This window comes from Sinorhizobium mexicanum, assembly GCF_013488225.1.
In the GTDB taxonomy this organism is placed as follows: domain Bacteria; phylum Pseudomonadota; class Alphaproteobacteria; order Rhizobiales; family Rhizobiaceae; genus Sinorhizobium; species Sinorhizobium mexicanum.
Genome location: NZ_CP041240.1, coordinates 343,345 through 455,676, shown reverse-complemented (window position 1 = coordinate 455,676; position 112,332 = coordinate 343,345). Strand labels below are relative to the sequence as shown.

Sequence of the window (112,332 nt, the reverse complement as noted above, 5' to 3'; positions counted from 1 at the left end):
TCACCCGTCCTCCCTCAAACTTTGCCCGTGAGCTCTCAGAAGCGCCATCAAAACAGGCCCAACAGAAAACTCGCCGCGCCTTGTCTTTGAAGTCAGATCTCGCAGATATCCGCCAGCCGAGTTGATATGCTCTGCCCGTTCAAGAATGCAGGCAATCGTGACGGCGGCATTCTCCGCACCCATCACATCGCAGGCATCCTCGTAAGCCGAGGGGCTAACTCTGAGCATGGAACGGACCACCACAGCCGCTGACATTAGGTCTCGCCAGCCCGCGATGGTGCCCCCTGGAGCATAATCGGCAATTTGAGGGCAGGCCTTTAGCACCATTCCCAAAGGAAATCTCTTTATCGGCTCGCTCGTAACTTGGCTGACTTGGCTCGGCATCGCGTCCTGCTCATTTCGAGAGCTAGGTTCAAGTTCATGTATGGATTCGGTATGTGAATTCTGTATGTGACGCTCATTGTGAGCATCATTGGTGCTATCAATCTCTGCTTTTCGCTGCAAATCCAACGTGTTGAGAATTTCCTCCTGCAATACGTTCAGTTCATCAATCAGGCCGACGAGATCAGACAGACTTGGGCTGCGTGGTATACGGTGGATTAGCTGGACGTACATGGATTCAATTTTGTTCCAATCGCCGTCGGCGCCTTCTTCAACTGCCGCGGAGAGCAGCTTCCGGATGTCTCGACGGCATATCGTAAGGGTTTCCTTCGCCCTCCGGAGCGCTGCTCGGTCCGCAGCGACCTGCTGAGCCATCTGGGCTAGCTCCTCGGCGCGGTTGAGCAGTGGTGAGAGATCGAAGCCGAAGGCACGTTCGATCTCGCCCGACCTGTCCCTTCGAGCGTATCGCTTACCATTGGCGCTGTCCTTGCGAACAACGAGACCCGCCTCAACCAGAAGCGCTAGATGTCTGCGAAGCGTGGCGCCAGCAATGCCATGGGCGCGGAGTGTCAGCTGCGCATTGGACGGGAAGACTATGAGCTGCCCGTCGTGGCGAAGTTCATTGTCAGGATAAAAGGTCAACAAGGCGTCAAGTACCGCGAGGCTGCGGTCATGCAGTCCAAGCTCTTTCCGCGCTTCAGAAGCGTGCCGAAAGACCTTCCATTTGTCAGCCGATTTGCCGGGCTTGATCTCCGTTGCGGCAATTTGTTGCCGAACCAAGGCAAGCGTAATCGGCCGCCGCCCAAAGGGCGTCGTCACATTTCCACTTTGCATTTTCCTTCACCTTCGAAAGGCAAAAGAATTCCGACCGCCGAAAACGACGCCATACACTCTTGACTAGGATTCGTGGAAATGCGATTCTCGAGGTGCTAAATCAGAGAGAGGCTTCCACGACGGCAACGTTTGGGGGGCCTTTTTCTTTTGCTGCGTTTCCTTTCCTCAATAGGCTTTAAGATCCTGACAGCTGTCAGGGTTATTCGTGTTCTCGCTGACGGGCGAAGCGCTCAGCAAGTCCTGGTAGCTCCGCCTCAACGAATTTCAAAAACTCGATCCCAAGCGATCCGTCGGCCGAAATTCGAACCTCTTTCGGGAACATCACCAACGCGCCAAGCCTCGTACCATTTCCGTCCGAGATCGGAGTTGCTTCAACGGCCTTGTTGGCGGCTGGCTTGATGGCGTTCAGGACGCGCTGAAACCTCTGGTCGGAAGTTTCGGGAGCACTGCCCTTGCTGTCCAGCTCAGCCCGAATGGAATCGAGGGTACGCGGGTCGCCGGCAATTACCTTGGCAAAATCGAGCCAGCGAGGCCGGCCGATCTTTGGCGCCCGCCCGATCGCTTCGATGATATCCGCCGGAACGATGCGGTAGACGTTCCGCATACGCGCCAGTTCAGCGTCCTCAATAGAAAGCGCCGCGTAGATATGGCGGGGCTTAATCCCCGCATCATCCATCCGAGACGCGAACAGCGCGCGCTCGATCCAGGTTAGATCTTGACGGCTTGCATTCTCGATGCCTTGCGCGAGGACAAGATCGATGTCGGAAATCTCAACCTCAATGGCCCGAACGGGTCTGCCGAGTTGCTTGGCAGCAAGCCAGCGCCGGTGACCGTAGACGATCTGATGGCGACCAGGCGACGTGGGGTGTCTCCGGACCTGGACAGGGACCTTTTGCCCGTCGATCTCAATTGAACGCTTGAACGCCTCGAAGCTTGTCTCGTCATCGTCCGGCAGTCGGTCCGGGTAAGGGGAGGGGTCGATGAGAGAAGGATCCAGCTCGCGAACCGCACCTCCGCCAGACTCGACGAGAGCCTTCAACCGGTCCCGCTCTGACCGGATGTCGTCGATCGCGCGGTGCGCCGCGCCGATGACCCCAGCTCCGACGCGTTTGCCCGAGGGCGGAGCCGGGGGCGCAGGCTGCTGATCACTTGCTAGTTTGTTCTCCAGTTCTGCGGAAAGCAGTCCGAAGCTAGCGACAATTGACTTACGAGAGGATTTGCTCATGTCCGCCCCCAACTGTCGTTGATAAGGCGAGCGATCGCCTCGTTAACGGCGTCTACCGACTCGCGGGCACGCTTATGGGTATCGCGTCCGATCTGCCCCATCTCGAGCTCGTATATCGAACGTTTCCCAAGGCCAGCAGCCTCGACCGCAGTGCTCTCGATGGCAGTTGGCAATAAGACGTCGGTACCAAACAAGTGTCGAAGCATCGCGACGACTTGCGACTGCGGCGCGTCATTGGGGTCGTGCCGTGTGATCAAATACCGGATGAAGTCCTGGTCCAGCTGAGCGCCGCTCTCGTTCAGAACGCTAATCAGATCGCCCATCATCAGGAGGAACTGGCTCATCGACGCGACGTCAAGCATGGCTGGATGCACCGTTATGATCATGCTGGTCGCGGCATAAATTGCGCTCAAAGTCAGAAAGCCAAGCGACGGCGGAGTGTCCAGGATCACGACGTCATAGTCCGCCTCAACTTCGGAAAGGGCGAGCTTCAGTCGCTCGAAGAAGATTGCGCCGGAGCTCGACTTGTTAGCCAAAACGCGGGGAGTTTCGTGCTCATACTCCATCACCTCCAAGTTGCCCGGGATTAGGTCGACCCCTTCGAAATATGTCTTGCGGATGATATCCCGGATTGGACGACGTTCGGCTTCGTCATAGCGCAGTGCGGCATAAATCGTTTCATTCGACCCAACGTCGAGTTCTGGCTGCGCACCAAACATGGCGGACAAGGATGCTTGAGGATCCAAGTCCAGTGCAAGGACGCGATAGCCCTGAAGAGCCAGGTAGTGGGAAAGATGAATGCAGGTCGTCGTCTTCGCGCTGCCGCCCTTAAAGTTGGCTATCGCAAGGACCTGAAGATGCTCGCCGGCGCGACGGCGAGGGAGGAACCGCAAGGCGTCTGCAGGTTTTTGCTTCGCGAACAATTCACGCAATTCATTGATCTGGGCCAGAGTGTAGAGGCGATGGTTATTCTCCAACCGACTAGGGACCGGTCCGCGTCCTTCGGTGGACATGAGCTTCAGGGTGGAATCGGGTATCGAGGTCAGCTTCGACACTTCGTTGGTCGAAAATGAACGAAGCGTCTTTTCGGATCTTGGCGGATACATGCGAGTTCTGAGCTGCTGCAACTGCCCAGACAGAATCCCGGCATGGCGCATGATCTTGCTGCCAGCATCTTCCTGCGAGCCAGCAGCTGATTCCACTCGGTTTGCTATCGCCATTTTTCCCTCTTGGCGGCTCTCCGCCGGTTTTCCCGCGTTTGCCCGCCAAAGGTAGAGCACGATTCTCCCGAACCCGTCCAGAAGTTTAGGGTTATCAAAAGGTTAACGGCGCCGAAGATTTCTAGCGAACCAGCAAGCGGTTTTACGGCTTTTTGTCTTCCCGCTCTGAGGGTTAGCTCAACACTGCGAACTTCCTGATCTCGGATTGTTCTCCTGTGAATCCTACAATCGAACCTAGCACTGGGCACCGCACCAAAAGGTTCTTCGCGCAAGTTCGTGCCGACTCACCTCACGCAAAACTTGTCGAATTCTACAACTGCCCAGCGATTCTGATCCGTGCTCAACTCCGCGAAGAATTTCAACGATGGAGAAAAGCATGCAGGTGATCGCGATTTCTGCACGCCCGGATTTTCGGGAGAAGCAACTGCTCGCACAGCATCACAGGCTCCGAGCGCGAGTCTTTTCTGATCGGCTAGGCTGGGATGTCAGCGTTCGCGACGGCCAGGAATATGACGCCTTTGATGGCCTTCAGCCGACCTACATCCTCGCCGTTTCGGAGAGCGGCCAATTGGCAGGATGCGCCAGGCTTCTGCCAGCCCTGGGGCCGACCATGGTGACGGATGTTTTTCCCTCGCTTCTCCCGGGCGACGGGCTCAACGCTCATCCTTTCATGATCGAGAGCTCCCGCTTTTGCGTCGACACGACCCTCGCGGAGGGAAGGGGAGCCGGCTCGGTCCATGAAGCAACCCTGACCATGTTCGCGGGCATCACCGAATGGTGCATGGCGAATGGCTACACCGAGATTGTCACGGTAACCGATCTACGATTCGAGCGGATCCTTGCGCGCGTTGGATGGTCGCTGCAGCGTTTGGAAGAACCTAGAAAGATAGGCGTGACGATGGCTGTAGCGGGCATATTGCGCGCCGATGCGAGCATATTTCAGAAGCTGCGTCCTTCCAATTACCGTTCTGAACTCACCCCTCTCGGCCAGGCAGCGTAGGGAGAAATCCGTGAGCCAGCTCCTCTCTCACCCCAGACTTGTTCGCAAACTTCAGGAGGCGCTCGGCGATCAGCTCTGTGTGGCACTGGATGACGCGAATGTCATCGAGATCATGCTCAATCCGGACGGGAAACTGTTCATTGAACGGCTCGGTCATGGCGTTGCGCCGGCCGGCGAAATGTCTTGCGCGGCCGCAGAAATGGTGATCGGAACGGTTGCCCATGCGTTGCAGTCCGAGGTCGACACAGAACGGCCGATCATTTCCGGCGAGCTGCCGATCGGCGGCCACCGGTTTGAAGGTCTCTTGCCTCCTGTCGTTGGCAAACCGGCATTCACCATTCGCCGCCGTGCATCGCGGTTGATACCGCTCGGCGAGTATGTGCACTGCGGAGTTATGACGGAGTATCAGGCGTCGACGATCCGCAGCGCAATCTCATCGCGCCTGAACATTATAATTTCCGGCGGGACTGGTTCGGGCAAAACGACGCTTGCGAACGCACTGATCGGCGAGATCGTCAGGTCCGCGCCCGAAGACCGTCTCGTCATCCTCGAAGATACGGCGGAAATCCAATGCGCGGCCGACAACGCTGTCGTTCTGCGCACTAGCGATACTGTAGACATGGCGCGGCTCTTGAAGAGCACGATGCGGCTTCGTCCCGACAGGATCGTCGTCGGCGAGGTTCGTGACGGCGCTGCGCTGACATTGCTCAAGGCGTGGAATACCGGCCATCCTGGAGGCGTGGCGACCATTCACTCGAACACCGCCATGTCGGCGCTTCGACGCCTCGAGCAACTAACTGCAGAGGCAAGCCAGCAGCCGATGCAAGAGGTCATCGGCGAAGCGGTCGACCTAATCGTATCCATCGAACGAACGCCGCGCGGACGATGCGTTCGCGACGTCATCCAGGTCGAGCGATTCGCGGGCGGCCAATACGACATTGAGTCCGACCAACTAACCGAGGAGCAGGAGGCACGTCGTGTCGCGTAAAGCCACAGTCACAGTTGTCGCACTCCTTGCCGCCCCCATCGTGCTCGCGTCGTTTGCTCCCGCACTCGCCAGCTCAGGAGGCGGAGGTCTGCCCTGGGAAGGGCCGCTGCAACAAATTCAAGAATCGATCACCGGTCCCGTGGCGGGCGCCATTGCGCTTGCGGCGATGGCGATTGCCGGGGGCATGCTTATCTTCGGCGGAGAGCTCAACGATTTTGCGCGACGGCTCGTCTATGTCGTCCTCGTCACCGGCATCCTGCTCGGTGCGACCCAAATCGTCGCCCTCTTCGGGGCGACCGGCGCGTCGATCGGCCTAAGGGACGAGCAGACACACTCAATCGTGTCCAACGGAGAAGGGGAGGGGGCTTATGTCTGAGTCCTTGTCCGGCCTGGAGCGACATCGCATTCATCGCGCTTTGTCCCGCCCAAACCTTCTGATGGGTGCGGATCGGGAGCTGGTGCTGCTCACCGGGCTTGCCGCCGTCATCCTGATCTTCGTCGTCCTGATGATCTATTCGGCGCTCTTCGGTATCGCCGTCTGGATTATCATCATAGGGTTGCTTCGGATGATGGCGAAGTCCGACCCGCTGATGCGGCAGGTCTATATCAGGCACATTTCCTATAAGCCGTACTACAAGGCGACCAGTTCGCCTTGGCGGCGGTATTGAGGAGGCGGTCGTGGTAGCTTTGCGACGCTTTCGAGCCACAGGCGCGTCCTTCGCCGATCTCGTCCCTTACGCCGGTCTTGTCGGCAATGGGTTACTGCTCTTGAAGGACGGAAGCCTCATGGCAGGCTGGTACTTCGCCGGCCCGGACTCCGAAAGTGCGACCGCCCTCGAACGCAACGAGCTGTCGCGGCAGATCAATGCGATCCTGTCGCGGCTTGGGAGCGGCTGGATGATCCAGGTCGAGGCCATCCGTATTCCGACAATCGATTATCCCTCCGAGGATCGATGCCATTTCCCCGATCCAGTCACACGTGCGATCGACGCCGAGCGGCGCGCGCATTTTGAACGCGAGCAGGGGCATTTCGAGAGCAAGCACGCGCTGATTCTCACCTACCGGCCGCTCGAGTCCAAGAGGACAGCGCTCAGCAAGTACATCTATTCGGACGAGGAAAGCCGGAAGAAATCCTATGCCGACACTGTCCTGTTCATGTTCAAAAACGCTGTCCGTGAGATCGAGCAGTATTTGGCGAACTCGCTCTCGATCCGTCGCATGGAAACGCACGAGGTCAGCGAAAGGGAAGGGACACGAGTTGCCAGGTACGACGAGCTGCTGCAGTTCGTTCGCTTCTGCATCACCGGGCACAGCCATCCGATCCGGCTTCCGGATGTCCCCATGTATCTCGACTGGATCGCGACCGCCGAGTTCGAACATGGCCTGACGCCGAAAATCGAGAACCGCTTTCTCGGCGTCGTCGCCATCGACGGTCTGCCAGCCGAAAGCTGGCCTGGGATCCTCAACAGCCTCGACCTGATGCCGCTCACCTATCGGTGGTCTTCGAGATTCATATTTCTCGATGCCGAAGAGGCGCGCCATAAGCTCGAACGCACGCGCAAGAAGTGGCTACAGAAGGTCCGGCCGTTCTTCGACCAGCTGTTTCAGACGCAAAGCCGGTCGATCGATCAGGACGCCATGACCATGGTGACTGAGACCGAGGACGCAATTGCACAGGCCTCGTCGCAATTGGTCGCCTACGGCTACTATACTCCGGTCATTGTCCTCTTCGATAACGATCGCGAGGCGCTCCAGGAAAAGGCGGAGGCAATCCGCCGGCTGATCCAGGCGGAAGGCTTTGGCGCTCGGATCGAAACGCTCAACGCCACCGACGCTTTTCTTGGCAGCCTGCCCGGCAATTGGTATTCCAATATCCGCGAGCCGCTGATCAACACAAGCAATCTTGCAGACCTTATTCCTCTCAATGCCGTCTGGTCGGGAAGACCGGCCGCGCCGTGCCCGTTCTATCCGCCGAATTCGCCGCCGCTCATGCAGGTGGCGAGCGGCTCGACGCCTTATCGTCTCAACCTGCATGTCGACGACGTCGGACATACCCTCGTTTTCGGTCCGACGGGCTCTGGCAAGTCGACTCTTTTGGCGTTGATCGCCGCGCAGTTTCGGCGCTACGAAAACGCCCAGATCTTCGCCTTCGACAAAGGCAACTCGCTGCTCCCGTTGACGCTGGCTGGCGGCGGCGACCACTACGAGATTGGCGGAGACAATGAAGGGGAGGGGAGGGCGCTTGCTTTCTGCCCGCTCTCCGCACTCGGAAATGACGCTGACCGGGCCTGGGCGACGGAATGGATCGAGATGCTGGTCGCGCTGCAAGGTGTTATCATCACGCCCGATCATCGCAACGCCATTTCCCGACAGGTCGGGCTGATGGCAAACGCTCCAGGCCGATCGCTCTCGGACTTCGTGTCTGGTGTCCAGATGCGCGAGATCAAGGACGCGCTGCACCATTACACAGTCGACGGACCGATGGGCCAGTTGCTCGATGCAGAGCAGGATGGCCTTTCGCTCGGAGCCTTGCAAACCTTCGAGATCGAGCATCTCATGAACATGGGTGAGCGCAATCTCGTGCCTGTGCTGGCCTATCTGTTCCGCCGCATCGAAAGGCGCCTCGACGGGTCGCCAAGCCTGATTGTGCTGGATGAAGCCTGGCTGATGCTGGGTCACCCCGTTTTTCGGGCCAAGATCCGCGAATGGCTGAAAGTGCTGCGCAAGGCGAACTGCGCTCTCGTTCTGGCAACACAATCGATCTCGGACGCGGAGCGCTCCGGGATCATCGACGTGCTGAAGGAATCCTGCCCAACGAAAATCTGCCTTCCAAACGGCGCTGCGCGAGAGCCGGGAACGCGGGAATTCTATGAGCGCATCGGCCTCAACGAGCGCCAGATCGACCTTGTCGCGCGCGCGACCCCCAAACGCGAATATTACGCCGCAACACCGGAGGGCCGGCGCCTGTTCGACATGGCGCTGGGCCCCGTCGCGCTGAGCTTTGTCGGGGCCTCCGGCAAGGACGACCTGAAGCGCATTCGGGCGCTCAAATCCGAACATGGCTGCGACTGGCCGATCCACTGGCTGAACACGAGAGGAGTTCATGATGCCGCATCGCTGCTCAATTTCGAATAGATGGCTCACCGGCCTGACGGTCGTCGCCATTGGGATCGCTACAGTAGCGCCGGCGAAGGCTGGCACCGCCACCGGCGCGGCAACTGAATGGACGCAGGTTCTCAATAACGGCGAACTGGTGTCGCTCGTCGGTAAATCCGGCGAGCAAATCCAAAACCAGTTGACGCAGATCAGCCAGCTTACGCAGCAGATCGAAACGCAGCTGAACATCTACGAAAACCTGCTGCAGAACACGGCCACACTGCCGACCCACATGTGGGGGCAGATCGAGAGTGATCTCAACCAACTCCGCGACATCGTAGACCAGGGTCGGAGCATCTCGTTTTCGATGGCCAATGCCGACGACGTGCTTCAACAGCGGTTTCAGAGCTATGCCGACCTCAAGACCGATCTGCCGAATGCAGCGAGCTTCTCGTCCGCGTATCAAACCTGGTCGGACACTAACCGCGACACGATCGCCGGCACGCTGAAGACGGCAAGCCTCACGGCCGATCAGTTCGACAGCGAGGAAAACACGATGTGGTCGCTGCGATCGATGTCCGAGACAGCGGACGGCCAGATGAAGGCCTTGCAGGTCGGACATCAGATTGCCGCCCAGCAAGTCGCGCAGATGCAGAAATTGCGCGGCCTCGTTTCACAGCAGATGACCATGATGGGGACCTGGCTTCAGACCGAGCAGACAGACAAGGACCTCGCGCAGGCGCGCCGGGAAAAGTTCTTCGGCGCGACGGCTCCTTCCACGTCCGGTGGCGAAAGGATGAAAGTCGAGTGGTGAACCCTATGAGGCCAAACGAACTTCCTCCGCTCCGAATGGCACTGATTGTTACTGCTTTCGCGGCATTCGCGGCGCAGCCCGCACTTGCCCAAGAGGGCTCCGTGCTGACCTCGCTTCAGAACCAGATCACGACCGCTGCCAAAGGATGGGAAGCCACCGTCATGGATGCAGCGAAATCGTTGTTCTGGGTTCTTGCTACAATCGAGATCGGCATCGCCGGCGTCTGGCTTGCCGTCCAGGCAGCTTCTCTCGACAGCTGGTTTGCAGAATTGGTCAGGCGGATCATGTTCGTTGGCTTCTTTGCCTTCGTACTGACCCAAGGCCCGACCTTTGCCAAGGCAGTCGTCGACAGCCTCTTCCAGATTGGCGCCGGAGGTGGGGCAGCGTCGCCTGGCGATGTCTTCAACGCGGGCCTCGCTGTGGCAACCAAAATGTCGGAAAAGATCCAGTTTGGCCTCTTCGAGGACAACGCGCTCGCGATCTCGGCCGCGTTCGCAATGGTGGTCGTGGTCATCTCCTTCTCACTCGTCGCAGCGATTTTCGTGAGCGTGATGGTCGAGATGTATATCGGTCTGCTTGCTGGGATGATCATGCTCGGGCTTGGCGGTTCGTCCTACACCAAGGACTTCGCCATCCGCTATCTAGTCTACGCGTTCTCGGTCGGAATGAAACTCATGGCGCTTGTCATGATCTCGCGGATCGGATCGGAGGTCCTGATCGGACTCGCGAACCAACCTGACATCGGCGACCAGTTTCAGACCGCCCTTGCGATCGCTGGCATTGCCGTCGTCGTATTCATCATCGCGGTCTACGTGCCGAACATAATGCAGGGTGTGGTGCAAGGCGCGTCGGTCTCCGGAGGAGTGGAAGCAATCCGCCATGGTGGTCAAGCAGCATCCTTTGCCGCTGGCGCCGGGTTCCTCGCAGCGACTGCCGCTGGGGTGGGGTTCGCGGCGGTTCAAGCCTCCCGGGCCGCCGGTGCCTCGGTCATCGGATCCGTATTCAGCGGCTTCGGCGCCGGCCTCGGCTCAGCCGGCAAGGCTGCCGGATCTGCGGCGAAGGAGAAGGCCATCGGCTCACCCGGCGCCTATGCCGGCTCGCTCCTCGGGCTCGCGAACGCCAAGCTTGAGGAGAGCCGCAGCGGGCACAGCGCTCCAAAGCGACCTCCCGAACGCAACGACTAACACCATAGGGAAAGGCATGGACCGATGGCAGCGAACAGCGCTCCCGAGAATCCGTATCTAGCCGCCCGCCAGGAATGGTCGGAGCGATACGGCTCCTACGTCAAAGCCGCGGCAGCCTGGCGTCTTGTCGGGGTGCTCAGCCTGTTCATGGCCGTAATTGGCTTCAGTTACGCGATGTATCTCAGCACGCAGGTCAAGCTCGTACCCTACATCATCGAGGTCGACAAACTCGGAACGTCGGTGACAGCCGGATTCCCGGAACAGATCGAGTATGCCGACGCCCGCGTCGTGCGCTCCACACTCGGAAACTTCGTAAGTAGCTTCCGCTCGATCACGCCGGACGCCGTGGTGCAAAAGCAGTACATCGACCGGACCTACGCGCTGCTACGCGCGTCTGACCCGTCCACTGAGAAGATCAACGCCTGGTTCCGCGGCAACTCGCCGTTCGAGAAGGCGAAAACCTCGACGGTCGCCACAGAGGTCAACAATATCGTGGCGCTCTCCAACCAGACCTATCAGATCGACTGGACCGAATACGAGCGCGACCGCAAGGGCAAGGAAACCGGCACGCGCCGATTTCGGGGCATCGCGACGGTCACGCTGACGGCGCCGCAGGACGAGGCGACGATCCGCCTCAATCCGATAGGTCTTTATGTCCGAGATTTCGACTGGACGGCACAGCTTTAAGAGCAAGGGTTTTTCATGCACAGAACAGGATTGATCGCGGCCGCTGCCTGCATGGCCGGACTCGCCTTTGTGAGCATCGCTCACGCGCAAAGCATGACGACGAATGAGGTGAGGGGAACGAACATTTCCCGCAAATGGCGGGGCACGTCGGGCGTCGTCACCACCGGCCCTGATGGAAAGATCATATTCCTCTTCGGGGAAACCCAGCCCTCCGTCGTCTGCTCACCGCTGCAGGTCTGCGATATCGAATTGCAAGGCGGCGAGATCGTTCGCGACGTCCTCGTGGGCGATACGGTTCGCTGGAAGGTGGAGCCTGCGACCTCGGGCGCCACCGGCGGACAGGCAATCCACCTGATCGTGAAACCCTCCGAATCCGGTCTTGTCACCTCGATGGTCGTCACGACCTCACGGCGAACCTACCACATCCAGCTCAAGTCTCATCCGAGCCAGTACATGGCCCGCATCGGTTTCGAATATCCCGAGGATGCCTCGACCAAGCTCGCTGACATCAACGCCCGTCTGGACATCGGCGGTATTCCCGGCACAACGCCCGACAAGCTGAACTTCTCTTATTCGGTGAGCGGCAGTGCGCCATGGCGGCCGAAACGAGTCTATTCGGATGGCGTCAAGACCTACATCCAGTTCCCGAAGTCGCTTTCCGGCCAGGATGCGCCGGTCCTTTTTGTCGTCTCCGGCGGGCAGAACCGCATCGTCAACTATCGGATGAAGAACGACATGATGATCGTCGACTATGCGGTCGACAAGGCGATCCTCGTTTCCGGCGTCGGCTGGCGCCAGCAAAAAGTGACCATTCGGCGAGGAGGATGACCATGCGCACGCTGCTAATGGCCTTCATCGGTGCCACGCTTCTTTCCGGCTGCCAGACGGCCAGTGACGCACTGACGACCGACACCACGCCGCCCGTTGTTTCTGGACCAGCCGCGAGCGCCATCGCCGCGGACATGGCGAGCCGGCTTGCCGAACAAATCGGCCCTGCCGGAACGACAACGATCAAGATGGAGAACGACAATTCAGAGTTTGCGACCGCGCTCGAGGCTGCCCTGAAGGGTTGGGGCTACACGGTCATTACGGGCGGAAAGGCCAGAAAGGACAGCAAGCCGGTGGAGCTTGCCTACGCGATGGACGGCATCGACGGGCAGGTTCTCGCTCGCCTGACAACTCCTTCCATCGCAATCGGCCGCGCGTATACGCTGACTGGGTCCGGTGCCACACCGGCAAGCCCGCTTTCGATCATGCAGCGCGATTAGGAAGAGGGACCATGGTGCAATCGCTCCAGCTCGGCGCGTCGCGCCCAGCCGACGATCAGAACGGCATGCGCCGCCTCAATCGCCTGCCGATCATGCTCGCGATCGTCCTCATCGTACTGGTCTGCGGGATCGTCGTGATCGGCCTGTCATGGCGAGGGCTTTCATTCGACCGTGGCAACGATATCGACAGCGCTTCGAGCACGCCGGCGACGAACTTCGGCGACCAGCTCAAACGCGGCGTGACCGACGGCATCATCGGCGAGCCGGTTGATCGCGAGGCGTTTCAGCCGACGCCTGTCATCGAGCAGAAGGTCGAGAAGGAAGACCTCGTCGTCGAGCGCCGGGCAGTCGAGCGCCAAGACCGTCGGCCGCGTGTGGAGTCCGAGGAGGAATGGAGGGCACGTCTGAAACGAGAGGAGGATGAGCAATATATCCGTGAAGGGCAGCGACAGCGAATGGCTCGCCTCCAGGCGCGCGCAACCGCGCTCGACTCGCCGCTGAAGGTGGATATCTCCGATGCTGAGAAGGTTCCAGCAAACACCAACGGCTCCACCCGCCGGAACACAGGCATGGCCTCGAACAGTGCATCCGATCTTTACGCCGCTGCCATGAATTCAGGGTTGATGGGACAGAATGTCGATCCAAACGCCCAGACCGCGAAGGAGGGCTTCTTCAACCAGGATATCGAGGACCTCGGCTATCTGCCGAACCAGGTCGTACCGCAAATGTCACCCTATGAGCTGAAGCGAGGCTCAGTCATTCCGGCAACCCTCACCACCGGCCTCAATTCCGACCTACCGGGGCGCATTAGCGCACAGGTCAGCCAAAACGTCTATGACAGCGCCACGGGGCATCGCCTGCTCATCCCGCAGGGTGCCAAGCTCTTCGGCCGCTACGATTCGAAGATCTCATTCGGCCAAGAGCGGGTTCTCGTCATCTGGACCGATCTCATCTTTCCGAACGGATCGACACTGCAGATCGGCGGCATGGCTGGCATCGACGCTGAAGGCTACGGCGGGCTCAAGGACAAGGTGGATCGCCACCTCTGGCGGACATTCGGTTCGGCCGCATTGATCGCGCTTATCGGGACCGGAATCGATGTGTCCATGCCGGAAAGCTCGACGCTTGCGACGCAGGATACGGCGTCGGACGCGGCAAGGCGGAGTTTCGCGGAGAGTTTCGGCCGTGTGGCAGAAGAGACTATCTCGAAAAACGTGAACGTCCAGCCGACGATCCGCATCCGGCCAGGCTACAAATTCAACGTTCTCGTCGATCAAGATATCATTTTTCCCGCATCGTTTCCGTCGCGCTAAGCAGTTCCTGCGCCTGCTCCCCCCGGGACGGCGTGTTGATTCAATCTGTAAGCCAACGACTCAGTCATGCCTTGGTATATTCTTTCATTGAAGAGTCTCCTTTTAGAACGAGGCGGCTTGAGTGCCCGTTAAACGAGAGAGTAAACCGTGCAACGGCCGTGGCCATGCTTCATGAAGCATGGCCACGGCCGTTCACTTGCCAAAGGATGGGTGCGGTGTTTCGCAGTCATGAGCCGACAAGCGGCCACTGGCTGGCCGACCAAACCATGGGATGAGCATCAAGTTGCGAGAGCTGGAGGCTCGCAGCTGCCCAAGAATACAGGAGAAAAGTCAGTGAACGGAGATCTTGGCTCTATCATCGACATGGCAGAAGCCGCGCACGATGAACGTATTATCAAAAGCGGTCTGAAAAGATTCGCGACCTCTTTTGGTTTTGAGCGTTTCGCTTATCTGCAAACAGAAGGCGCTAAACTCCGCACATTCAACTCCTACCCCGAGAAATGGCAGGATATTTACCTCGGGAGCCAATATTTCCGCATTGACCCAGCCGTCACGGAGGCCAAGCGTCGCATGGAAACGATTTCCTGGACAGCCTGTGACTGGCCAGCGCGTGGAACCTCCGAGCTCAAGCGCTTTCGAGAGCAAGCGATCGAACACGGCATTCGCAGTGGTGTGACGATTCCCGTCAATGGGAGCTACGGTTCCGCGGTGATGCTGACGTTTGCATCCTCGGAGAAGCAGGCTGACATCTCAAGGTTTCAGGACCGGCAAAAAGCAATAGAGGCCGTCATGGCGATCCACTACCGCCTGAAGATCATAGCCGCAGCGACGATTGTGGCACCGAAACGCCTCCTCTCGCCAAGAGAGGCGATGTGCCTCATGTGGGCGGCAAAGGGCAAAAATGTTCCTGAAACCGCAGATGTGACAGGAATCAATCCAAGAACGGTGCAGCACTACCTGGACAACGCGCGCCGAAAGCTTGATGCAGCAACCGTTCCGCAACTTGTCGCGATCGCTAAAGATCACGGTTTGGTTTGATCGTCACTCATCGCACAAAGGGACATCAGGGATATAGCCAAGCGCGTCGATGATTTCCGAAAGCTCTTCCTGCTGAGCTTCGGATTTCTTCTGACGCTCCAAGTACTGGTCTTGCAGGCTCTTGAGTACGGCAGTAGAGACTGACCCGTCGTCAGTCGCGCGCGTCCACTCCTCATAGACAACTTCGTCGGCGGCGAGAAGCCGGCGGTGTTCGAGGATCGCAGAGACCGCCAACGCCTCCAGTTCTGACGTTTGCATCGAACTGTAGAGGGTTCCTTTCTCCTTTCTCTCGTCGTTCGCCTCGGATGGGACAATATCGTTCATCCGCTTCTCCTCTCGCCGGTGAACCCGGCTTCGCGCAATATATTGGCTCATTTCGCTGCGCTGCCGTCCAGACCACGAAGAAAAGCTCGAACCCAAACGGAACTGCCTTGCTCGGTCACCCACAGGTACTCTGTTACCACAACGTTTGTAGAAGATACTCCGTGGTCGAATACTCATCAAGTCGCTGTTCTCTCGAACATGGAGATTCGAGAGGAGAGGTGTTTGCGCGAAACCTGCGAGCAGCCCGGCAGGCCAACGGCCTGTCACAGGAAGAGCTTGCCCATCGCGCGGCTGTCGATCGCACATACATCAGCTCACTTGAGCGCAGCGTTTACAATCCCAGCATCGAAGTCGTGGACCGGTTGGCGACAGTCTTGGGCATGGAAGCGTCAGAATTGCTGAAGCGGTGACCGGACGAACATGTCAAGTCGACCATCGAGCTTGACAGATAGAGTAGCGAACAGGCTTAAAAACCGCGATCTTCCGCACATGAATATACGCAAACCCGTGGGGAGAAATTTCGCTCGTTTCGTCGCAGCAGAGACTTACTTAGAAGGACGTAGAAGCCCGTTCGGGGTTTTAGCCGACAGTATAGCACTGGCCTGGAGCGTCGGCGGCGTAAACCGACAATCCTTACCCTATGAGCTGGCGCAAGCTCTCGGCGTGAACCTCACCGAACTTACATTTGATCCGTGCTCACCGGTTTGGAAAATCCTCGATGCCCTTTGCAATTACATAGTCCACAGAATGGACAGCGGTGCTGCATGTAATTTCTCTCCGAAAGGCGTTACACGGTCATGATCGTGCAAGACCAGTCCTCTGACAAAACGATCGCCAACGGCTTCTTGCAACTGTCGCAATCCCCTAAAATCGTCAGCCTTCACCGTCGCTGATGCCTTGACCTCTATGCCGACGATGCGACCGCGCCGGTCCTCGATTACGACATCGACCTCATCCTTATCCTTCGTCCTATAGTGCGAGAATGACAGACGACGCTCCGACCACGACGCCAATTTCAAAAGCTCGGAAACGACGAAGCTCTCGAGCAATGCTCCAAACCGGGTTCTGTTTTCGCGCAAGACATCGGCTTCTTCCTCCCGCAGGCTCGCCAGCAGTCCTGTATCGAGAAAGTGCAATTTGGGTGTCTTTATCAACCGGCTCAAGCGATTGTTCGACCACGGCGTCAGCGTCCTGACCAGAAAAAGCCGCTCGAGTATGGCGACATATTTCTGAGCGGTCACACTGGACAGCCCCAATGCGGCACCGAAACTGCTGTGGTTCACCAGTTGGCCGGCATGTTCCGCAAGTACATCCAACAATCGCGGAAGCCGATCGAGCTGGTCGATGTTGGCGATGTCTCGAACGTCCCGATCGAGAATCAGCGCGACATAGTCCTCCAACCAGGCAACGCGGCGGGCAGGAGTCGCTCTGCGCAAGACTTCCGGATAGCCACCGCGCAGTACGGTCTCCAGGAGGTCGTCACCAAATACAGTCCCATCACCGGTCTCAGGTTCCTCGCCAGCGAATAGCCGATCCAGCAATCGACCTGGAGTGGAACGGAGTTCGGACTGGGCGAAGGGCAGGAGGGGAACCACGGCCATGCGTCCTGCAAGCGAATCGGCAATCGCAGGGACAGTCGCCAGATTGGCAGAACCCGTGAGCAGAAATCTGCCGGGAGCGTCCTCACGGTCTACGCTTTCCTTGATGGCCAATATCAGTTCGGGAGCGCGCTGAACCTCATCGATTACGGCTCTATTAAGACCCCGGATAAATCCGACCGGATCCGTTTTGGCGGCATTCAGGGCGCCGGCGTCGTCAAGGGTGACATAAGCGCGATCAGAGCCTGAGAACTGGCGGGCGAGAGTGGTCTTTCCAGCTTGCCGCGGGCCCGCTATCAGGACAACACGAGTATCGGCAAGCGCCGTCTCGATTACCGGACGAGCTTTACGACCGATCAGCGGTTTACGAAGCACGGTGTCTACCATGCGTCTATCTTTAGCTGAATCTCCGTCCGTTTTAAAGCAGTCGACCGACCAATTTTAACTGAGAGGCCGTCGGAATTTGTCTTTTCGAAAGAGGATCGGCCGGCGCGGTTGCTCCATATCGTCATTTCAGGCAGCTCTTTACGAAGCCGGCGCCGGTAGAACGTTACATTTTCGAGTCGTGTTTTAGATCGACACTGGCTTGAATGCGCGTAGAACGTGTTAGACCTCGGTTCGCGACGGCAGCATGAGTGTACGGTCGCGATCCGACGATTGATGCAGATTCGGCCACCCGCATGGTTGCGTCTAGTGTGAACGCCGTGACAATCGCGGCGAAATTGAAGGCCCTCTTGGCTCAACAGGAAGGAGAAAAGTCAGTGGACGAAGACTTTCGCTCTCTCATCGACATGGCGGAAGCCGCGCACGATGAACGTATGATCAAGTGCGCAGTCAAGAGCTTCGCGCAGGCATGCGGATTCGAGCGTTTTGCCTATCTGGAAACCGAAGGCGCCGAGGTCCGGACCTTCAATTCCTACCCGAAGGCATGGCAGGGCGTTTATCTCACCAGTCACTACGCTCGCCTCGACCCGGTTGTTACGGAGGCCAAGCGTCGCATGGACATGTTTGCCTGGACGGCCGACGACTGGCCGGATTGCGGATCTTCCGACCTCAGGCGATTTCGCGACCAGGCGGTCGAACACGGCATTTATAGCGGCGTAACGATTCCGGTCGAAGGAAGTTATGGCTCGACGATGATGCTGACCTTGGCGTCATCGGAGCGGAAGGCGGATATTTCGAAACTGCAGGGCGGCCGAAAGGCAATGCAGGCGGTCATGGCCATCCATTACCGCTTGAAGATCATAGGCGCTACGACGCTCGTCGCGCCGAGGCGGATGCTTTCACCAAGGGAGGCCATGTGCCTCATGTGGGCGATAAAGGGAAGGAGCGCGCCGGATACCGCGATGCTAACGGGCATCAATGCCAGGACGGTGCAGCACTATCTGGACAGCGCGCGTCGAAAGTTCGACGCCAAGACTGTTCCCCAGCTTGTCGCGATTGCCAAGGACCGCGGACTGATCTGAGCATCAGTCTTCATCCTCCGGGGCAACATCAGGGACATACCCCAGCGCCTCGACGATTCCAGCGAGCTCTTCCTGCTGGGATTGCCACTTTTTCTGCCGGGCGAAATGTTCGTCCCGCCGGCTTTGAAGAACTGGCTCAAGACGGAGGGATCGAGCGCTGGCGCGAAGTCATTCTTCATCGGCAAGACGCCAATGTCCGAGGATTGCGGAAACGTTATGGATCTCAAGGAGGTCATGGCGATCAACCTCACGCAGGAAGAATTGGCAGACCTATCGGGTTGAGCGTGCGCTATCGGAGCGATTGAGGCCAGCCGCGCTCGTGACAACACCCGGCTGACTTGCGCGCGAGCCAAGCAGATCTCATTTCCAATCGGGGGACATTCCCGGCTGTAGCGCGGGCATCGTCATTTGCCTCCGATCCTCGACAGGTCGATCCGAATCTCGGCCGAACCAAACTTGCTGGCGTCGGGCGTTTCGGCGGTGGCATCTCCTGGGTGGCTGTCGCTGCCGTCGCCCGAAGGCGACACATTTCGCGTCCCGGTGTTCCCACCCGGATCAGGAGCCTGAAACACCCCCACACCCTCGAACTCGCCGGTTTTCCATGCGTAGACAGCATCCTCGAAGATCTGCGGGAAGACGTCGTCGTTCGTCGGATTGCCATACCACTTGCCAACGATCCTGAGGATCTTGGCGAACATCGCCGTGCCCTTGCGCAGGTTCTCGCAAGGCTCGACCAGATCCGGCTTCAGGTCGGCCGGATCCTTGACGCCCACACCAGCCGGAAACTGCGTCAGACCGACGCGGACGACAGCCTTTCCGGCATATTGCCGCACGATAGCGATCGCTTCATCGGCCGACTTGGCCCCCGGCACAAGGATCAGCAGACCGCCCGATCGGACGGTCACGGCAAGTGGGTCGGCCGAGCCCCCCGCCGTGACGAACTGCTCTACGATCGCCGGCTTGAGAGAGGGGTCGGCACAATCTTTGATCAGGGTAGCGTCGAGCATGGGGTCTCCTCGGTATCAGCTGTTGAAAGAAAAAACGAGCGGCTTGCCGAACAGCTTCGCCCACGCCGCGGTGCTGGCGCGCTGGATGGCGACGATGGATGTTCCTCTGGTCCACCAGCCGTTGCCGATCGCAACGATCAAGTCGGGATCGCCGAGCATCGATTGCAGTATCGGCCAGATAATCAGTTGTTCGTAGCAGATCAGCAGCGCGGCGCGGCCGGGGTCGAGAGCCACGACCGGATTTGCAAAGAAATGCGCGTTTGCACCGGCGCTGCCGCCGAAGAGCCGCCTCCAGGGCTGCCACATAGAGCCTGGAACCGGCATCCGTTCCCGGTAGAGAATCTGACTGCCCTCAAAGGAAATCGCAACGATGACATTGTCGTATCCGTCCGCGTCGACGATTGCGGCACCCGCGAGAACCGTCGCATCTTGTCCTGCCAGCGAACGGGTCCAGAGGCGCTCAATTGTCGGCGTCCAAAAGCCCAAAGCGCTCTCGGGAAGGACAATGTATCGAGCACCGTCCGAGGCTCGTTCGGTCACCGTTGCAATCAGATCACGGTGGCGCAGCATGCTGGTGTTCCGTCCGAGCGAAGCACCTAGTTCGAGATCGACGCCCCGCCATGCTTCCGGTAGCTTCGGCTCGGTCCAGAATGCGGCGGACCAGAGCCAAAAGCCTGTGAGGGCAATGGCGACAGCCGGCCATAGGCGGGAAACGAGGCCCGCGAGGCCGGCTGTCGTGACAGCCAGTCCCCAGCATCCCCATGCCGGAAACAGCACGCCGGCGGCCGTGACGGGATGCCCCCAGCCGGTAATGCCGAAAGGGGGAATTGCCATCAGGGCGGCCGCCAGAACATAGCGAGCCGGGCGACGGCCGGTATCCTTCGTCCACAACAGCGCATGCACCGCAACAAAGCTTGCGGAGGCGGCCAACCACAGCAGCAGACCGGGCCAGAGATCGGACGCATAGAAGGCTGCCACGCCTTGCGGCAGGCCGCGTGACGCTGACAGGAAGTATGCGGCAGACACGAGCGTTGCCGTGTGCCTCGTTCGCGCCAGCGACCAGAGGACGGGAAACCCGAGTGCCGCCGGCAGCAGCAGTATGTGGCCGCTCCATGCCACCGTGCCGGCGATGACCGATGCGATTATGAGCAAAGTCGGTCCGAGGCAATCACGGTGCATAGGTCAGCACCTCCTGCGCCAGGCCGAGAATGCTGGAAGTCGGCACTGGCCCGAAGTAGCGGGAGTCGAACGAGCCGGCGAAAGCCGAATGCAGGAAGACCTGTCCGCGCGGCACGACACCGCTTGCGAAGGGCGTCAGCGGTCGACCCTTGCCGTCTTTCTCCGCCAAAGTGGACGTAGGAAGCATGCGCCCGTCGATCGTCACCTCGGCCGCAATTTCGACGCGCTGGCCGCCAACCGCGACGACCGTCTTGATGAGCGGTGCGACACCGCCCGGGCAAAGACCGGAGCGGAGATAGCCCCGCGCTCTCGCCTCCCGGATGCTGGCTGTGTCCGGCGGGCAGATGAACACCAGGTCGCCGACGTCAGCCGGACCGTCGAGCGGAACAATGCGCCAGAGACCGAGCGGCTCGCTCGGCGTCAGATTGATCCGATAGCCGCCCGGGAAGCCCGTCAGTGCGACCAGTGCGATGGCAGCGGCAGAAATCGATAGGGTGATGGCGGATTGCCTTCGCCGCGCGAACGCCCGCGGTCCTGTTCGAGTTGCAGCCGTCATTTGAGCGAGAGCCCCTGGCTCTTCGTTTGCCGCAGTGTTTCCGCCTGCTTCAATGCTTCGGTTGTGCGCTCATGTGCGGAAAGTTGCTGGACCGTCCGCATCGAGTTCCAGGCAGATTGTACTTCCGCCTTCTGCCCCGCCGACATGCCTGATGTCACGGACTGGAACGGCTGACCGTTCGTGTCCTTGGCGGCGAGTGACAGGAAGGTGCGTTCGCCGAAACGTTCCGATACGGCTCTCGCAAATCCTTCGAGTTCCGCTTTCACCATCTTGTCCGAGAGCGCGTATTCGAGGCCTGCCGGAAGATCGTTCCGGTCGATGGCGTCTCGGACGCGCTCGAGCGTCTGCTTTGCCGCCGACGACAGCGCCGGGATGTCGAGGGAGACCTTCAGACGGACGGTGCGCTCCTCAGCTTCATATTTGCGTTCGGCCTCCGTCCGCTGACGCAGATAGCGCTCCAGGTTTCGGGAGAGCGCAGGCGCACTGGTGACGGCCGTTTCTCGGCTCTGCTTGTCGGTGCGGCTGGCAAGGATCCCGGTCCTGCCTTTCAGCGCGCCAAAGCTTTCCGGCTCGGAGCCGATCCTGGCGATGGTGGATATCGCCGCGGCTTCGTCCTTCAGTATCGCATCGACATTGACTGCCTTGAACGCCGCTTGCGGCTCAGCATAAACGAGATGGAAGCGCGACGAGACCTCCTCCCATTGCTTCTTCAAGCCGGGGTCGGCGGCAAGCCGGTCTTCGACACTCTGCTCCAGAGAATTTGGGAACGTGGTAATGCCTGGTACCATCGGTTTCGACTCCTTAATGGTGTGCGATTGAGAGGTCCTGACCGCGGGGGCAGACAGACCAAGCTTGCCGGCGATCGTCGCCAGACGTGCGCCGAGTTCGATGAGCTTCGATTTCTGCCGGATGGTCCAGTCGAGCCGGTCGCGTACGACCGTGCGCGCGACGTTGACGAGGTGAAGGCCACGGGCCTCGGCGAAGCGAAGCGCCTGCCAGTAAAAGCTGCCGTGCACATAATCGAGCGTCGTTTCCTTGGCATTCTTCCGCGACAGGATCGGAATAAGGCCGCCTGCCTTGGCGAAGGATCGACGGCCGTAATAGAGACCAAAGTCGTCGCGGTGACGGGTCATGACGACGTAGCTGAGATGGCGATCGAGCGACAAGGACGCCAGCACCTTCACCCGGTCGACGGTGGCACCCTGGCTTTTGTGGATCGTGGTGGCATAGCCGTGATCGACATGACTGTAGAACCGTTGTTCGACCGTGACCTGGCGGCGGTGTTCGCCTTCTCCGACTTCTGCAACGATACGCCCGGGCGCTGCGTTCACGACCTTCGCCAACATGCCGTTCTTGACACCGAGCGAACCCTCATTCTTCAGGAATACGATTTGGTCTCCAGCGGCGAATTTCCGGTTACCGTCTTCGGTCCGGAAGACAAAACCATCGGCGACGATGCCGCGTTCGACGAGCTTTGCGCGCGCCATTTCGTTGAGGATCCGCACGTCGCGACGCAGATGGGCGAGGATCAGCGAAGATTTGGCTGGATCGTAGTCGCGGTTCCAATCGGCGATCAGCGCCCGCACCGCATCGGCCTTCAGCTCCGATCCGTTGACGTGGCCCTGCGCACGATAGGCCTCGACCGCATTGCGGACATTCCCGCGTGCAAGATCAACGGAAGCGTCGCGCATCCACTGCTGGCGTTGGCGATAGATGGTTTCGAGCTCGGCATAACCGACGCGATCGGCAATGCCGCGGAAGGCCGCACCCGCTTCGATCGGCTGCAACTGTTCCGGATCGCCGATCAGCACGAGTTTGGCGCCGGCGTTGACCGCCGCTTCGACGAATAGCGCCATCTGCCTTGACGAGACCATGCCGGCTTCATCGAGTACGAAGACGGTCCTGTCGTCGAGCTGGTTCCGGCCCTCCTTCCAGCGAAGCTCCCAGGACGACAGCGTGCGGGACAGGATGCCGGCTTCCTTCTCCAGACCCTCAGCGGCTTTGCCGGCAAGGGCGCCACCCACGACGCGGTATCCGGCGGCCTCCCAGGCTTCGCGAGCCGCCTTCATCATCGTCGTCTTGCCGGCACCGGCACGGCCAATCACTGCGGCAATGCGCTCGCCGCCGGCAACGTGCGCGATTGCACTCGTCTGCTCCTCCGAGAGGCGGAAATGGCGCGCGAACGTCGCATCCAACACCGCGTCCCGAACATCGTGGGACGATCGTTGAGACAGCCATAACGCCCGATTAGCTATCTGCGCTTCGAGCCGGATAAGCTCCCGCGTCGTGTACTTGGCCGGCGCTCGGGTTCCGCTCGAAAATTCGATCCGCTCGCGCTCGAGACGGAGCGTTTCTGGGCTCTGCAGGATCCTTGCCATCAGGATCTGGAACAGGCGGGCATCGCCGATATAGCGGTGCAGGACCTTGGCGACGTCGCGTTCGTCGAAGACGCTCTTCTCGCGGGTGATCAGGTCGAGCACGATCTCCGGACGGCGCTGGATGCGGCGGGCGTTTTCGGCTCGACGCTCCTCCTGCAGCTCCAGCCGTTCCAGCGAAATGTCCCGGTCCGCTTCCGCTGACTTCCGTTCGATCGCCTTGGCGCCGACGCCGAGATGAATGGTCGGCGTGAGCTCGATACCCTGCTTTTCGAAGGAACGGCCGTCGACGCTGATGTCGAGACCGGCGAGCGCGAGATGCTTGTTCTGGCAGGCGAACCAGCCGTCGCGAAAGGCGTTGAAGTCGTCGGCGCTGCCGGCCCAAAGCTCGTAGACAATCTTGCCGGCGTCGTTGCGGATCGGATTGCCGTCCGGCCCGACTACGGGCAGCTTCTTGGCGCCGAATCCATTTTCGGTCAGTGGCCTGAGCGTCGTCATCAGATGCACATGTGGATTGTCGGGCGCGTCGTGGTAGACCCAGTCGGCAACCATGCCGTTCGAGGTGATGTGCCGCTCGACGAAATCCCGCATCAGCGCGATGCTCTGCTCGGTCGAAAGTTCAACCGGCAGGGCGATGGTGATGTCCTTGGCAAGCTGCGCGTCGGAGCGTTTCTCGAAAACCTCGACCTTGTTCCAGAACGCTTCGGAAGCGCCAGAGACCGAGTGATCGGCAATCATCGCCCCGAGCCATTGCGGCGCATCGCCCGGGATGACGAACTCCTCGTGCAGCAAGCCCCGCTTGGCGCGATAGTCGATGGTCCGCGCCTCCCGCTCGTACTCCATCTTCGCGCAATGCCGGTACGCCGCCGACAGGACGGCGCTGCGGCCGGAGCCGCGGGCTACGATGCTGACGGAGAAATGAGGGACGGCCACGGCGGAATTCTTTCCCGGTTGTGAGCGAAATCGGCTCGACCGCGAGATCGGCCCCGCCAGGCGCTCTCAAGAAGAACGTCGCGCCAGCGACGTATAATTGCGCCCTTGGATGCCGCTCTCATCGAGCGGCCGGGATCATTCACCAAAGCATCGCCCTTGGCGATTGTAGGATTCACAGTAGTGCGTTCCGCACTTACCTCCGCAAGATTGGGTCCGAAAGACAAACTTTCGCACCCAAAGGAGACGGTCGGAATGAAGAAACCCTCCTCGAAGATCCGCAACGAAATCGCCAGGCTCCAGGAGCAGCTCAAGCTGGCCGAGACCCGCGAGGCCGAGCGCATCGGCCGGATCGCACTGAAGGCCGGGCTTGGCGAGATCGAAGTCGAGGAGGCGGAGCTCCAGGCGGCGTTCGAGGATCTGGCGAAGCAGTTTCGCGGAGGCGAGGCCCCATCGACCGGAGGGAAAAGGGGAGGCGGCGACGGCGAGAGCGCCCCGCCCGCCACGCAGGACGCGTCTGGCGCGACTCCGGGCCGGACTGGTGAGGCTTGACCGGATGCGAAGAACCACGACATCCGGCGCCCGCAAGAAGGACACGCGGGAGAAGATCGAGCTCGGCGGCCTGATCGTCAAGGCGGGGATGCGCTATGAGAAGCGGGCGCTGCTACTCGGGCTCCTCATCGATGCAAGCCGGCGGCTGAAGGGAGACGAGCACGAGCGCTCGCGGCTCAGCGCGATCGGTGCAGAGGCTTTTGGTGAGACCGATGACTAGGGTCATGCTGTTCCTCGCGCCCTGCGCTCTGATGCTTCTTGTCATCATCGGTATGGCGGGGACCGAAAACTGGCTGCCCGCTTTCGGAAAATCGGAGGCCGCGCAGCAGACACTCGGCCGCGCCGGCATCGCTCTGCCCTATCTCGTCGCGGCACTACTCGGCATCGTCTTCCTGTTCGCCAGCGCCGGCTCGGCGAGGATCAGAACGGCAGGATGGGGCGTCCTCGCCGGAGCGACAGCGACGATCCTGATCGCTGCAATGCGCGAATTCGTCAGGTTGTCTGCATTCGCTGCACAAGTTCCGCGGGGAAAGTCCATCTTCTCCTATGTCGATCCGGCGACGACGATCGGGGCCGGTGCCGCGCTGATGTCGGCGCTCTTCGGCTTGCGGGTGGTGATCGCCGGCAACGCGGCCTTCGCCAAAGCCGAACCGAAGCGTATCTATGGAAAGCGGGCACTGTACGGCGAGGCTGAGTGGATGAAACTACCGGAAGCGGAAAAGGTGTTTCCGGAGAGTGGCGGCATCGTGATCGGCGAGCGTTACTGCGTCGACAAGGATAGCGTGGCGGCACAGTCGTTTCGCGCCGACAGCGCCGAGACGTGGGGCGCCGGCGGCAAGGCGCCGCTTCTATGTTTCGACGGCTCGTTCGGCCCGTCGCACGGCATCGTCTTCGCAGGCTCCGGCGGCTTCAAGACGACGTCTGTCACGATCCCGACCGCGCTCAAATGGGGCGGCGCCCTTGTCCTTCTCGATCCTTCGAACGAGGTCGCGCCTATGGTCTCAAAACACAGAGGCGGTGCCAACCGCGACGTCTTCGTCCTCGACCCGAAGAACTCGGAAATCGGCTTCAACGCGATCGACTGGATCGGGCGTTTCGGCGGAACCAAGGAGGAGGATATTGCTTCCGTTGCCTCGTGGATCATGAGCGACAGCGGCGGCGCGCGTGGCGTGCGCGACGACTTCTTCCGCGCCTCGGCTCTGCAGTTGCTGACAGCACTCATCGCCGACGTTTGCCTCTCCGGTCACACCAGGGAGCCGGAGCAGACGCTGCGCCAGGTGCGCAAGAATCTCTCCGAGCCGGAACCCAAGCTGCGCGAACGCCTCCAGTCGATCTACCACAATTCGAACTCGGACTTCGTGAAGGAAAACGTTGCGGCCTTCGTGAACATGACCCCCGAAACCTTCTCGGGCGTCTACGCCAATGCGGTGAAGGAAACGCACTGGCTTTCCTACCCGAACTACGCCGCACTGGTTTCTGGAACGACGTTCACGACAAGCGATATTGCTGAAGGAAACACAGACGTCTTCATCAACGTCGATCTGAAGACGTTGGAAACACATGCCGGCCTGGCACGCGTCATCATCGGCTCGTTCCTGAACGCAATCTACAACCGCAATGGCGAGATGGAGGGCAGGGCGCTCTTCCTCCTCGACGAGGTGGCGCGCCTCGGTTACATGCGGATCCTCGAGACAGCCCGAGATGCCGGTCGCAAATACGGGATCATGCTCACCATGATCTACCAGTCGATCGGACAGATGCGCGAGACCTATGGAGGGCGGGACGCCGCCAGCAAGTGGTTCGAGAGCGCGAGCTGGATTTCCTTCGCCGCGATCAACGATCCGGAAACGGCCGATTATATTTCCCGACGCTGCGGCATGACCACGGTCGAGATCGATCAGGTCAGCCGCAGTTTCCAGTCCAAGGGTTCTTCCCGCACACGCTCGAAGCAGTTGGCCGCGCGACCATTGATCCAGCCACATGAAGTTCTTCGTATGCGGGCTGACGAGCAGATCGTGTTCACGGCCGGAAATGCACCGCTCAGATGCGGGCGCGCGATCTGGTTTCGGCGTGAGGACATGAAGGCGTGCGTAAAGCCAAATGTGTTCTTCCGGGCCAGCGCTGAGAAGCGGTGAAGTCTTACGTCGCGTCCGCGGGAGCTTCCTGCAGCAGCCCGTCATAGACTTCGAGCAGCGCATTTGTGATCGCCTGGCCCAAAGCGTTGCCGGCAGCGCGGACATCATCCTCCGTGCCGTCACGTGCCGCCTTCGCAAGGTCGAAGCCTTGCTCGCCGACAATTTGCTTGGCAACTTCAATCGCCCAGAGCCCAAAGTCGCCACGGTTTCCGATTTGGACCGTCTCTTCCATCATGACCTTCGAATGTCTTTCATGCGCCATTACATCCTTGCGGGGATAAATGCCAGTGCATAAGCCTTGCCGCAGGGCTGAATACAGCCTCGTGCCGCTGTTTCAAGGAGTCCCGGAACGCGTGTGGGGTGGCGCCAGCTGCCGGAAAGATCCGTTGCCGGTCAGCAAGCTGTGGAAAATGAATATGATTGTCTGGATCGCACACCCGCCGAGCCGTGACAATGGATGGATCCGGTGGAAATGTTTCCGCGGACATAATGAGGGCTCAATCATGACCACCACCACTGAAATCGCCGACAAGATCGCCACCGACTACGGTCTGACGAAGGCGCAGAGCAAGACCATAGTCGAGGCTGTTTTCGCGGCTGTTGCTGCTGCAGCAACGTCGGGCGCCGAGACTTCAATTCCCCAGTTTGGGAAGTTCAAGGTCAAGGAAACGCCGGAGCGCGATGCGCGTAATCCCGCAACCGGCGCGACGATCAAGGTGGCTGCCGCCAAGAAGTTGACCTTTCAGCCGGCAAAGGCGCTCAAGGACGCGATGAACAAGTAATCCGCGCCTGTGAGGGTAACGGCACGGCTCTATAAAAAACCGGGTCGTCTCCGGAGCGCGAGGAGGCGGCCGACATCGGTCGGGAATCGTTACCAACCAGAGTATTTGGTAAGGGTCTCACCTCAGGCCTGGCGAACGTCTTTAAGGCCGCCGAGGAAGCTTGTGAGCGACCTGGGGTCAGTTGTTGTGATCACTGATCCGACCGCCGCGATCGAAAGAGCATACAATGGCTTTGACATTTGCAGGCGTTGTTCTCGACCTGGACGGGCTGCTTTTGGACACCGAGCGCCTGCAGGCGCAAACAGGTCCCGAGGTCCTGCGCGAATTCGGCTACGCTGTTGAGCAGGGTTTCTTTCATCGGCTTGTCGGGCTTGACCATGATGAAGCCACCCGCCTTATCAATCATGAGCTCGGTGCGAATCTCGACAGCGTTGCGTTGGAGGAGGCGTGGAACGGGATCATCGATCGCCACATGCAGGACGAGATGCCGCTTCGACCAGGCGTTCACAGATTCTTCGATGCCCTCGACGCCCATGGCCTTCCTCGCTCGATTGCGACGAACAGTGTGACGGCGAAAGCGGAGTGGAAGCTCAGGCGAGCGGGCCTCTTCGATCGGGTCAATGCGGTGGTTGGGGTCGATCAGGTCAGCCGAGGAAAGCCGGCGCCCCATGTATATATCGAGGGCGCCCGCCGGCTGGGCCTTTCCCCCGAGCATTGTGTCGCGCTTGATGACAGTGATCTTGGCGTACGCTCAGCAATCGCCGCGGGAATATCGACGGTCATCCAGGTGCCTGACATGACGCCGAGCCGGGAACGGCTCGCTCACCATCAGGTCGAGTCTCTTGATGATGCGCTGTGTCTCCTGGGACTCGGCGATAAACCAGGCGATTCTGCAACGGGACGTCATGGGAAGTGACTTCACGACCGGCCAGACGATTCGCATAGATGGCGGCCAGAACTTGATCTAGGCGCCACTGTTCAGGCACCAACACATCACCGTTATGAATCGATCACTGGCGACCGATTCATAAGTGTCGTTGGACGCTGCCGGGAAAATCTCCGATTCTGTCGGTATGATCGCGCAGCCCTATCAGCTCTACGTCGAACGTACGGACACCTCGAAGAACATGGCCCGTTATTATGCCATGTCGATTGAGCCGACTTTGTTCGGCGATGCCTGTTTGACGCGGCGGTGGGGGCGCATCGGTGCCTCGGGTCAGCAAATGATCCATCATTTCGACCGGGAAGAAGATGCGGTGCAGCTGTTTCTCCATCTACTCAGGCAGAAACGAAAGCGCGGTTATCGTCCGCCGACGTTGGTGACCACATGAAAAAGGGCCCGCCGAAGCGGGCTCACGCCTCATCGGCGCCGATTCCGGTCGGTTTCGAATGAAGCCTCGATTTCCACGAAGAATGGGATCTTGATCGCGAGCTTTCCCTTGCTGAAGAAATGACAGAGCACTCGGCTGAGGGCGCGGAGCCCATGCGCGGTTGCGCCGAGGAATTGAGCGAGCTGTCGCATAACGAATCTCCTTTCGAATTGCGGTCATCGCGAGGATAGTTGTCGGACCGGAAAGGAGGGACGCACCTTCGTGGCCGGAACGGGAGTGGAGGACCTGCGGGCGACGGGATTTTGGAGCGAGAGGTGCCGTTCAAACGGCGGGAGAAAATTCAGGCGGCGGCAGGTTGCGTCGTGACGAACAGGCTGCAACGTCCCCGATGCAGATGACGGCCAGTCGAAGGGAGAAAGGCAGCAGTCGCCGTGTCGCCTCTATCGTGCACGCATTTGGCGCCTGTTGGCGGTATGCCGCCTCAGAAAGGCGGCTCAGCCTCGATCCCGCCCGCCTGTTCGGCCAGCGTCACGATCAGTTCGGCCTCGGCGAGTTGGAGCTCGGCCTCGATCTGCCGACGCTCGGTGGGATCGCAAACAGTCTTCAGTTCGCGGCGCAGCTCTTCGATGTGCTGTTCGATCGTCATCATCATCTCCTTGACGTTTGAGAAAGATGGCAACCGACGGCGAGAGGAGATGACGGGATCAGGGAGCGCGCAAGCGACCGCCAGCGGCGGCGAGTGGGGGAGCCGATTTCGTGGGGACGTCGTTCACGGCGTTGGCGCGAAATTGGGGGTACCACGAAGTCCTTGAAGCCGGCATTTCCTCCCGGCACCATCCTCGGATCTGAGCAGACCTCCTGTCCCGTGTGGCACCAGAAAAGCCGGACCGGGCTCGATGCCCCGTCCGGCTTTGTCGACACGGCCGTTGGCCCCGCCTTGCGGCGGGGCCTCGTCCGGATCTCAGTCCCGGTTGGGACGGGACCAGATCAGCTGGTAGCCGTCCTCGCCTTCGACCTCGGCGAGCGTTGCGTATATCGGCGCGGGGAAGCTCGGGTCATCGAGCTTGACCGAGAGGTAGTCGCGGTCGGTCTCAGCCGAGCGTTTTTGCCAGGCCGCGCCCAGCTCCACATTGCCTGCGTAGATGCGGAAGTGCGGGCCCTTGTCGGAGGGGTTTTCGACGCGGGCAATGCGAGCCTTGACGTTGAGGGCGAGCGTGCGGATCGAGCCGCTGAAGCCGGTTTCGGTGGTGGTGAACGTGCCGATGGTTGCCATTGTCATGTTCCTTTCGTTGTATCGGGCCGCGCCCACCGCGGCCTCGATGGCTGTCGCAGGGATCGGGGACGATCGGACCGCACCCGAAGGGCCGAAACAGCGTAAAGGGCGGCCGGGAGAAGCTTTGTTGCTCCGCGAGGAATGAGCGCCTGAGCGCTCAGGGGAAGAAAGTTTTCGACGGCGGTTGCGGGAGGACGATCGAGGCGCAGCCGCTCTCCGATCAGACATGCCTCATCGAGCCCGCGGGGGAGTGGCCTAACGCAGCGGATCGAAGGAACATGGTGATGGCGACCCCGCCGCGTGTCGCCGTGACGGAGCATTTGCAGGGGCAAATCCGTTGCCTGGTCTCCATGTCACGGGGTCGACTTCGCAGGCGACAACCCGTCGCGACCGGCCATTGCCTCCTGGAACCAAGGAGATATCGTCGTGCTCGCGATTGGTCGCCTGGACGATCTATGCGTCAGCAGACAAAGCCGGTTATCGTCGAAATCAAGCCGTCGCGAAAGCGCAAGTCCACCGACCGGAAAACCTCGATCTGGGGAAGGCTGGACCTCACGCCCGAACAGGACATCCTCACCGAAAGAGAGCAGAAAGAGCTGTCGGCCGTTGGCGGCACAACGACCGACCCTGAGCGGTGCTACGCAGCTGCTCTCTCCTCGGCTTGACCGGACTGCAGACTGTGCAAGAAGCTTACCGCACGCTGGGCATGGGCCGCAGCCTGGAAGATCGCCCGCTTATCGTCGGCCAGGACGTTGAGCCAGGAGGCGAGGTAAGACGCATGGTCCGGCCGAGGCTCCAGCTCCGGTGCGATGCCAAGGTCCGCGCACAGGAAACAACTGCCGAGCTCGGCGATCAATTCCTCTCGTGCGCGCTCCGTCTTGTCCTTGGCATAGCGGCTGAGATCACGGCCGACACGATGCGCCGGCGCGGTCCAATGCGTGGCCTCATGGCTAAGCGTCGCATAGTAGCTTGCCGCGTCCCTGAAGCTCTCGAACATCGGCATTTGAATGAGATCGCTGGCAGGCGCAAAGAAAGCCTGGTTTCCGCCATGGCGGATCACGGCGCCGGTGTTGCGGAAGAAGCGATCGGCGGTCTGGATCCGTGCAACAGGATCGCAAACCGGTGTCGGCCGGTGATAATAGTCTTCCGGCAGCCCGTCGATCTGCTCGACATTGAATACGGAGTAGGTCTTCAAGAAGGGGATCTCGCGATCGACCTCACCGCCGTTGCCGTCGCCTTCCGTTTTTGTGAAGCGGCTGGCAAAGACGACCGTGGAGCCGGTTTCGCCCTTGCGGACCGCCGCGCCCAATTCCAACGCCTGCTTGAACGTCATCCACATCGGCGAAGCGAAGCCTCGGGCGATGCCTTCTGACCAAAGCAGCAGAACGTTCATTCCGGAATAGGGTTGTCCGTTGTGCCGAAGCGGGCGTGTGATCCGGCCATGCATGTTGCGGTCATGCCAGGGCTTCATCCATGGTTTCACGCCGCGGGCCAGGTCCTCGATGATCCGATCTGCGATACGGCTATAGATGTCCGCACGCTGCGTTTCATGCTTCCTGCTCATTTTTCCGATACCTCCAATTTCCAAGCCGGGCCGATCGCGACCTGTCACGGCGGTCCAAGGGCCGGGGTAAAGGGGAGGGCGCACGCTGGACAAGCGCCGGAACGCATGTGGAGGAGGGCGAAGCCCTTGCGGCTTAAATCCCGGCCCCGGCAGGACCAGAGCCGGACGGGTAAGCGATGGCGCCCAAGCTGATCGTCTTCCCCCTTTCGCTTTGCCTTCGACATACGAAAAGGCTGGCTCAAAAGGAGCCAGCCGTCGGTCGGCAAGAGAAGAGAAGGCGGGACCGAAGCCCCGCCGGAAGCAGATCAGCCAAGTGCCGCCATCTGCGCTTCGGCCGCCTTGCGGTCGAGTGATGCGCCGGGGTTGTCGACCGGGCGGTCGAACGGCTTCCAGACCTCGCCGACCACCTGTTCGTAAGCGGCGACGGCGCCTTCGGCAGCCATGCGGAGAGAATGGGACTGAACGCCCATGTCGCCGGCAAATTCGCGCTTGCGCTGAGCGGCGCTGTCGTAACCGACGGGACCGTCGAGATCCTCGTCGCGGGCGTCACTGGCCGCTTTCGCCGTGGCGTCACGTGCTTCGGACACGGCACGGCTGTAAAACTGGCCGGCGCCGTGCGCGGATCCGACATAGGCGCCGACGATGCGTTGGAGATGGATCTGCATCGCCCGTTCGCCGAGCCCGTCGGAAAGGCTCTCGGCCGTCTCGATGATTAGGCGCTCGTGCAGGTCTCGGATCCCGTCACCGTCGATCACGGCCGTTCCGAAGCTCTCGGCGATCGCCAGCGCCTGTGCGGCGTCCGGGCAAGTGAGCCTAACCATCTCGATGGTGGCGCCCTTTCGAATTTGCATAACGCGGGCGGACGGGCGGGATTGGGTTGCGGCCTTGGCCATGGGCTGTTCCTTTCACGGTTACCCCGAAGCGGTTCCGGCCCTTGCCGGTCTGCCCTTCGGTGCGGTCGAAAGGAGCCGGCGGGAGACGGGCGTTTCAGGGTCCGGGCCCGCCAGGACGAGCGAAGCCGGGAAGCGCGCAAGCAGGGTAGCCTGCCCTCGCGAAGCGCGCGGACCTGCTTTGCGAGAACGGTGTGGTTCGGCCGCCCCGCGGCGCGGAACGCGGCCTTGAAACGACCGGCCGCCGGTTCAGACCGCAACGAAACCGAAGGGCAAGCCGGCAAGGAGCTGGTTCGACACACACAGAGACCGTTGAATGGAGGGGATCCCGCAGCCGCTGCGATATCCCACTTTCCGCCGATTCTGGCTGCGATTTGATTTCGTGGCACGTCCGGGCTAAAGGCTCACACGGGTTTAGCCGCCGTTGCTGAGAGCACGGCGGATCACAAGTGAATACGGCACGACGGCAGGGCAAACATGAGCGACCAGAACGACGACTACGTCTACGACGAGGTGACCGGCGAATGGCGGCCGGCTTCGGAGATCGCCGCGGAGGCCGCGAAAGCTGCGGAGGTCCATGACGCATCCGGCAATGTTCTTGCCGATGGAGACTCCGTGGTCCTGATCAAGGACCTCAAGGTGAAAGGCGCCGGCCAAACGCTCAAGCAGGGCACGGTCATCCGGTCGATCCGACTCACCGACAACCCCGAAGAGATCGACTGCCGGCACGACACGATTAAGGGACTGGTCCTGCGCACGGAGTTCGTCCGCAAGCGCTGAGCAGCTGCGCCATCGGATTTATGGAAGCGGACATCACGCACCCCTCCCACGCCGACTGGCGAAACTGGAAAGGCCGTCATAGGCGGTATGTCGCGCCTCATCGATGATGAAGCCGAACCGGCCGACCTCATATTCGTCGCTCGGGATGAGGAACCGGCGCTCCTCGGCCAGCTCCTTGCGGCTGCCGCCGATGGTGGCGATCACCTCGGTCATGCCTGGATGATGATCCGAACGCAGCGCGGCGATGACGATCCAATCGCCGGCATGCACCCTCCCGAACGCCTGGCGATCCTTCTCGTGAGACTCGCCTGGCTCGAGAGAGCGGCCGTAGATCGCCTCCCAGGCCTCCGGCCAGTTGTCGCGGACCGTTTTGTCAGCGCCCTTCCGCTCATAGGTCGTGAACACGTCCGGGAACGTCAGCGCGATGATCGCCCATGCGGCGTCCTCTTCGTACCAACCGCCATCCCCCCGCAAGGTCGGATGGACCTTGGCATCGCGCGCGGCGGAAAGCTTGAAGCCGCCATGCCCGGCCGTCGTGTGGGATACGATGCCATCGGCGTAGACGGTGGCGTCCTGCGATGGCCCCCACGGCGTGCTCAAAGTCATCCGGACTGTCTGTCGCGCAAGCAACCGCAGCTCGCGGCTGTGTTCCGCCTGTTCGATCATGCGCGCTTGGAACGCCGCTTCATCCGCGACAGAGCCATGATGCGAGTAGAAATCACCGCGCTTGAGGTCGGCAAGTGGCCGTCTGACACGCCAGGCGCTGGTAAGGAAGTGCCGGCCGTCGCGTCCGGGTACCATCGCGAAGACGAGGTCACCCACACGGGCGACCGGCAAACCGTCGGCACTTCGTTCAAACTCCACCTCCGGTTCCTCGGTGGTGGCGGGTTCTGACCATTGAAGAGCTGGCGTATTCATACTGCCCTCCCTTCGATGTGATCGGCGGCGATTTCGTCGGCCGTCACGGGTTCGAGCACTGCGTTGGGATAGCCGTGCTCGCGCAGCCACGCTTTTGCGCCTTCATGGTTCTCGGCGAGGTGAACCAGCTCCCGCGACGAACCGGCGCGATCGAAAACGCGGACCGACCCGACCGGCGGACGTTGGATGACCTTAAACGCCAAGTCGGAGTCGAGTGCGAAGGTTCGGTGAACGCGCATGACGACGTTCCTGCCGCCGAAGTCCGCCTCATGGAGCGTTAAATAACCCGACGAAGCGTAGTTGCCGAGCTGACGCGGACCTTCCTTGCGGATCAGCCGGCCTCGGCTGTTGCGGATCTGCCAGGCGGCGAGCTTCTTTTTGAAGCGTTCCTGCGGGCGCGGGGTGTCGTCGGACCAGCTGACGATGGAACCGATCGGGGCGAGATCATAGATTAGGGATGCGGACATGCATGCTCTCCGTGATGTTGGCAATTGCTGGAAACCAAAACCGCCGCCGGTGATGGCCGGCGGCAGAGACCGATCGGAGGGAAAAGGGAGGGATGGCTACTCGGCTGCGATCGCGTATGGGGTGTCGAGATCGTCGTTGCACCCATCGGCGTCGGTCTGCAGATCAGGTTCGACCACAGTTTCATCGTCAGCCGGATCTTCCGGCTCATGGCCGCCCACACCCTCAATGCCGTGCACCGGCTCTTCAGCAGGTGCATCGTCGTGCTCGCCGCCATGCTCTATGTTCTCGGCGAGCCATTCGGCCAGCTTCGTATCGTCTGGAGCGAAAAGTGCGGAGGGGTGCACGAAGCGCTCTTCCCTGAAATGCTCGATCAGGGCCGCCCGTGTGTCCTTCACCCGAGGCCGGGGCGGAACATTTGCCGCCGCGCCTGACGCTTCGAGCGACGGCCGTGACAGGCATGACAGGAACTCGTCCGTGCCCATGTTCGGGAGATAGCTGTCGGCGCCGACGGCATCGCCGGCGATGCGAGCGACGATGCCGCTGTCCGTTCGGTTCGTGCGCGCCGAAAGCGCGTCGATCAGGGTCAGCCTCGCGACCGCGCGAAGCGTATCCCTGTCAAACTCGAGCTTGCCGGTTTTGCCGATAAGCCGGACGGCGTGACGCGCGAAGCGCCTGGAGCCGTAGAGATGCTGCGACGTTTCCGAGCCGGCGTCGACTGAGACGTTCTGCCCGGCAAAGGCGAGAACAAGCATCGCCATCAGCGTCTCGTCCTCGATCGGCGCCCGGGCAAGCGCTTCGTGCAGGGCGTCGGTACGGAAGTCGCCGATCATGTCGAAACCTGCGCGCGTGACATCCGCCCGTGTCTTGGGTGCATCGATGACGTCCGCATCGTCCTTGCCCTTGGCGGGCCCGGTCTCGGGCATCCGGTAGTGCGCCGTCTGCACCTTTCCGTCGCGATCGAGGTACATCGCGGTGCAATCGCCTTTGGCCGGCTTGCCGTAGACTTGGCTTGCCCTCTTCGGCAGTTCCGGCTGGCCCCAATTGTTAACTTCGACGATCGCGCCCTTCTTTGGGAGATTGCCGCTCATCCATTCCTGCTGCGCGCCGAGAAAGGCTTCGACATCGGTGGTGTAACGATTGTCCTGGTCGGCCGGGCCGAACAGATCTTCCGCCCACTCGATGCCGTATGCCTGGCGGAGATCGTCGCCAAAACTTGCATCGCGGGCATACATGCGGGTTTTAGAGAGGCCGTTGGCGATCTGCCACCAGGCCGCAGCGTCGCCTTTCTTCGGCTTGTGGGCTTTCCAGACCTCCTTCTGCTCGCCGGGCGAGGCGGCCGCGATCGTCCTCAGTTGCTGTTCGTTCGGCATGTCGCCCTTGACCATCTGGTCGAGCATGGCGGGCAGGACGTTGGCAAGCAAACGAAGCTTGCGGATCTGGCGGATGGGAAGCGCGAGCGCCACGGCAATCGCCTCCTCGGTCCAGCCGAGCGCGACCAGGCGTTCGATGCCACGCCATTGATCGACGGGATTGAGCGGTTCGCGGGCGATGTTCTCGATCATCGAGCGCATCGCGCCGTTGTCGTTGGCCGCCTCGACGACAATCACGTCGATTTCCTCGATGCCGGCGGCGATCGCCATGCGGGTGCGACGGTGACCGGCTTCGATTATGTAACCATTGCCGCCAGCTTCCGGGAAAATGACGGGCGGCTGGATCACGCCGACTGCCTTGATCGTCGCCAGTAGCAGGGCGTCCGCCTGCGGCGTTGACTTCGACTGGCGCGTGTTGTCGGGGTTATCCTTGAGCGCACGCGGATCGAGTTTCATCAGTTGCATGGGATGTTCCTTCTCGGGGATATGGACACGGCCCTCTACCGGTCCTTCTCGCGTCTTCTTTCTTCCCGAAGACACGGCCCGGAGCGCGGAGCGGCCGGCCGGGTGCAACTGCGGCCGAGCATCGCTGCCGCGAGGGACGAGCGGGGCTGACAGCCCTGCGAAGGACGAGTGGCCGGGATGGCGAGCGGCGCGGTTGAGCGCCAGCGGCAGCCGGCGGACCGATCTGCGACGGGTTTCACCTCTCTCAGCCCTTATTCTTTCTTGGATGATTATTCCTGCTTCAAACCCACTTCGAAGTGATCCACTGTCACACGCGCACAACTATTCCTTGCCTATACATGACCCCGTCGACGTAGCTGGCGATCCGGTCAGATCGAACAAGGGGAGGGTTTGATGTCTGAAATCGCGTTGAAGGTGTTTTCGAACGCGGACGATGTTCACCTGGTGTGGTCACATCAGGAAGACATCGCCGGATGCCTGGGCTTCGCAATCCAGTGCAAGCGAGGCGATGCAGAGCCAAAGTTCCTGTCCAATCGCGTCGGGTTCGAGGACGACGTCGAGCTCGATCCGCATGGCGAACGCTACAGGTCAAGCCCGTCCGACATGTGGCCGTTTCAACGCTACGACTGGACCGATCATGCCGCTGATCTCGGGGACGTCATATCCTACCGCGTCATCGCGCGGGTCGTCGGAGTTGATGGAAAATTGACGGATGGGCCGGCGAGCGACTGGTCACCGACACTGCGTCTGACGCCCGATTGCGGCGACGGGGTAAGCGTTCATTTCAACCGAGGCTTTGTCCTGTCCCAGTTCATGGCGCGATACATGAAGGAGAAGGGGATCACCCTTCAGGAGCTCAAGGAAAAAGCCGTCATCATCAGCCAGGAAGTCGACCGCGGCGTTCGCAATTTTCTTGGCGGAACCCTTCGCGAAACCGTCCTCACCATGATGAGCGAAGTGGAGCGCACCCCTCAACTCGAACTTCACGCGGCACTCTACGAACTCAGCGACGACGAGCTGCTCGATGGCCTGGTGGCCATTGGCAAGCGAGCACATATTGTTCTTGCGAACGGGAGCGTCAAGCAGGATGGCGCCGATGAGAACGCCAAGGCTCGCGCCCGGCTGAAAGGTTTCGGCTGCGTCATACACGACAGGTTCCTCGCGCCGGACGGCCTTGCGCATAACAAGTTCGTCGTCATCGGAGAGCGGGAGGGGGATCTGTTTCGTCCCGCAAAAGTCTGGACCGGAAGTTTCAATTGGACGCCGACCGGCCTTTGCACGCAGCTCAACAACGGCATCCTGATCGAAAATGCCGAGCTCGCGGCGCACTTCGAGGCGCAGTTCGAGCTCCTCAAAGGGGCCGGCCACGGGTTCTCGGACGATCTGTTGACCTCGAACAACAAGCCAAAGCGCGACATTGCACTTGGCGGGGCCAAGATCGACAGCTGGTTCTCCAGGGTTAGCCGCGAGATCGATATCAAGGAACTGATCGAGCTCGTGAAGGGCGCGCGCCAAGGCATTTTCTTCGTCATGTTCCAGCCGGGGAATGAACCGGTGCGGACCCTCCTTCGGATGCAGAGCGAGAAGGACCTCTATGTTCGCGGGGTGGCGACGCAATTGACGAGCAACGGGCTCGAAGACTTCAAATTGCTGAAGCAGGTTCCCGAGCGGTTCTTCCTCGATACGGCCCAGGCAACCGGCGTGGATATGTCCGTTGGCCGATGGGCGGTCGAAGGAACCGCGAACGAATTCAGGAACAGCATCGGCCACGCAATCACGCATTCGAAGGTCCTGGTGATCGACCCGTTCAGCGATGACCCCATTGTCGTTACCGGTTCGCACAATTTCTCGAAGGCCGCCAGTCGGGACAACGATGAGAACTTCATCGTAATCCGCGGTCATAGGGAGATCGCCACGCACTACGCCATCAATGCGGTGCAGACCTACAACCACTATCGTTGGCGGGCATATCTTGAAGAAGCTGAGCGGAAAGACAGAGATCCGTTTCAGTATCTGTCGCGCGATCCCAAGTGGCAGCGCCGGCGCACGACCGGTGAAACCAAGCGGATGCTGGCATTCTGGCGCCCCGAAGCCTGAGGCCGCGTGATTTGCAGAAAAAAAATGGGCCAGCGGAAACCGCGGCCCATGAAGTGTGGAGGTCAATTTACCTCCAGAGGGAGCAGCTGATACGGCGGAACTGGGAGGAAAGCCGCCATATGCATCAGCTGTGCCACCAATGATCATTTTTTGATCGGATGGAAAACATTTATTGTGCAATGCAGCTATGCGCATGCTGCGCTGCTGCTTCTAAAACCACGTCGCGAACGCATGTCAGCACTTGGCGGTGCCTTAAGCCGCTTGTGATGCGTCTGCCGTTTCCTCGCGTGCCGCGGCCGCCAATGCCTCATCGACGCCCCGAAGCCGCCTGCGCTTCTCGGCCAGTTCGTCAGCAAAGGCAAAAGCGCCGCCCTGGCGCGAGCGATAGGAGGCAAGGCGCCGCTGCGCTTCCTCCAGGCGGCGTTGATAGTGGTTCTGCTCGTCTTCAAACCCGTCAAGCGCATGCTCAAGGCGGGAGACGGCGCCGAGCGGCGTCACAGTTACCGCCAGATCGATCTCGTAGTCCGCGCCAGTGCGCCGAAGCAGGGTCGTATAGCGATATCCATCGCCCTTACCGAAACGTTCGCCGCAATAGATGAGATCGAAGCCGCCGATTGAGGCGATGGCGACTTCGCCCTCCTGCTGGAGTTGAACGAGAGTCAGGATCTCCTTCATCAGCGCGCGTCCGGCAAGCTTGCGCTCGTCGTAAGCCTTGCCCATGATCGTCGTGACGAACGCATCGCCGGCCGTCGGAATGAGACGCTCGATGTCCCTGCCGATCTCGGCGATGCGCCGGATCGAAATCTCTATGGCGCGTTCGGCATCGCGGATCTGCCGACGCACCGCATACTGGTCGTCGCCATGGGCGGCGCGCAGCCGCTCGAGACGGGCAATGTCGGCCTCGAGCCCCGCCTTCTGCATCAGACGTTCGTCGCCGCTCGCGATGGCCTTGGCCATGGCGAACTGGTTGGCAGCACCCTCGCCAAGATCTTCGAGCCGGCGGATCGACGTGTCACCGGACAAGGCCGCGGCGATGAAGCGGGCCTTACGCTCGTTGTTCTGCCACATGCTGGCGTCGAGCGAACCCTGCGTGGCATAAGCGAAGATGTCGACCTCATCATGCTGGTTGCCCTGCCGCACGATCCGGCCCTCCCGTTGTTCGATCTGCGAAGGCAGCCATGGGACGTCGAGATGATGCAGCGCCTTGAGGCGAAGCTGCGCGTTCACACCGGTCCCCATCGTGTCTGACGAGCCGATCAGGAAGCGAATTTTGCCGGCGCGCACGTCTGCGAACAGGCGTTGCTTCGCCTCGGTTTTCTTGTAGTCCTGCATGAAGGCGATTTCGGATGCCGGAACGCCCATGCGGACGAGCTCGTCGCGGATCCAGCGGTAGGCCGAAAAACCTCTGGTCTTCTCTACATTGATGGTGCCGAGATCGGAAAAGATCATCTGCGCCGCACCGGGCAGATCGAACGGTTTGCCGTCCGGTCGGAGGTAGGTACTTTGCGCGGTCTCCCGCCAGATACGATGTGCGTTCTGGACCAACAGGTTGAGCTTGTTGTCCGGCTCATTGTCATTGGCTGGATCGACCAGGCGCAGGTCGATGGCGGCATGGCGCCCGTCGGTGATGACTGAGAGCAGGATATCGTCGCCGGGATGCGCAGGTCCCTCACGCATCTCGATCGCCTTGATGCGGGCGTCGAGGATCGTCTGGTAGTTCTTGAAGGCTTGCGTCGGCTTGGCGGTCAGGATCTGCCGCCGGCCCGTCGAGATAACAGGTACTTTAACGTATTCTCGGAGATCCCCAGGCATCACCACGTCCGCGAAGCTGCGGAACATGGCGATCAACTCGGGAACATTGACGAAGGAGGCAAAGCGGCTAACCGGCTTGTATTTGCCGGACGGCTGGATCTCCAGCTCGGTCGTGGTGTCGCCGAAGGTTGAAGCCCAGGCGTCGAACTCGTGCAGGCCACGTTCGGCTAGCGACGCGTGGCCGAGCAGGCGCTGGACCGAGAACATTTCGCCGAGCGTGTTGGTGATCGGCGTACCCGAAGCAAGAACCAGGGCACGGCCGGGATTCTTCGTCTCGATGAAGCGGGACTTGACGTAAAGATCCCAGGCGCGGTGCGAGCCATTCGGATCGATGCCTTTCAAGGTCGACATGTTGGTGGCGAAGGAAAGCTTGCGGAATTCCTGCGCCTCATCGACGACGATCTGATCGATGCCGATTTCCGAGATGGTCAGCAGATCGTCCTTGCGAGTCGACAGCGCCTCGAGCCGTTCCCTCAGGCCCTCCTTCAGCCGTTCGAGCCGTTTGCGCGAGACGCGATCCTCGCTGTCGACCTTGGTGAGAAGTTCCTCGTAGAGCTGCAGCTCGTCCTGGATCATCTGTTGTTCAAAGGTCGACGGCACGGCGATGAACCGGAACGCTGAATGGGTGATGATGATCGCATCCCAGCTCGCCGTTGCCGCGCGCGACAGGAACCGGGCCCGCTTGTCTTTGGTGAAGTTGGTCTCGTCGGCGACGAGAATGCGGGCATTCGGATAAAGCGCCAGAAATTCGCGGGCGGCCTGTGCGAGGCAATGGCCGGGCACCACCAGCATCGCCTTGGCGATCAGCCCAAGCCGGCGCTGTTCCATGATGGCTGCCGCCATCGTCATCGTTTTGCCGGCGCCGACGGCGTGCGCCAGATAGGTCGAGCCGGACGAAATGATGCGCCAGATGCCGCGTTTCTGATGCCTATAAAGAACAAAGGCGCCAGAGGCGCCGGGCAGTTTGAGGTGCGAGCCGTCGAAACGCCTGGGCGCGATATTGTTGAAGCGATCGTTATAGACCCGCGCGAGCCGGTCGGTACGATCAGGATCGGTCCAGATCCAGTTCTGGAAGGCCAGCTTGATCTTCTGCAGCCTGTCGCGCGCCGCTTCGGTGTCGACGACGTTCAGGACCCGCCGTTCGCCGTCGGCATCCTTGAACACGTCGAAGATCTGCGCACCCGGCTGTTCAGCGCATCGGCGAGTAACTCGCCGGCGTGCCGGCGATCGGTGCCCCATTCGGATGTGCCGGCAGCCGTCCATCCGAGTTGCCGCGCCGCGACGGTCCATGAGCCGAGTTCCGGCATGTGATGGATCCTGATCTCGGCACCCATCGTTTCGTGCACGAATTGGACGATATCGGTCGGCGGTATCCAGGGCGCGCCAAGCCGTGCGGTGATATCCGATGGGCGTAGATCGGCGGGCTGCACGGCCTGAAGCGCACGGACATTGCGCTCATAAGCAGGATCGAGCCCGGCCGCGGCTTCCGCGACGGCGAGTTTCGTGCGCACGGCGCCGGAGAGATAGGCGTCCGAGGTTTGCCAGGAGCCGTCGGCCGGATCGCGAAAGATTGCATCTTCGAGTTCGTCGAGGACCGCATCGCTGTCGCAATGCAGGAGCTCGGCGATATGCTCAAGATCGACATGGCCGCGATCGTTGAGCACGACGGCCAGCGCATCGGCGGCGTTGCTGATCACAGGCGGGGCAGGGGGTGCAATGACGCGCTCGGAGAAGATCGGGCCTGGCCTGGCCGTATCGGTTTCGATGTCATAGTCCTCGATCGAGGCGACCAGCCAGCAATCCGGATCGTCAAGAAAGGGTGCAAGGTTTGGGCGACGATGAATCTCGCGGATCTCGCCAGTCTCCTCGGTTTCGCTGATCGACACCGTCGTATGATTGATCGCTCCGAAGTCACGCACGAAACTCGACCAGGCGATACGCAACCGCACCTGCAGGTCGCGCCAGGGCCGGTCCATCTCCTGCGCTTTCAGCACCTCGCGCACGGCGTCGCGGATTGGGATCAGTTTCTTGATGATGCGAACATGTTTTTCCGGGATGCCGTCGGTGCCGCGGCCCTTGCGCACCGTGATCGCCACAGGCGCCCCGTCGACGATCTGCATGAGACCGTGCCTGTCGTCGATGAAGAAGCTGCCTTCGCGGACCCGCGTGCTGTCGGGTTTCAGGTCGACGAATTCGGCCAACTCGTCTTCGAGATCGACGTCGATTTCGCCGGGCTCGCCGTCATAGATACCCTCGGGAAGCAATTGAATGGCGGCATTCAAGGCCACCGTGAGGTCCTCGCCGGCGCACGGCAGGCACGTGTAGCCTTCACCGAACTGCCCGGCAGTGAGCGCATGGGTGCCGAGCACGAAATCCGGATGGCGTGCAAACCAGCGGTTCACGCGGATCGGCCCTTCCCCCTCGGTCGTAGCGCGGACTTCCTCCAGATCGAGCCAGGCGAGATCGCGTGTCGGTTCGCCAGCCTTGCGCTTGCGGAAGAACAGGATGTCGACCACAACGTCGGTACCGGCATCTCGCCGGAAACTGCCTTCAGGTAGACGGATGGCGGCGATTAGGTCGGCGGATTTGGCAACATGCTCTCGGCACCTGCTGTCGGCCTTATCCAGTGTACCGGCGCTGGTGACGAAGGCAGCCAATGCGCCAGGTTTCAAGAGATCAATCGACCGCGCGATGAAATAATCGTGCAGCCTGAGACCGAGCGAGCGATAGTGCCGGTCGGAGCGAACCGTCCGATCGGAGAAGGGCGGATTGCCGATGGCCAGATCGTAGATTGGATTGAGGTCGGTGCGCGCGAAGTCCGCGTTGATGATCCGCGCTTTCGGCCGAAGCAGCCGGACGATACGCGCCGTGACCGGATCGAGTTCAATGCCGGTGACGTAGCTCACGTCGCGATAGAGCTTTGGCATCAGCGCCGGAAACAGGCCCGTCCCGATCCCCGGTTCCAGCACGCGGCCGCCGCGCCATCCGAGCCGCTGCAGGCCTGCCCAGATTGCCCGGATTACGAATTCGGGCGTGAAGTGGGCATATTGGGTGCAGCGCGCCAGCGAAGCATAATCCGTCTCGCTGACCGCCGACTCCAGAGTACTACCGAGATCGTCCCAGCCCGCCCGGAAATCCGGTTGACCGGGGCGACGAAACATTCCATTCGCCAGATCCGAGCTGCCGAAACCGGTAAACCGGATCAACCTCGCTTGCTCCTCATGTGTGGCAGACCGATCCTGCTTGTCGATTTCGCTGGCGGTCAGGATGGCGGCGACATTCATTCGCGCGCGTTCCTTCCACGTGGCGGCCAAGCCACGGTCGCCATCATCGAGATAGAAATTGGGGCGATCGGCCTGTTTGTTTGACGCCGGCTGCTTGGCCGCCGGCAGAGGAAGCGCGGGGGAGGGGGAGGGCGGCGTCGGATCGGGATCGTCGTCGTTGGCGGCGAAGCCGCCAAATGCGGTGACGCCGAACCGGAGACCCGACGACAGCGCGCTGCCGGCGAACATATCAAGGGTGAAGGGATCATTGCTCATCGAATAGCTCCTTGGTCAGAGGGCGAGCGTCTTCGTCCTGTCGCAAGGGACAGCGGATCGGACGCGGAGGTGGTGGAAAGGGCAGCCGTCTATGGCTGGCGGTGCGGCTATGGTCGGCAAAGCGCTAGGCGCGCTCGACTACCGAAATCTGCATGGTGTCGGCCAAGAAAACGACGCGAAGATGCGTGGCATTGGGGCTCGCCGCAATCATCGCCTCCAGCCGCTCGGCATCGATAAAGTCGACACCATCGTCGCCGCCGAATGTCCGACGCTTGGCGTCAAGCCAGTCGTCGTTACTGGTCGGATTGCACTCTTCGGCAAAGACGACGAGGGCTTTCGCGCCGTCGGCAAGCTTACCGTTCGACAAAATGTAAACCCCATGATCTCCGACCAGCCAGAGGCCCGGCTGTTCATCCTTGCCGGGCAGGAGTCCGTAATAGGGATTGCGAAAGCCGCCATTGGCTTCGGCATCGGCGCGGCCGCGGGCGATCACCTCGCGCACGGATGCGATCGGGAACGTGAGCATGACAGCACCTCCTCATGCCGCGATCGGCGAGGGGAGATAGCGCAGATGCACCGGCAGCTTGGCGGCGATCTCGTCGTCGGTCAGGTCTTCCAACAGCGTCAGAAAGGTCCCCTCTTTCCCGCCATAGAGCATCACGGTGCGTTTGCCGCGAGAGGCCTCCGCCCAGCGCTCACCGGCATAGCCGCGATAGTCATCCGCCGTGCTGCTCCAGATATGCTCGAGGCGCTCCTTCCGCGTCATGGCGCGCACCGGACGGCTCTCGCGCTCGACAATCGCAACGCGCATCGCCTCAACGAATGCCTTATCTGAAAGGTCGCAATAGCCGTGAAAATATCGGAGCGCCTCGTCGATCCGAAGGGCGAAGAACACGCTCGCCACCGATCCAGTCAGCAGCTCGCACATGGCGAACATCGAGCCGCGGATCCAGAGCGGCGGAAGGACTTCGAACATGTAGTCGTGTTCGGCCTCGGCGATTTCGAACCATTCGCCGGCGTAGAGCGGGGTTGCGTCACCTTCCCAACGGTTGGGTCGCTGCGCGTGGCGATCGAACATGCGGAACATCTGCTGGCGGCTTGCGACGCCCTGAAACACCTTACGGATTGCGGGAGAAGAGGTCATCTGCGGCTCCTTGCGCGTTTACCGAACCGAAGGCGCGGCACAGTCCTCTCGACCTTGCCATCCTCTTCGGTCCTTCATGACCCTTTCGAGCCGCCGACATCGCGACCGGCCGGGTCAAGGGCCGGCTTAAGCCGGGCGAAGCCTTCCTTGACGCGGGCGGCGCGCATGCGGGACGCCTCTTCCTCTTTCCGTCTTTTGTCTATTTCCTTCTGCCTGACTTCAGGGTCTCGTTCCAATCCTCCTCGGGCGGGCGAAGCCGCATCCAATCGCAGCCGGCGTCGTTGGCAAGTGACCGCACTCGCTCGGCAAACATGTCACCTTGTGAATTGGCGTCTGTTGCTGCGACCAGCTGGACGCCAGTCTGGCAGGCCAATTCCCGCAACGCCCCCTTCGCGGTCGGAGACCATCCGCCGCCCGTGCTGAGATAGAGCGTGCCCTCACGCAACCCTTCGATCGCCGCAAGACTCAAAGCGTCGATCGCGGCTTCCGTGACGGCCAGGCGAAATGCGGTTCCAGATCCAAGGCGGAAGAGAACCTTCGTTCCTCCGGAGGCGAAGCCCCGGTATTGCGGACCTCGCGCCTCCCATCCGGTCACAACGCCGGTATGGTTCCTGTGCGCTGCCCACATGCTGCCATAAGGGCCTTCGCGAAGCAGGTCGCATTTTATTGCCACTCGGAGCAAAGCCGCCGGAAGACAGCGCTCGTCTTGGAGGTAACGCCAAGTCGACGAGCCGGGCCACGGGCGGCGGCGCGCATGCCAACGAGCATGAAGGGTGATCTCGTGCCCTCCATTATACGTTGGATCCCGCCACTCTGGCTCAGTGATCTCAAGACCGACGAGATTTGCAACCTTTTCGGCGCCTTCGAGAAAGCCGACATGGTCAAGATGCTCGACAAGCCCGAACACATCGCCTTTCGCGTCGCTGAGCGGATCGAACCATCCGCGTCCTTCATGCGTGACGATGATAATCTCACCGCCGCGGCGAAACTTGACCGCGCGCCGTGTGCTTTCCTTGATATCAATTGCGAAGTTCGCCTGTTCGAGCACGATCGCGCAGCTCACTTGGCTGCGCAACGCCTCTATTTCTCTTCTTTTCATTTTGCTTCCGATCGCGCAGCGATCGCCCTCCATGACACTTCCTTGCCCGTTGTTTGGTGGGCGCCTTTCGGCAGACCGCGAAGAGCAAAGGCCGCAAGAGCGGGGGTGGCAATTGTCGGACTATGCAATGCTGACGTCGGCCGCGGCGGAGCTTCCCTTGCGGCCTGCCGCGCGCAAGCGGCACAAAAAGGCCGAGGCCGGCTCGATGAGCCGGTCAGGGGAAATATTCGCGCACGATCGCGAGATCGTCGGTGTCGATTTCATCGGAAGGGAGAACGCCGTATTTGACCGTCGATCTCGAAGAGGATGACCCGGACCATCAGGTCGCGGGAAAGCTGGAAGGCGCGGGACTGTGCGAGAGAAAGATCGTGCGACCGACATTGAGAGCCCCTTCGGAAGCGGCCGCAGCCTGGCTCAGGGACCCTTTATGGGTTGACGTGCCGCAGGTGCGAGTTTCCGCCCCCGCCCTGCACCCACCTTCCATCTTCCTCAAGAAGTCTGGCACGCTTGATCGCGCTAAAAACACCGGCCACGGTCCTTTAGCCATTTCGGTCCACTCTCCATCTGTGGATGCCCCGTAAGACGCAAGCAGTTTTCTTGGACAGTTGGCACGTTGGCGGATGCTGCCATCTGTCCGGCCTCTTGGTGCAGCGCCTGGGCTGCGGCCCCGTATGGGATCGGACCGGATCCATATCCGCCTGAGCGTTCTCGCTGGCACGATGGAGGGCCTTGGTTCGTCCGATCAAGTTTTGCCGACAGTTGTGCCATAGCCAACTTTGACCGACGAGGCCTGCGACGGCCGCCACCAACATCCGCAGTTTGCGCACCAGCATCTGTTGCAGCAATGGACCCTTCGGTGCGCCGCGCCTTGCCGCCTGTTTATGACTGCCCATGATGAGCAGCCGCCTGCCCGCCGCATCTTTCGCTGCTCGCTCTTTGCGAAGGGCGGCGGCGGTATTGCGCAACGGCGATTTCACGCCAACCTCGTGTGAAAACGACGAGCACTCGTGCCGTTGCCAATCAGTTTGCGACAAAGCCCTTCTCCCTAGCCTGTGATGCGGCTGGAGATAGCCCTGCATGTAGCGTGCCAAAGGAGAAGTCGTTTGAAAATACCGTGCTACATTGATTCCGACGCGATGTTTGTCCGACATTGTCGGGCATACGACAACGTAGGAGCGCGCTTGAACGACGCTCGCATTCCGTTTCCGCGGCGAAGGGTCCGTACCCGGCCGCCGAGCTCGCAATCTTCCCTGGACGAGTTTTCGTAGGACCAAGCGCGCGAAAAAGAGGCACCGCGCCGAGATATCCATCGACAGCGGAAGTTCCTTGCGGCTCTGCAGCGATGTAACTGAGAACTTACGCCAGCCGTTCTATGGTGTAGCGCGCCGCGAGCCCGAAGATCGAACGGGAAAGGTGAAGTTCGCCGGCGACCGCACGCCCAGTCATTGCCCGCAAATACCCGTCTGGCGAAGAGATTTCCTGCCGATCGAGCTTCTGCAGGGTAATGGCGATGGCAACGGCGGCCTGCTGCTCGCCCATGTGATCGACGGCGCGGCGCCGCGCATCGTCCGAAATACCGGCAACTCGGCACATTTGCGGAGCGATTCGGGCCAGATCAGCCCAACTGCGGGGCAGCGCGAAACCGTAAGTGCTTAGTGCTGGTATGGCTCGCAATAGGTCCTGCAGTGCAACCAGTTCCTGCCGCGAATGACGTGCTTGTTTGATTCCGTTCCTGCGTCGCCTCGGGCACGCTTCAGAAGCCCATTCGCTGGCGGAGCCAGCGCCAACTGATGTCAATGGTTCGGCGGTAGCCGAAGGCTGGTCAACATTACACTCTGCATGTGAATTAGGGCTTGTAGTCTGTTTGTGCGTGTCGCTTCCGGCACACCTGCATGCCGAATCCTGTGGGGCGAGCGCAAGTTCAGGCCTTCGTGGGAGCTGCATAGCGCGCTCCACAAACCATTCAAAAAGCGCGGTCGCGCGACGCAAAAGCACGCTCGGTGCCCTCGTCGCAATGCCGACCAAAGCGATGACCTTTTCAACACGCACCTCGAGCCGGGCCCGCGTGCGCTGCGGAATGAGGTTAGCAAACGCGAGCGCACGACGGAGATTACGCAACGCCCCACGATACCGCCGCAGCGCGGCATTTGCGGCGGCCTTTTCGACTCTGGCTTGCCTTACGAGTTCATCAAGCTCGCGGTAACGAGCGATGAGTATTCGCATGTCGATCCCGCAACCGTCTACAACCGTGCCTTCGACGTTTCTGGTGGGATAGCGCTTGTAGTTGCCGCTGTCCTGCATGGTGATCAGACCGACGTCGAAAAGGTTCGACAGCAGCCGGCTGACGCGTCCGGCCGAACGATTGATTTCGAAAGCGAGCTGCTGGTTCGACTTGAAGATGATTGGCCGGCCGCCCTTTTCGAAAGCGTCCGCAGGAGCGGTGTTGATCAGTGTGGTCAATAGGTACGCCTCGGTCGCATTGACCATCCCCGTGCACGGCAGATTTTGCGCAAGCACGGCGAGCTGTCCGCGTGTCACGGTCCCGATCTCAGCCGATAGTGCCAGGCGTCGGAATTCGGCACGTTTGGGCGTCTGTCGACGGCCGATCGACCGCTTTGGGGGCATCGGTTCTCGCACTGTCGTCTCCTGTGTTGGAGACCAGACAAAGCAACCCCGTTCACCGAAACGGTGTTTTTTAAGTTGACAGAGGAAGTGAGGTTTGCTACTCAAATTTTGGCGAAATTGATTATTAGCAAACCGTTTCCGAGATTTGTTTCGGGGGCGGTTTTTCTTTTCTGGTCCGGTCGGTTTTTCTCCGTTGTAAGATTGGAATACATTACTCGGAATCGAAATGACCCCTGCGTAACGTTGCGCGACCATAAACCGAATGATCTTTTTGGCGCAACAATCGTGCAGTGCCGCTAAAAGAGCGACTCTAGGTCGCCGCAACGCCATGTGGGCTGCCGGCCTCGCTATGCGGGGACGCGAGCTGCCACCAATTTGCGTTTGAGCCGCGCAGTCTGTCTGCCGATGCTCTTTGCGTTCAAGCGGTTGCGCCTCTATGGGCTTATGCGACACGCCATGCGATTTGATGAAATATCGTCGTCCCTAAAGGCGCTGCGGCTCCTTGAGTGAATGCACCGTGCGACGATTGGCGTGCGGCTGCGACAAGCGGCCACCTACCTGATGCCGGCTTCCGGCGCAATCATGAGCCATTCAGCGCTGCGGTGAGCGCCCCGGCGACCCTATAGCAAAAGGCGAAAGGAAGCGTTCATGAGACCACGAAGGGTGGCCATCAGCCTGCCGAATCCTTGGCTTCCCGGAGCAGACTGGGCCGACCGTCACGAGCTTCTTTTCTTCGCCGAGCGGGTGACTGCGGCCGAGGCGGCGCGGCGAGCACTTGGGAGCGCATCCGGCTGGGTGCAAAGTCTTGTGACATGGCACAACCGCCTTGCGCCCATAATCGGGCTGAGCGAAACCGCGCACCCGGCGCATTCAGGCCTGATCGGTACCTTTCCGCTCCTGCACAGCGACGATCGCGAAGCCGTCGTCGGTTATGATGCCCGGCACTTGCATTTTCGTATTGTCGTGGATGTTCGTGAAGGCCCTGCTGACGGCCAGGTCATCGGCATGACCACCTTGGTGCGCCGCAGGAATGCGTTCGGGCGGCTTTGTTTTGCCGCCGCCATACCTTTGCACATGGCGATCGTCCCAGCCTTGCTGACGGGAGTTAAGCGACCCGGACATGGTGTTTCGCGGGAACCGTAAAGTACAATCATGATTGAACACAGTTGCCGTTGCGGCGCTATCCCACAGGAAGTCGCTGGCGATGTGATCCCCACCCGAGGGGGATGTAGTGGGCCGGAAGCTGCGGGCATCACGGAAGCGGGCAAGTCCAGGAAGTGCGTTGCGGATGCCGTCCAGCTCTGTCACGGAAACGACCCTGACGGAACGCGATTTTTGGAGGCGATGCTGTTCCCCTGATCCGAACAGGCCTCCTGGATCACCGGCACGAGCCTGTCGCGACGCGCCGGGGGGCCGGGCGCGGGACTTCGCCAAGCTAGAGCCGGGACGTGCTGCGCGACCTTCACACGATCGAAGCCAGCGGGGCGAAGACCGGTACTCTAGAACCGGAAGACGCATGACCTTATCGCGCTAGGCTTTCCGGTGACCACGCGATGCGACGACTGCATTGCCGTTCACGTGAAGAAGGCGGTCGAACTCGATGCACTGCATAACGAGATTGCCGAGGCCCTCCGGGTGCTGATCGCGCTCAATGCGGGCGCGGCGCTTAGCCTATACGGCGTGTACTATCTCGAACGCGCCCGCCATTCGCTGTCGCGTACTGTGACCCCTGCCTTGAGAGCGGGTTGGCAGATATTCTACACAGATTGTCAGTTCATCGAAATACGGCAAATTAGCGATGCGTTATGCTCCGGATCATCGCAGGTTCTGATCCCCCGTGTCATCGGCGGGCATGAGGGCCTGTCAATTGGGTGGCGCCTACGCGGTGGTCCGACTGCTTCTTGCAGAAGCGAGCGATAACTTGGACGCAAGGTCGATACCTCCCACTCCACTGAACAGAAAAATGAGGTTTTTTGCATGCGCGCTGACGTGCGGTGGAAATTGTGCTGGGAAAATGAGTTGCAACTGTCCGACCACGTTGAACTCACAGACTTCTTTCGGAAGACCTATGGACCGACCGGGGCCTTCAATGCAAAGCCGTTCGAAGGCAGTCAAAGCTGGGCCGGAGCAAGACCTGAGCTTCGTGCAATCGCCTACGACTCGAGTGGTGTAGCGGCCCACATGGGCTTACTGCGCCGTTTCATCAAGGTTGACGGAGTCGACCTGCTGGTGGCTGAACTAGGCTTGTATGGGGTGCGTCCGGATCTTGAGGGACTCGGGATCGCCCATTCGATCCATGTCATGCTTCCAACGCTGCAGGAGTTTCAAGTTCCATTCGCTTTCGGTACCGTTCGGCCCGAGATGCGGAAGCACGTTGAGAGGTTCGGCCGACACGGTCTGGTGACTGTGATGTCCGGGATCACCGTACGCTCCACGCTGCCACACGCGCGTACCGACCTGCCGCCCACGCGCGTCGAGGATCCACTTGTCATCGTCCTGCCTGTTGGACGGCCGATCTCCGACTGGCCCGCCGCCAGGCTGATTGACCGGAATGGACCAGAGCTATGAGCTATCTCTATTGCTGGTCCGAAGCGCAGACGCTTATTGGCGATCTTACGCAGCCACGCCCGTTCAACGCCGGCGGTCGGCGGGACCGACAGCGCACCGGTCGGCGAATTCCGGCAGTGAGTTCTGACAAGTATGTTCTTCCAGTGAAGCAGCCGATCGATGGTTCGGCTGGCATACATCCACACGGTGGATAAAGAGACATGCGGTTCAAGGGCCTCGATCTAAATCTCCTGGTTGTGCTCGACGCCCTCATGACCGAGCGTAACCTCACGGCGGCGGCCCGCAGCATCAATCTCAGTCAGCCAGCGATGAGCGCGGCCGTCGCCCGGTTACGCACCTATTTCCGGGATGAGCTGTTTACGATGGCTGGCCGCGAATTTATCCCCACGCCGCGTGCGGAACGGCTCGCGCCGGCGGCACGCGAGGCTCTGCTGCGCATTCAGCTCTCGATCATTTCCTGGGAGCCGTTTAACCCGGCTCAGTCGGATCGGCGTTTCAGGATCATCCTTTCCGATTACGTCACATTCGTGTTTTTCGAAAGGATCGTGGAGCGTGCGGCGCTTGAAGCGCCCGCCGTCAGCTTCGAATTTCTTCCCCCCACCGACGACAACGAGGACCTTCTTCGGCGCGGCGACGTCGATCTACTGATTCTGCCGGAAATCTTCATGTCGAACGCTCGTCCTCGAACGAAATTGTTCGACGATGTACACGTGTGCGTCGGTTGTCGCACGAACGACCAGCTGTCGGAACCACTTGCATTCGAGAAATACATGTCGATGGGGCACGTTGTGGTCAGATTCGGGGATAGCCTGAGGCTAGGCATCGAGGAACGGTATTTGGTCGAGCACGGTCTCAAGAGACGTATCGACGTCGTGGTACAGGGCTACAGCATGATTCCGCCCATGCTGGTGGGGACCGAGCGCATAGGAACCATGCCCTTACGGCTGGCGCAGCATTTTGCAAAAACAATGCCGCTGCGTATCGTCGAGCTCCCGCTGCCACAACACCTTCCGTTCACCGAGGCCGTTCAATGGCCCGCGCTTCACAATAGTGATCCGGCAAGCCTGTGGATGCGCGAGATGTTAGTACAGGAGGCGTCCAGTATGGTTTCGCCGCTTGCCGCGGCCGAGTCCCCCATCGAGCCTGGATCGCCAAGGGATGTTTGTCCGGGTCGCCCCGCGAAGACGAACGCCGCGGCGAGTTCGCGGGCGTGATCCGTCATTGTCTGACAGCATGATCCGCGAGAGCGGTCGCAGATAAAAGGGCGCCGCTCGCGGCGTGCCCATCTCACGCGTGGCAGCTACACTGGCGCTGATGGCGATGCTTGTTGGTGGTGTCGGCTACATTCGGCTTAGGGCCAACGAGCTTGTCTGCGGTGGTGGGACAAGATGCTTACGAAACTGCCGCGCTCGAGCGGCACGGCGGAGGCGATCGTTCAGGCCTTGCTGAGGGAAGTTGTGCGGCCCGGCTTGGCGTTTCAGGGGAACGGTGGTGCACAACGATTGATTGAAATCGCCTCTACTCATTTACTCCATTTCTTGCGTGTCTGCCCTCGGGCGCCTTTTTGTCGCGGTGCATCGGTAATCAGCATCAAAGCCGTGGATGGGTTGATAGATATCCATCAAGTTACATCATGTCTTTGCATCTTTCTCGACGACGATTTATCAGATAGAACCATGACCAAGCGTCCCACAATTGGCGATCTCGCACGCGAATCCAGAGTCAGCGTTGCGACAGTCGATCGGGTTTTGAACGCCCGCCATCCGGTACGGGAAGAGACCGCGCGGCGCGTCTACGAGGCGGCCCGCGCGCTCGGTTATCCTACCGCTCGCCTTATGGAGCCGCCGAGGCCGCGCCATCTGCCTCACTATCGGCTGGGTTTTATTCTTAGGAAGCCCGCACACCCCTTCTTTGCCGCCTTTGCACGCGAAGTCGAGGCGGCAGTGAATGCCGCACCATCTTTTCATGGCATACCGTCCATCGAGTTCGTAACGTCGAATGCACCCGGCGACCAGGTCGTGCTACTCAAAAATTTGGGCGCACGCTGCGATGCGATTGCCATGGTCGCTCCGGACCACCCGACGATCACGGAAGCAGTCGAAGATTTGAAGGTAAAAGGCATCCCGGTCTTCTCTCTGCTTTCCGATTTCGCTGCGGGCGCACGCGCGGGCTATATTGGGCTCAACAACCGGCAGGTTGGGCGGACGGCGGCCTGGATGGTGGCCAAGGCCGCAAAACGGCCGGGCAAAGTGGCGGTCTTCGTTGCGAGTGACCGTTCCCAGGGGCAGGAGCTTCGTGAAATCGGATTTCGTTCGTATTTCCGTGAGAACGCGCGGACCTTCGAGGTGCTCGATACGCTCGTAAGCCCTGAGACACGGCAGCTCACCTATGAGGCCACTCTCGATCTCATTCACCATGAACCCGAGCTCGTCGGATTTTATGTGCCTGGTGGCGCGATGGAGGGAGCCATCGCGGCTCTACGCGAGAGGCGCGAAAGCCGAGATCTTGTCGCGATCGTCAATGAGATTACGCCGGACTCACGGGCGGCGCTCGTAGATGGCGTCATCACGATGGCGATCGCCACGCCGTTAGGGCGGCTTTGCCGCGAGCTGACGACGTTGATGGCGCGGGTAATCGAAACCGGAACTGCAGATCCTTCAGGGCAAATCGACCTGCCGTTCGATATCTACTTGCCAGAGAATATTTCATACCCCGACTGAGATCCGCGAGCGCTGAGAATTCTATCATCATGATAGATTAAAGATAGAATCCTATCATTGTTTCAGAGAATTCGTTGACCATACTCCTTCAGGCTGATCTCGTGAGCGTGCTTCTACGACGCGGCGCTCTGACGGAGAAGATTCGGCCGCGCTTCAGAGAGGAACGCCCAAGTTAGGCGTCACTCCCTCCGCTTAACACTCAACTACCGGCGGTGCTTCGCACGGGTAGACTGAAACGGAGAAATATATGCCTGACGCAAAATTGCAGAGCGTGCTTTCATCTCTTTCGCAGCAGGCGAGTGAGCTAAATGCTCTGCCATCCACTTGGCCGGTGCCTGATGCTCGTTGTGTCAAACTCGACAGGAATGAGAATCCATTTGCGCTGCCGCCACCCGTGATGCAAAGCGCCGTTGCGGCGCTCGAACGCCAGTATCTCTACCCGCAGGATGATAACATCAGCTTGAGGGAAGCAGCCGCCAAAGCTTATGGCCTCTGCAGGGATCAGGTGATTGCCGGCAACGGATCGTCTGAACTGCTAGGGCTCATCTATAAGGCTTTCCTTAGTCCGGGCGACGCCGTGGCGATGGTTTCGCCAGGTTTTTCGTTTAACCGCAAACTCGCCACGTTGCAGGGTGCTCAATTTCTTGAGGTCCCGTTGAGCGAAGCTTATCCGCTGCCGACAAAGCAATTGCTTTTCGGCCCCGCCAAAGATGCGAAGTTCATTCTAGTAGCCAATCCGAACAACCCCACCGGAACGTTTGTTCCGGTGGCCGATATCGAAGGCCTCGTAGCACAATCGAACCGGTTGATCGTCCTGGATGAGGCTTACGTCGACTTTGCACCGGATAATGCGCTACGCCTTGTCGATCGCTATTCGAACCTTCTGGTCTTGAGAACGTTCTCGAAAAGCTATGCCGCCGCCGGCATTCGCGTTGGTTTCGGTTTTGGTCATCCCGAGATTATTGGAAGGCTGCGCAATCTTCAGAACGTCTTCAACATGAACGTGATCGGCCACGCGGTTGGCATCAGCATCCTTTCCCATCGTGTCGCCTATGAAGAAAACCACAGACATATCAAAAGTGAAAGGCAGAGAGTAAGCGTCGCCCTGTCGCAACTTGGTTTCTCTGTAACAACCTCCCACGCCAATTTCTTGCTGGCCCAAGTGCCTTCGGGAAAAGACGGAACTTGGTGGCAAGTATCCCTGAAAAGGCGAAAGATACTCGTTGCCGCCTTCCCTGAAGATGGTCTGGAAAACTGCATCCGCGTGAGCATCGGTACAAGACCCCAAATGGATGCATTTCTCGCAGCCGTCAGCGACATTTCTGACTATGATCTTCAAACTTAGGCAAGCCCACATCCCCGCTTTGTAAAGCTGCGAACGAAGAACGGGCGTCACCTGTCGCTGGAGCCGCTCAGGAAAACTCCCGCCGGTATAAGCGGTACGAGTTGACGGCGACCGCTTCTAGACCGCGCTGCCGCCGGCGCACTTAGAGGGACAATATCTACTTGAGGAACAAGACCATTCTCGAACCAGAACGACATCAATGCCAGTGGTCGCTCGGGGTAGCGGCCGAAACTTCTGCGCCAGAGTTGGAGATAATTGAATGAAAAACGCCTCTTCTTCAAAACTCGCCATCGGCATCTTCGATCACCTGGACGAAAATGGCAGCGATATCGCCCGACAATACGCGGATCGCCTGACGTTAGCTGAGACGTGTGATCGCCTCGGTTTCTATGCGTATCATCTCGCAGAGCACCATTTTACCCCTCATGGGAGAAGCCCGGCGCCAAATCTGTTCCTGTCGAGCGTTGCACAGCGAACGCACAATCTTCGTGTCGGCCCGCTCGTAATGCTGCTTAGTCTTTGCCATCCGCTGCGCGCGTTTGAAGAGATCTGCATGTTGGACCAATTGAGCGGCGGCAGGCTCGAGCTGGGTCTCGGGCGCGGCTCCCTCCCGATCGAATTGGGTTACTTCGGAATTGGTGCCGACGCGGCACCGGAACGCTATGCGGAAGCCAGCAAAATACTTATGAATGCGATGAGAGGCGGAACGCTATCCTATCAAGGTCAGTATTTTGAGCTGAACAGCGTTCCGTTGACGCTCAGGCCTCATCAGCGTCCGCATCCGCCGACATGGATCGCTAGCAATCGACCCGAGTCCGCAAGCTGGGCGGCTGCGAATGGCGCAAATATTGCGTGCGTTGGGCCGTCCTGGACAGTCCGCAAGATAACTGACGCCTACCGAGCCCATCGAGAGCGGAACATCGACGCAGACGATCATGCGCCGTTTCTCGGTTTGCTCCGCATGGTCGTCGTTGGACGCTCTGAGAAAGAAGCGCGTTCGCTCGCGATGCCTGCTTACGAACGATGGCTCAAGAGCTTCAAATTCCTCTACGACCTCAATGAAATCCCGACACCACCAAACCTGCCCTTGACCTTCGATGCAGCGATTGAAAGTGAATTGTGTGTAGCGGGAACGGCGACTTCTGTGCGACAAGCTCTTCTTGGTCAGCTCGAAGCGGCAGGCGCCAACTATCTTCTGTGTCAACTCGCATTTGGAAATTTGCCATTAGAGGCTTCGCTCTACACCGCAACAACCATTCGATCCGAAATGATGGATCCAGTCGGCTAACGACGAAATCCGCCAACTTCCAAGCTCCGACTATTCGAGAATGCCGTATAGCGTCACGCGAACTCATGGGGTAAACCCATACGGGACGCCTCCTGTACTAACAGCTCACGCATCCAAAGGCTTGCCGGATCACTATTGTGAAGGGCAGGCCATTGGACAGCCTCTGTGAACGTGGGAAGTGGCAGCGGGAGCTCGACGATTCGCAGCGGCATTGTTTTTGCGAAATGCTGCGCCAGCCGCAAGGGCATGGTCCCTATACGGTTGGTCCCCACCAGCATGGGCGGAATCATGCTGAAGCCCTGTACGACAACCTCGACACGTCTCTTGAGACCATGCTCGCGCAAATACCACCCTTCGATGGTGGGTTGTCGGGTATTCCCGAACTTGACGGCAACGTGCCCCATCGACATGTATCTCTCGAATGTAAGTGGCTCTGACAGCTGCTCGTTCGAGTGGCAGCCGACACATACGTGTACCTCGTCGAACAGTTTCGCTTGAGGATGAGCGTTTGACATGAACATTTCCGGCAGAATCAGAAGATCGATGTCGCCGCGCCGGAGAAGGTCCGCATAGTCGTCGGCAAGAGGCAGAAATTCGAAACTGACGGCGGGAGCTTCCCGCGCCGCACGCTCCACGATCCTTTCAAAAAAGACGAGTGTGACGTAATCGGAAAGGATGATCCTGAAGCGACGATCCGATTGGGCCGGGTTAAACGGATCCCAGGAAATGATCGAAAGCTGAACGCGCAGCAGGGTCTCGCGCACCGCGGAGGCGAGCCCTTCAGCACGCGGTGTTGGGATCAGTTCGCGGCCATTCATCGTAAAGAGCTCATCGTCGAAATAGGTGCGCAATCGGGCGACGGCCGCGCTCATCGCTGGTTGGCTCAGGTTGATGCTGCGTGCGGCTGCCGTGAGGTTCCGCTCGGCCATTAGAGCGTCGAGCGCGACAAGAAGATTTAGATCAAGGCCCTTGAACCGCATGTCTTCATCTATCTATGGCGTGAATGCGCGCCATCCAAACAATCGATTTTGCCGATTTATCGGCTTTCTGCATTAGAAGGATATCAATCGATAGAAATCAAGGGCATCGACGGCAAATTGCGAGTGGCGCAGGAAGACACTGAAGGTGGTTCGATAGCCATCAGCTCTGGAACATGGTCCATGCGAACTCAACTGGCTAGCGTCGCAATGCTCGCGACCGGGTCCGACTTGTACCAATCGAGCGTGGCTCTCCATAGCGCAGCCTGCTTCAAGACATATGGGCCGACCGGGGAGTTTAGCGGAAAGTAGTCGAAGTTGGGCGGAGCGAGGCCTGAGCTTCGCGCAAACGCCTATGACTCGGGCGGTGTAGCGGCTCATTTGCGCCTGTTGCGCCGTTTCAACAAGGTTGGCGCGGTTGACCTGTTGGTGGCTGAACTCGGCTTGTATGGGGTGCGTCCGGATCTCGAAAGACCCGGAATCAGTCACTCAATCGGGGTCATGCTTCCAACACTGCAGGAGCTTGACGTTCCGTTCGCTTTCGGCACGTCAGGCACGCGCTGCAGCGGCATCTTGAGAGGTTCGGCCGACATAGTCCAGTGACGGTTTTGTCGGGGCTTCGCGTAGGGTCCACGCTGCCAGACGCGCGTCTCGACAAACCGCCCACGCACCGAAGATGCACTTGTCATAGGCTGCGGGAGACATTCTTCATAATCGCCGAGTATGCGGCCGACCAGCCGAATCCAGCGAATGGATGGAGGCATGAATTTCGCATGCTTGTTGCGGGCTTACCGCTGATACCCATTTGGCCGAGCTCTGATCAGTTAAAGCGTGAAATTCATTAAGTCGTCTATACCCGCGACTTTCAAACAGATTTTCGTGCCTTTCGGTTTTCTTGGCGTTGATCAGGCCGCCTGATACGCAGCTCGAGCAATCACGCTTCGGCTATTGGGAATTCTGTTATCGGGGACGCGGAGCGTCGGTTGCGTGGCGCCTATGTCATGATTGCGCTCGCGACGATCGCTGTGCCTTTCTTCCTGTCGGGCCGGGGCCTGCGTGAGCTCAGAAATTAACTCTCTCGGGGTGCACTCGCATTTTGCGACAGAATGTCCTCTGGCTTCAGTTCGCCTATTTCGCCGGAGCCGTCAGGCTGCCGTAATCGCCACCACGGCGTTGGTGCCGCCGAAGGCGAAGGCATTGCTGATCGCTGCCCGCACCTTGCGCTGCCGGGCGATGTTGGGCGTCACGTCGAGATCGCAGTCTGGATCCTTCTCTCGATAATTCGCAGTCGGCGGAATGATCCCGTCGCGGAGCGCCATCACACAGGCAATCAGCTCGAGGGCGCCGGACGCCCCCATGCAGTGGGCATGCATCGACTTGGTCGAGGACACCGACAGGGCATCGGCGTGCTTGCCGAAGACGCGGCGGATTGCCTGTGTCTCGAGCCGGTCGTTATATTTGGTGCCTGTGCCGTGCGCGTTGACATAGTCAATGTCCTCAGGAAGGAGCCCGGCATCGGCAAGGCAGGCCTTTATTGCGGCGACCGGGCCTTCGACGGTTGGAGCGACGACATCGGACGCGTCTGCGGACATCCCAGTGCCGGCAAGCTCGGCGAGGATCGGAGCGCCGCGCGCCACGGCGTGCTCATAGGTCTCGAGGACAGCCACGCCCGCACCTTCGCCGAGTACCAGGCCGTTACGGTCGGCCGAGAACGGTCGGCAGGTATCGCGGGCGACAGCGCGCAGCGCTTCCCAAGCCTTCAACACGCCCCAGGCGAGCGGTGCATCGGTGCCGCCAGCCAGCATGACGTCAGCCCTGCCGAGCCTTAGTTGGTCGATCGCTGATATGAAAGCGTGGTTTGACGACGAGCAGGCCGAGGTGACGCCGAATACCGGCCCGCGCAGACCGTAGACCATGCTGACTTGGCTGGCCGGCGCGCCTGGCATGGCGCGAGGCACCGCGAAGACATTGGTGCGTGATTTCCCGTCGACGAACAGCCCGCGATAGTTCTCTTCCAGCGTCTCCGCACCGAAGATGGCAGTGCCGACAACCGCGCCGATGCGATCGGTGTTGGTTTTGTCCACGATGAGCCCGGATTGCCGCAGTGCCTCGCCGGCAGCGAGAACAGCCAGCAGACTGTAGCGGTCCATCGTCGTCAGGCGCTTGCGGTCGAACTCGACATCGGGCAACTGCTTGACCTCTGCGCCTGTGCGGATTCTCGACTCATGGAAGGGTGTCGTGGTGATCTCGCCGATCGCCGATCGGCCTGCGCGCATCGCCTCCCAGATGGAGGGCGCGCCGACGCCCATGCCGCAGATGCCGCCGAGGCCGGTTATAACGATCCGGGAACGGGCCATGACGAAATGCTAATCCTTAGCTGCAATCAAGGCGCGTGTCGCCTCGATGAGGTCGCCGACGTTCTTGAGGTTGCTCCAAGCCTCTGAAGTGTTCATCTCGATCTCGATGCCGTAAGCGACCTCGAGATCGAACACGATTTCGGTGAGTTCCAGCGAATGGATTTCAAGAGCTCCGAGATCGGAGTCAATAGTAACTTCCTTGTCGGTCTCCGCATGAGCTTTAATCTTTTCGATGATCTCGGTTGCCAGTTGATCGGCCATTGCCCTCACCCAAATTCAATCGTTCAATTCCTCCGCAACTAAGCTGAGCGGACTAGCTCTATGTCTGCCGTCGTTGCGGACAACTCTGTCTTGTTCAATAGCAACTATTGATCAGTCTTCATTTTGCTTTAGTGGCCAGCCAAGGCCAGGTGGACGCACGCAATCCACAGAGAGTCTCGCGTGAGGTCCGGCGTATGAAGGGATGCCCCACCTCACTGAATACTGTGTTGTCTTGTGTTAGCGGTTGCATGTCCTGGCGTAAGTGTCAGCAGTTAACATTAGTCGTGACGGTGCAAATGTTGTTGCACGAGAATTGACGCTTTCATCCATGCAGCTTTCCGCAACATCGGTAAAATCGATTGTTTGGATGCCACACATCCACATGTTGGATGCGCACAGGCATTCTTGGGGTTCTGCAAATTGTCATCTTTCGAAACATTGGACGCCGGATTGAGCGGCGTCTTGAGAGGAACAACGTTACCATATCCACGACGGCTGGTAGCGCGATCCTATACGCGGCGGTGTAGGATCTTTGGTATTCGATCTGGGGACGGCACGCATCGTCAACATATTGAAAACAGGTGCATAACCGCGACGCCCGCGCTGATCGCCGGTTGATGCTGCGCGCCGCCGCGGTGAGGTTAAGCTTGCCCGTCAGAGCGTCCAGCGCGACCGGAAGATTAAGATCAAGGCCCTTCACTCATCCATAACGTGGATGTGTGCTATCCAAACAATCGATTTTACGAATTTATCGGCCTACTGCATTAGAAGACCATCACTTGACGGAAATCAAGGTCATTGACGGCACATTTGCAAGTGGCGCAGGAAGGGACCGGGAGTGGTTAGAGAGCCCATCAGCTCTGGAACGGAGTGCCACCAAGGCTTCGAACGTTCCAATTACATGTCATCGGACCGCTGACTGCAGTCTCTGACATTGACCATTCGCCCACAGCTTCGATCGCGTGATCGGGCGCCTCTAGCAAACAGCAAACAACAAGGAGGGCTTTGCATGCGCTGCGAGGTGCGGTGGAGTCTATGTTGGGAAAATGAGTTGCAACTGTCCGACCATATCGAACTCACCGAGTTCTTTCGGAAGGCCTATGGGCCTACTGGGGCGTTCAACGCAAAACCATTCGAGGGTAGCCGAAGTTGGGCCGGAGCCAGGCCCGAGCTCCGTGCAATCGCCTACGATTCTCATGGTATCGCTGCCCATATGGGCTTGTTGCGCCGTTTCATCAAGGTAGGCGAGGTCGATCAATTAGTGGCTGAACTGGGGTTGTACGGGGTCCGTCCGGACCTTGAGGGACTCGGAATCTCCCATTCGATCCATGTCATGCTTCCAGTACTGCAGGAGCTTGGCGTTCCATTCGCTTTCGGCACCGTCAGGCACGCGTTGCGCAAGCATGTAGAGCGGTTCGCCCGATACGGTCTGGTGACCATTTTGTCGGGGATTCACGTGCGCTTCACGCTACCAGAGGCGCGCCTCGACAAGCCGCCCACGCGCACCGAAGATGCACTTGTCATCGTTCTGCCAGTCGGACAGTCGATGTCAGACTGGCCCGCCGGTACGACAATTGATCGGAACGGACCAGAGCTATGACGCGCGTTAATTGCTTTTCCGAAGTGCGCGGTGTGTGCACCGACGGTGCCGGTCAGCACAGCGTTTATTTGACGTTCGATGACGGGCCTCATCCCTTTTGCACACCGGAAATCCTCGATGTGCTGGCTGAACACCGGGTGCCGGCGACATTCTTCGTCATCGGCCAGTACGCGGCCGACCAGCCCAACCAGATCCAACGAATGATTGCCGAAGGGCATGAAGTCGCTAACCACACAATGACTCATCCGGACCTGTCCAAATGCGGACCCGGCGAAATACAGCGTGAAATACTCGAGGCGAACAGAGCCATCACCATGGCGTCCCCGCGAGCCTCGGTGCGGCACATCCGCGCTCCGTACGGGATCTGGACCGAAGAAGTGCTCACGGCGTCAGCGGACGCTGGATTGAACGCGGTCCACTGGTCGGTAGATCCGCGAGATTGGTCCTGTCCCGGGATAGACGCCATTGTCGATGAAGTGCTCGACTCTGTCCAGCCGGGCGCAATTGTGCTCCTGCACGACGGATGCCCTCCCAGCGAGTTGCAACCCGGCACTGACCGCGGTCTGCGCTACCAGACCATCGTGGCGTTATCCAGCATAATTCCAGCCTTGCAAAGCCGCGGCTTTGTATTCCGCTCGCTTCCTCAAGATCACTGAAGACGAGACTCCCATGAATTTGCTTGACACAACCAGCACTGTCGCCATCTCGCTTTATGCGCTGCTCTCGACTGCCTATAAAAGCATGCAGGCCGTTTACTCTGTGCCGGCATACGATTCATCGGCGTCTGAGCGCCCGGTCGACTTCGACGAACTACCGAGCGTAGATGTCATCGTCCCCTGCTTCAACGAGGATCCGGGCACGCTTTCGGACTGCTTGGCTTCCATTGCGGACCAGGAATACGCGGGGCAACTGCGGGTCTACGTGGTTGATGACGGTTCTGGAAATCGCGACGTCTTGCGACCTGTGCATGAGACCTACGCGCGCGACCCCAGGTTCAATATCATTCTGCTTCCGCAGAATGTTGGCAAGCGCAAGGCGCAGATCGCCGCGATACGCCGCTCAGGCGGAGATATGGTGTTAAACGTCGACTCAGACACGATACTCGCGTCGGATGTCATCTCGAAGCTTGTACCAAAGATGCAAAATCCAGCGGTCGGGGCGGCCATGGGGCAGTTGACGGCCAGCAACCGAGACGACAGTTGGTTGACCAGGTTGATCGACATGGAGTACTGGCTGGCTTGCAACGAGGAGCGTGCTGCACAGGGTCGCTTCGGTGCCGTTATGTGCTGCTGCGGCCCGTGTGCCATGTATCGCCGCTCTGCGCTCGTTATGCTGCTGGACCAGTACGAGTCGCAATATTTTCGCGGTAAGCCGAGCGACTTCGGTGAGGATCGCCATCTCACTATTCTCATGTTGAAGGCAGGCTTTCGAACTGAGTACGTGCCGGACGCCATCGCGGCTACAGTCGTTCCGAACAGACTAAAGCCGTATCTGCGCCAACAACTGCGTTGGGCACGGAGCACGTTCCGGGATACGTTACTGGGGCTTCGCCTACTGCCCGGCCTTGATCGCTTTCTGACGCTGGACGTGGTCGGACAAAATCTCGGGCCGCTGCTTCTTGCGCTATCGGTATTAACGGGCCTTGCGCAGGTCGCACTCACAGGCACCGTGCCTTGGTGGACGGTCCTGATGATTGTGGTCATGACCGGGATTCGCTGCAGCATTGTGGCGTTTCGGGCCCGCCAACTTCGATTTCTGGGCTTTTCGCTGCACACATTCATCAACATCTTTCTGTTGCTGCCCTTGAAGGCCTACGCGTTGTGTACGTTGAGCAATAGCGACTGGCTGTCACGCGGCTCTGCCGGCAGCTCGGCCAACAAGGGTGGGAAGCAGGCCCCTGTCCAAAGTCCAACCACTGAATCATGCAGCACAGAATTCTCGGGACGTGGGAGTCCGCTCCGCAGGCTCAACCTTTCGCGGGATTCTTCGAGGCTTGTGACATCTGACGGCATTTGCAGCGACGAGTGATAGCGACTTTACCGAGGTGGACGAGTTGACACAAAATTATCAATTGCTGAATCGGGAACTGGCCGCAGACGATCCGTGGCGGCTCGACGGCAACCCGTTCGAGCAAAAGCGTTACGGGCAAATGCTCCGACTATCGCTTGCCGAAGGTTCTATCACACATGCACTCGAAGTCGGATGCGCTGCCGGCGCATTCACTGAGAAATTGGCACCCCACTGCCAACGGCTCACCGTGATCGATGTCGTGCCGCAAGCAATTGCTCGAGCGCGTCGACGGATGAAGGAGCCGCCGCACATCAGCTGGACAGTCTCTGATGTTCAACAGTTTTCGCCTGATGAGCGGTTCGATCTGATCGTTGTGGCGGAAGTGCTCTACTACGTTGGAGAGATAGCCGATATGCGGGCGGCCGTCCGCAATCTGGTGCGGATGCTTGCGCCAGGTGGGCATCTGGTCTTCGGATCGGCGCGCGATGCCAATTGCCGGCGCTGGGGTCACGCTGCTGGTGCCGAAACGGTCATCGCCATGCTGAACGAGACGTTGATCGAGGTCGAGCGGCTTGAGTGCCGGGGTGAGTCGGTCAACGAAGACTGCTTGCTCGCTCGTTTCCGGAATCCGGTTTCCGGTTCCTTATGAATTGAATTGTCGACGTTAGACATTGGAGACACCATGCGCATCTGTGGTATCAAGCTGACCCATGACGGGGCGATCGCGCTTGTCGAGGATGGACGGCTCGTCTTCTGCATTGAGCAGGAGAAGCAGGACAACAATCCGCGATATCAAACCATCGATAATCTCGACGCAGTTGTCGCCGCTTTGGCGCAACACGGTCTGAAACCGCGGGATATTGATCAATTCGTTATCGACGGCTGGGATGGTGAGGACGAGTCGCGGTTCCAGGTGCTCAGTGGGGTGGCTCCCCTAACTCTCAAGGGGGCGCCTTATGTCGAACGCTACGCCGACGGCCTTCTCGAATGCCTCGACGGCTCCGGTCTCATTCTCGATGACTGGGCTTTTCCTTATGAGAGCTATCCCCATGTAACGGGCCACGTGACCTCTGCGTACTGCACCAGCCCGTTCGCGAAGGCCGGACAACCCGCTTTCTGCCTGGTGTGGGACGGCTGCATCTTCCCGCGCCTTTATTATGTGGATGGCCAAGGCGCACGGTTCCTCGAATGCCTCTTCCCGGTGATAGGCCAAGCCTACGCTGCCGCGGGCCATTATTTCGGACCCTATAAGAAGGCGAGCCGGGGAGGCTGGGATTTAGGGGTCGCCGGCAAGCTGATGGCCTATATCGCGCTGGGGTCGGTTGATGAAGACATTGTCGCGGTGTTTCAGGAGCTTTACGAGGAGCGCTTTGCGGCCGATACGGAGCTTGCCAGCCGTTATCGCGCGAACATCAATGACACCGAGACCTCGCTCGTGGCTGTGCATGACTTCTTCGATGCCAGCGTAGTCCGATTGGAGGGCAAGTCACCCGAAGATGTGCTTGCATCGTTTCATCTCTTCCTCGAGCGCCTCCTCGTCCGCGAAATGACAATGGCCTTGCAGCGCCACTCGTTTCCAGGGCCGCGCAATTTGTGTGTAGCCGGCGGCTGCGGTCTGAACATCAAATGGAACAGTGCACTACGCGAGACGGGCCTGTTTGATGACGTCTGGGTCCCGCCATTCCCGAATGACAGCGGCTCTGCAATCGGCGCGGCGTGCTGCGCAATGGTGGCGCAGCAAGGCTTCGTGCCGCTGGAATGGTCGGTCTACAGCGGCCCGGTCTTGCAAAGTGGGCATGTGCCGGCCGGATGGGAGGCCACGCCTTGCAGCATGCCGGAACTCGCCACCATCCTCGCCAGCAACAAGCCCGTGGTTTTCCTTTCCGGACGCGCCGAGCTTGGACCCCGGGCTTTGGGAGGCAGAAGCATTCTCGCAGCCGCGACTTCGGCGGAAATGAAGGATTTTCTCAACGAAGTAAAGTTTCGCGAACACTTCCGGCCGGTGGCGCCGATATGCCTCGAGGACCGTGCGCCGGATATATTCAGCCCCGGAACGCCCGATCCATACATGTTGTTCGATCATCAGACACGGATGGAATGGCAGGACAAAGTCCCCGCTGTTGTACATCTTGACGGATCTGCGCGACTGCAAACGATCGCTAGGAGCTCTCAGCACAAAGTCGCCGAACTACTCGTCGAATATGAAAAACTCACGGGCATTCCGCTCCTTTGCAACACAAGTGCCAATTACCATGGACGTGGCTTCTTCCCGGATGCGGCGGCAGCCTGCGAGTGGGGGCGCGTTGAACACGTATGGTGCGACGGCCTGCTGTTGACGAAAACACAGGCAATTCAGCAAAAGCCAGTCGCCGGCGCCTTCACGGGTAGATGAGCGCATGTCCATGGTAGCAATCGATCTTGCCGGCATAAGCAAGAGATATGGTGACAAGCTCGTGGTTGACGGGCTGTCGTTGAGCGTGGCGTCGGGCGAATGCTTCGGCCTGCTGGGACCGAACGGCGCGGGCAAAAGCACAATTGCCCGTATGGTCCTCGGCATGACATCGCCTGATGCGGGGCAGATTACCGTGCTCGGCGTCCCGGTACCGGCGCGGGCTCGCTTGGCGCGCAGGCGCATCGGCGTAGTCCCCCAATTCGACAACCTCGACCCTGAGTTCACTGTACGCGAGAACCTGCTGGTCTACGGGCGCTACTTCGGCATGAGCACACGCGAGGTCAAAGCGGTTATGCCGTCGCTTCTCGAGTTCGCCCGCCTTGAGAGCAAGGTGGATGCCCGTGTCTCCGAATTGTCCGGCGGCATGAAACGGCGCCTGACGCTGGCGCGTGCGTTGATCAACGACCCGCAGCTGCTTGTAATGGACGAGCCGACCACCGGTCTCGATCCGCACGCTCGCCACCTGATCTGGGAGCGCCTGCGTGCCCTGCTGGCGCGCGGCATGACGATTATCTTGACGACCCACTTCATGGAAGAGGCTGAGCGGTTGTGCGATCGGCTGTGCGTGCTCGAACGAGGCCGCAACATCGCCGAAGGCCGCCCTCATGCTTTGATCGACGAACTGATCGGGTGCGAGGTCATCGAGATTTACGGCGGCAATCCGCATGAACTGCAATCGCTGATTAGCCCCTACGCCCAACGCATCGAAGTGAGCGGCGAGACACTCTTTTGCTACGCGTCCGATCCGGAGCAGGTGCGCGTGCGGCTGCGCGAGCGCACAGGTTTGCGTGTTCTGCAGCGTCCGCCGAATCTTGAGGATGTGTTTTTGCGGCTGACTGGGCGCGAGATGGAGAAGTGAGCTATGGGTGAAGGTCGTGCCGCGGCTCTGCCCGCTAACGCTTGGAACTGGATCGCCGTATGGCGACGTAACTATCTGGCATGGAAGAAAGTAGCGCTTGCGTCGATTCTCGGGAACTTGGCCGATCCTATAATCTACCTGTTCGGCCTCGGCCTTGGCCTCGGAATTGTCATAGGTCGCGTTGACGGCACGTCGTACGTTGCTTTTTTGGCAGGCGGCATGGTGGCGACAAGCGCGATGACGTCTGCGACATTCGAGACGATTTACGCGGCTTTCGCTCGAATGCATGCTCAGCGCACCTGGGAAGCGATTCTTTACACACAACTTACGCTCGGCGACATTGTTCTCGGTGAGTTGGCTTGGGCAGCCAGCAAGGCATTCCTCGCCGGTACGGGTATTATGATTGTTGCCACCACGCTGGGCTATGCGGCGTGGCCGTCCATCCTTTATGCGCTGCCAGTCATCGTGCTCACTGGCTTGGCCTTCGCGAGCCTGGCGATGGTCGTCACGGCGCTTGCTCCCAGTTACGACTATTTCGTTTTTTACCAGACGCTCGTCCTCACACCCATGCTGTTCCTGTGTGGCGCGGTCTTTCCTATCAACCAGCTGCCCGGCGCCTTTCGGGAGGCTGCGCAGTTCTTGCCGTTGGCACATGCAATCGAGCTCATTCGTCCAGCAATGCTTGGCCGCCCGGCGGACAGCATCGGCCTGCATATCGGCGCGCTTTGCATCTACGCAGTTGTGCCGTTCTTCCTGTCGGCGGCACTGTTTCGTCGGCGTCTGATGTCTTGATGCTACTCGCCACCAGACGAGAAGGAGAAACGTGATGCAGTCTCGCGAACTCGGCCGCAGCGGTCTGAAGATAAGCGCGCTCGGCCTGGGCACCATGAGCTGGGGAGAGCAGAACACGGAAGCGGAGGCGCACGCGCAACTGGACGCAGCCCTCGATGCCGGCATAAACTTTGTCGATACTGCAGAGATGTATCCTGTGCCACCCCGAGTCGAGACACATGGACTGGCGGAGCGTTATATCGGCAGTTGGATACGCAAGACCGGCCGCAGGCAAGACATCGTGCTCGCAACAAAGGCGGTCGGGCCCGCTCGAGCAGGAAAGGCGAACTTACCTTATGTGCGCGGCGGCCAGGTCAGCTACACCCGCGCCAACCTGTTCGAGGCCGTAGACGCAAGCCTCCAAAGGCTCGAGACGGACTATGTCGACCTCTTCCAACTGCACTGGCCTGACCGTAGCACCAACGTCTTCCAGTTACTCGACTACCAGTACGAGCTCGACGACGATACGGTTCCTATCCTTGAGACGCTGGAAGCGTTGGACGCGCTCGTCAAGTGCGGCCGCGTTCGTCACATCGGGCTCTGCAACGAAACGCCTTGGGGCCTGGCCCGCTTCCTCCATCACGCGGAGGCACAAGGGCTAGCCCGCGTGATAAGCACTCAGAATCCGTACAATCTGCTCAACCTGGACTTTGAATATGGTCTCGCCGAGATGGCTCTGCGCGAACAGGTGGGGCTCCTTGCATACTCGCCGCTTGCCATGGGGACGCTGACCGGGAAATACTTGGATGGCCAGCGGCCAACTGGCTCGCGGCTGAACTTGTTCGGGCGGTTCTTCCGCTACAGCAACGAGAGGGCGCAGCATGCGGCACTCGCATATACGACGCTCTTCCGTGAACATGGCATCGATCCGGTACACGGCGCGTTGTCGTTCGTCAGGGGCCGGCCATTTGTTGCAAGCACTCTAGTAGGCGCTACCTCGGTGCAGCAATTGCAACACAACATCGCCAGCCTGGAGGTCAGCCTGTCACGCAAAATCCTGGATGGAATCCAGTCAATCTATCAGCGCTATGGAACGGCGCCGCCGTAACTCGGGTGTGAGGCTCGTGGTGCAAACTTACGCCGCCGATACAGGTCCCGTGACCATCTCTGAAACTGCCTAACGAGTCACGGGGGTTGAGACCGGCGAACGGGCGCCGATCTTAAGCGGCCGCAGATTCTTGCACTGGTGGCACGGCCAATCCTTCGTGAACTATTTTCAGCCGGGAAACATGCAATGACCCACTCCGCACCAGCGCCATTTGTGATCCTTGGGATGCCAAGGACTGGAACGCACTACCTCGAAGAGTTGCTGAACGAGCACCCGAACGTGTCGAGCAACGGTGAGCTTCTCAACAGGTATGATGCCAATTGGCCCGATAAGGACCGCCTGCAACGCAGCGATCACGAGCTCCTTGAGCTCGCATATTTGCGCTTCCCGGCACGGAGTGGCAAGAAGGTCACGCATGTTGGATGCAAGATCAACGAACCGCAGTTTCATGACCGTCCAGGCTTTTTTGACGAGCTGGCGCGTTGGCCGGGGCTCAAGGTCATCTTCTTGTCGCGCAGAAATACATTGGAGTCGCTGCGCTCGTTGGTGCAGGCAAGGCAAAGCCGCCAATGGCTCAAATTCAGCTCGGATGACGATACGGCTCCGCCGCCACGCGTAAAATTGCCGATCGCCTCCTGCGAGGACTACTTCAAGGCCGCTGACGATTTCCACACGCGAGTCGAGCATTCCTACGCTTCGACCAGCTTGCTTGAGATCGAGTACGAGAGGCTTCTTCTTGAACCCGCGGCATGCTTGGAAACGACTTGGCGATTTTTGGGGGTTCAGGCGTTTCAACTTTCTGGCCGCGCTACTCTTCAGCGCCTGGAAAAGCGGCCGCTGGAGGAAACCGTAGAGAATTTCGAAGAGTTGCGGCGTCACTTCGCAGGCGGACCCTACGCGAGATTCTTCGAGATGATCCATGACGCTATAGTCCCACAGGGATAAGTGATATGTCTCTTTCCCATCTTCGGCGACTTGAAGCTGAAGCAATTCACGCCATTCGCGAAGTTGTTGCAACGTTTTCAAATCCGGTTGTACTTTATTCTATCGGAAAAGACTCTTCGGTCTTGCTGCATCTGGCGATGAAGGCGTTTTTTCCATCGAAGCCACCTTTCCCTTTCCTCCATGTGGACACCACATGGAAGTTTCGAGAAATGATCGAATTCCGCGACAGGATGGCGAAGGAGCGCGGCTTCGATCTTCTGGTCCATACCAATCAGGACGGCCTGGACCAGGGCATCGGACCATTTTCCCACGGGTCGAATATTCATACGCACATCATGAAGACCGTTGCCTTGCGGCAGGCGCTCGACAAATACGGATTTGATGCAGCGCTCGCAGGCGCCCGGCGCGACGAAGAGAAGTCGCGCGCCAAGGAACGCATATTCTCGATCCGCAATGGCCAGCACGGATGGGATCCCAAACACCAGCGTCCCGAACTTTGGAAAACCTACAATACGCGCGTTCGTCCGGGCGAGACGATGCGGGTGTTCCCGCTTTCGAATTGGACCGAATTCGACATCTGGCAATACATCATGACGGAGGACATCCCGATCGTGCCGCTTTATTTTGCGGCGAGACGGCCGGTCGTGGAGCGTGATGGCATGCTGATCATGGTCGACGACGATCGCATGCCTCTTCAGCCGGAGGAAAGCGTGACCGAACGGCTTGTGCGCTTCCGCACGCTTGGCTGCTATCCGCTGACGGGCGCGATCGAGTCGGAGGCCGCGACCGTCGCCGACATATTGCGCGAGATGCTGACGGTGCGCACCTCCGAGCGACAGAGCCGGCTCATCGACCGGGACGAGGCCGGCGCGATGGAGAAGAAGAAGCGGGAGGGGTATTTCTGATGTCCTATCTTCCTTCTCTTGCACCGCTCGATATCCAGGCGCACCTGGCCGACCAGGACAACAAGTCGATCCTTCGATTTATCACCTGCGGCTCGGTGGACGACGGCAAGTCGACATTGATCGGCAGGCTGCTTTTCGATGCGAAGCTGGTCTATGAGGACCAGCTTGCCAATCTGGGGCGCGTCGGCGCGCAGCGCAGCGCGAACGGTGACGACATCGATCTCGCCCTTCTCCTGGACGGTCTCGAGGCCGAGCGCGAGCAGGGCATCACCATCGATGTGGCCTATCGTTATTTTTCGACCTCGAAGCGCAAGTTCATCGTGGCGGACACTCCGGGGCACGAGGAATATACCCGCAACATGGTCACTGGGGCCTCGACCGCGGCTCTTGCGGTGCTCCTGATCGACAGCCGTCAGGGGGTTCTCCCGCAAACACGACGCCACTCCTACATTGCGTCGCTGCTCGGCATTCGCCATGTCGTGCTGGCAGTGAACAAGATCGACCTCGTCGGCTACAGCCAGACGGTCTTCGAGAGCATTGCGGAAGACTATCTGCACTTTGCGCGCGAACTTGGCTTTCTGAGCATCAAGCCGATACCCATATCGGCGCGTTATGGCGATAACGTCATCGCGAACTCGGAGAAGACGCCCTGGTACCAGGGTGCCGCACTTCTCGAATATCTCGAAACGATCGACTTCGATCGCCAGGAGGCGCAGAAGCCTTTCCGCTTTCCCGTTCAACTGGTCATGCGGCCCGACGCGAACTTCCGGGGATATGCGGGGCAGATTGCGTCCGGCAAGATTTCGGTCGGTGACCAGGTGATCGTCGCCAAATCGGGGCAGCGCACCGCGATCAGGAGCATCGTCACCTATGACGGCGAAGTGCAGAAGGCCGTAGAAGGCGAAGCGGTCACGCTGGTGCTTTCGGACGAGGTCGAGGTTTCCCGCGGCAACATATTGGCCGCACCAGGCGCCAGACCCTTCGTCGCCGATCAGTTCCAGGCCCACATGATCTGGTTCGATCCGAGCCCGATGATCCCCGGGCGAAGCTATATCCTGCGCACGGAGACGGACAGCGTGAATGCGACCGTTACCGCGCTCAAGCATCAGGTCAACATCAACAGCTTCGTGCGCGAAGCGGCGAAGTCCCTGCAGATGAACGAAATCGGCGTCTGCAATATCTCGACCCAAGCGCCGATCGTCTTTGATGCATACAAGGACGACCGGACGACGGGCAACTTCATAATCGTCGACCGGATTTCCAATGCGACGGTCGGCGCAGGGATGATCGATTTCCCGCTGCGTCGCGCCGACAACGTCCATTGGCAGGCGACCGACGTCAACAAGGGCGCGCGCAGCGCGATGAAGCACCAGCGGCCCGCCGTCCTTTGGTTCACCGGGCTCTCCGGTTCGGGAAAATCGACGATCGCCAATGCCCTCGACAAGGTTCTGCATGCGCGGGGCAAACATACCTACCTGCTGGACGGCGACAATGTGCGTCACGGTCTCAATCGCGACCTTGGCTTCACCGACGAGGATCGGGTGGAAAACATCCGCCGGGTGGCGGAAGTGGCGAAGCTCATGGCTGATGCCGGCCTGATCGTGCTCGTATCCTTCATTTCTCCGTTCCGTGACGAACGGCGGATGGCGCGCGAGCTGATGGAAAAGGGCGAATTCATCGAGATATTCGTCGATACGCCCCTGGAAGAATGCGCGCGCCGCGATCCGAAGGGCCTGTATGAAAAGGCGCTGGCGGGCAAGATTGCGAATTTCACCGGCATTTCTTCGCCCTATGAGGCGCCCGAAAATCCGGAACTGCATCTTCACACAGTTGGCCACGAGGCGATCTCGCTGGCGCTCAAGATCGAGGAATATCTCGACCAGATGACGGAGGAGAAATGACGTCCTTGTGTGAGGTGCTCGAACGCATCGCCATCGATGCCGGCGAGGCGATCCTTGGCGTCTCCCGTGCCAAGGTGTCGTGCAAGGGCATGCGGGGACCATCGTCTTTGAAGAACTGACGACGGCGTTTCGAGTGCTCCTATCACTGTCAAGGAGCCGTAGTTCAGGGCGTGCTCCGATGATACTGGCCGACGGAAGGAACATCCTGATGGAGTCGCGGGAGGTGGTCGAAGAGTGGGTTAGACGCTTCAATAGGTGTGACGCGGTCGCCGTTGCAGAACTGTACCGTGAAGACGCCCTGCATCTTCCGGCAAGGCAGCACTGCATCGAAGGGCGCTCTGCAATCCAAAAAATGTTTGAGCGGGATTTCGCGGTGGCGGGAATGACCTGCATTCCAGCGGTGCTATACGAAATAGGTGCTAGTGTAGTACTCGAATGGCGCGATACATCGGGCCGGCGAGGATGTGGCGCATTTGCTATCCGCGATAGTCGCATCGCCTTTGCCTACTGGGACGAAACTTGCATCCTTTCGGATGCAAAATCTTCCACTTGAATGAATGCCGAGGATTGCCCTTGAAGTCGGCTCCGAAGAACACAGTTGCAAATATAGCGACGCGAAGCCGCTCGGAAGGCAAATAGCGAGCGACAGGGATGCCTGATCAGACCGCGATTCTGGCGTTGCGCGGTCCGTCCATCGGCCGATCGAGCTGGTTGGGATCCCGGTACGGCAGAAACTGCCTGACATGTTCGACGGAAAGGCGGGATTGACCTCCAGTGTCTCCTGCCAGTAACGGCGCGCTTCGTCGCGGCGCCCGGTGTGACCGTAGAGGCAGGCGAGATAGAAGCGCATCATGTCGGTGCGCGGCGCCAGCGCCAGCCGCCGCTTAAAGGTGGTGTCAGCCTCGGGGAAGCGGCCAAGCGCCAAAAGGGCACTTCCGAGGAAATGCAGGGACATGTCGAATTGAGGATCGAGCCGATGGGCCTGCGCGAAACGCCCGACGGCATCTTCGTGCCGACCCTGAAAGTCTCTACGCAACCGAGTACGCTATGGGCCTGAGGAGAGTTAGGGGCGAGCGCGATATGGGCGGCGCAGTCTCGTCCAATTCGAGCGCCTTGGTCAGATTGTCCTCGGTTGCGCCGTTCCAGCAGCACATCGGCCTGGCGCAGCTTCGTCATGTCTCCTCTGGCGTGTATCTCCTCTTAGGCATCGGAACCTCCTTTCGACTCGCTTATGGGCGGATCCGTACTTTGGGGCAGGTCGTATTTCCGACTCCACAATTGAACTTTTTTGGTGTAGGTTTTAGTTTGTCTTCGCTGTCCGATAGCGGGTCCGGTGGTTGTCATCGGGATGCGGTGGCTTCCAGGACGATTATTGTGCAGACTCAGTTGGCTGTTCTGCTCCGATGGAGCAGGGTGAGTTTTTGTGAGTAATTGCGCGCCAAAGCAGAGTTCTCGAATAGAAACTGAAGATCGAGAACCGTCAATGGAACCCTTGGAACTAGTGAAACTTCGCGGCCTGATGGAACGCACTCGCGGTCGATCTGACGTGGCGATCGGATTGATCGACGGACCCATCGTTATGAACCACGTCGACCTAGCGGCTTCCAGCGTGCGCGAAGTGCCAGGCGTGACAAATGGCACGTGCGTCAGGCCTGACAGCGCAGCATGCGCGCATGGCACATTTGTAGCGGGAATTCTGTCAGCCAAACGGGGATCAGTCGCCCCAGCGATTTGCCCCGAGTGCACACTCCTCGTCCGCCCCATCTTCACTGAAATGAGCCAAGCGAACGGCGATATGCCGAGCGCGACACCCGAGGAACTCGGCCAAGCCATTCTTGACTGCATTGATGCGGGAGCTTGCGTCGTAAATATAAGCGCCGCCCTCGCTCAGCCGAGTCTCAAAGATGGGCGCCTATTGGACGAAGCTTTGGGACACGCGGCCAAGCGCGGAGTGATCGTGGTCGTGGCGGCTGGTAATCAGGGAACGCTGGGCAGCACGGTCATCACTTGCCATCCGTGGGTTCTGCCCGTTGTCGCCTATGATCTGCAAGGCAGACCCATGGACCACTCGAATCTCGGAAAATCTATTGGCCAACGCGGCCTAGGCGCACCCGGAGATAAGGTAACCAGCCTGAGTGCGCGGGACCAGGCACTTACTTTGGGAGGCACGAGCGCCGCGGCGCCTTTTGTGACCGGGACCATTGGACTCCTGTGGTCGGAATTTCCACAGGCGAGCGCAGCAGATGTGAAATTGGCGCTTACCAGGAATCGTAGCCAACGAAGAACCACGGTAGTCCCACCCCTATTGAATGCTTGGGTAGCGTACCAAAACATGAAGAGCCAACAGCATGTCGAAGGATGAAAACACAAGTGAAGGACTAGGAAACGCTGAGCGTCAACTTTATCGCGTGCACTTGCCGGGGTTCGTTACCGAGGAGGAAGTTGGCCTTGGCGATGTTGTCAGGCGTGTGACTCGTAACTTTGGAATCAATCCGTGCGGTGGGTGCGAGCACAGGGCGAGTGTGCTCAATCGCTGGCTTGTCTTCACGGGACGTGTCTCAGGGAAATAGATTATTGGGAGGCAAAGAGACCATGGCAAGTGAGCTGAATGAAGAAACGACTCTGTCAAGAGCGAACAGACCCGACATTCCTGTGATCCTGCCATCGCAGACTGCGGGCGAAGCAAATCCGCCGTCCAAGGACGTGACTTGTCCCACCTGTCCGACAGGGGCAGATTCCATGCCCGCGTCATACGTATACGCGTCGGGCCGCATTGAAGCGCGGTTTCCAAAGCTCAGCGTGGAAAAGGAATTTGCTCAAGTCACCAGTCGCGCTGAAACCGCGGGAAAAACAGATCAACAAGCTTTACATGCGGTCCTGTCGAAGCCTGAGAACCGCTACCTCGCACGTCAGATATGCTGGGTGCTGAGTATTCAAGGCTTAGAGACCTACATCCTATTACCTCGTGACCCAGTGGACATCAGTCAATTGCTGGGCGCTATCCGCCCTACACCCAGCCCTGATGACATTGACGTGGTCGTCGGTCTGCGTGGCCCCATTGCGCCGCCGGAATTCTGTAACGGACTGATGGTTCCCATAGTGATGTTCGACCAAATCTACTCGTTCGATCGCGAGGCGCTCATAAAGTCGATTCCGAAACCCGAGAAGATTGACGCAAAGGAGTTTCGGCCGGCAGCCGAGGAGCTCTTCGACAGGATCATACAAATGACGGACAACGCCGGGGCGATGGATGAACATCGCGCGCTGAACTATCTCGCCGTCCGCTACCCGACCGTCTACGCCACCGCGGCGGCAGCTTTCGGGCGAAGCAGTTCGCTGACGGCGATCGATGTCCGACCCTCGCTACTGAGCAGCGTTCGCAAAATCGTCGAGGTCATCTTCTGCTTCACCAGCCGGCAGACCGACGTCACCGAGAAATTCTTCTGCCGTGTCGACGTCACGGAAGAGTTCCCGTTCTTGGTGACCAAGATGTCACCATACTACGATCGCTGATATCGACCTCACTTTTGGACCAAGGAGACGCGCTATGTCGATGCCGAGTTTCACTGCAACTGCGGCGCTGTATCAGTCCAGACAGTCCTATTACGGCAGTTCTTTCGCGGAAGGCGGCGGTGGAATTGTTCCCCAACAGCTGGCAGCCTCACGCGGGCTGGCTGGCTTTGGCTTTTGTGATTACGCGTGTCGTTGCTGCATCTTTTGGGGTAGCTACCGCTGCTGTTTGGTCTGCTATTGGTGCCTTAGGGGACCCGTGCTTGGAGGCGCCTTACAGTAGTGCCGGACGGCGGCACTATCCTTCCCGTCCAACGGCGGGATAGTGGTGTCGTTGGGATCGCATGTTTGGCGATCATTTATCGACCCAAATTACCCGGCGATGGTTCGGTCCGTGCGATTTCAAGGAGTGCGCTGTCAAAGGCTAACCTGGGAGTCGGCCTTTCGATGGCCGTTGCCAACCCGCGGGAGAGGAGCGGGAAAAATGCAGATGCCAGGATTCGGCGCTGAAGCATGCCTTTATCGGTCGCAAGGATACCACGCGATTGTAAGTTCGACCTCTGCAGTAAACATCATGACACCGCAGGTGTCTCCGAAAGGATGGTTGTGGCCTTTACATGCTGCCGCCTGCCTTCTGCTTGCAGAGAATCCTGCAGCTGCCGCGCTTTGTTGGCTGCGATTCGCCCAGAAGTGCGGAGCAGGCCTTGCTTTAGGCGACTTGGAGGTGGCGCGCCAAAGAGGACGAAAATGAGAACTGGACCATCAGGTGTGTAACCTGAGCAGCACCTACAATCGGCCGAGGGGGGCGGGATGTCCTGGTTACTACGATTTCTCCGTACTATGACCATTAAACCTAAAGGAGATGCAAGATGAGTACGTCAAGAACGCCAGGATTTACGGCGGAAACCTCTCTCTACAAGAGGAGTCGGCGCTACCAGTGCGTAGCAACTCAAACCTACAGCGGTGGGGGGAAGAGCGTTATTCCTCAAGTACGCATAGGCACTGGGGGAAGGGGGCTGGGGGGCTTTTGGTCGTGCACCGTTTGCGTTGGTTTGTGCACCCTCATAACTGGAGACTTTCACGCATGTTTCGATGCGTGCGTAAACTCCGGAGCGTGTGAACCAACAATTATAACTGCATAGTAATAAGATTTCTGGGATTTTCTTTTCGACGGATCGTCTACGTTCTATTGGAGTAGTTTTGTGCATAGTGACGAAGCTGTCGCCACATTTATCGATGAAGCTAACTTAGCGAAAAAGGATGTTCCCAATGAATACAAGGAAAATGCCGGGATTTACCGCTGAAACCGCGCTCTCCGAGAGCGGCAGAAAATACGATATTGGGGCTGGTTCGGCTACGGAAGGAAGCAGTTCGATAGTTATACCCCAGGCTGTTGCGACAGGTTTTGGTGGTGGCCTTGGGGAAATAACAATAGAACCTGAGCAATGCTATCTTAGGTGTCGCTGGATATGTGGGAGATATGGATGCTATCCAGCGGATTGCTATTGGGTGTGTTTATAGCCAAGAGCGCCGACCTGAGAGGAGGTAAGTAGAATGAGTTAGATAAAATTTGCCGGGAGTTACTGCGAAAGCTTCCCTCTATAGTGGGCGTGGGCATTGTTGCGTTGTCGACGGGGGCCTTCCCCGATGGCAGGGTTGGGGCAGCAAGCCGTGTTCGTTCAAGCCACGGGCGAAGGGACTGGGCAACGAAGGTTGACTGTGGCAGTGCTAGTATATTTAGGGTTGTTTCATTTGTTTTAACCCGTTGTGGTGCTGGTACATCTGCCGTGCGAGAGGCCGCTTCTTCAAAGCAGCGACTATTCAGTAGTCAGACCGTGATGGGTGAGTTCCGTCCTATGACTGCCGCGGGTGGGCTCATGAACTATGGTCAGAACCAGTCTGACACGTGGTGATGTACTGCAGTCTAATTCAAAGGCGCCAAACCGCTGATCTACCTATCGAGTGGCCAACCAAGCGGCGCCGGATAAACCTTCGCGCACGCAATTTTCCTTCGATTGCGCCGTCTGGTTCAGTCGGTTCAGGGGGCAATCCGCGGACACCTGTGTGCCAAGTGCTGGAACGCACCGCACGAGGAAGACGGCGGAGGTGCGCCATGCGTCATAACCCACGTCGTTATCGTGCTCAGGAGCCTACACTGTCGCTGACGGTGATGGCTCCAGCTTCATACGGGGCGGGAGACGACAAAGCGCACGCTCTACCGGTTACACGCGTTGTTAGAACTTCGACAACTGTCAGACATCGCACAAGATGCCATGGGTGCGATCCAGTTGATCTGCAACAACGTTTCCATCGGCACAATGCTTGCTTGCCATTCCGCAAACGCACTGCCTTCGGATGAGAAACGGCTCGCCAGCATACGGTGGTCGCCGCGACGACGGCGTTAGCCGATGTAACCCCCGACGCTAGCTGTGCCGGTGTGACTGTACAGTCTTTGTGGTGAGGCAGAGCTCGCTCACTAACGGCCAATGTGGTCGACCTTCAGGAAAGGGTCAAATGGCACTTCACATCAGGATTCATCGGCATGAAGATTACGGACGGAATGCGGCGAACTTTGCAAACTCATTACCGTGCGATGCCACGTCCGAATTGCTCCAACTGGCCGGCAGCTCGCAACGCAATGCTGCAGCGACGTCGCTTAGCCAAGCAAAAAGTTCAGCGGAGCTTGCGGCAGGCACGGCCCGCGTAATGCGTCGCTTCACGGCATCATTCCCAGTTTTTGTTTTCGGCGCTTTCTGCGCAACTTCGACAGTCGCCGTGGCGGCCGACGAAACGATCTATGCTGCGCCCGACAGCAGCTTCGTACTTGTTGGTGGTGTCGGCTACACTCAGCTTAGGGCCAACGAGCTTGTCTACGACTTCGCGGGCAATCATGTCAGCGCACTGATCTGGGAAAGCGATGCGCCAGTTCTGACGACCGGCTTGAAGGCTGAGCTTGGTAACAGCTGGACCATCGCAGCCAACTCTGTGATCGGGCTCTCGGGCGAGAGCCACATGGAGGATTATGATTGGTATGGTTTTTCGCCGGGCTTCGGTCCGGGGGATTGGGCGTCACGAGACATAAGCCCCGACACCTCGCTTGATCGCTACATCAATCTTGATATTGCAGCCGGTCGCGACTTTAGGATCAACGATGCCACAACCATCAACCTGCATGGTGGCTTCAAGTACACCGACGTGAAATGGACCGCCTATGGCGGCACCTTTATCTATAGCGGTAGGGCCTTCCGAGACACCCAGGAAATTTTCGAGCCCGGGAAAGGCATCATCAGCTACGAACAGCGTTATCCGGGCGTTTTCCTCGGCGCTGAAGTAATCACTAGACTCGGCGATTGGACTCTCTCCGGTCTGCTGCGCGGAGGCCTCGGGATCGATGCAAGTGAGATCGACGACCACTGGCTGCGCACAATGCATAGCAAAGGCGAATTCGGTACGGAGCCCTTCGTCTCGTTCGGCGCCAAGGCCAATTATCAAGTCACTGACCGCGTCAACCTTTTCCTGGCCGGAAATTTTGATAAGTATTTTCGCGAGAAAGGCGACATGACGGTGGATAAGTCGAAGGATACCGCGACAGGAATCTACAAGAATTTGGCCGGCATGGACCTCCAGGCCTTTACGATATCGGGCGGCTTCAAACTCACGTTTTGATTCCTGGAACCGGTGTAGCAACTTCGGGTTTGTGGCCAGTTAAGAGGCGAACTGCTCTCACGGGATAGCCATTTCCGGCCACATGGACGAGGCGACTATACAATGATCGGAATGGTCCTCGCTGTTGTCAAAGCAGCCGGCCTCGGGCGTCAATGAGCGCACCGCCCGCAAGTAGCTGATCCGCTTCAGGCCGTCGCAGTTGGCGGAGCGAGGACAAGAGACAGATGACTCGACTGTCGAAGTACGACGTACCATCACCGACGGCTGCCGGTTCTCGGCGTCCTGTCGCGCGAGACCGCGGGACGAGTGCGTAGTCTGCGGCGTCGGCGTCCCAGGTCCTCTCGGTAATGCGTCCTCCACATGGCACACGTTTGGTGGTGGCGTGGGCGCGGCCATGTTCGATCTTGATCCAGCGGTTTCGATGCGGCGATACTCATCAGGGCACGCTGCTGGCATCGCCGCTTAGCCATGTTGGCGCGGCGTGGCCGGATAGGCCTTCGCGCACGCAATTTTCCTTCTATTGCGCCGTCTTTCTCAGAGTACCCGTTGCAATTCGCGGGTCGGCGGCATTGACGCGAACCGGGTTGTCCTGCGTGACATAGTCTCCCAGCGCGTCAGGGAGCAGTGTCGGCTGCCACCGTTCAGTTATCTGCACGGCAACGACCGTCGCGAGGTCGAGAGCAGCCGTAGCGCCTTTGACGCAGCGTATTTGGGTATGATCCCCGTTCCGTGCTCAACAGATCGCACAATGTATCAACGTCAACAGCATGACGTGTTCGCCGGGCCCGCGGTTCGATTCCGCTCAAGACCACAGGTTCAAAAACTACCCTCGCAACCAATTCCAACATAACTCGGTCGCCACCGTCTAACCGACGGGGTTGTTTTGTTTAAGCCGGCAAGTCGCCTACTGTCGCCGTGCCTGTTATTTCCAGGAGTGCCATTGCCGCGGACCGCGTAGATGTTGGAAATAACAGAAGTACGTTGTTCCGCTTTCTCCCGATTAAGTCGGATGCTTGCAGTAATAGAATTATGTATAAATTTCCGCCTTGTACGAAGATATACGCGGAATAACGATGATTATCGATACTGGAAACCTATCGATAGTGAGCTGCAGTAGTAGTTTTTGTCCGGCTGACGGAAGTCTATGCCCACTTAACTTCTGTCTCGTGCGAAATCACGCGTAGGTTCCCATAGTTAACATGGATTAAACATTCAAAGTTCAGGACGCGCGCACACGAGGCGATGGCTTCCTCCAAGCCGTTTGGTTCGTCTGTGCATATGCCGACTAGCCTTGGGAAAGGACTAAAACTTGTAGTAGCGTTCTCGTCACGAATCGGGCTTCGGGGGACTGGAATGCGGGAAGAATTAGCGGGGATTATTTCAGCCATTAAAGACGTGCAGCTTCCGGCCACTTTCGATGGACTTTTCCGATCGATTTGGAGTCAGGATGAGGCGCGGTTCCATTCTCAGGAAGGCTATATTCTCGACTACAAAGAAACGGTCCCGCATAATTTCACTGAGAGCTATGGCGTCGGTTTTGTAAGGTTGGCTCTTGGCTTCTACAACAGCTTTGGCGGGATCATCGTCGTGGGCGTTAAGGACAGAGCACTAACGGTAGAAGGAGTAGCCGGCCCGTTCGACGTTGAAAGCTTTAATCGAGCCCTCACCGACTTTGCTGCTATCAATATTGAATGCCTATCTAAGGTCTATCGAGTTCCCGGCCTGTCCGACAAACAGGTTGCGGTGATCTTGGTTCCCAAAAGGGGCGGAGAGCTACCGGCGCGACTTCAAAGAGAAGTCGGTAAATACCGGGCGGGAACGCTATGGGTTCGCGATAGGCACGAGGTTCTTCAAGCTGAACCCCGCCATCTTGCTCTCTTATATTCCGAGCGCCAGCTGCTGCCCGCGGATAGCGATGAGGCGTCCCGATTCCCGGTTCACCGCTCATTTCCACCATCGCCAGCGACGATGAAGGAGTTCATCAACAGAGGTGATCTGCTTTCGACCCTCTGGAATTGGTTCGTGGCGGGCGAAAATCCGCGGCTCTACCTTCACGGCCCTGGTGGGTCGGGAAAGAGCACACTCGCTTTCGAGTTCGCTCGCATTCTCGCCGAACATGGACACGGTGTGAGAAGTAGGTCTGGCGATCGTCTGGACTACGTCATCTTCATTTCCGGCAAAGAGACCGAGCTAAACCCACTCAGCGGTAAAGAACAGTCGTTTGCGCTTCGCCAATTTTCCAATGCACGCGAAGAGTTCGTCCAGATAATTCACCACTCCGGGATGATGAGCCTCAGAGATGCCTCGGACGCGTCCGACGGCGAGATTTCGCGGACGCTTGACGAGCTGTTCAGCGAGTTCTCCGGTTTGATCGTACTGGATGATATCGATGCCTTGAGCCGCCGCGGGTTAGAAACCGGCGAAGAGAGCCTTTTCATCAAATCGGTACTCGCTAAAAAACGAACGCGAATTCTGTACACGCTTCGTTATCCGCCGCAACACGCGTTAACCTCGTCCTTGAGCGTTCCCGGACTCGACGCGGAATCAGAGTTTTTTGCGTTCCTCGAAGTGTGCTGTAAACAGTTCGATGTTCCCCACCCGCAACCTGAAATCGTACACCAGATAGCAACTGAGACAAATCTGTTGCCTCTTCTCATAGAGACAGTGGTTGGGCTCAGGCGCTTTTGCGGCAACTACACGCAGGCATTGGAACTTTTCCGGGACAAGGGGGGAAATGAATCTCGGCGGTATCTCTATCAACGTGAATATGACCGGCTGGATCGAAGCGGGAAGTCGCGCCACGTTCTGGGTGCGCTCTATTTAGTTGAGGAGCCAGTCAGCTTTACAACGTTGTCAAGTCTTTTTCAATTTACAACAGAACAGATTCGCGACGCTCTCAGCGAGTGCGCCAGCGTTTTTTTGTCCACGGCAGAAGATGAGCAAGGGGAAACTGTTTACCAGCTGACGCCGCCCTGCATTCCATTCATCCGTCTTGTCTCGCAGCAGCTGCCTCATTTCGAAATGATGAAGGCCAAGGTTAAATATTTCAATGGTCAAGGCTCGAAGTATACTCCTGAAGTCGCGGCGGTAATCAGCAGTCTTCAGGTGATGATCCGCGAAAAGCGATTCGTTGACATGGTGAGCTTGGGCGAGAGTTTCTCGCCCAACGACACGGTTTTGGCCAATCCTAAGGTGCTTGCCTTGCTAGGCCAGGCTTGTGCCGAACTCGGGCCAGATCACAAGGAGAAGGCAAGGGCCTATTTCCGGCAGGCTGAAGGAATCGGTTATCACGACGTCTTCATGATGCGCCGGTGGTACAATATGGAGGCGAATTATAATCTTCCCGAGGCCGAGAGGATCTGTACTAAAATGATAGAGAATTCGCGGGATAATCCGCGTGCTCTCAGCGAATTCTGGAGCAAACAGGGCCAGTGCTTCTTTACACGCGCCAATTCCCTTGCCACCTCGAGCCGCGACAAGGCCCTTACGTCATTGCGCGACTCTGTCGTGAGCTATTTTGAGGGTAATTGGATCGCTGCATCGGCGAAGTTCGATGCATCTGATGCGTGTTACTGGGCCGAACGCCCTCTGCACCGTCTCGTATCGCTCATGGGTGAGGATATCGAACATATATTCCTACTCATTGAGCAATTGGCGCAGAGGCGCCATGACATAACCGCCGACGCGGCGCAGGTTTTGATCAGGTACGTCCGGCAAATCCCGGCCCCGATTGTCGAAGGCGCGCGCCGAAAGATAAAGGGCTTATGCTCACGCACTAGCCAAGCTTTGGTAAAAAGCCTGAAAGACTTGCAGCGCTTTCCTGGTTTTGCTGGAATCTACGATGAGTTATCTGCAATCCACGACCTACTGTGAGCCTAGCTTACGTGTGATGTGCTCGCTTTTTGGTTTTTCCCCGCGCCAAGCGCGAGGGCGAGTTGTATTGCTGGTTATGTCCGTACGACGACTAAACATACAACAAATTGTTGAGTCGGCGTCAACCGAGTTGTAACCGATTGTGCTGCCCAATAGCGTCTTACGGTGCAGAAGTGCGGTACGAATAGACTGCGCGTGGAGGTGGACTTGGGCGCGCCAACGGAACTGAGGTACGCATTTCGATCGCTATTGCAGTCGCGGGGTCTTGCGGAGCCCGATGGCAGGCCACTTTACGCTTACCGGTTCGCGCGGTCGGAATATGACAGCATCGCCACGATGCTGTGGCGATACGGTCCGTCGGCGATCAACGACAGCTCCGGCGCCGCGCTGGTCATATCGTATATTGCGGAATGGTTTAGGCGTGAGCGCAGCGGTGGCCACTGGGACTGGATCCGGCCGCTACGATCGATCGGTTTCGAGTATGGTCCTCATGCAGGGGTGCGGTATCGGGACGTCGAGAACTTCGTGAGCATGGGTCTGCGCGTCTGGCGTCGACCCGTGCCGAGTGGGGGCGAACGGCTACTTTCGATCGTACGCGAGGCGGGATTTCCGCTAGCCTCGGTTCGCGAGGATCCCCGGATCTCGTCATGGCTGAAGAATTCGGTCCTGTGCGCCGAAAGAGGGTTCTCGATGCGAGATGCTGTCGGCGCAGAAGCGTGGCGTGTTTCGGATCGACTGGCTCAGGCACTGTTCGATCCCGCGACCGAACTCTGTGAGAAGATCGTCGAAATTCGCGCATCATTGCCTTCGAAGGAGGTTAGAGGCGACCCCGTCGACTATCTGGACCAGAGCAACCCTAGTTGGCGCCTGGATCTCCCCTTCGAAATCGAAGGCGATGACATTCGAGCCATGGTCGAGGAGATCGTGCGAGTTCGAGAGGACGGCAGCGCTGCTCTCGACATCACTCGCCATCTTACTCATAGCGGCGACGAATGGATCGCTAGAGCATCACTCGGCTTGTCCGGTCGGGTGGATCTGAGGCGACTGCCGCCGAGCATCTCGGACACCATTCTGCAAGGCCGCCGCGTCAGAGTGGTTCCGCGCCCTCCGTACTGCGAGGACCTTGCGGCCGTCGCCGCCATTGAAACTTTTGAAAAGGAAGGTACTTCGGTTCATGAGTTGCGGGCGTTCGTTGCCAAGTTTGATGCGCCGCTCGCTCTCGAGGAAGAGGCGCGGCTCGCCGCACAAGCCGGAAGCACTGCCATCGGCGAATTTGTCGCCACCGGGGGCGAGGCTCTGCATGCCCCAGTCGTAGCGCTCCAGATCGAGCAGCACGACGCGCACGAGAAGCCAGTTACTCTCCGTGTGCTTGGTACGTCCCCCGTCCGAACGACCAGGCCGGCGCTCGCGCTCGCTGTGCGCGAGGAGCATTTTCACGCGCTCTCGTTCTCGGACAGCTACAGTGATCTTGGCCTCTGCAAGCGATCCAACCGTCGTGTCGTCAGCTTCAGCGGCACGGCCCAGTTGACGCTGGAGGGAGCCCGATGGACCTGGCGAACGATGGCGGATGATGACGCCGACGCGAGGGCCGTGCTCGTCGGAGACTTGATGCGCAACGTGCGCGAGTCAGTATTTCTCGGTGTTCCACAAATTTGGATCGAACGGAACGGGCATCTCTCGGCACCGAGGCGTCATACGATTCATTGGCGACCGCGTGGGAGGGGGAGGTGGCAACCAATCGATAGCGGTAAACCCTGGGGAGACGTCGATCTGGCGGTAATTGAAAACGGCGAGCTTCAATATGCCGTCGATGCCGCGATCGTTCCGAAAGCATTCAACATTGCATTCGATCGCGGGCGAAGACAGCTGCGGATCAGCGGCCTCGAAGCAGGACTTCTTGCGGCCCGAGGGGCAACGAACCTAGACGTAAAATTAGAAGGCGATGAGGCGCTGGTAATGCTCGGCGCCCCGAGCGGAAAGCCAATAATTGAGCTAAGACCGCGTTGGAACGCGGAACTGGCACTCACATTGAGCGATCCAAGATCCGATCTGCGCCTGATCGACGCGGATGACGCACTCGTGAAGCCACACTCGATCCTTTGCGTTGACGGGTTGAAGGGCTTTCGCATTCTCGCCATGCGCCCGACTTCGTTGTGCATGGAACTTCAGGCAAGAGACACTCCACGACTGACCATTGCCCGCTCCATTTCTGGCGAGGTTCCTCTGTCGGCCTTCACCGACGCCATGACGCACTTGCTCGGCAGCTCCGAGAGTCTGGACGCGCGGATCGTTCTGTCCGCGACTGGCGCAACTGAAAACATCGCGGAGGTGCGGTGGTACGCCGAAGACGTTGACCCCTTCAACCCACCCGCGCCAAATGCGTTCTCCGCGCTCGCGACCGGCCACCGGCTAGATCTCCGTTCGATCGCGATCTGCCATCCTGCAGCCGGCGTAGCTTCCGTGACTGCGCCAGTGGGCCAAGCGGACATGGGCAAGGAGTTGAGTGAGAAGCTTCCCGCTGGCCCTTGGCTGGTCTATGGCCGAAGAAGCAACGGCGCAAGGATACGCCCGAGGATCGTGCCGGCGCTCAGCGGAGTACCTTCTAGCGAAGAAACCCTTCTCGAGCGTGCCATCCGCACGGATTCAGCCAGCGCACGTGCAACGGCATTCGCTCAGGCATACTCGAATCCGGATCAAATCCCTCCACGCGATCGTCGCACCCTAATCGAATTGCTCGTACTCGCTCGGCGTGAGGGGCTCCCGATTTCCTCGGTGGATGCGCTAAAGGCACTCGATCGTTCGGCGCGCGTTGCCACCTGGTTGCTTGCGTTCTGTGAGTCTCTCGAGGAACGTGCTGCGCTCCTTGATCTTCAACGCGACCTCCCGTTCATTTGGGCGTCGACGACCATAGAAGGCTGGTTGAGTGCCTTCTCCGCGCGCATCGAGGATGTACGCTCACGACTGGCGGAGATCGGGATCGGCGGTGACGTTGTCTATCGCAACGTATTGTCCGCGCTAAGTGAAATCGTGAACCTCCGGCCCGAATTGGCGGGGCATGCCAAGGCGGTCTTCTTGACGCACGTCGCGGCCGAAATGGCGCGCGAAGGAAAGGCGATCGATGGTGCGGCGGTTCACTTTCTTCAAATACGCCGCAATGTGAGCAAACGCAGCGAGATCGACCGGCTGAGAGGCAGCCACGACGATGCCGACCCTCCGCCCCAGCAACTGCTCGGGCCGAAATGCCTGGCGGCATATCGATCACAGTCGGATCCTTATGATTCTTCCTTTGCGCACGTGATAGCGGCGCCGTTCGCAATCGTCGACCACGCGTGTGGGCGCTTTACGCTCGACGAAAAGGAACTCCGGCGGTGCCGAGACGCGTGGCTCTATGATCCAGAGTATTTCGAAGCGATCGTGCCTATGGGAATCGACGAAGTCCTTCGTGGCTTCGCTGGCAGCGGTGAGGGGAGACGATGATAGATTTCGACCGAATGATCGAGCGACTGCCAAAACAGGCGGCAGAAGCCGTGATCGGGATGTTGCGGCCGAAGTCGCGCACGCTGGCCCGATATCTACGGGAGCAGTGGGGAGCTCCAGCCGGAGCGCCCGAGTCGCTCATCGCCGAGCCATTCATTGAGGGGGCTTTTCCCTGGCTTCCACTTCCGGGCGGCTGGTCTGGTCTGAAACCCGGCCTTCTGGATCCGCGCACGATCGATGTGCTTCGGTCGGTCTCGTTTCCTCCATATGCTCATCAGGCGCTGGCTTGGGAGCATCTGGTTGCCGATCGGCCTCGGTCGGTAATCGTATCGAGCGGCACCGGGTCGGGAAAGACCGAATGCTTCCTCGTGCCCATCCTCGATAGGCTCGTTCGCTTGTCCGATGGTGGACGCCGCCCGCTCAAGGGCGTGCGTGCCCTGATGCTCTATCCGCTGAACGCACTCATCAGCAGCCAGGAAGAGCGACTCGAAAAATGGTTCGAGCCCTTTGGTGGGGCATTGAGATATTGCCTCTATAACGGCGAAACGCCGAACGCGGCGCGCGCCGACACGCGCGCGCGGAAGCCTTGGCGCGTTGGCGATCGAGCTGCACTTCGCGCCTCGCCGCCGCCGGTTCTCGTGACCAACGCCACGATGCTCGAATACATGCTCATTCGACAGAACGACGCGCCAATCTTGGCAGCCTCTCAAGGCAAGCTGGATTTCATCGTGCTGGATGAGGCGCACTCGTACATGGGTGCGCAAGCAGCCGAGATTGCGCTGCTGCTTCGACGGGTGGCCTTGGCATTCGGTCGGACACCGGACCAAATCCGTTATGTTGCTACCTCCGCTACGATTGGAGGAGAGCGGGGCAGGGAAGACCTCCATCGCTTCCTGCGCGAACTTTCCGGCGCGCCGGACGAAGCGATCCACGTCGTCGAGGGGCATCGTGCCCCTCTTCCTCCAGCGCCGAGCCATTTCGAGGGACGCTCGTTTGCCCCGCCTTCATTGGCGACGCTCGATCCGCTTGAGAGCGGGCGCATGCTTGCCCAGTCGGCAGTGCTTCGATCAGCACGCGAGGAGCTTCGTTCGGGCAAAATATACTCATGGGGCGAATGGAAGGCTTGCGCTTCCAAACTGATGGGGCATCGCCAGAATGCGACGCAAATGCTCGTCCAAACTGCGAGGGCGCGTGATCCCCATGCTGACCCGGCGATAGCGGCTAGTGGCGGTGACGCGATCCTTCCGAGCCGAATACACCTTTTTCACCGTACGGTGTCGGGGTTGTGGACATGCGTCAATCCGGAATGTCCCGGCAGCCCGCCACGCGAAGACGGGTCGGATTGGCCATATGGTGCCATCTTCACTGATGCACGCGAGCATTGTCCGCACTGTAATTCGATCGTTCTCGAATGGGTTTGCTGCACGCATTGCGGTGATGGCGCTCTGCGAGCCGAAGAATTCGATGGTGGCGGGCGCATTGCCGCGTGGAGCGAAGGTAATGATGAGGATGAATTCGAGCAGACTCTGGAACGTGAGGGCACGACTGATTCAGACGACGACGATGAGAATGAAGCGACCGCTCAAGTCGTCGCCCCAACCGTTCTCTCTCGTCGATATCTTAGTCTTCCTCCAAGGGCAGGGACGCCAATCCTCTGTGTCGAAGTCGAGAGCGGCCTTTGTGATGCCGACGAGGGGACTTCACTGACGTTTGCGGCGAGCGACGACATTTTGTGCTGCCCAAACTGCAGGAAGGCACCGGATCGCGTCGATCCCCGACGCGGCGCGATGCGGCCCGTCGTGGCCGGCGCCCCGTTCCTGATGGCCCAGATCACGCCTGGGTTCCTCGCGGACCTCTCACCCGAACCCGGTTCCGCCGAGCCACTGCCTTTCGACGGCCGCCGCCTCATTACGTTTACCGATGCGCGGCAAGGGACCGCACGTCATGCAGCGAACGTCCAAATTGCGTCCGAACGCACCTTCATTCGGGGGTTCATTTATCATTTCGTCCAAGAGGCGCCGCCAGTCGACGCCGAGCAACTAGCAGCGATCGACGCAAAGATAGCAAAGCTCCGAAGTTTCCCAGACGATCCAACGTTCGCGCAGTTGGCGACCGATCTGGAGGCAGAGCGCTCACGGTTGTTGGGCGGTGCGGCAAAACCGTGGCGAGAGCTGGTACAGCGACTCGCAAGGCACACGACCGTCGACCACTTCTTGAGGGTTCTCTGGACCACGTCCAATCGCGACGATCGTTTTGACGATAGTGAAACTCTCGCTGAGTTTCTTCTCTACCGAGAGGCAATGCGGCGACCGGTACGCGCGAATTCCGCGGAAACGCTCGGGCTATTTCGCTTCGAGCTCCCCGGCATCGACCGTTCGCCGGTGGTAGTTCCGGCTCCGGCACGAGCGCTCGGCCTGAGCGAGGATGACTGGCGCGATTTGCTCCGTTTGCTCGTGACGCATTTTCTTCGCACGAACGTCGCGCTCGATTTTCCGCGTTGGTGGCTCAACTGGATCGACCGACGCCAGAGTCACATCGAGGTCAAGCCGTGGGCTCCGGGCGACAGTTCGAGCCGGTACGTACGGTTCTGGCCCAATCCCTATGGTCGCCGCCTGACGCGCGTCGTACGTTTGCTTTTCCAAGCCCTGCAACTCGATCCCGACGATCAGGCCGACAAAGACAAAGTGGGCGAGGTTCTAGACGAGGCTTGGCGGGTCCTGAGACGCTTCATGGTCGCATCGGGCAATGGTTTTCGTTTCAAGCTCGGAGATTTGAACGTCTCGAAGGTGGACGAGGCTCTTTGGTGCCCGACGACCCGACGCATCCTCGATACTACATTGAGAGGATTGAGCCCGTACGACGACGACGGTGTTCATCCCGTTGCTGCGAAGATTTCGCTCCCGCGCCTGCCATTTTCATGGCGGCGCCGATCCGATGGGAGTGAGGTGAGCGAAGACGAATTGGATGCGTGGCTGGAGGCCGACGCCTCCGTGGTCGGTTTGCGCGGGGCAGGCATGTGGGGAGATCAGCAAGATCGCGCCGCCAAGTTCTCGCCCTGGCTTCGGGCAGCCGAACATTCCGCCCAGCAGGCAAGCACGACGCTCCGAAAGTATGAAAAGGCGTTCAAGGAAGGAAAGATCAACGTCCTGGGATGCTCGACGACCATGGAGATGGGCGTCGATATCGGGAGTATCGAAGCCGTGCTGAATACCAACGCACCGCCTGAGATCGCAAACTACCGTCAACGTGTCGGGCGTGCGGGGCGCCAGCGTCAGCCGATTGCAGTCGGGCTCACGCTATGCAAGGACCGTCCACTCGACCGAATGACGATCGCCAACCCCGCCGACTATCTCAAGCGCCAAGTCCGCACGCCGCAAGTCAGCCTCGACAGCCCGACGATTGCCACGCGCCACGCTGCTGCGCTTTTGCTCGCGCGTTTCCTGACTGGACTCGGTTCGGAGTTGCACAAACTCACGAATGGCACCTTCTTCGCGCTTGTGGCCGAGGCGAGTGAGGACACGGGCGCTTCCCCTGCAACCGCCTTCACGGCTTGGTTGGACGGGGTCCCAACCGACGATGCACTGATGACTGAATTGGCAACGGTCTTGGCGGGTACCCCCGTTTCGCCGGGTTGGGATCTCATAGAAGCACTGCGCGATCGAATGGATCGCATCGCTAACGAGATCCAGGCGGAATGGGAGGCGCTGGAACCCGCGAGCGGGACCGGCAGCTCCGGAGACGTGGAGCTCTCTGCAGTCAATCGGGCTCGCGAACTGCAGCGTCGTCGCCTTGAGAGGGGGTACCTGCTAGGTGAGCTCGCAGGAAGAGGCTTCTTGCCGTCCTACGGCTTTCCGACGGATGTGGTTCAGTTCGTCACCGAGACTGCGAGTGAAAAGGCTGCAATGGACCGGGCGAGAGCGGAGGACGGCGAGCCGAAGGAGCAGAACTTCGGACGCGGCTATCCGTCTCGCTCCCGCGAGATCGGCATTTACGAATATGCTCCTGGGCGCGGCATCGTCGTCGACGGTGTCGTCCGGGAATCCGCCGGAATAACGCTCAATTGGCAGCGCCCCGTGTCTGAGGCGGGCCTTCGCGAAGTCCAGAGCTTGAGGACCATGTGGTCTTGCAACAGCTGCGGTGCGCTCTCGTCCAAGCCCTCGGCACTCGAGCAGAGCCCGTGCGCCGAGTGTGGGGCGAACAACCTGAAATCGCTTCGCTATATCAGCCCGGCGGGATTTTCGGTCGACGTTCGGTTCAAGGTCCACGACGACCCCGCTGAGCTCGGTGGCGGCTCCGTCGTCGATCCCTGGGTCTCGACGCGGGAAGCTCCGTGGCGAGCTTTTCCAGACCCGGCGGTGGGACGCGTCAGAGCAAGTTCCGACGGCACGGTTTTCTGGTTCAATCCTGGGGAACATGGCCACGGTTATGCAGTCTGCCTACACTGCGGTCGTGCCGAGGCAGAAATAGACCAGGTGGGAGGAACTGGCCTGGCTGGCCACCGGCCCCTGAGGGGCGCGCCGCTCGCAATCGACCGGGAGACCTGCAGCGGCGCGCCGGAATTTGCACCATTTGCTGTCGCCCGCAGGTTGATGCTGGGCCATGAGATTCGCACCGACCTCTGCGAAATACAGCTTTACGAGTGCCGTTCCCGTGACGTCGCGCTGACGATAGCGCTCGCCTTACGTGAAGCGGTCGCCAAGCGGCTCGGCATCGATGCTGACGAAATGGGTTTCGCCGCGCCCGAAGCGCCGAGTGTGAACGGGACCAACAATTGGAGCGCAGTGATCTTCGACCGTGCGAGCGGTGGCGCTGGATTCTCGACTTCCATCGCCCGCGATCCGGTCACGCTGCTGGGCGAGGCGCGAGCCTTCCTGGACTGCACTTCGGCAGGTCGCTGTGGCGATCCCGACGCGGTCAGAGCATGTCCCCGCTGCGTGCTGGCCCCTGATGCGCAGCATTCCGTCGAGGCGACCGATAGGGCGACCGCCCATGCGCTCTTGACGACGACGCTCGCCCGTCTCGTGCTTCCCGAAGAACATCGACTCTTCGGAGCGTCCTCCTCATACGAGCCGACATCATTGTCCCTCGCATTGAACGAGCGTATGGCCAGCGATCCCGCGGCCGAGCTGACGGTCGCTCTCCACGGCGACCCGGCTGACTGGGATTTCGATGCTTGGTCGATGACACCGGTCATCGAGCGGTGGGGCGCCCGCGGTCGCGTCGTTACGGTCGCTGTGGATCCGAATGTACTGAACGAGGCCGATCCGGTGATCCGGCGGCGCATCGCGCTGTGGATCGAACGGGCGCGGGCAGTACTGCGTCCCCTGACCGAAAGCGACGCCAACATACTTGCTTTCGTGACGAGCGGTGATCACGTGACGGCATGGCGGTCGCTCGGGCCCAGTGCTTATCAGATCGGTCCAAACTGGGCGAGCACCTCGTCTGCGCCTATCGTGCGCGGAACTCCCGCTCGAAGGCCAGCTTCCGTCACGCCGATCGATTCTCGTTCCTTGCTCGTGGAGCGCGTGCGAGAGACGATATTCGAAGTCGGTGCCGAGCTTGACGGTCCGGCAACGGGATTCGGCCAGCGCCTGAAGGCACTCATGATGACACGGAGCGAGGCGCTCGCGGAGGTGCTTTCGGCGCCATGCATCGAGCTCCGATATGCCGACCGGTATCTGTTCAGCCCTTTGGTCGTGCGACTCGTCGCCGAGCTGTTCGCCGGCTTCGCAGATGGGAACACGCTGCTGACGGTCGAGACGCTCGAACAGCGCCGAGACAATCGGCGGCCTCGCGTGGGCAAAACCCTGAAGGATGACTGGCCGGACGTCGCCGAGCGCAACGTGGTGTTTCAACATCTGCTGGGGCGGGTTGCCCCCGCGGCAAAGCTCGTCCTCCACCGTGAAATTCCGCATCGTCGGCGGCTCGATTTTCGGACTTCCAAGGGTTCCGTCACCGTCTTCTTCGACCAAGGGGTTGGTTCGTGGCGAACTGACGGTGCGATCACGTTCGATCCCTTGGCTCCGGTCGGTCAGCAGCTTCAAGCAATCGAGGTGCCGTTCATCGTGGAAAATGGACCGGACGGGACCTTCTTTGCATCTAGATTGGGTTGACAATCGAGAACAAAATCGGAACTTTGGCAATGGGTATAGCCGGTCGTTGTAATCGATTCATCGGCGGCAGCGGTATGATCGGCAAGTCATGAGGGAAGGTCGAGCGTGAAGATCGCAGGGTTGTTCGCAGGCGTCGGCGGGTTGGAAAGTGGGCTCGCCGCAGCCGGCCATGAAACGAGCATGCTTTGCGAGATTTGGGAGCCGGCGCGCGCGGTTCTTGCGTCTCGGATTCCAGATGTGCCTTGTGAACGCGACGTTCGTGACATCAAGGCGTTGCCAGGCGAGGTCGAAGTGCTCGTGGCTGGTTTTCCGTGCCAGGACCTCAGCCAGGCGGGGCTGACGGCTGGCATCGAGGGGGCTCGTTCCGGCCTTGTCGGGCAGGTTTTTCGACTGCTCGATCAGCGTCGAGTGCCCTGGGTCGTGCTCGAGAACGTCTCGTTCATGCTGCAACTGGATAGAGGGCGTGCGATGCGCATCCTCATCGAGGCGTTCGAGGAGCGTGGCTATCGCTGGGCTTATCGGGTCGTCAACAGCCTTTCGTTTCTCCCCCAACGCCGCGAGCGCGTGCTTTTCGTCGCCACGACGACCGACGTCGATCCCGCTTCGGTGGTTCTGGCGGACGAGGCCGAGCCCCAGTTGGCGGCCACCGATCTCGACGCCCGTGCGCATGGTTTTTACTGGACCGAGGGTGTTCGCGGACTCGGGTGGGCTCCCGATGCGATCCCGACGTTGAAGAACGGATCGACCGTGGGTATCGCTTCCCCGCCGGCCATACTTCTTCCGACAGGGGGCGTCATCACACCGGACATTCGCGACGCAGAGCGGTTTCAAGGCTTTCCGGAGGATTGGACCAAACCGGCGGAGCAAGTCGGCCGTCCCTCGTTGCGATGGTCTCTCGTCGGTAATGCGGTTTCGGTTCCCGTCGCCAAATGGCTGGGCGGATGCTTGGCATCTCCGTCGCTCTACGACGTCCATAGAGATGGCAAACTCCCACCGGATGGCAGGTGGCCCAAGGCCGCCCGTTTCGATGGAGAGCGCCGGTACTCCGTATCCATCAATGCTTATCCGCAGTGGGAAGCGCGTCCGGCTCTCGTCAAGTTCCTTCAGTATTACGGCAAACCTCTGTCGGCACGTGCCACGCGCGGCTTTCTCTCCAGAACCGAACGAGCGACCCTGCGATTTGCCGATGGTTTCCAGGATCGCCTTCGCGGCCACCTGGCGCGCATGGAGGCCTTTGAGAGCCAGAAGGAGAGCGGATGCGCGGTGGCCGCGGAATGACAGCATCCCGACCGGACCCGATCACTTCGGCTCGCATGGCTGGTGTCAGGCAAAAGGGCACGCAGATCGAGACGGTGGTCGCCGGGGTGCTTCGTGAGAAGGGACTACGGTACCGTAAGAACGTCAAGCAGCTCGCCGGCAGCCCAGATTTTGCCAATCGATCGCGTCACTGGGCCATTTTCGTGAATGGCTGCTTTTGGCATCACCACACGGGGTGCCGGAAGGCGACGGTTCCCAAGACGAACACGGACTTCTGGACGAGGAAGTTCCGCGACAACCGCCGAAGGGATGCCCAGGCCATCAGGAGTTTGAGGCGAAGCGGCTATCATGTGATCGTCGTCTGGGAATGCAAGAAAGGGCGGATTCGTTCGAAACTAGGCAAGATCCTTGAAGCGCGTCGCATAGATCCCAGATAGCCGCGCAATCATCGTATCGTAATGATAGATGTCGCCCTGCTGGGGTGCGGGCGCAGCCTTGATTAGCTTTACAGGCTTTCCATCGTTCGGCATGTCGATCACGACTATCGAGAGTGCATCATACCCAACGTCCCCGACTTTCGAGCGGCGAGGCAACTGCTTGATCTTATCGATGGCGAGCTGCGCGTCTCTCGGTTGCTTGTGCCGGCTCCACTCCGGCTCGGTAGCCCGATTCTTCTTGTTGAGATCGGGGCTGAGATAGGTTTCGCCGATGTTCACCATCGTGAAGCCGACGGCGATCGCCTGTTCACTGGCCCCATGTACAGTGAGGTGCGAGGAATTCAATTCATCGTAGAGTCGTGGTAGCGCGCGCTGATGTGCGGTCATGCATGCCTTCGCTTCCAGCGCCATGACTACCGAACCGACCGGAGCACGAATGAGCCTCGGAAGATTGTCTAGAATGGCGCGTTCGGCATCGTTCAGCTGAATGTCATAGTCGGACGCGATGCTCGCCAACGAATCGCTGGTAGCGGCTCCGCTCGGTGTACAGAGGACGAGATCGAGGTTCTTCTTGCGATCGTGAACGAAATCTCGCATCTCATGATTGATGCCGAAACAAACGACGCCAGCTTCGACGTGACGTCGCAGCAGCGGGGTGGTTGCAAGAAGATCGAAGATGACTCCCCAGCAGGCGACCTTGGAATGATGGTCGCTTCTGGAATGATACTGCCAGAGGTTGCCAAACCGGTCACGACGGGTTGTCGAGGATAAGGTTCTCGTCAAAATCTCTGGTCCGTGCATACTGGCTTTCTCGTTCCCAAATCTTGCGCGAGACCAACCTTTATGGGACCGTTCTCTTCGACTCAGTCAGAATCTGTAGTGTGACACTACAAAACGCGTCATTGCGCGGCAAGGTGGAACTCCGCGAAGGAACACCGTTCCGCAAAGCGTTGGTCGAAACATGCATTCGATAAGCGCAACAGCGGCGAGTGCAATGGCCGTAGCACAAAGTTCACGCGGTTCCTGCGTAAGCCGTTCCGGTCATACCGCCAACCCTGCACGCGTGTGCTCACGTGACCCTCGCGCTTGGCTCACAACGAATTTGCGTCAGCCGATGTTCCCATTCTGTGCTCAAGGGATCGCATAATGTATCGTCCGGAACTCCGAAACAGATGCTCCATGCATGAGCATGCCTATACCGACCGCCTACTACAGCTACAGCCATGCCGGAGTTCGGTTGCCGGTTTGCGCCGCAGCGAAATGAAGGTCTCTGCACTTAGCTGCGCGCGAATTCCAGCAGCGGCCCGATGTGATGATCGTCCGCTGCGCGTAGTGCGGCGACGTAACGTGCGCGCAGTTCGCCGACGTCGGCCAGACTGCCGCCGCCCCAACTGAAAGGCTCGCCGCCAAGGCGCTCAATCAGAAGATCAGCCGCCAGTCGCGCATGACGACCGTTTCCGTTCGGAAATGCGTGAATCGCGACCAGCCGATGGTGGAATCGGATCGCGATCTCATCCGGCGGAAAGGTCCCATGCTCGACCCAATAGCGGATATCACTCAATAGACTCGATAGACTCGCGAGCTCCATTCCGATGCGGTAGGCCTGAATACCGATGTTGCGCTCCGTCGTCCGGAACGTACCGGCCCGTCGCCAAACGTCCCCGAACATTCGTTTGTGGAGTGTCCGCATGAAGTCTTCAGTGAGTATCTGCTCAAGGCGCAAACGCCGGCGGCCGCGTGCCCAGGCCGCACCCTCAACGATGTTTTCCTGCTCGGCCTCGTTGAGGTCGCTGCGGTGGGTGATCCAGGTCTGAAGCAGGCCCTCTCGCTCGTGCGGCTCAAGCGGTGTTGCGTCATCAGGCTCTTGGAAGAGATCCGTCATGTTTCGTTCCAGAGATCGCGTTCAGAGAGCTTGTCGCGAATGTACGCTTGGACGCGAGCTTCGAAATCTGCATTATCCGTGCCCTGAGCCTCCAACCGCATCGTGTGCGCAACGCGCTGAAGCTCGCGTATCGCGATCTTGCGTGCCCGAGCCTCGACGACAGCTTCGAGCGAGCTGTTTGGAACGAGGGCGTAGACAAGTGTGCAATCTAGAGCCTCGGCGGCCCGGCGCAGTGTGTTGAGCTGTATCGTCCCTGCTGCTTCTGACTTCTCGATCGATTCGATGGTTTGGGGCCGAACGCCGATGCGTGCGCCGAGCTGCGCGCCTGTCATGCCGAGAGCGTCGCGCAGAGCGCGCACCCATCCCTTCGGGGGCGCCCTGAACCGATCAATGGGCTGTAGCGTCTGAAGCCTTTCGTCGAGGCGCAGCCGGGCTCTCTTGCGAGTATCGCTCTTCATGGGTCTTCTCAGGCTATAACTTGATTACAGTCGCAACTGTATCAGTCTATAGACTGAATTTCAATACGAAGTATTCAGCCTATAAATTGACAAGCGGGACAGGGAATCAGCCTATGGGCTGATGTAAGCTCTTTGAAAATCAACCAATCGCTTGCGCATCGAACTACGCAACGTGAAGTTCAGAATAGCGGCGGCAATCCGCGAGTCGGCGACGTTCCCGGCCCGGGTATCCAGTCTCAGCGCTCCATGCTTTCACGAGATTGGAAAATCTTCCTAGGCCTCTGCGGGCATTGGCGTCGCCGCTCTTCCTTGGAACGTATGTATTTAAGCATCCATAGCGCGAATGGATTCCATCCATACAATCGATTTTACCGATCTCGCGTAATGCTGCATTGACGAAGCTTGGGCACTGAGGCCCGTCCGCGCGACCAGACCTTATAGTCGCGTATGATTCCGGCGCTGGATGGCCGTGGATTGCAATCCGCTCCGTCCTCAATCAGGTCCTCCGGCCATGACCGGTCGGAGGAGGCGAACCAGGCACGATTTTAGAGAAGCTGCAGGAGTAAGATGGCGAAGCTCACCGTTGTCATTGCGCATTACCAGAATGTACTCACGTCCGATGTCTGCACGTCGGATGGTTCCATGAAAGCCGATCCAGGCGTGAAGCGCTTCGGCGGTGGTTGTCATTTGACCTCGGCTACTGGCGGCGGCGTTTTTTCCCATCATTTCAGCGTGGCGGACCTTGAGGAGAGTGAGAAGGTTACGCGGAGGCTGAAGCACTGGTGACCTACCGCAGCTCAATCTGCTTCCCTCCTCGTTGGAAGTGGAAGCCCGAAATCGCGCTTGCGCTTGACCAACTCGAACTGGTGGGAGCCCCGACGTCACTTGCATGGTCTAAGGCGATATGCCGCCTCAGGCGGAGGCGGTTGATCAGATCGGCGGTTCCACCCGGCGTCTGGCGAGTAGGTAGCAGCCATCAACTAAAATCAAAGCCGCCCTGCAGCCGGCTTTAACGTCACCTGTCCATTTCTTCCATGCAGTCGGTTCGGTCGTGCTCATGACCCTCTATTACTCTTGCTTAAAGCGGAGTCCTTGTCTGAAGCAGGTATGCTGCGATGAAGATAAGCCTCTGCCCGATGTCTCGGGGCTCGTACTGCACAAGCCTTGTCACCCTTCCTCGCCACCTCCCCATGGATAGATGAAGACATGCGGTTCAAGGGCCTTGATCTAAATCTCCTCGTCGCGCTCGATGCCCTGATGGCCGAGCGTAACCTCACGGCGGCGGCACGCAGCATCAACCTGAGCCAGCCGGCCATGAGCGCGGCCGTCGCCAGGTTGCGCACCTATTTCCACGACGACCTCTTTACCATGATAGGCCGCGAATTAGTTCCAACCCCGCGCGCGGAACGGCTCGCGCCCGCAGTCCGCGAGGCGCTGCTACACATTCAAATCTCCATCATTTCCTGGGATCCGTTTTGCCCGGCTCAATCGGATCGCCGCTTCAGGATCATCCTTTCGGATTACGCCGCACTCGTCTTTTTCGAAAAGGTGGTGGAGCGCGCTGCGCGGGAGGCTCCCGCCGTCAGCTTCGAATTACTGCCTCTTGCGGACAACTACGATGACAGCCTCCGGCGCGGTGACGCCGATTTTTTGATTTTTCCGGAATTGTTCATGTCGCGCACGCATCCGAGAGCAAGACTGTTCGACGAGACACTCGTGTGTGTAGGCTGCCGCTCGAACAAGCAGTTATCAGAGCGACTTACACTCGAGGAATACATGTCGATGGGGCACGTGGCGGTCAAATTCGGGAATACCCGAACGCCTTCGATCGAGGAATGGTATCTGCTCGAGCACGGCTTCAAGAGACATATTGAGGTCGTCGTACAGGGATTCAGCATGATTCCATCCATGCTATCAGGCACCGACCGTATAGCGACCATGCCCTTACGGCTGGTGAAGTATTTCGCAAAAACAATACCCCTGCGGATCGTCGAACTTCCGCTGCCACTCCCCACGTTCACCCAAGCCGTCCAATGGCCTGCCCTTCATAATAGCGATCAGGCAAGCCTCTGGATGCGCGAGGTGTTATTTCAGGAGGCGTCCCGCATAATTTCTCCACGACGGGCCAAGGGACGTCCCAGGCGTTCCTGAACTTACGCGGGTCTCGCACCTAGACCAGCCTTTGCATCAACAGCCTGTCGTAGACATGGATGCTTGCTGCAAGTGCGCCTGCGACGTCGCCCGATGCGCGGGACTGCCCGACTCTCAACAGATTTTCCGATTGGCAACAGGTAGCCGGATCGACCGAGGCTGAACGATCCTTGCCCCCATCTGCTGCCCTGCCTCATCCGGCAAGCCGAGCCACGGCTTCGGCGATCGGCATGTCGATCAGCGTGATCGCGTTTGCTGCAAGGAAACGGCGTTCGTTTTTGGTCAGCGTTGCCGCATCGATCACCGCAATTCGTGGGCCGTGGGAGCGCTTCATGATCTGTCGGGCGTAGGTGCGCAGCATCTGGTCGTCGAAGCGGCAGCCGACGAAAAACAGACCCCGGTTGGTGCGCCGGTCCTGCACCACCTCAGGGATTGGCGTCTGGATATCGATTTCTGTCAGAACTTCGACATAGTCGGAATCTGAGACGAGGAAGTTTGCGGCCGGCCTAACGCTGCCGTGAGGCGTATAGAGAACCGTCCTTGCCGCTCGTCCGAGTTCGAGTTCCGTCCCTGAAAGATCGTAGGATTTTGTCCAAATGTCGCCGAATTCGTTCGCCCGCGTGATGCCTTGTATCTCAACCACGTCCGTTCGACCGGTCTCTGCAAGGGCCGCGCGCATCGTCCCATCGTACCAGCTATCGATGATGAGGGAGAGCGGTAGGGTTGCGAACCAGGCGTGGAGCATGGTCGGCGACACTGGTGCTGCGAAGATCTCGGCCATCCAGGCTTGAAGCGTACGGCGATGCCGGCGCTGTTCTATGAATTGCGCGACCGACCACATGTTGGTGCGTATCCTGGAAGGAGCTGTGGCACGCAAGTTAAGTGCCGCGGCGACTGCCTCCGGTGTGTGCGGTATAGTCGGTTGCGCGGAGCTGAGCCGCAGGAGACCCGGACCGAGATAGGGAACGATCCCATCGGTGGCGAGCACTTCCTTCAACAGGTCAAGTCGCCTTTCGGCATCAAAGTTTCGAAAAATCACGAGACGGTCCGAGGTCAGGATCGTGTTCATGTGTTTTCTCTCGCCGCTTGACTGCTATCCGCAGCATCAGTCCTTGTCGAAAATCCTCTTGGCCTCGACGGTGATCGGAAGAGGCGTATCCCGGGGCAGGTCGGGCAGGGCGATGCGCCAGCCGTTCTTGAGCGTTACAGCTCCACCCCATAGATCTTCCTTCTCGACCTTGATAATTGGCTCTTCGAGATCCTTCTTCGGAACATAGGCCGACAAGCCGGCGCTGGTTCTGCGGATCATTATCTTCATTTGGCTATCCCTTCGTTGAGGACAGTGACAGTTTTCTGGAGGCTCGTCAGTTCACGCGCGCGCATGCCGACAACGGTGCCGCGATCGACCCACTCGACGGCATAGACGTAGAACTGCTGGAGAAAGGTACCGATGTCGCGCACATAACCCTCGTCGCCCTTCCGCACCAGGTTTTCGCCGATATTTTTGCCGGGATAGGTGCCGTCATTCTTGATGTGGCGTGTAGCACGGACCCGCTCACCGGGTGTGAATCGGGGCGGCTTGCGGATTTCCACTTCCTGTTCGCGTTGAAGGCCCATGGCCTTTCCTCCATTCCTCGGCCGTATGAAGTCAAAAGGAACCCGACGGTCCTCCGGAGGACACCGTGACTGGTCGGTAAATCGCCTGGAGATCAGGCAGGAATGCAGGTCTTTGGCACTGGACATACGGAGGCACATTGCTGCAATTCGAATTCTCCCTTGCATTCGGTGCACTTTTCCGGATCGATCACGTAGGCCTCTCCCTTGAACTTGATCGCGCCGGAGGGACATTCGAACTCACAGGCACCGCATTGGGTGCATTGGGATGCGATGATCCGGAAGGCCATTTTCAGCTCCTGGTTTTGATGGAATGACGGGGGGGTCAGGCCGTGGCCGCCAGTGGTTCGAGCCCAAATTCGGCGGCGTAAAGCGCGCTGACGGCCGTCTCAATGTAGTCATAGCCATAGTCGTCCGTTACACGGACTCCAGCCTCCGTGAGCTGATCCTTAGGGCAATCTCCGATTTTGGCGCACAACAGGATATCTATACCTTCGAGCGCAGCGATGACGTCATCGAGGGTGGACTCCTCGCCCCAGCCGCCGCGGCAATACTGCTCGACCTTGCGATGCCCGACGAGGTTGATCCCGATGGCCGAGGCTTCATAAACCTGGAATTCCTTCGCATGGCCGAAATGTTCGTTGATACGGCCGCCGCCTTTGGTGGCTACGGCAACGAGGAGTAATCCGCTGGAGCCTGCCGCCTTGACCATCCCGATCGCCTCGCTCTTGGCCGTCACGTGATCACCTCGCTCGCGCGCGACCACCTCCCGATAGGTCTCGCGCTTGCTGGCGTCGTAGCGCACCTCGCCGGGAATCCGGTCCAGGGTGAATTCCTGGCCACGATCCTCGCCCAGCAGGCCGACCGCATCGGCCCGGCACTGCCGGCAATGACGCATCAACCTGGCGCCGCCATCGAGGCGATCTTGAAGCGTCTTCAGTTCGACCGCCCGCGGGCCGCGCTGCCCGGTCAGGCCGTAATAGGTTCCATGCACCGGGTCGGAAATCAGTGGCATCACGTTGTGCAGGAACGCGCCGCGTTCCTTGACCCATTTGTTCACCTCGACCAGGTGCTCGTCGTTTACCCCGGGGATCATCACCGAATTGATCTTGGTGAGGATGCCGCGCGCGGTGAGCATTTCCAGACCCAACATCTGCCGCTCGTGCAGGATCTTGGCGGCTTCAAGTCCGGTAAAGCGGCGGTGGTCATGAAAAATCCAGGGATATATTTTCGCACCGATTTCCGGATCGACCATGTTGATGGTGATCGTCACGTGATCAACGTTCATGTCCGCAAGCTCGTCGACATGGTCGGGCAGCGCCAGACCGTTGGTCGAAAGGCACAGCTTGATGTCGGGGATTTCGCTCGCGACGCGTTCAAATGTCGCCTTTGTCTTCTTCCAGTCATAACAGCCATCGCCCGGTCCGGCGATGCCGAGCACGGAAAGCTGCGGGACTTCATTGGCGACCGCAATGACCTTTCGCAGCGCTTGGTCCGGCGTCAGCCTTTCCGAGACGACCCCGGGCCGGCTTTCATTGGCGCAGTCATATTTACGATTGCAGTAGTTACACTGGATATTGCAGGCTGGGGCGACCGCGACGTGCATGCGTGCGAAATAGTGGTGCGCTTCTTCTGAATAGCAGGGATGGTCCTTGATCTTCTCCCAGGTAGCAGAGTCCACGTCCTCCGGCTTTGCGGGCGAACCGCAGGATGAGGATGCGCAAGCACCGGACTTCGCGGTCGCCAGCAGCTGATTCATTGTTGTCGTGCTGGTCAGGCTTTTAAGCGAAATCATCGGTGAGGACATTGAAGGCTCCGTTGCTGCATAACGTCGCGTTACAAAACGCAAGAGCCATGCCAACGAGAAGCGCTATTCCCTTCAATCGGTTAGCTTTTTTTGTCCGATTCCATTCATTTTCTCGCCGACAAGGTTTTGTAAGGTTTCCGACTGTGGGCAGACAAGGGTTTAAAAGGCAGCGCGCCTCAAGCACACGAGGGGAGGCGGGGCAAGTTTGGCCTGACGATCGACGTCACCAGCAGGCTTAGAACTTCTTTATCTCGATTTGATGCCGGCGTAGAGCATAACCGACCTGACGCGGGGTGAGGCCAAGGACGCGAGCCGCCTTGGCCTGAACCCAGCCGGACTTCTCCATCGCGTCGATCAGCCGTTCGCGCTCGGTCAGACGTGCACCCATTGCGGGGCAAGCAGGATCGTTCGGGTCACAGGCGTTAGAGGACGCCTCGCTCTCTGAGCCGCAGACACGCCTGACTGTGAGCGGCGATCCAGCCGGCATTCCCCTGGCGAGGTCATCGGTGGCATTGCCGCCGTTTGAACCGTCGGCTCCCTTCCACAGTAGCGAAGAGAGGCACTGGCTGTTCTGGCAGGCGAAATCCGACTGAACGATCGTCTTGGATTGTGCGAGTGTTGCCGTTCTTCGCACGCAGTTTTCAAGCTCACGGACGTTCCCGGGGAATCGGCATCGCGAGACCAGGTCAATCGCCGACGGCGCGAAGGCGAGTTCGCGGCCGTTCTCCTTGTTGAATCGTTTGAGGAAAGCCTTTGCAAGGCGCGAAATATCGCCGGGTCGCTCTCTGAGCGGCGGCAAGACAATTGGCACCACATTGATGCGGTAATAAAGATCAGCCCTGAACTCTCCATTGGCGACGGCTGTCTCGAGGTCCCTGTTGGTGGCGCATATGAGCCGCACGTCGACCCTTAGCGTTCTGGTGCCGCCAACCCGCTCCAGTTCACCTTCCTGCAAGACGCGCAACAGCTTGGCCTGAAATGCAGGCGAGATCTCGCCGATCTCATCAAGCAATAGGGTTCCGCCATTTGCCAGTTCGAAACGGCCCGCGCGTTGCGAGATAGCCCCCGTGAAGGCGCCCTTTTCATGCCCAAACAGCTCTGATTCCAGAACGCCTTCAGGCAGTGCGGCGCAGTTCAGTCTTACGAAAGGTTTCTTCTTCCGAGGTGAAAGCTCATGGATGGCCTGTGCGAAGAATTCCTTGCCGGTGCCGCTTTCGCCCCGCAGAAGTACGGTGGTATTCGTCGGCGCCACGGCCGAGACGGTTGCGAGCACCTGCTTGACAGCGGGACTCTCCCCGACGATCCAGTCGATTTTGGCAGGCAGACGCCCGCCGGTGTCGTTCCTCTCGTCGTCTGGGGATTTGTCGTGTCTGCGTTGCTCCTCCATAAGCTGCTGACCGTCCATGCCAAAAGTGCGATGGAGCCAGATTGTCTGGCCGACAAGGTTGGCGACCATTGTGAGAAAGCGTACGTCTTCGTCATAGGGCAAGCTAGTGGCGTCGCCCCTGGCGCGGACGACCGATAGCGTTCCAAGGATCCTGCGCTCGGCCCTTACCGGGACCCCAATAAAGCGACCAGAGATGGTGCCGCCGTTCGAAGCCGTCTGAAGTTGCGCCCGGAAGAGCTCCGATTTGCTAGCATCCTGTATGACGACCGGCGCCCCCGTAGCCACGATCTCGTCTATCGCGGCCTGCGGTATAACTCGGCCACGGCCGGATTGAGGTGAGGGCGTGACGCCGGCAGTCGCGACAATTTCTGGCTCGTTTTCTTCGTCCAGGACGACGATTGCTCCGTGACGCAGTTCGAGCATCGAGGAGAGGATGTTCACGACATTGGTGAGCGTGATCTCCAGCCGGGTGGGGGCGGTGAGGACTTTCGATATCTGGTAAATTCCGCTGACGGAGATATCCGTCTTGGTTTTAATGGATGAATCAGACCGCCTTCCTTCGTCGAACCGATCGTGCAGCATGTGAACTCCTCAGGGGTTGTCAGGTGCTCCTCCAAGCGCCTTTTTTCTTCTGAACTCTGGAAGCATATGATTCCAAAGCCCTATTGTGCACATTTTCGACAACCTGAAAAATCCAATGCTGCTTGCGACACTCGCGGGAGGGCCTGCGAGCTAGTCATCCGAACTTGAAGAGGACACCGAAGCCGCCTCGCGGGTAATTCCACTCGATCTCACCACTTGCCTCGCAAAGGACTCGGCATGTGCCGCACTCCATGCACCCGTCGGCGGTGATCTCCACTTGGCCGTTGTCATTCAACTCATAGCATTTGGCCGGGCAGACGCTTGTGAGGGCGTACAGCTTCGCGCTCGGCGACTGGTGTGGTCGTACTTTAATGTGCGGGCGTCCTGAATCGACCACATAGCGATTTTGGTAAAGCTTTTCCTCTACGCGCAAGTTGGTGACTGCGATCGTCATCTCATCTCTCCTTCAGCGCCAGGCGAATGCCAAGCGGACTGCGTCACTAACGAGCCCCCAGCGCGAGCGCTCCTTGACGAAGGCCGCCGTAGTCGCCCGTTCCTTGTCGAGCTTCGGGGTGCTGTCGACACGCATGAAGTTCTGTGCAGCCTGCGACAGCAATTGCGGATATGTCGTGAAGAAATTGCGGGAGTTGGTGTGGAGCAGGGCGGGCATGTCCTTGTATTTCCGCAAATCTTTTATGACGAACGACTTGTCCAGCTTCGACTTGTAGAGGGCGAGGTTCTCCTTGACCATTGGATCCCCGCGTTTCTTGACCTGCAAGATGGCCTCACCGGCGAGGCGCCCGGACGTCATGGCGAGGTTGGATCCCTCCCGGTGCACGGCGTTGTTGAGCTGCGCGGCGTCGCCTGCGACGACCCAGCCATTGCCGAAGAGTTGCGGGATTGCCTTGTAACCACCTTCCGGAATGAGATGAGCGGCATATTCCTTGACCTCCGAGTCTGCGATCAGCGGCCGGACCGACGGATGGTTCTTGAAGTTTTCGAGCAGGTCGTAAGGGCTCTCCATTGTCGCGGCGAAATCCGAGACGAGACAGCCGATGCCGATCGAGATCGACTCTTTGTTGGTGTAGAGGAAGGCGAGCCCGGCCATGCTACGGGAGATCGTACCGGCGGCCTCGATCACACAGCCTTCGTTGGCCTTGAGGCCGAACCGCTGGTCGATCACCTCTTCGGGCAGGAAATGCATTTCCTTGACTGCGAGCGCCACGGTTTCGGGTTTCGGCGTCTCACGCAAGCCAGCCCGCGTGCCGAGCAGCCCATTGACCCCTTCTGCGAGAACGACCACGTCCGCCAGGATCACGTCGCCGATGCGGTCGGTGTGAACGCCGATCACGTTTCCATCTGCATCGCGGGCGAGTTCGGTCACCGTCGTTTCGCACAGAACCGTGGCTCCCGCCTCGCGCACCTTGCGCGAAAACCACTTGTCGAACTGGGCGCGAATGACCGTATAGCGGTTTGGCCTCGACTCATTGAAGTCATCCGAGCGGTATTGCATCCCGACGTGGGATGTGTCGTCCATCATCCAGAAGCGCTGCTCGACCAGATGCCGCTCGAGAGGCGCATCGTCCCGAAAGTCCGGGATGATTTTCTCCAGCATATTTGAGTACATGATGGCGCCCTGGACATTCTTGGAGCCCGGATACTCGCCGCGCTCCAGCTGCAGCACCTTCAAACCGCGGCTCGCCATGGTGTAAGCGGCTGCGTTGCCGGCCATACCTGCCCCGATAACTATGGCGTCGAACTTTTCTTCTGTCATGGTCATGCCCCTCAGTTCGCAAGCTTATCGCGACTGTGCGGCGACAGCCTATGGGTGAAGACTTCCGTCAAAGACGGCAGGAAGCGGATCGCATCGGTCACCACGCCGAGGTGAGCGAAATCGAAAATCGGCGCGTTTCGGTCGGTGTTGATCGCCACTATGAGATCAGCTCCCCCGACGCCAACCCGGTGCTGGATGGCGCCCGAGATCCCGGCCGCGATGTAGAGCTTCGGCCGGATGGTCTTGCCGGTTTGGCCGATCTGCCGATCAGCCGGCATCCAGCCCTTCTGGACCAGCGGGCGCGAACAGCCATACTCGGCCCCAATCGCCCGCGCGAGATTCTTTACAAGCTTCAGGTTCTCCGCCGCGCCGAGACCAAGGCCTCCGGCAACCACGACGTCGGCATAGGCGAGATTGGCGTTCGACGACTGGCCATCGGACAGGAAGCCGAGGGCCTTGGTAACGATCTCTTCCTCTACCATCGGGACCTCATGCTGAATGACACGCCCGATCGGCTTGTTCACGCGCTGCGGCATGGCCATGACCCTCGGCCGCACTGTTGCCATCTGCGGACGGCAGTTGAGGGTGTAGATTGTGCATAGCAGAGAGCCGCCGAAGGTCGGCCGGGTCGCGGCGAGCGAGCCGTCCGCATCCACATCAAGCTCGGTGCAGTCGGCCGTCAGCCCCGTCAACAACGTCGTTGCAACGGAACCGGCAAGATCGCGGCCGAGCGTGGTCGCACCGAGAAGCAGAATCTCCGGTTTGTATGTCGTGACCAGGTCCGTGATTGCTTTGGTGAAAGGCTCGTTGCGGTAGTCTTCGAGGAGCGGCGCCTCGACCAGGTAGGCAAGATCGGCGCCGTAAGCAAAGGCCTCGGCAACGGCATAAAGGGTGGCCTCTCCCGCCGGTCCGAGAACGACGCCGGCAAGCTCGACCCCCAGCTTGTCAGCAAGCTTGCGGCCTTCGCCGAGCAGCTCGAAGGAGACGGGATGGACCTGGCCCCGCTCCAGCTCGATGAAGACCCAAACGTGCCGGTAGTCCTTGAAATGCTCGGGCAGTTCCTTCTTCATGCCGGCACGGCCAGCGGCTGGAGGAGGGGTGCCTTGCTTCGTGTTCAACATCGTTGCTCCTTGCCTTCACGCGTCGCCATCGAAGGCGAGTTCGTCTTCCAGCGCCGGCTGGCGCGAGAAGATCCCGGCGATCAACGCATCGGCAAGATCGCGCGGCGTCTTTTCGGTGGTGTCGATTTGCTCCGCCTTTTCGGCCCGCGCAGCAGGGGCAAAGACGCGCTTGACGACGGTTGGAGATCCGCGCAGGCCGCATTTGGTGAGGTCCTCAATACCTGCGTCGGCCGCGCTCCACTTCACGATCCGGCTGCGAGCGGCGCGTAGCGCGTCGTCGAGCGAGCCGCGGCGGATCTCATTGGTGCCTTCCAGCATTGTGATGAGGCAAGGGAGCTTGCTCATCAGCGTTTGCGTGCCGCCTTCCGAGCGGCGCTCTACTGTGATCTCGCGCGTGTTTAGATCAATGGAGGCGATCTTCGCGACGTAGGTGAGCTGCATGAGGTCGAGGCGCTTGGCGATGCCGGGACCGACTTGAGCGGTGTCGCCGTCGATCGTCTGCTTGCCGGTGAAGACGATATCAGGCGTACCGAAGGTCTCGCCGATCTTCGCGATAGCTTGAGAAAGAGCGAATGAGGTCGCCAGAGTGTCGGAGCCGGCGAAATATCGGTCGGTCAAAAGTACCGCGCGGTCGGCGCCGTAAGTGAGCGCCTTGCGCAAAGCGTCCTCTGCCATGGGCGGCCCCATGGTGAGCACGGTGACCTCGCCGCCATGGGCGTCGCGCAGTTTGAGTGCCTCCTCCAGGGCGAACAGGTCATAGGGATTGATAATGGTTGGCACACCCTGACGCATGATTGTGTTCGTCACCGGATGGACTCGTATCTGTGCGGAGTCCGGCACCTGCTTGATACAGATTACGATGTGCATGGCGGGTTCTTGCTCCCTCCTGTTTGGATGGCGGGCTTGGCACGTCATTTCCTTGCAAGCATCATTTGTGCCAAACGCTCCGCGCCTCCCCTATCCTTTTGAAAAGCGGGGACGTTCCAGTTCAGAGGGTGCGGCGTCTCAGCCGAAGTTGTCGGGTTCGCGACATCGACGTGTCGCAACCGCGACGGGCTCATTTCTTCTCGATCGGCTTCAGAACGGAGTCGAATGGCACGAAGGTGCGGCCCGGTGGAGCGGGATTGTCCGGGTCGTGGTCCTTGAGCACCTTGAAGACCCGGTGCGCGAGCGGGGAGGCAGTCGCGAAATCCTCGTAGGCCCGTTCCAGCATGGCGCGGGCCCGAGCCGCGATCACCTGGTCGGGCAGACCGGAGAAATCTTCTTCTCCGAGATATTGGCCCACACGCTTCATGATATGGAGACGTGACACGTTGAGCACTTTCGGGTCATAGGAGACGCCAAGCACTGCGAAGAACTCCTCTGCAGCCGACAGACCCTTTAGCCGCGCGAGGATATCTTTGACATCAATATGATGACTCTCATCAAAACACCTGCTCATTCCCATTCTCCCAACCGGTGGTCTCAAGTGTTCCCGCATCTGAGGCTCCAGCCGTAAAGTGCGCGCTTCGAGGGAGGTGATGCGGTTGGCTGGCGAGCGATCACGTCGGCAGCCGGGATGCCCACTGCAGCGAGAGATCCGGCAAGGCCCAACTTTTCTGCCTTAGCGAAGGCGACACCAGGTGCGTGCTCGCCATCGCAGGGTCGAAAGAGTGAAGGCTTCATGAGCGGCGGCCGCATCTTCTACTCTCCCTTATCCGGATTGTGGTCTTCGGCACGTGCTTTAGGGCGGGGAGTGTCACGCATCTCCTCCACGATTCCGGGCATGACTTCGAGCACCCGGTCGACATCCTCCTCGCCATTGTCGCGTGAGAAGGAGAACCGCACTGTCCCTTGTGCCGCAGTTTGAGGAATACTCATCGCTCGCAGGACATGGCTCGATTCCAGCGAGCCGGAGCTGCAGGCCGAGCCGGAGGAGCATGCGATGCCATGGTGATTGAGCAGACGCAGCATGCCACCGCCTTCGGCATGTTCAAAGGCGATGTTCGCGGTGTTCGGTAACCGCTCCAGCGGATCGCCGGTAACGAAGGTGTCTGGAACACGCTGGAGAACGCCCTTCTCCAGACGGTCTCGGAGCGCTTTTACCCGTGTGTTCTCGTCGTCCATGAATTTTGTGGCAAGTTCGGCCGCTTTGCCGAGTCCGACTATGCCGGGCGTATTCTCGGTACCCGCGCGCCTGCCGCGCTCCTGATGCCCCCCCTTGATCAGCGAGCGGAAGCGTACGCCGCGTTTTACATAGAGCGCGCCGATCCCTTTTGGACCGTGCAGCTTATGGCTGGAGAGCGAAAGCATGTCGATTGCAGTCGATTTAAGATCTATTGGAATCTTCCCGACCGCCTGGACCGCGTCTGTATGAAAAAGGGCACCGACCAGCTTGGCCTGCGCGGCGAGCTGAACCACGGGAAAGATTGTACCGGTCTCATTATTCGCCCACATGAGCGAAACGATTGCTACATGCGCGGTGAGGGCGGCCTTGTAGGCATCGAGGTCGAGACGACCGTGTTGATCCACCGGAATGCGGTGCACCTTGACGCCGCGGCTCATCTCAAGGTGCGCGCAGAGTGTCAGCACGGCCGGATGCTCGACTGCGGAAGTCACGATCTCTCTGCGCTCAGGCATCACCTCGAGCGCCGAAAGGATCGCCGTAGTGTCGCTTTCCGTCCCGCCCGAGGTGAACGCGATCTCATAATCGAACTCCGCGCCGATCAGCGCTTGCAACTGCTGGCGCGCCTTTCTCACCGCCACGCCGACGGAGGAGCCGAAAGCGTGCGTCGAAGAAGGATTTCCGAATTGATCCGTGAAGAATGGCAGCATGGCTTCAACCACTTCAGGATCGACCCGTGTCGTTGCGTTGTTGTCGAGATAGATAGATCTCATGGTTGCATTCTCGGCGGGCGGAGCCTGACGTGAACATTCGTGTGCTCGGCCGCCCTGGTTGCGCCTGCGGTCGATGATGAGAGAGGCCTGCAGACACGGGATCGAGGCGCGCGGCGGGGTGAGGGAGCTTGATCGTGGCCGACGTTGACAAGGTTGCAGCCCACGCAGCCCTCAGGTGAACGCATGCTCTTGACAGCGTTCCGACAAGTCGAACTTGCCGTATCGACGGCGGTCTTTGTTTTGCGTACGGGCCTCCTCTCACGTCGTGGCGCCTTTCGTGAACATTGCTGCATGGCCGCCGACAGGCATTTCCTCCACTGCTTTGGAGCAGGCGCCCCGGCGGCCAACAGGCTTCGTGTCGCAAATAGCCTGCTCGCTGGCAGTGAGCCGGTTGATACGGATGCCCTTCTGATCACGCCTTCATCGACACCAAAGCCTTTGCAGACGAGGGCGCTTGGCTCGTGCTCCCAGGAGCATCCCCTGCCGCGGAAATCGGCGCTCCTGGTAAAATTCACAGCCGAACGGTGCGTTCTGTCCGGCGGCTGGCCGTCGATGAACCCCGCTTTCACCCGATGGATGAGGCGGTGGGCTCCGTCGGTAGTCGTTCCGATGATGAGTTCGGCAATCCCTGACGAAGAGGGGATCGCAGAGCTGCAGCGCAAAGACTGGGATTTCGCGGCAGTGACGGCTTCGGCAACAGGATCGACTCTGGTCATCAGTTCAATCGTTTGGCTGCAGGAGATGGCGCCGACCGCAGGGGCCTTGAGAACGCCGGCATTCATAGCGTTTAAAAAGAATTCCCCGACCATTTCCCAGTAGTCCCACATAGGTTCGCTCACTATGTCAGGTGATCAGCCGAAGGACTTGCCGCAGGAGCACTTCTGTCGCGCGTTTGGATTGTCGAAGACAAACCCGGAGGATTCGACCCCGGTGACGAAGTCGACGGTCATAC

General features: G+C 59.4%; 96 protein-coding genes and 5 pseudogenes (1 of these 101 only partly in view). 57 read left to right on the top strand and 44 right to left on the bottom strand.

The window, feature by feature from the left end:
• The 3 genes from repC (FKV68_RS24190) to repA all read right to left on the bottom strand — a co-directional run bounded on the left by repC (FKV68_RS24190) (position 1) and on the right by repA (position 3,660).
• Complete coding sequence (gene repC / locus FKV68_RS24190) at positions 1-1,215, bottom strand: plasmid replication protein RepC (RefSeq protein ID WP_180942133.1); 1,215 nt, start codon at positions 1,213-1,215, stop codon at positions 1-3.
• A 199-nt stretch (positions 1,216-1,414) separates the two neighbouring features.
• Positions 1,415-2,440 (bottom strand): plasmid partitioning protein RepB, encoded by a 1,026-nt coding sequence (gene repB, locus FKV68_RS24185; RefSeq protein WP_180942132.1) that lies wholly within the window; start codon positions 2,438-2,440, stop codon positions 1,415-1,417.
• On the bottom strand, positions 2,437-3,660 hold the full coding sequence (repA, locus tag FKV68_RS24180; protein ID WP_180942131.1) for a plasmid partitioning protein RepA: 1,224 nt from the start codon (positions 3,658-3,660) through the stop codon (positions 2,437-2,439). The genes repB and repA overlap by 4 nt, the downstream gene beginning before the upstream one ends.
• A 376-nt stretch (positions 3,661-4,036) precedes the next feature.
• Here repA and traI point away from each other — a divergent pair, with 376 nt between their 5' ends.
• The 12 genes from traI to FKV68_RS24120 all read left to right on the top strand — a co-directional run bounded on the left by traI (position 4,037) and on the right by FKV68_RS24120 (position 15,048).
• Entirely contained in the window at positions 4,037-4,660 is a 624-nt protein-coding gene (traI, locus tag FKV68_RS24175; protein ID WP_180942130.1) for an acyl-homoserine-lactone synthase, read from the top strand.
• 10 nt (positions 4,661-4,670) lie between these two features.
• Positions 4,671-5,648 carry a P-type conjugative transfer ATPase TrbB gene (trbB, locus tag FKV68_RS24170; RefSeq protein ID WP_180942129.1) on the top strand — a complete coding sequence of 326 codons (978 nt, stop codon included), beginning with the start codon at positions 4,671-4,673 and terminating at the stop codon, positions 5,646-5,648.
• A complete protein-coding gene (locus tag FKV68_RS24165; protein ID WP_180942128.1) occupies positions 5,638-6,024 on the top strand; it encodes a TrbC/VirB2 family protein in 387 nt (128 codons plus the stop codon). The genes trbB and FKV68_RS24165 overlap by 11 nt, the downstream gene beginning before the upstream one ends.
• Positions 6,017-6,316 carry a conjugal transfer protein TrbD gene (locus tag FKV68_RS24160; protein WP_180942127.1) on the top strand — a complete coding sequence of 100 codons (300 nt, stop codon included), beginning with the start codon at positions 6,017-6,019 and terminating at the stop codon, positions 6,314-6,316. The genes FKV68_RS24165 and FKV68_RS24160 overlap by 8 nt, the downstream gene beginning before the upstream one ends.
• Before the next feature lie 10 nt (positions 6,317-6,326).
• On the top strand, positions 6,327-8,783 hold the full coding sequence (locus FKV68_RS24155; RefSeq protein WP_180942126.1) for a conjugal transfer protein TrbE: 2,457 nt from the start codon (positions 6,327-6,329) through the stop codon (positions 8,781-8,783).
• The gene (gene trbJ / locus FKV68_RS24150) at positions 8,755-9,558 is read left to right on the top strand and encodes a P-type conjugative transfer protein TrbJ (RefSeq protein ID WP_180942125.1); all 804 of its coding nucleotides are present in this window, start codon (positions 8,755-8,757) and stop codon (positions 9,556-9,558) included. The genes FKV68_RS24155 and trbJ overlap by 29 nt, the downstream gene beginning before the upstream one ends.
• Before the next feature lie 35 nt (positions 9,559-9,593).
• Complete coding sequence (gene trbL / locus FKV68_RS24145) at positions 9,594-10,742, top strand: P-type conjugative transfer protein TrbL (protein ID WP_180942124.1); 1,149 nt, start codon at positions 9,594-9,596, stop codon at positions 10,740-10,742.
• Between the two features lie 24 nt (positions 10,743-10,766).
• Positions 10,767-11,429: a conjugal transfer protein TrbF gene (locus FKV68_RS24140; RefSeq protein WP_180942123.1), complete on the top strand. Its 663-nt coding sequence runs from the start codon at positions 10,767-10,769 to the stop codon at positions 11,427-11,429.
• Between the two features lie 15 nt (positions 11,430-11,444).
• Positions 11,445-12,257 carry a P-type conjugative transfer protein TrbG gene (gene trbG, locus FKV68_RS24135; protein ID WP_180942122.1) on the top strand — a complete coding sequence of 271 codons (813 nt, stop codon included), beginning with the start codon at positions 11,445-11,447 and terminating at the stop codon, positions 12,255-12,257.
• 2 nt (positions 12,258-12,259) lie between these two features.
• Positions 12,260-12,697, top strand: a complete 438-nt coding sequence (gene trbH, locus FKV68_RS24130) for a conjugal transfer protein TrbH (protein WP_180942121.1) — start codon at positions 12,260-12,262, stop codon at positions 12,695-12,697.
• 11 nt (positions 12,698-12,708) lie between these two features.
• A complete protein-coding gene (gene trbI, locus FKV68_RS24125) occupies positions 12,709-14,010 on the top strand; it encodes an IncP-type conjugal transfer protein TrbI (protein ID WP_180942120.1) in 1,302 nt (433 codons plus the stop codon).
• 333 nt (positions 14,011-14,343) lie between these two features.
• Complete coding sequence (locus FKV68_RS24120) at positions 14,344-15,048, top strand: autoinducer binding domain-containing protein (protein WP_180942119.1); 705 nt, start codon at positions 14,344-14,346, stop codon at positions 15,046-15,048.
• A 3-nt stretch (positions 15,049-15,051) separates the two neighbouring features.
• Here the strand turns inward: FKV68_RS24120 and FKV68_RS24115 are convergent, their stop codons facing one another.
• Positions 15,052-15,372, bottom strand: a complete 321-nt coding sequence (locus tag FKV68_RS24115) for a transcriptional repressor TraM (protein ID WP_180942118.1) — start codon at positions 15,370-15,372, stop codon at positions 15,052-15,054.
• A 161-nt stretch (positions 15,373-15,533) separates the two neighbouring features.
• On the opposite strand from FKV68_RS24115, the gene FKV68_RS24110 reads away from it, so the two are divergent.
• A complete protein-coding gene (locus FKV68_RS24110; protein WP_180942117.1) occupies positions 15,534-15,782 on the top strand; it encodes a helix-turn-helix domain-containing protein in 249 nt (82 codons plus the stop codon).
• Positions 15,783-16,103: 321 nt separating this feature from the next.
• Here FKV68_RS24110 and FKV68_RS24105 read toward each other — a convergent pair whose 3' ends face one another.
• Positions 16,104-17,357, bottom strand: coding sequence for an ATP-binding protein (locus FKV68_RS24105; RefSeq protein WP_180942116.1), 1,254 nt, complete (start codon positions 17,355-17,357; stop codon positions 16,104-16,106).
• A 374-nt stretch (positions 17,358-17,731) separates the two neighbouring features.
• Here FKV68_RS24105 and FKV68_RS24100 point away from each other — a divergent pair, with 374 nt between their 5' ends.
• Entirely contained in the window at positions 17,732-18,436 is a 705-nt protein-coding gene (locus FKV68_RS24100; RefSeq protein WP_180942115.1) for an autoinducer binding domain-containing protein, read from the top strand.
• Positions 18,437-18,439: 3 nt separating this feature from the next.
• On the opposite strand, the pseudogene FKV68_RS33875 reads toward FKV68_RS24100, so the two are convergent.
• Positions 18,440-18,541, bottom strand: a pseudogene (locus FKV68_RS33875) (transcriptional repressor TraM); the annotation flags it as partial.
• Between FKV68_RS33875 and FKV68_RS24090 the strand changes: the two are divergent.
• The gene (locus tag FKV68_RS24090) at positions 18,518-18,718 is read left to right on the top strand and encodes a hypothetical protein (protein WP_180942114.1); all 201 of its coding nucleotides are present in this window, start codon (positions 18,518-18,520) and stop codon (positions 18,716-18,718) included. The pseudogene FKV68_RS33875 and the gene FKV68_RS24090 overlap by 24 nt on opposite strands.
• Positions 18,719-18,840: 122 nt before the next feature.
• Here the strand turns inward: FKV68_RS24090 and FKV68_RS24085 are convergent, their stop codons facing one another.
• From FKV68_RS24085 to traA, 4 genes are read right to left on the bottom strand one after another with little or no spacing between them, the layout of a single operon-like run.
• Positions 18,841-19,443 (bottom strand): TraH family protein, encoded by a 603-nt coding sequence (locus tag FKV68_RS24085; RefSeq protein WP_180942113.1) that lies wholly within the window; start codon positions 19,441-19,443, stop codon positions 18,841-18,843.
• Between the two features lie 15 nt (positions 19,444-19,458).
• Positions 19,459-20,622, bottom strand: coding sequence for a conjugal transfer protein TraB (locus FKV68_RS24080; RefSeq protein WP_180942112.1), 1,164 nt, complete (start codon positions 20,620-20,622; stop codon positions 19,459-19,461).
• Positions 20,612-21,178: a conjugative transfer signal peptidase TraF gene (gene traF / locus FKV68_RS24075; RefSeq protein ID WP_180942111.1), complete on the bottom strand. Its 567-nt coding sequence runs from the start codon at positions 21,176-21,178 to the stop codon at positions 20,612-20,614. The genes FKV68_RS24080 and traF overlap by 11 nt, the downstream gene beginning before the upstream one ends.
• Positions 21,175-24,486, bottom strand: a complete 3,312-nt coding sequence (gene traA, locus FKV68_RS24070) for a Ti-type conjugative transfer relaxase TraA (protein ID WP_180942110.1) — start codon at positions 24,484-24,486, stop codon at positions 21,175-21,177. The genes traF and traA overlap by 4 nt, the downstream gene beginning before the upstream one ends.
• A gap of 252 nt (positions 24,487-24,738) precedes the next feature.
• Here traA and traC point away from each other — a divergent pair, with 252 nt between their 5' ends.
• The 3 genes from traC to traG are packed head-to-tail and all read left to right on the top strand — an operon-like array spanning position 24,739 to position 27,170.
• A complete protein-coding gene (traC, locus tag FKV68_RS24065; protein ID WP_180942109.1) occupies positions 24,739-25,035 on the top strand; it encodes a conjugal transfer protein TraC in 297 nt (98 codons plus the stop codon).
• Positions 25,036-25,039: 4 nt separating this feature from the next.
• Positions 25,040-25,255: a type IV conjugative transfer system coupling protein TraD gene (gene traD, locus FKV68_RS24060; RefSeq protein WP_180942108.1), complete on the top strand. Its 216-nt coding sequence runs from the start codon at positions 25,040-25,042 to the stop codon at positions 25,253-25,255.
• Positions 25,248-27,170 (top strand): Ti-type conjugative transfer system protein TraG, encoded by a 1,923-nt coding sequence (traG, locus tag FKV68_RS24055; RefSeq protein WP_180942107.1) that lies wholly within the window; start codon positions 25,248-25,250, stop codon positions 27,168-27,170. Before traD ends, traG begins: the two co-directional genes overlap by 8 nt.
• A gap of 4 nt (positions 27,171-27,174) precedes the next feature.
• Here traG and FKV68_RS24050 read toward each other — a convergent pair whose 3' ends face one another.
• The gene (locus FKV68_RS24050) at positions 27,175-27,402 is read right to left on the bottom strand and encodes a hypothetical protein (RefSeq protein WP_180942106.1); all 228 of its coding nucleotides are present in this window, start codon (positions 27,400-27,402) and stop codon (positions 27,175-27,177) included.
• 271 nt (positions 27,403-27,673) lie between these two features.
• Between FKV68_RS24050 and FKV68_RS24045 the strand changes: the two genes are divergently transcribed.
• The 3 genes from FKV68_RS24045 (at position 27,674) to FKV68_RS24035 (ending at position 29,283) form a co-directional block, all read left to right on the top strand.
• Positions 27,674-27,952, top strand: a complete 279-nt coding sequence (locus tag FKV68_RS24045; RefSeq protein ID WP_180942323.1) for an HU family DNA-binding protein — start codon at positions 27,674-27,676, stop codon at positions 27,950-27,952.
• Positions 27,953-28,178: 226 nt separating this feature from the next.
• A complete protein-coding gene (locus FKV68_RS24040) occupies positions 28,179-28,868 on the top strand; it encodes an HAD family hydrolase (protein WP_180942105.1) in 690 nt (229 codons plus the stop codon).
• A gap of 121 nt (positions 28,869-28,989) precedes the next feature.
• Positions 28,990-29,283: a WGR domain-containing protein gene (locus FKV68_RS24035; RefSeq protein WP_245181588.1), complete on the top strand. Its 294-nt coding sequence runs from the start codon at positions 28,990-28,992 to the stop codon at positions 29,281-29,283.
• A gap of 481 nt (positions 29,284-29,764) precedes the next feature.
• On the opposite strand, the gene FKV68_RS24030 is transcribed toward FKV68_RS24035, so the two are convergent.
• Positions 29,765-29,929: a hypothetical protein gene (locus FKV68_RS24030; RefSeq protein ID WP_180942104.1), complete on the bottom strand. Its 165-nt coding sequence runs from the start codon at positions 29,927-29,929 to the stop codon at positions 29,765-29,767.
• 315 nt (positions 29,930-30,244) lie between these two features.
• Positions 30,245-30,556: a DUF736 domain-containing protein gene (locus FKV68_RS24025; RefSeq protein ID WP_180942103.1), complete on the bottom strand. Its 312-nt coding sequence runs from the start codon at positions 30,554-30,556 to the stop codon at positions 30,245-30,247.
• Positions 30,557-31,011: 455 nt separating this feature from the next.
• Here FKV68_RS24025 and FKV68_RS24020 point away from each other — a divergent pair, with 455 nt between their 5' ends.
• On the top strand, positions 31,012-31,221 hold the full coding sequence (locus tag FKV68_RS24020) for a hypothetical protein (protein ID WP_180942102.1): 210 nt from the start codon (positions 31,012-31,014) through the stop codon (positions 31,219-31,221).
• Here FKV68_RS24020 and FKV68_RS24015 read toward each other — a convergent pair.
• Entirely contained in the window at positions 31,194-32,120 is a 927-nt protein-coding gene (locus FKV68_RS24015) for an ArdC family protein (RefSeq protein WP_180942101.1), read from the bottom strand. The genes FKV68_RS24020 and FKV68_RS24015 overlap by 28 nt on opposite strands.
• A 305-nt stretch (positions 32,121-32,425) precedes the next feature.
• Entirely contained in the window at positions 32,426-33,013 is a 588-nt protein-coding gene (locus FKV68_RS24010; RefSeq protein WP_180942100.1) for a hypothetical protein, read from the bottom strand.
• A 474-nt stretch (positions 33,014-33,487) separates the two neighbouring features.
• Here FKV68_RS24010 and FKV68_RS24005 point away from each other — a divergent pair, with 474 nt between their 5' ends.
• On the top strand, positions 33,488-33,790 hold the full coding sequence (locus FKV68_RS24005; RefSeq protein WP_180942099.1) for an alkylphosphonate utilization protein: 303 nt from the start codon (positions 33,488-33,490) through the stop codon (positions 33,788-33,790).
• 33 nt (positions 33,791-33,823) lie between these two features.
• On the opposite strand, the gene FKV68_RS24000 is transcribed toward FKV68_RS24005, so the two are convergent.
• The 3 genes from FKV68_RS24000 to FKV68_RS23990 form a co-directional block, all read right to left on the bottom strand.
• Positions 33,824-34,708 carry a DUF7007 domain-containing protein gene (locus tag FKV68_RS24000; protein WP_180942098.1) on the bottom strand — a complete coding sequence of 295 codons (885 nt, stop codon included), beginning with the start codon at positions 34,706-34,708 and terminating at the stop codon, positions 33,824-33,826.
• On the bottom strand, positions 34,705-35,175 hold the full coding sequence (locus tag FKV68_RS23995; RefSeq protein WP_180942097.1) for a hypothetical protein: 471 nt from the start codon (positions 35,173-35,175) through the stop codon (positions 34,705-34,707). Before FKV68_RS23995 ends, FKV68_RS24000 begins: the two co-directional genes overlap by 4 nt.
• Before the next feature lie 96 nt (positions 35,176-35,271).
• Positions 35,272-37,011 carry a ParB/RepB/Spo0J family partition protein gene (locus FKV68_RS23990; protein ID WP_180942096.1) on the bottom strand — a complete coding sequence of 580 codons (1,740 nt, stop codon included), beginning with the start codon at positions 37,009-37,011 and terminating at the stop codon, positions 35,272-35,274.
• A gap of 393 nt (positions 37,012-37,404) precedes the next feature.
• Between FKV68_RS23990 and FKV68_RS23985 the strand changes: the two genes are divergently transcribed.
• The gene (locus FKV68_RS23985; protein ID WP_180942095.1) at positions 37,405-39,108 is read left to right on the top strand and encodes a phospholipase D-like domain-containing protein; all 1,704 of its coding nucleotides are present in this window, start codon (positions 37,405-37,407) and stop codon (positions 39,106-39,108) included.
• A gap of 252 nt (positions 39,109-39,360) precedes the next feature.
• Here the strand turns inward: FKV68_RS23985 and FKV68_RS23980 are convergent.
• From FKV68_RS23980 to FKV68_RS23965, 4 genes and pseudogenes are all read right to left on the bottom strand, one after another.
• Positions 39,361-44,459, bottom strand: a pseudogene (locus FKV68_RS23980) (helicase-related protein).
• A 124-nt stretch (positions 44,460-44,583) separates the two neighbouring features.
• Positions 44,584-44,985, bottom strand: coding sequence for a DUF3085 domain-containing protein (locus FKV68_RS23975; protein WP_180942094.1), 402 nt, complete (start codon positions 44,983-44,985; stop codon positions 44,584-44,586).
• A gap of 12 nt (positions 44,986-44,997) precedes the next feature.
• On the bottom strand, positions 44,998-45,603 hold the full coding sequence (locus FKV68_RS23970; protein WP_180942093.1) for a DUF1419 domain-containing protein: 606 nt from the start codon (positions 45,601-45,603) through the stop codon (positions 44,998-45,000).
• A gap of 199 nt (positions 45,604-45,802) precedes the next feature.
• Positions 45,803-46,702, bottom strand: a complete 900-nt coding sequence (locus tag FKV68_RS23965; RefSeq protein ID WP_245181558.1) for a DUF3991 and toprim domain-containing protein — start codon at positions 46,700-46,702, stop codon at positions 45,803-45,805.
• Between the two features lie 284 nt (positions 46,703-46,986).
• Between FKV68_RS23965 and FKV68_RS23960 the strand changes: the two genes are divergently transcribed.
• Positions 46,987-47,283, top strand: a complete 297-nt coding sequence (locus FKV68_RS23960; RefSeq protein WP_180942092.1) for a hypothetical protein — start codon at positions 46,987-46,989, stop codon at positions 47,281-47,283.
• A gap of 775 nt (positions 47,284-48,058) precedes the next feature.
• Here FKV68_RS23960 and repC (FKV68_RS23955) read toward each other — a convergent pair.
• Positions 48,059-49,327 carry a plasmid replication protein RepC gene (gene repC / locus FKV68_RS23955; protein WP_180942321.1) on the bottom strand — a complete coding sequence of 423 codons (1,269 nt, stop codon included), beginning with the start codon at positions 49,325-49,327 and terminating at the stop codon, positions 48,059-48,061.
• A gap of 648 nt (positions 49,328-49,975) precedes the next feature.
• On the opposite strand from repC (FKV68_RS23955), the gene FKV68_RS23950 reads away from it, so the two are divergent.
• The 7 genes and pseudogenes from FKV68_RS23950 (at position 49,976) to FKV68_RS23920 (ending at position 57,248) form a co-directional block, all read left to right on the top strand.
• Positions 49,976-50,470 (top strand): DUF2867 domain-containing protein, encoded by a 495-nt coding sequence (locus tag FKV68_RS23950; RefSeq protein WP_180942091.1) that lies wholly within the window; start codon positions 49,976-49,978, stop codon positions 50,468-50,470.
• Positions 50,471-50,738: 268 nt separating this feature from the next.
• Positions 50,739-50,995: pseudogene (locus FKV68_RS33355) on the top strand (carboxymuconolactone decarboxylase family protein); the annotation flags it as partial.
• Between the two features lie 309 nt (positions 50,996-51,304).
• The gene (locus FKV68_RS23940; RefSeq protein WP_180942090.1) at positions 51,305-51,895 is read left to right on the top strand and encodes a NodA family N-acyltransferase; all 591 of its coding nucleotides are present in this window, start codon (positions 51,305-51,307) and stop codon (positions 51,893-51,895) included.
• Positions 51,896-52,095: 200 nt separating this feature from the next.
• Positions 52,096-53,109 carry a transcriptional regulator NodD2 gene (gene nodD2 / locus FKV68_RS23935; RefSeq protein ID WP_180942089.1) on the top strand — a complete coding sequence of 338 codons (1,014 nt, stop codon included), beginning with the start codon at positions 52,096-52,098 and terminating at the stop codon, positions 53,107-53,109.
• Positions 53,110-53,571: 462 nt separating this feature from the next.
• Positions 53,572-54,615, top strand: coding sequence for a LacI family DNA-binding transcriptional regulator (locus FKV68_RS23930; RefSeq protein ID WP_180942320.1), 1,044 nt, complete (start codon positions 53,572-53,574; stop codon positions 54,613-54,615).
• Positions 54,616-54,862: 247 nt separating this feature from the next.
• Positions 54,863-55,960, top strand: a complete 1,098-nt coding sequence (gene hisC / locus FKV68_RS23925) for a histidinol-phosphate transaminase (protein ID WP_180942088.1) — start codon at positions 54,863-54,865, stop codon at positions 55,958-55,960.
• Positions 55,961-56,219: 259 nt separating this feature from the next.
• A complete protein-coding gene (locus FKV68_RS23920; RefSeq protein WP_180942087.1) occupies positions 56,220-57,248 on the top strand; it encodes an LLM class flavin-dependent oxidoreductase in 1,029 nt (342 codons plus the stop codon).
• 53 nt (positions 57,249-57,301) lie between these two features.
• Here the strand turns inward: FKV68_RS23920 and nodD2 (FKV68_RS23915) are convergent, their stop codons facing one another.
• Positions 57,302-58,228 carry a transcriptional regulator NodD2 gene (nodD2, locus tag FKV68_RS23915; protein WP_180942086.1) on the bottom strand — a complete coding sequence of 309 codons (927 nt, stop codon included), beginning with the start codon at positions 58,226-58,228 and terminating at the stop codon, positions 57,302-57,304.
• Positions 58,229-58,543: 315 nt separating this feature from the next.
• On the opposite strand from nodD2 (FKV68_RS23915), the pseudogene FKV68_RS33870 reads away from it, so the two are divergent.
• Positions 58,544-59,070, top strand: a pseudogene (locus FKV68_RS33870) (GNAT family protein).
• Between the two features lie 300 nt (positions 59,071-59,370).
• Here the strand turns inward: FKV68_RS33870 and FKV68_RS23905 are convergent.
• Positions 59,371-60,582, bottom strand: a complete 1,212-nt coding sequence (locus FKV68_RS23905; RefSeq protein WP_180942085.1) for a beta-ketoacyl-[acyl-carrier-protein] synthase family protein — start codon at positions 60,580-60,582, stop codon at positions 59,371-59,373.
• Between the two features lie 9 nt (positions 60,583-60,591).
• Entirely contained in the window at positions 60,592-60,843 is a 252-nt protein-coding gene (locus FKV68_RS23900; RefSeq protein ID WP_180942084.1) for an acyl carrier protein, read from the bottom strand.
• A gap of 1,009 nt (positions 60,844-61,852) precedes the next feature.
• Between FKV68_RS23900 and FKV68_RS23895 the strand changes: the two genes are divergently transcribed.
• The 13 genes and pseudogenes from FKV68_RS23895 to FKV68_RS23840 form a co-directional block, all read left to right on the top strand.
• Complete coding sequence (locus FKV68_RS23895) at positions 61,853-62,443, top strand: NodA family N-acyltransferase (RefSeq protein WP_180942083.1); 591 nt, start codon at positions 61,853-61,855, stop codon at positions 62,441-62,443.
• Positions 62,440-63,099, top strand: a complete 660-nt coding sequence (nodB, locus tag FKV68_RS23890) for a chitooligosaccharide deacetylase NodB (RefSeq protein WP_180942082.1) — start codon at positions 62,440-62,442, stop codon at positions 63,097-63,099. Before FKV68_RS23895 ends, nodB begins: the two co-directional genes overlap by 4 nt.
• Before the next feature lie 13 nt (positions 63,100-63,112).
• Complete coding sequence (nodC, locus tag FKV68_RS23885; RefSeq protein WP_180942081.1) at positions 63,113-64,471, top strand: chitooligosaccharide synthase NodC; 1,359 nt, start codon at positions 63,113-63,115, stop codon at positions 64,469-64,471.
• Positions 64,472-64,487: 16 nt separating this feature from the next.
• Entirely contained in the window at positions 64,488-65,102 is a 615-nt protein-coding gene (nodS, locus tag FKV68_RS23880; protein WP_342454815.1) for a nodulation methyltransferase NodS, read from the top strand.
• A 33-nt stretch (positions 65,103-65,135) separates the two neighbouring features.
• On the top strand, positions 65,136-66,845 hold the full coding sequence (gene nodU / locus FKV68_RS23875; protein WP_180942080.1) for a nodulation protein NodU: 1,710 nt from the start codon (positions 65,136-65,138) through the stop codon (positions 66,843-66,845).
• Between the two features lie 4 nt (positions 66,846-66,849).
• A complete protein-coding gene (gene nodI, locus FKV68_RS23870) occupies positions 66,850-67,764 on the top strand; it encodes a nodulation factor ABC transporter ATP-binding protein NodI (RefSeq protein ID WP_180942079.1) in 915 nt (304 codons plus the stop codon).
• A 3-nt stretch (positions 67,765-67,767) separates the two neighbouring features.
• The gene (locus FKV68_RS23865) at positions 67,768-68,556 is read left to right on the top strand and encodes an ABC transporter permease (RefSeq protein ID WP_180942078.1); all 789 of its coding nucleotides are present in this window, start codon (positions 67,768-67,770) and stop codon (positions 68,554-68,556) included.
• A gap of 34 nt (positions 68,557-68,590) precedes the next feature.
• The gene (locus tag FKV68_RS23860) at positions 68,591-69,643 is read left to right on the top strand and encodes an NADP(H)-dependent aldo-keto reductase (protein ID WP_180942077.1); all 1,053 of its coding nucleotides are present in this window, start codon (positions 68,591-68,593) and stop codon (positions 69,641-69,643) included.
• Positions 69,644-69,829: 186 nt separating this feature from the next.
• Positions 69,830-70,588, top strand: a complete 759-nt coding sequence (locus tag FKV68_RS23855; RefSeq protein WP_180942076.1) for a sulfotransferase — start codon at positions 69,830-69,832, stop codon at positions 70,586-70,588.
• A gap of 5 nt (positions 70,589-70,593) precedes the next feature.
• Positions 70,594-71,493, top strand: coding sequence for a sulfate adenylyltransferase subunit CysD (gene cysD / locus FKV68_RS23850; protein ID WP_180942075.1), 900 nt, complete (start codon positions 70,594-70,596; stop codon positions 71,491-71,493).
• Positions 71,493-73,394, top strand: coding sequence for a bifunctional sulfate adenylyltransferase/adenylyl-sulfate kinase NodQ (gene nodQ, locus FKV68_RS23845; RefSeq protein WP_180942074.1), 1,902 nt, complete (start codon positions 71,493-71,495; stop codon positions 73,392-73,394). Before cysD ends, nodQ begins: the two co-directional genes overlap by 1 nt.
• On the top strand, positions 73,391-73,513 hold the full coding sequence (locus FKV68_RS33575; RefSeq protein WP_269808460.1) for a hypothetical protein: 123 nt from the start codon (positions 73,391-73,393) through the stop codon (positions 73,511-73,513). Before nodQ ends, FKV68_RS33575 begins: the two co-directional genes overlap by 4 nt.
• Positions 73,514-73,572: 59 nt before the next feature.
• Positions 73,573-73,833 (top strand): annotated as a pseudogene (locus FKV68_RS23840) (YybH family protein); the annotation flags it as partial.
• On the opposite strand, the gene FKV68_RS33865 reads toward FKV68_RS23840, so the two are convergent.
• Complete coding sequence (locus FKV68_RS33865) at positions 73,798-74,319, bottom strand: tetratricopeptide repeat protein (RefSeq protein ID WP_425347610.1); 522 nt, start codon at positions 74,317-74,319, stop codon at positions 73,798-73,800. The pseudogene FKV68_RS23840 and the gene FKV68_RS33865 sit on opposite strands and share 36 nt — an antisense overlap.
• Here FKV68_RS33865 and FKV68_RS33860 point away from each other — a divergent pair.
• From FKV68_RS33860 to FKV68_RS23790, 9 genes are all read left to right on the top strand, one after another.
• Complete coding sequence (locus FKV68_RS33860; RefSeq protein WP_425347614.1) at positions 74,212-74,451, top strand: hypothetical protein; 240 nt, start codon at positions 74,212-74,214, stop codon at positions 74,449-74,451. The genes FKV68_RS33865 and FKV68_RS33860 overlap by 108 nt on opposite strands.
• 426 nt (positions 74,452-74,877) lie before the next feature.
• Entirely contained in the window at positions 74,878-75,756 is an 879-nt protein-coding gene (locus FKV68_RS23830; RefSeq protein ID WP_180942073.1) for a S8 family peptidase, read from the top strand.
• Positions 75,757-75,986: 230 nt separating this feature from the next.
• The gene (locus tag FKV68_RS23825) at positions 75,987-76,907 is read left to right on the top strand and encodes a cyanobactin maturation protease PatG family protein (protein ID WP_180942072.1); all 921 of its coding nucleotides are present in this window, start codon (positions 75,987-75,989) and stop codon (positions 76,905-76,907) included.
• Positions 76,908-79,418: 2,511 nt separating this feature from the next.
• Positions 79,419-80,570, top strand: a complete 1,152-nt coding sequence (locus FKV68_RS23820; RefSeq protein WP_180942071.1) for an omptin family outer membrane protease — start codon at positions 79,419-79,421, stop codon at positions 80,568-80,570.
• Positions 80,571-81,923: 1,353 nt separating this feature from the next.
• Positions 81,924-84,443, top strand: coding sequence for a hypothetical protein (locus FKV68_RS23815; RefSeq protein WP_180942070.1), 2,520 nt, complete (start codon positions 81,924-81,926; stop codon positions 84,441-84,443).
• 165 nt (positions 84,444-84,608) lie between these two features.
• A complete protein-coding gene (locus FKV68_RS32950; RefSeq protein WP_342454814.1) occupies positions 84,609-87,920 on the top strand; it encodes an STY4851/ECs_5259 family protein in 3,312 nt (1,103 codons plus the stop codon).
• A complete protein-coding gene (locus tag FKV68_RS23800) occupies positions 87,917-94,033 on the top strand; it encodes a DEAD/DEAH box helicase (protein WP_180942067.1) in 6,117 nt (2,038 codons plus the stop codon). Before FKV68_RS32950 ends, FKV68_RS23800 begins: the two co-directional genes overlap by 4 nt.
• A gap of 105 nt (positions 94,034-94,138) precedes the next feature.
• Positions 94,139-95,311, top strand: a complete 1,173-nt coding sequence (locus FKV68_RS23795) for a DNA cytosine methyltransferase (protein ID WP_180942066.1) — start codon at positions 94,139-94,141, stop codon at positions 95,309-95,311.
• Complete coding sequence (locus FKV68_RS23790; protein ID WP_342454813.1) at positions 95,290-95,727, top strand: very short patch repair endonuclease; 438 nt, start codon at positions 95,290-95,292, stop codon at positions 95,725-95,727. Before FKV68_RS23795 ends, FKV68_RS23790 begins: the two co-directional genes overlap by 22 nt.
• Here the strand turns inward: FKV68_RS23790 and FKV68_RS23785 are convergent.
• The 3 genes from FKV68_RS23785 to FKV68_RS23775 all read right to left on the bottom strand — a co-directional run bounded on the left by FKV68_RS23785 (position 95,686) and on the right by FKV68_RS23775 (position 98,067).
• A complete protein-coding gene (locus FKV68_RS23785; protein ID WP_209647285.1) occupies positions 95,686-96,510 on the bottom strand; it encodes a hypothetical protein in 825 nt (274 codons plus the stop codon). The two genes, FKV68_RS23790 and FKV68_RS23785, sit on opposite strands and share 42 nt — an antisense overlap.
• A 493-nt stretch (positions 96,511-97,003) precedes the next feature.
• A complete protein-coding gene (locus FKV68_RS23780; protein ID WP_180942063.1) occupies positions 97,004-97,609 on the bottom strand; it encodes a mobile mystery protein B in 606 nt (201 codons plus the stop codon).
• Entirely contained in the window at positions 97,606-98,067 is a 462-nt protein-coding gene (locus FKV68_RS23775) for a mobile mystery protein A (protein ID WP_180942062.1), read from the bottom strand. The genes FKV68_RS23780 and FKV68_RS23775 overlap by 4 nt, the downstream gene beginning before the upstream one ends.
• 567 nt (positions 98,068-98,634) lie before the next feature.
• On the opposite strand from FKV68_RS23775, the gene FKV68_RS23770 reads away from it, so the two are divergent.
• Both FKV68_RS23770 and nodD1 read left to right on the top strand, forming a co-directional pair.
• A complete protein-coding gene (locus FKV68_RS23770; RefSeq protein ID WP_180942061.1) occupies positions 98,635-98,853 on the top strand; it encodes a hypothetical protein in 219 nt (72 codons plus the stop codon).
• A 420-nt stretch (positions 98,854-99,273) separates the two neighbouring features.
• Positions 99,274-100,218, top strand: coding sequence for a transcriptional regulator NodD1 (gene nodD1, locus FKV68_RS23765; protein WP_180942060.1), 945 nt, complete (start codon positions 99,274-99,276; stop codon positions 100,216-100,218).
• Positions 100,219-100,411: 193 nt separating this feature from the next.
• Here the strand turns inward: nodD1 and FKV68_RS23760 are convergent, their stop codons facing one another.
• The 14 genes from FKV68_RS23760 to FKV68_RS23695 form a co-directional block, all read right to left on the bottom strand.
• Positions 100,412-101,287: an SIR2 family NAD-dependent protein deacylase gene (locus FKV68_RS23760; RefSeq protein WP_180942059.1), complete on the bottom strand. Its 876-nt coding sequence runs from the start codon at positions 101,285-101,287 to the stop codon at positions 100,412-100,414.
• A 36-nt stretch (positions 101,288-101,323) separates the two neighbouring features.
• Entirely contained in the window at positions 101,324-101,536 is a 213-nt protein-coding gene (gene nifT / locus FKV68_RS23755; RefSeq protein ID WP_180942058.1) for a putative nitrogen fixation protein NifT, read from the bottom strand.
• Positions 101,533-101,835: a nitrogen fixation protein NifZ gene (locus tag FKV68_RS23750; protein WP_180942057.1), complete on the bottom strand. Its 303-nt coding sequence runs from the start codon at positions 101,833-101,835 to the stop codon at positions 101,533-101,535. The genes nifT and FKV68_RS23750 overlap by 4 nt, the downstream gene beginning before the upstream one ends.
• Positions 101,836-101,927: 92 nt before the next feature.
• The gene (locus FKV68_RS23745; protein WP_180942056.1) at positions 101,928-102,122 is read right to left on the bottom strand and encodes a 4Fe-4S binding protein; all 195 of its coding nucleotides are present in this window, start codon (positions 102,120-102,122) and stop codon (positions 101,928-101,930) included.
• A 35-nt stretch (positions 102,123-102,157) separates the two neighbouring features.
• Positions 102,158-103,639 carry a nitrogenase cofactor biosynthesis protein NifB gene (gene nifB / locus FKV68_RS23740; RefSeq protein WP_180942055.1) on the bottom strand — a complete coding sequence of 494 codons (1,482 nt, stop codon included), beginning with the start codon at positions 103,637-103,639 and terminating at the stop codon, positions 102,158-102,160.
• A 235-nt stretch (positions 103,640-103,874) separates the two neighbouring features.
• Positions 103,875-105,608: a nif-specific transcriptional activator NifA gene (gene nifA, locus FKV68_RS23735; protein WP_180942054.1), complete on the bottom strand. Its 1,734-nt coding sequence runs from the start codon at positions 105,606-105,608 to the stop codon at positions 103,875-103,877.
• Between the two features lie 154 nt (positions 105,609-105,762).
• Positions 105,763-106,062 carry a ferredoxin family protein gene (locus FKV68_RS23730; RefSeq protein ID WP_180942053.1) on the bottom strand — a complete coding sequence of 100 codons (300 nt, stop codon included), beginning with the start codon at positions 106,060-106,062 and terminating at the stop codon, positions 105,763-105,765.
• 12 nt (positions 106,063-106,074) lie between these two features.
• A complete protein-coding gene (locus tag FKV68_RS23725) occupies positions 106,075-107,382 on the bottom strand; it encodes an FAD-dependent oxidoreductase (protein ID WP_180942052.1) in 1,308 nt (435 codons plus the stop codon).
• Positions 107,383-107,393: 11 nt separating this feature from the next.
• Positions 107,394-108,503: an electron transfer flavoprotein subunit alpha/FixB family protein gene (locus FKV68_RS23720; protein ID WP_180942051.1), complete on the bottom strand. Its 1,110-nt coding sequence runs from the start codon at positions 108,501-108,503 to the stop codon at positions 107,394-107,396.
• Between the two features lie 15 nt (positions 108,504-108,518).
• A complete protein-coding gene (locus tag FKV68_RS23715) occupies positions 108,519-109,370 on the bottom strand; it encodes an electron transfer flavoprotein subunit beta/FixA family protein (RefSeq protein WP_180942050.1) in 852 nt (283 codons plus the stop codon).
• Positions 109,371-109,560: 190 nt separating this feature from the next.
• Positions 109,561-109,944, bottom strand: a complete 384-nt coding sequence (gene nifW / locus FKV68_RS23710; protein WP_180942049.1) for a nitrogenase stabilizing/protective protein NifW — start codon at positions 109,942-109,944, stop codon at positions 109,561-109,563.
• 242 nt (positions 109,945-110,186) lie between these two features.
• Positions 110,187-111,380, bottom strand: a complete 1,194-nt coding sequence (gene nifS / locus FKV68_RS23705) for a cysteine desulfurase NifS (RefSeq protein ID WP_180942048.1) — start codon at positions 111,378-111,380, stop codon at positions 110,187-110,189.
• The gene (locus FKV68_RS33855) at positions 111,377-112,189 is read right to left on the bottom strand and encodes an iron-sulfur cluster assembly scaffold protein (protein WP_425347609.1); all 813 of its coding nucleotides are present in this window, start codon (positions 112,187-112,189) and stop codon (positions 111,377-111,379) included. The genes nifS and FKV68_RS33855 overlap by 4 nt, the downstream gene beginning before the upstream one ends.
• 42 nt (positions 112,190-112,231) lie before the next feature.
• Positions 112,232-112,332 carry the 3' portion of an iron-sulfur cluster assembly accessory protein gene (locus FKV68_RS23695; RefSeq protein ID WP_180942046.1) on the bottom strand. Its footprint extends 220 nt past the window's final position, so only the last 101 of its 321 coding nucleotides appear in the window; the start codon falls outside the window, past its right edge; its stop codon occupies positions 112,232-112,234.

Coding starts and splice junctions, on each gene's coding strand:
- repC (WP_180942133.1), bottom strand. CDS start 1,215: ATGCAAAGTGGAAATGTGACGACGCCCTTTGGGCGGCGGCCGATTACG.
- repB (WP_180942132.1), bottom strand. CDS start 2,440: ATGAGCAAATCCTCTCGTAAGTCAATTGTCGCTAGCTTCGGACTGCTT.
- repA (WP_180942131.1), bottom strand. CDS start 3,660: ATGGCGATAGCAAACCGAGTGGAATCAGCTGCTGGCTCGCAGGAAGAT.
- traI (WP_180942130.1), top strand. CDS start 4,037: ATGCAGGTGATCGCGATTTCTGCACGCCCGGATTTTCGGGAGAAGCAA.
- FKV68_RS24160 (WP_180942127.1), top strand. CDS start 6,017: ATGTCTGAGTCCTTGTCCGGCCTGGAGCGACATCGCATTCATCGCGCT.
- trbJ (WP_180942125.1), top strand. CDS start 8,755: ATGCCGCATCGCTGCTCAATTTCGAATAGATGGCTCACCGGCCTGACG.
- trbL (WP_180942124.1), top strand. CDS start 9,594: ATGGCACTGATTGTTACTGCTTTCGCGGCATTCGCGGCGCAGCCCGCA.
- FKV68_RS24140 (WP_180942123.1), top strand. CDS start 10,767: ATGGCAGCGAACAGCGCTCCCGAGAATCCGTATCTAGCCGCCCGCCAG.
- trbG (WP_180942122.1), top strand. CDS start 11,445: ATGCACAGAACAGGATTGATCGCGGCCGCTGCCTGCATGGCCGGACTC.
- trbH (WP_180942121.1), top strand. CDS start 12,260: ATGCGCACGCTGCTAATGGCCTTCATCGGTGCCACGCTTCTTTCCGGC.
- trbI (WP_180942120.1), top strand. CDS start 12,709: ATGGTGCAATCGCTCCAGCTCGGCGCGTCGCGCCCAGCCGACGATCAG.
- FKV68_RS24115 (WP_180942118.1), bottom strand. CDS start 15,372: ATGAACGATATTGTCCCATCCGAGGCGAACGACGAGAGAAAGGAGAAA.
- FKV68_RS24105 (WP_180942116.1), bottom strand. CDS start 17,357: ATGGTAGACACCGTGCTTCGTAAACCGCTGATCGGTCGTAAAGCTCGT.
- FKV68_RS24085 (WP_180942113.1), bottom strand. CDS start 19,443: ATGCTCGACGCTACCCTGATCAAAGATTGTGCCGACCCCTCTCTCAAG.
- FKV68_RS24080 (WP_180942112.1), bottom strand. CDS start 20,622: ATGCACCGTGATTGCCTCGGACCGACTTTGCTCATAATCGCATCGGTC.
- traF (WP_180942111.1), bottom strand. CDS start 21,178: ATGACGGCTGCAACTCGAACAGGACCGCGGGCGTTCGCGCGGCGAAGG.
- traC (WP_180942109.1), top strand. CDS start 24,739: ATGAAGAAACCCTCCTCGAAGATCCGCAACGAAATCGCCAGGCTCCAG.
- traD (WP_180942108.1), top strand. CDS start 25,040: ATGCGAAGAACCACGACATCCGGCGCCCGCAAGAAGGACACGCGGGAG.
- traG (WP_180942107.1), top strand. CDS start 25,248: ATGACTAGGGTCATGCTGTTCCTCGCGCCCTGCGCTCTGATGCTTCTT.
- FKV68_RS24050 (WP_180942106.1), bottom strand. CDS start 27,402: ATGGAAGAGACGGTCCAAATCGGAAACCGTGGCGACTTTGGGCTCTGG.
- FKV68_RS24045 (WP_180942323.1), top strand. CDS start 27,674: ATGACCACCACCACTGAAATCGCCGACAAGATCGCCACCGACTACGGT.
- FKV68_RS24040 (WP_180942105.1), top strand. CDS start 28,179: ATGGCTTTGACATTTGCAGGCGTTGTTCTCGACCTGGACGGGCTGCTT.
- FKV68_RS24030 (WP_180942104.1), bottom strand. CDS start 29,929: ATGACGATCGAACAGCACATCGAAGAGCTGCGCCGCGAACTGAAGACT.
- FKV68_RS24025 (WP_180942103.1), bottom strand. CDS start 30,556: ATGGCAACCATCGGCACGTTCACCACCACCGAAACCGGCTTCAGCGGC.
- FKV68_RS24020 (WP_180942102.1), top strand. CDS start 31,012: ATGCGTCAGCAGACAAAGCCGGTTATCGTCGAAATCAAGCCGTCGCGA.
- FKV68_RS24015 (WP_180942101.1), bottom strand. CDS start 32,120: ATGAGCAGGAAGCATGAAACGCAGCGTGCGGACATCTATAGCCGTATC.
- FKV68_RS24010 (WP_180942100.1), bottom strand. CDS start 33,013: ATGGCCAAGGCCGCAACCCAATCCCGCCCGTCCGCCCGCGTTATGCAA.
- FKV68_RS24005 (WP_180942099.1), top strand. CDS start 33,488: ATGAGCGACCAGAACGACGACTACGTCTACGACGAGGTGACCGGCGAA.
- FKV68_RS24000 (WP_180942098.1), bottom strand. CDS start 34,708: ATGAATACGCCAGCTCTTCAATGGTCAGAACCCGCCACCACCGAGGAA.
- FKV68_RS23995 (WP_180942097.1), bottom strand. CDS start 35,175: ATGTCCGCATCCCTAATCTATGATCTCGCCCCGATCGGTTCCATCGTC.
- FKV68_RS23990 (WP_180942096.1), bottom strand. CDS start 37,011: ATGCAACTGATGAAACTCGATCCGCGTGCGCTCAAGGATAACCCCGAC.
- FKV68_RS23985 (WP_180942095.1), top strand. CDS start 37,405: ATGTCTGAAATCGCGTTGAAGGTGTTTTCGAACGCGGACGATGTTCAC.
- FKV68_RS23975 (WP_180942094.1), bottom strand. CDS start 44,985: ATGCTCACGTTCCCGATCGCATCCGTGCGCGAGGTGATCGCCCGCGGC.
- FKV68_RS23970 (WP_180942093.1), bottom strand. CDS start 45,603: ATGACCTCTTCTCCCGCAATCCGTAAGGTGTTTCAGGGCGTCGCAAGC.
- FKV68_RS23965 (WP_245181558.1), bottom strand. CDS start 46,702: ATGAAAAGAAGAGAAATAGAGGCGTTGCGCAGCCAAGTGAGCTGCGCG.
- repC (WP_180942321.1), bottom strand. CDS start 49,327: ATGCCCCCAAAGCGGTCGATCGGCCGTCGACAGACGCCCAAACGTGCC.
- FKV68_RS23950 (WP_180942091.1), top strand. CDS start 49,976: ATGAGACCACGAAGGGTGGCCATCAGCCTGCCGAATCCTTGGCTTCCC.
- FKV68_RS23940 (WP_180942090.1), top strand. CDS start 51,305: ATGCGCGCTGACGTGCGGTGGAAATTGTGCTGGGAAAATGAGTTGCAA.
- nodD2 (WP_180942089.1), top strand. CDS start 52,096: ATGCGGTTCAAGGGCCTCGATCTAAATCTCCTGGTTGTGCTCGACGCC.
- FKV68_RS23930 (WP_180942320.1), top strand. CDS start 53,572: ATGACCAAGCGTCCCACAATTGGCGATCTCGCACGCGAATCCAGAGTC.
- hisC (WP_180942088.1), top strand. CDS start 54,863: ATGCCTGACGCAAAATTGCAGAGCGTGCTTTCATCTCTTTCGCAGCAG.
- FKV68_RS23920 (WP_180942087.1), top strand. CDS start 56,220: ATGAAAAACGCCTCTTCTTCAAAACTCGCCATCGGCATCTTCGATCAC.
- nodD2 (WP_180942086.1), bottom strand. CDS start 58,228: ATGCGGTTCAAGGGCCTTGATCTAAATCTTCTTGTCGCGCTCGACGCT.
- FKV68_RS23905 (WP_180942085.1), bottom strand. CDS start 60,582: ATGGCCCGTTCCCGGATCGTTATAACCGGCCTCGGCGGCATCTGCGGC.
- FKV68_RS23900 (WP_180942084.1), bottom strand. CDS start 60,843: ATGGCCGATCAACTGGCAACCGAGATCATCGAAAAGATTAAAGCTCAT.
- FKV68_RS23895 (WP_180942083.1), top strand. CDS start 61,853: ATGCGCTGCGAGGTGCGGTGGAGTCTATGTTGGGAAAATGAGTTGCAA.
- nodB (WP_180942082.1), top strand. CDS start 62,440: ATGACGCGCGTTAATTGCTTTTCCGAAGTGCGCGGTGTGTGCACCGAC.
- nodC (WP_180942081.1), top strand. CDS start 63,113: ATGAATTTGCTTGACACAACCAGCACTGTCGCCATCTCGCTTTATGCG.
- nodU (WP_180942080.1), top strand. CDS start 65,136: ATGCGCATCTGTGGTATCAAGCTGACCCATGACGGGGCGATCGCGCTT.
- nodI (WP_180942079.1), top strand. CDS start 66,850: ATGTCCATGGTAGCAATCGATCTTGCCGGCATAAGCAAGAGATATGGT.
- FKV68_RS23865 (WP_180942078.1), top strand. CDS start 67,768: ATGGGTGAAGGTCGTGCCGCGGCTCTGCCCGCTAACGCTTGGAACTGG.
- FKV68_RS23860 (WP_180942077.1), top strand. CDS start 68,591: ATGCAGTCTCGCGAACTCGGCCGCAGCGGTCTGAAGATAAGCGCGCTC.
- FKV68_RS23855 (WP_180942076.1), top strand. CDS start 69,830: ATGACCCACTCCGCACCAGCGCCATTTGTGATCCTTGGGATGCCAAGG.
- cysD (WP_180942075.1), top strand. CDS start 70,594: ATGTCTCTTTCCCATCTTCGGCGACTTGAAGCTGAAGCAATTCACGCC.
- nodQ (WP_180942074.1), top strand. CDS start 71,493: ATGTCCTATCTTCCTTCTCTTGCACCGCTCGATATCCAGGCGCACCTG.
- FKV68_RS33575 (WP_269808460.1), top strand. CDS start 73,391: ATGACGTCCTTGTGTGAGGTGCTCGAACGCATCGCCATCGATGCCGGC.
- FKV68_RS23830 (WP_180942073.1), top strand. CDS start 74,878: ATGGAACCCTTGGAACTAGTGAAACTTCGCGGCCTGATGGAACGCACT.
- FKV68_RS23825 (WP_180942072.1), top strand. CDS start 75,987: ATGGCAAGTGAGCTGAATGAAGAAACGACTCTGTCAAGAGCGAACAGA.
- FKV68_RS23820 (WP_180942071.1), top strand. CDS start 79,419: ATGGCACTTCACATCAGGATTCATCGGCATGAAGATTACGGACGGAAT.
- FKV68_RS23815 (WP_180942070.1), top strand. CDS start 81,924: ATGCGGGAAGAATTAGCGGGGATTATTTCAGCCATTAAAGACGTGCAG.
- FKV68_RS23800 (WP_180942067.1), top strand. CDS start 87,917: ATGATAGATTTCGACCGAATGATCGAGCGACTGCCAAAACAGGCGGCA.
- FKV68_RS23790 (WP_342454813.1), top strand. CDS start 95,290: ATGCGCGGTGGCCGCGGAATGACAGCATCCCGACCGGACCCGATCACT.
- FKV68_RS23780 (WP_180942063.1), bottom strand. CDS start 97,609: ATGACGGATCTCTTCCAAGAGCCTGATGACGCAACACCGCTTGAGCCG.
- FKV68_RS23775 (WP_180942062.1), bottom strand. CDS start 98,067: ATGAAGAGCGATACTCGCAAGAGAGCCCGGCTGCGCCTCGACGAAAGG.
- FKV68_RS23770 (WP_180942061.1), top strand. CDS start 98,635: ATGGCGAAGCTCACCGTTGTCATTGCGCATTACCAGAATGTACTCACG.
- nodD1 (WP_180942060.1), top strand. CDS start 99,274: ATGCGGTTCAAGGGCCTTGATCTAAATCTCCTCGTCGCGCTCGATGCC.
- FKV68_RS23760 (WP_180942059.1), bottom strand. CDS start 101,287: ATGAACACGATCCTGACCTCGGACCGTCTCGTGATTTTTCGAAACTTT.
- nifT (WP_180942058.1), bottom strand. CDS start 101,536: ATGAAGATAATGATCCGCAGAACCAGCGCCGGCTTGTCGGCCTATGTT.
- FKV68_RS23750 (WP_180942057.1), bottom strand. CDS start 101,835: ATGGGCCTTCAACGCGAACAGGAAGTGGAAATCCGCAAGCCGCCCCGA.
- FKV68_RS23745 (WP_180942056.1), bottom strand. CDS start 102,122: ATGGCCTTCCGGATCATCGCATCCCAATGCACCCAATGCGGTGCCTGT.
- nifB (WP_180942055.1), bottom strand. CDS start 103,639: ATGTCCTCACCGATGATTTCGCTTAAAAGCCTGACCAGCACGACAACA.
- nifA (WP_180942054.1), bottom strand. CDS start 105,608: ATGCTGCACGATCGGTTCGACGAAGGAAGGCGGTCTGATTCATCCATT.
- FKV68_RS23730 (WP_180942053.1), bottom strand. CDS start 106,062: ATGACGATCGCAGTCACCAACTTGCGCGTAGAGGAAAAGCTTTACCAA.
- FKV68_RS23725 (WP_180942052.1), bottom strand. CDS start 107,382: ATGACAGAAGAAAAGTTCGACGCCATAGTTATCGGGGCAGGTATGGCC.
- FKV68_RS23720 (WP_180942051.1), bottom strand. CDS start 108,503: ATGTTGAACACGAAGCAAGGCACCCCTCCTCCAGCCGCTGGCCGTGCC.
- FKV68_RS23715 (WP_180942050.1), bottom strand. CDS start 109,370: ATGCACATCGTAATCTGTATCAAGCAGGTGCCGGACTCCGCACAGATA.
- nifW (WP_180942049.1), bottom strand. CDS start 109,944: ATGAGCAGGTGTTTTGATGAGAGTCATCATATTGATGTCAAAGATATC.
- nifS (WP_180942048.1), bottom strand. CDS start 111,380: ATGAGATCTATCTATCTCGACAACAACGCAACGACACGGGTCGATCCT.
- FKV68_RS33855 (WP_425347609.1), bottom strand. CDS start 112,189: ATGGTCGGGGAATTCTTTTTAAACGCTATGAATGCCGGCGTTCTCAAG.